Origin of the sequence: Brevibacterium moorei, from assembly GCF_024580735.1 — a bacterium.
Taxonomy (GTDB): Bacteria; Actinomycetota; Actinomycetes; order Actinomycetales; family Brevibacteriaceae; genus Brevibacterium; species Brevibacterium moorei.
Window position 1 is genome coordinate 1 of sequence record NZ_JANIJX010000003.1, and the last position, 115,343, is coordinate 115,343.

Genomic DNA, 115,343 nt, shown 5'->3' on the forward strand with positions numbered 1-115,343 from the left:
CGAAGGCCTTGTGGTGAGGAATCGGTTTCTAGACAATTCCCATTCTCACCGCGGGGCCTTCTTCACACCCCCTACGACACACCTACCCCTGTCGGATAATTCTCTACACCCTCAATCCGGAAGAGCCGATAAAACTTCGCGCAGTCAAGTGGAGCTTGCCATGGCTGGCAGCGCAAGTGATCTAATTCAGTGGAGTCGGCTTGCTGATGCGAGAATCTCTGCTGCCCCGGTCCGTCATAAGGACAGGACCAGCCTAGTTTTTATACTTGCTGATTCTATTGCTGATTGCCTTAGTTCAATTGATTTGATTATAAAGGATAGATCGGAAGGTCGAATCGTGGCTCGAGTCCCTGCGTCTTTGGATAGTTATCGCAATAGAATTGTGGAAGTTCCTGATGATGTCTTGCCCAAAACTGATTCTTCAACAATTTATGACTTCTTTGCTGACCTCCGCAGTGGAGCCGGCGAAGAAGCGGTTTCGGCTGAGGTTCGGGTATCATCTCCGTCTGAAGGATTCTTAAAGTCTATCAATGGAGCATGTCAGATGGAATACTACTCAACGAAGTGGCATAATCTTAGTTTGAATGTCAAAAGCTCTGAAGCGAATGAAAAAAACGTGATGTCAAAATTAGGGCGGGGCCTAAGGAAGCTGACCCGTAATGGTCGCTAGTAGGAACGGTCGGTGTCGTGATTCTGTGATAGGTCTCGTGGCGAGCTGTATTGTAAATGGGGTGTGTGACGGGCTGACGATCAATACAGACCAGGTACTTCTGTCACACAGGAAAAATCGGTAGAGTCATTGGTCATGAGCAAATTCCTTGCTAGTAGTATACGTCGGGTATTGCTACGTGGGTCACATGCCATAGGGCGGTCAATAGTAGAAGCGTGTGCGGAGCGATCTCTTCCCGTGGGGACGGGCGCCGGTACCGGTACTGATTCCGTCGTGGTGTTCTATTTCGCGGGTGAAGCTCGCAACATCTATCAGGCCCAGCAATGGGTTTGGTCCTTGGAGCAGTTGCGTGACCGCTTGCGTATGGAACTGCATGAGGAAGCGCCTGTTGTTATTCTTGTCCGTTCTGCTAGCAACGCCAGTCTGCTTCACGGTCTAACTGACTTGCCGATATATCTTCGAAAATCGGTGGGGGACCTTGAAGGGTTCTTTCTGGGAAGCCCGAGCCTACGTGTTGTCCTGTACCCGAACCAAGCCACACAGAACTTCCAGTCGCTGCGGTTTGCTCGTCCGGCGCATGTGCACCTGAGCCATGGTGAGAGCGAGAAGATCTCAATGATCTCGAACCAACTCAAGGCGTACGACTATGTCTTTACTGCCGGTCCTGCGGCACGTAGCCGGTTGCGGAAGACGTTGATTAACTTCGGCGAGGAACGGATGATCGACGTAGGGCGGCCACAACTGGACGCACCCTACAGCGTGCCGGAGGCATGGACGAAAATGCGGACTGGGCGCCGGAATCCCGTGGTCTTCTTCGCACCGACGTGGGAAGGCGAGTCCAGTGCCATGGCCTATTCTGGTGTGCCCGAGTACGGGATTCCATTAGCAAAACGGCTTCTGAACCAGGGCCTCGACGTCCTCTATCGACCGCACCCGCGCGCAGGAAGTATAAGTTCGGTCTTCGCCAAGGCCGATAGGGATATTGAGGAATTGCTGTCAGCAGCGCCGGGGTCCATGGTGGACAAAGGACCTCATGCGGATTGGCAGTTCCATGCCGCAGACGTATGTGTGGCAGAGGTCTCTTCAATCGCATATGACTGGTTGCCAACCACCAAGCCCTTGTTCATGGTGAAACCATCGAATCCACGGGCAGAGATCTTGCCGGGCGGCCTGCTTGAACAGGTGCCGAGCTTCAGAGCCGACCAGGTGACGGCCTTGATCGGGGCCATCGCCGATGCGGCTACAGCCAGACCCGGTTCTGAGAACGTCAGTCAGTGGACTGAAGTTTCGCAGTGGTACTTCGGTGACACAACAGCAGGTGCCCAGCAGCGTCGTTTCGAGGACGCAGTGCTAACTGTGATCGGTCAACGGAACGCCGATCTGGGCTATTCTTAAGGATCCGGCCGGATATCGTTCGTTGATTGTCAGTGGGCCCTGCGCTGCTCGCGTTTGGCACGTTCGGCTTTGGCAAGGCCGACTAATTCTGCGATGGTGCGGTGCAGCTGCCTGGAATGGTCTTCGTCAGGTTCTAGACGGTACAACCGCGTCTGTGCAGCCAGTGGTCGGAGCTCCGTGCGGATCCTCGACTCCTGTTCGGGGCTACCCACGATGAGTGCATCGAAGTCTCGTAGGCGATTGTTGATCCACTGTTGGGATTCGGAATCGGCAAGGTAGGCGTGAAGGGTCGACCGGTAGGTGGTCTCCCGTAGAGTCAGCCGGGTCTGCGTTGCGTGCAGAGTCAGTAGAGGGTCCAGAGAATCCATGACCTGTTCGGCTTTGACCGTATTGGCGACGTAGAAGACACGTAGGCCAGTGGTCTCTCGCATCTTCTGATAGACCTTGAAATCGCCGCAGACGACGGCCGTGGGACGTTTGAGGTCCAGCTGTTCCAAGGCGGGCAGCCAAGCGAAGGAGTAAAGGGCTTCCTCCAAATTACCCATGACACTGAACACGACCTGTGCGTGACGCTGGTAGAGGCTGGCATTGACGGCCTGCCGGGCGGCGTCCCTGCGGGGGGCCCGGCGGAATTGCCGGGCCAGCGTGGTGTTGAAGTTTCTGGCGGTGCTCCCCAGAGTGGCGGGCGGTGCGAATGAGTCTTCGGCTTGTGGCGCGTGTGTGCTCTTCCAGGTGCGGGACTGCTCCACCATGTGAGTGATCGCAGCCAGGAACCGGTTCAGGGACTTTCCGGGGGCGCGATCGCCGTAGTAATAGTCGGCGAGTTCCTGTCGTTTGACCTGTTGTGTCTCATCGGTCAGTTGTTCGTCGATTAGAGACACGATATTGCTGGCCTGATCGGCCGGCAGAAGATCCAGCGAACCCACCAGGCCGTCTTCGGCTACCGGTACCGTGGGCTCCACGGGCCTGGTCATGATGAGCGGTTTCGCAGTGGTAAGCCAGTCGTAGGCAACGGCCGATATGTCTGTGATCATGACGTCGGCTACGTCCAGTTGCCAGCCGAAGGGAGTCGTGTCGACCAGGTGGCCGGAATCAGGGTCCGCCTCGATGATGTCGTACAAGCGTTGCTTGATATCACGGTTGGCACGGCGCTCTTCGCCGGACCTGACGCCGGTGCGAGGGTGGGGTCGATAGATGATGCGGAAACGACTGTCCGACAGTAGCGCGTCGATGATCTGCTCACCATGGCTCAGGACTGAGCCATAGGACATAGAAGTCCGTCCGCCTTCCCACGTGGGCGCGTAGAGCACGGTAATTCGGTTCGGGTCCTTGTCGATGAACGGTTCTGCTGGAATATCGATCTGAGGCCTGCCAATGGGCAGCGTCCGGGTGTCCACGTCATAGTTCAGCAGGTGATGCGACAGGCGCTGGCGGGATGCCTCGCCGGCGATGAGAAAATAGTCGAACCCCTTGAGCCAGTTCGATGCCATGTAGATCTTGTCGCTCTCACCGTGGCAGATGAATGCATGAACGGCGTCGTTGTAGCCCAGGATGCGATAGTTCTGGTAATTCTGATTGGGATAGAGGACGACATCCGGGCGGATGCTGGTTGCCACTTCACTGATGTCTGAGAACGTGGGAGTCAGCAGAACCCGGAGGGAGGTTTCCTCACGAATGACTTTGGCAGTCATCGGGTTGTAGCAGAAGATGGCGACGGAATAGTGCTGGGATAGCCACTCCAAGGGCCCGTACCATTGTCTGATCTGGTACAGGTTGATTCTGCGATCGGGGAAGTTGATGAGAACGTCGATGTGTCCATCGGCGACGTATTCGGTATCCCGTTTGCGCAGGAACGTGCGTTCGGCCAGGCGCCTGATCGAACGGGAGGCCTTTCGTACGACCCGCGGGCTGTGCCGCGAGATCACACCATGGGACACGAAGCCTCCTTCTTGATCTTGCTAGATACGTTAAATACGAACATCACACAATCCTAGATAGTTCAGACGCCGTTTGCGTTCGCGAAAAGCGGCGCTGGCAGTCAATTTTCGTCTGTATCATCGCCTTGATCGGCTTCCGCACCATCGCCCGAACGCGGCAGCCCGTGCGTGTCGATATCGGTGTTGCGCTGGCTGATGAGAGTGTCAACGGCGCTGAGGAAGGCGGACATGGAATTCCCTAGCGGACCGTCGCCAAAGTAGTAGCTGCGCATCCGCTCGCGCTGTGACTTGGCTTCGTCATGGTCCAGTGCCCTGCAGATCATATCGGCGACATCTGCGACGGAATCATCGTCGATGATTGGCGTAGCCCGGGTGATGGGTGATTCGTCGTTGAGCTGTGCGCGGTCGTTGCGGCGATCGGTGATCAGCAGGGGAGTGCCAGGCGTCAGGTACAGGAAGTCCAGTCCGACGCTGGAAATGTCCGTGATCATCAAGCTGACATCGTTGAACATTCCGAGGATGTCGCCCTGCATCGCGACCAGGTGTTCTCCACCGGCACGATTGGCCTGTTCGATGAGAGCGAGGATCTGAGCGTTGGCGTTGCTCACGGCATCGCACTTGCTGTTCTCCACTCTGGGATGCGGTTTGTAGATCATCCGAACGCCGGGTTGTTCCAGCACAGCCTTGACGATCTGAGGTCCGAAGACGTCGACTGAGGTGTAGTTATTCGCCTCGTTCTCACCCTCCCAAGTGGGGGCATACATGACGGTGCGCAGATCACTGTCCGGCAGATCGCTGGTATGTGGAATATCCAGTTGTGGCCTGCCGACCGGGACGAGCTTGGCGTAGTCGAAGTCGAAGAGTGCGCGATGGTGTCGGTCGACAGCAGCCTGGCCTGCGACGAATACACGATCATAGGCTTTGGCCTGATTGGAGACCATAGAGATCTTGTCGCTCTCCCCGTGGTTGACGTGCACGTGGACCATCGGAGCATAACCCAACGGCTGGAAGTTCATCACGCCGTTGTTGACATAGATCGCCAACCTGAAATCGGAAGCATGGATGAAGTCCATCATCGGCTGAAAGCGCCGCTTGAACACTATGGGCAGCCGCGTCAGTCCGGCGATCGTATCGGCAGCACTGGGCCGGCGGAACATAAGGGCCACACGGTGCTGTTTGTGCAGTTCCTCGAGGACAGGCAGCCATTGCACCAACTGATAGGTCTTGGATACGGTGTCACCGAAGTAAACCATGACTTCCGCGTTGATGTAGTCGCCCCTGAAGCGTTCGCCGATGCCCCTGTAGTCCTGCTGTCCGCGAAGCCACCTGCTGGTGAACTTCCAAGCGGACGAACGCATGGCCTGCTTAGCTACATACTTGATCGGGTTCGGCACCTGACCATCCTTAGAGTTGGGGTAAGGATTGGATCCTACTACTTCGCCCTCAAGTCTACCGGGTACGTACTGCCTCAAGCGGTCAGCTACCATTAACCCAGTTGTCAACCTGTTGCCGAACCTGGGCTACGACTTGCCTGGGCTCCGGCTTGAAAGGATCTGATCCATGCGCCGTGTTATCACCTACGGGACGTTCGACCTCCTTCACTACGGGCACATCCGCCTGCTGCAGCGTTGCAAAGCGCAGGGTGACTACCTGGTAGTGGCCCTGTCGACCGACGAGTTCAACGCCGGCAAGGGCAAGAAATCGTACTTCAGCTGGGAAGACCGCAAGCACATGCTAGAGGCGATCCGCTATGTAGACCTGGTGATCCCCGAGAACACCTGGGAGCAAAAGCGCGAGGACATCAAGAACTACCAGATCGACGCCTTCGTCATGGGTGACGACTGGGCAGGCAAGTTCGATGATCTGCAGGACCTGTGCGAGGTCATCTACCTGCCCCGCACACCAGAGATCTCTACGACTCAGATCAAGAACGACCTGGGCAAGTGATTCCAGGAATCATCAGGCCGCGCTAACAACCACGTCCTTCCGCAGTAGGCGATTCTCTGCCGATATCAACAAGACGCGTCCGCGTGTCACGGCTTGAGGGCCGACTGACTGCGAATATAGAAACACTGGGAAGTAACCGAGGAGTGACGTAAATCTATGTCTGCAGCCAACGCCATCTTGGGAGCCGAACCGCAGTCGTCTGGCCAGATGACGCCGAAACAAGAAGAAGCCCTTCTTGAAAGAGTGTCAAGACTGGAGGCACGTACCCCGTCTCCGCAAGTAAGCGTAGTAATAGCTGCATACAACGTCGGTCCGTATCTTATGCGCGCCGTCGAATCGGTCCTTAATCAAACACTGAGAAACTTAGAGGTCCTGATTGTCGATGACCATTCGACCGATCAAACGCTACGATTAGCTGTTGAACTGGCCGAGAAGGACAATCGAGTACGGATTCTGAGAACTAAAAAGAACTCAGGCGGACCCGGTGAACCAAGAAATATAGGTATTGAGGAGTCCCGCTCCAAGTACTTCACTTTCCTTGATGGTGACGACGTCCTGGAACTGCACGCTTGCAAAACGATGCTCGAGTACGCCGAGTCATCTGACGCGGATTTAGTGGTAGGCAGGACCGAACGCTATCATGTCAAGACGGGCCGAACCACCGCTTGGTACAGCCAACTATTTGTCGAGTTGCGCGAGGCGATAGATGCTGAGCAGATGCCGGAACTTCTGAGTGATTCAATCGCGGCCGGAAAGCTGTATAAGCGTGCATTTACAGTCGCCAATGATAATTGGTTGCTAAACGGTGTCCATTTTGAAGATCTTATATTCACGGCAAGAGCATATGCCGAAGCCGACAAGATCACGATCGTACCCAGTACAACTTACTATTGGTATGTGTATCCTGAAGATGAACGCATATCTATTACCGCTCAGAATGACACCTTGAAGAATGTCATTGACCGCCGTTCAGCTCTGCAAATGGTTGACTCTGCACTGCAGGCGTCGGGTAAGCAGTCACTCATCGAGAGATCAAAATACAAGTTTTTATGGCATGACGCGAAGCTCTACCTTAACCTGGCCAATGACTCTACAGACGAATGGCTCTACGGGCTTTGCGACATCCTTATTCCAAAGCTAGAGACCTTTGAACGAGCTGACTGGGGTTTAATCGATGTCTTCGCGCGGTGGATTTATGGATCGGTTTTGAACCGAGATTTGGAAGGTATACGCCAAGCTATTCTGTTCAGCAGAGATCGGGGGATGCTTTCGGGGCGTCAGGTCGAAGTTGAGGGACGTACTTATTGGCAGCCAGGTGGCACCAATAGAGTGACCATAATTCCAGGAACTCTCGGGGCTAATCTCCTGGATATTACTGACCACCCCGTCCTGGAAATGCCGAGGTCGACTGTAAGACCGCGGACTGTGGTTACACAGATAGCAAAGAGCGATGGCGAGACATTGCTCTTAAAAGGGCACACGGATGACCTTCTCGGCTGCTTGACTGGTGCTCGGGCAATATTACGAGGAAAACTAAAGGACGGACATGAGACATTCGAGACCCCAATATATGATTATGAAGAATCGCCGGACGGCGGTGTTGACTGGTCAGCAAAAATTGTGGTCCCGGATTATGTCACTAAATCACGTCCTCAGCGTTGGATTTTCTCTATTCACTTTATCTTTGAAGAAACCGAGATAAGGTCTCCACTCAGACTTTCAAAAAGCCTGGCTAAGTACAAGTTTAATATCTGGCAGCACGGTAAGGTGCCCAACGCATTGCGTCGGAAGTATCGAACGTATGTTACAGAAAATAAACACCTCGGTATACGACTTCTTAAGGCTGTCGGCAGAAGAGGTAAGCTAGACGGTATTGTAGCTAAGTCTAGTAGTCGTGCAATGCAATTTAAAGAGGGTATGCAAAAACGAAACGACCGCTACTCGCTGGAATATGCATACTCTGTAATGCGCCATCTGCCGATAGATAACGACGCAGTACTTTGTGAGTCGATGAGCGGGCGGAGTGCTTGGGACAGCCCTCGGTATGTAGCGGAAGAACTGATGAAGCGATCATCGAAGTACACTGTGTACTGGGTGTATTCTGGTCAGACTGCGCCGGATCTACCTCACGGATTCGTTGGTGTCCGTCGGTGGTCGCCCGAATATTTGCGACGTGCAGCAACGGCAAAAATTATCATTGACAACCAGACTCTAGCGAATTTTTTCCGCAAACGTGCAGGCCAGGTATATCTACAGACCTGGCATGGAACCCCATTAAAAAAGATGGGGCTCGACTCCCCGGAGTTCCAGTTCGCCAGTAGACCGATGCGGGAATCACTAGTTGAGCGGGGCGCTGAATGGGATGCGTTGATCTGTCCAAGCGACTACTTTCGTGAAACCTTTGTGAAAGGATATTCATACCACGGCGATTTGGTGAGCAACGGGTCGCCGAGAAATGATATCCTGATTCAGGATGGTAATAGCCGAGGAAAATACAAAGATAAATTAGGCTTACCTCGGGATAGGAAAGTGGTCTTATATGCGCCCACATTTCGACAGTCGTTTGGGGGTGGGGCGACGGAACGCCCGCGAGATGTCTTCCGTCTTAAGGACTGGGCTGACCGGCTGGGCACCGACACCTATTTAGTGGTTCACCCTCATTACCTTGACCGGTTCCCAATACCGAAGGCCCTGGCGCCGTTCGTCATGGCTGCACCGCGCAATGTCAACGTTAATGACCTCTACCTTGCGTCGGATCTGTTGATTACTGATTATTCGTCTGTAATGTTTGATTATGCGCTTTTAAAGAGGCCGATGATATTCTTCGCGTATGATTATGATTCATATGTGAGCGTCGAGAGGGGAACCTACTTTTCGTTGAAGGATGAAGCTCCTGGACCAGTTGTTAAGTCTTTTGATAGCCTGCTGGAGTCGGTAGAAGAGTCTCTCGCCGGAGGTATGGAAGTAGGTGAGGCGTATGAAAGATTCGTCTCACGGTATTGCGGTAATGATGACGGTCTGGCATCGAGGCGCGCTGTAGATTACCTGCTTGCAAAGGTTGGTGAGTGATGGTTTCTGGTAACGGTATCCGACGAATTGTTCTGGTTGCGAATAACGTTGGTGAGCTTGGTGGCGTAGGTACATATATGCGGGTCATGGGAGAAGCGTTTCAAGACTCTGGCTATGATGTGCAGCTGCTGGGGTTCGATCGTGTCTCGCAGCATGGTAATTTCGGTGGTCTTGAGCATCACACTATGTATGATGAACCTAACCCCGGTAAGCCAAAATCTGAGAATTATGTTTTGGGGAATGATGACCCAAGATATAAGAAGAAGTTGCGCAAGTATTTGAGCGTCAGGGCTGCTGCTGGACGTAATGCCCGGCCGTTCATCGACGCTTTCGACCGCTCTACGGCTGTGATTGTGGCACAGGTGTGGGCGATGGAGAACCTTGTCGATGCTGGATTTCACCCAGCAGATCGCATGGGACCTATAGTCTTTGGTCAACACCATGCATCGCATGAGCAAGCTCAGGCTGGAGGATATGTTCCGCGCATCCGTAAGGCTTTCGCTGAGGCTGACAAATTCGCTGCACTTACCGATGAGGATGCACGACTGTTTCTAGAGGACGGAATCCCCGCTGTAACCTCTATTCCTAATCCAGTGAGTATGCAGTTTGGTACTGCTGATAGGTCGTCAAAGACCATTGTTGCTTTGGCGAGGTATGCAGAGATTAAAAGACTGGACAGGCTGGTAGCCGCGTGGTCTGTATTGTCTCGTGAATTTCCGGATTGGTGTGTCGAGCTTTGGGGGGACGGCCCAGAGCGTGAAACGTTACGTGCACGAATAGACGAGTACGGGTTGCAGTCGTGCGTACGGCTCATGGGCCGCACTGATAGCCCAGGTGATGTTTTGGCTAATTCGGCGGTTAATGTGGTGTCGAGTGATAGTGAGGGTTTACCATTCAGCATCGTTGAGGCTGCGCGTAAAGGCGTGCCGACTGTGGCTGTCGACTGCTGTCCTGGCATACGTACTCTAATCGATGATGGCCGTTCGGGTATCGTTACACCGCGGGGCTCGGTTTTGGGCCTGGTGGCTGGGTTGCGGCGTATGATTTCCGACGACTCGGCGAGGATTCGCATGGGTGAACAGGCAGGCATTGCTTCGAATCGGTTCATGCCGGACGCTGTGGTGGGACGGTGGTCTGAGGAGTTTGAACGCGCTTTGCGCTGAGCAGCGTGAGTGTGAAGTGGGTCGTACGGCACAATGGTCCTATGAGCATTGACCTTGAGATCGCCCAAGCCGCCGTCCTCAAGCCCATCGGAGACATCGCCGCCTCCGTGGGGCTGACCCCGGAGGACATCATCCCGTTCGGACACGACAAGGCGAAGATTCCGGTTAAGGTGCTCAAAGCGGGGGACGACCGCGGACAGGGCAAACTGATCCTGGTCACCGCGATGAGCCCCACTCCCGCCGGCGAGGGCAAGACCACTACCAGCATCGGCCTGGCCGATGGACTGAACCAACTGGCTCAGGTCGACTCCTGGGACGTCCCAGCGGGGACGGTGCCGGCAACCCTGGCTCTGCGCGAGCCCAGCCTGGGCCCGGTCTTCGGTATGAAGGGCGGCGCCGCAGGTGGCGGCCATGCGCAGATCCTGCCGATGGAGGACATCAACCTCCACTTCACCGGGGACTTCAACGCCATCGCCCTGGCCAACAACCTGGCCGCGGCAGTCCTGGACAACCATATGCACCAGGGCAACACCCTGGACATCGATCCGCGCCGCGTGGAGATCCGCCGAGTCGTGGATCTCAACGACAGGGCACTGCGCAACATTGCGATCGGCATGGGTGGGATCACCGGTGGGATCCCACGCGAGGACCACTTCGACATCGTCGTCGCCAGCGAGGTCATGGCGGTGTTCTGCCTGGCCGCCGACCTGGCCGACCTCAAAGAACGCCTATCCCGCATCGTCGTCGCCCGCACCCGGGCCAACCTGCCGGTGACGGTGGGCGACCTGGGCGTGGCCGGCGCTATGGCCGCCCTGCTGAAGAACGCGATCGACCCCAACCTGGTCCAGAGCATCGAGGGCACGCCGGCCTTCGTCCACGGCGGCCCCTTCGCCAACATCGCCCATGGCTGCAACAGTGTCCTGGCCACCCGGGCCGCCCTGGCCCACGGCATATACGCGGTCACCGAAGCGGGTTTCGGCGCGGATCTGGGCGCGGAGAAGTTCCTCGACATCAAATGCCGCCAGGCCGGCCTGTGGCCGTCCGCCGCGGTCGTGGTGGCGACAGTGCGGGCGCTGAAGTACCACGGGGGAGTCGCGAAAGCGGACCTGGAGACGGAGGACCTCGATGCGATGCGCGCGGGCCTGCCCAATCTGCTGCGGCACCTGGAGAACCTGGGTGGGGTCTACGGCCTGCCAACGGTAGTGAGCATCAACCGGTTCCCCAGCGACACAGACGCGGAAGTCGCCGCTCTGATCGCGGAACTCGCCGAACGCGGCATCACCGCATGCGAAGCCACCCACTGGGCCAACGGGGGTGCCGGTGCCCTGGACCTGGCCCGCGCAGTCGTCGCCGCGATCGAGCAGACGGAGTCGGCCTCGGCGTCGGAGGACGAAGGACTCAAGCCGGGCGAGCCGCGGTTCGCCTATGACCTGGATGAGAAGCTCGAAGACAAGATCACCGCGGTGGCCCGGCGCATTTACGGGGCCGGCGAAGTCGTCTTCCCCAAGCGCGTGGCCAAGAAGCTGGCACTGTTCGCCGCCGACGGGTTCGCGGGCCTGCCCGTGTGTATCGCGAAGACCCAGTACTCGTTCTCCACCGATGCGTCCCTGCTGGGTGCGCCGACCGGACACACCCTCGAGGTCCGCGATGTGCGCCTGGCCGCCGGCGCTGGATTCGTCGTCGCGGTGTGCGGGGACATCATGACCATGCCGGGCCTGTCCAAGCAGCCGGCTGCGCTGAGCATCGACGTCGACGAACAGGGTCAGATCACGGGTCTGTTCTGAAGTGCGACTGCGCACAACCGCCCTAGCCCTGTGATGCGGATCGCAGCGGAGTCTTCCGGAGAACACAGCCTGGGGCGGTACAGTGGGCCTGTTAGGTCCCGCTTACCCGATTCGAGTCGTTAGGTTCATCCCACGCCCATGCTGAACTGGATGCCGCCCCGCGCCAAGCAGCTTGCCATTGAGGTATTCCAGTTTCTGACCGTCGGCGGTATCAGTTACATCGTGGACGTGGGCCTGTCGAATCTGTTGGTCTTCGGCCTGTGGATCATGCCGGCGCTCATGCACGACAGCCCGCTCAAGGCCAAGATCATCTCCACCGTCGTCAGCGTCGCGGTGTCCTGGCTGGGTAACCGCCTGTGGACCTACGGCAAACGGCAGACCGGATCCAATATCCGCGGCATGGTCCGCTTCGCAATCGTCAACCTGGTGGGCATGGGCGTCGTCCTGGTCCCCGGCTGGTTTACGGTCTACATCCTGGGCTTGCGCGACCCCATCAGCTACAACATCTCCATGAACATCGTGGGCATCGCCCTGGGCATGGTGTTCCGCTTTTTCGCCTACCGGCACTGGGTGTTCAAGGAAGAACCCGCCCATCCGGACCGGGAAACCATCCCAGTAGACGACGACGCGTCCGTCGGTACGCGGTGACCACTTGCCGCGGCATCACGCTACGGACCTCGGCCCGGAGGCGCCGGTAGCCCAGGTGCAGCATAGCGGTGCGCTGCCGTTCCAACTCCCCGGCCGCGGCCTGCTGTGCCAGCTCCTCGATCTCGTCCCACAGTTGTGAAGTGGCGGGCTGGAAGTAATTCGCCTCCAACCAGCTGCGCTCGGCGTGCTGGAACCGGCCACGGGCCAGGTCGGCTAGCGTGCCCTCCAGCCCGGACCCGGCGAAGACCTCGTTGAGCATTGCGCGGTCCACCCCGAAATCCGAGACCACCAGACCCGGCAGCCCCCGGTCCAGGGCCTCGAGCATCGCAGTCGAGCTGACCGTCACCAGCGCGCAGCCCGGCCGCAGAAACTCGGACATAGGCCCCACGGCCACCTCGACCTCGGCTTCGGCGAGCGCACCCGCGGTCACCAATTCCCGCCGGATCTGCAGATAACTGTGCCGCTCCGCGTGCGTCTCCTGTTCGCCCGGCAGGCTGCGGACCTTCAGGATCGCCCGCCGAGGCGCCTGCCCGGTGCCCGCCCGCTGCCAGGCTGCCAGCGCCTCAAGCAGGGCGGCCCGCTGGTCCCAGCGCTGTGGCACCTTGGCCTGTGGGGCGAAGACCACCGTATCCACGGGGTCGGTCACAGCCGGTGGGATCCGCCCGGCGCTGCCCAGCATCGGCAGGGTCGTGACCACTGCACGGGCCCGGGCCCTGGTGCGCCTGATCGCCTCATCATAGGCGGTGCGTTCGGCAGCCGAATGCGTGATGAACACATCGCCGAGCCGTCGGTAGCGTTGCCCGCGCAGGGTCGCGGGTAGTCCCATGCCGGGCAGGCCGGAGACCAGCCCCGGCCGGTTCTTCAGCGACGCGGCCACGGCGAACACCTGGGCTGCGACGGGGCCGGTGGCGGCTGCCAGGACGACGGTGGGGCGCACCGCCGTGAGCAGTGCGCGCAGCTTGGTCCGGGGCACGATGCGCACGTCCAGGTCCTCCCACCTGGTGCCGGATACGGCGTGGGCGATTTGCGTGCCGGTGGGACGGATCGGCGTATCCATCAGCACCACCTCCACCCGGATCCCCGGATGCGCCGCGGCCAGGGAGTCCACCAGTCGTGCGGCCCACTTCAGATACGATTCGCTGTCGGCGATCGCCAGGATGTTCACCAACGCCGTCCGGGGTTTCTTCACCGGCAGCCGGTTGTGGGTCAGCTCGTTGAGTTCGCGCCGGGTGGAGTCGGGCCCGCGTCCGGTCCACCAGGCCGCAGGGATCGGATCGACTTCGACCCTCGGAGCCCGCATGACCAGCGGCAGGGTGGTCACCGCGGTCGAAGGCAGGGAACACACCCGGGTGTGTTTGGGGGAGTGGGCCAACCGCAGCTCCACGGGCAGGCCGGGGGCTGCGATCGTCAGGCCGGGGATGTGGGCCAGTCGGTCCAGGAGCTCAGGGCTCTGACGCCGGTGCGGATAGTAGACGCACTGGCCCGCCTGGGGCTCGGTCGTCTGGTCAGTGGTGCTCTGGTCAGTGGTGCTCTGGTCCACAGTCCTCTGGTCCGCGGTTCGGACCTGGTCCGCGACCCAGGAGGCGTAGGCGTCCTGGTCGATCAGTCCGTCGGCGGCCAGGGCCGAACCCAGGATGACCGTCGGCGGTTCCGCGGCGTCCTCTGATGTGTCATCGCCCAGGTTCAGTCCGCGCGCCCATTCGAATCGGTGGCGTGCCAGCCTGCCGCCTGCACCCGTGAAGTCCCGGGCCAGCCGCTTGTCGACCTTCATCGCGCTGACCCAGCGCAGTCGGCCGGCCCGCATGAGCCTGCGCAGCACTACCGCGGTGGCCAGGCCCAGGGCACGCCTGGCCGGGGAGGCATCGAGCCGGGAGCGCACCAGGGGCGCCGGCCGGCGCCGAGTCAGGCTGCGCGCGGCTCCGATCGTGGCCAGGCCGTCGTCGACCATCACCAGCTCGCGGGGCACGGCGGGCAGCGATCCCAGCAGCCGGCGCTGGAAGCTCCCGGAAAGCACATCGCCCACCAACACCCGACCCGAGGTGCGCGGCAGGCGGGCGGGTGAGACGTCCTGGCCGGGCGCCTCGGCCTCGACGACCACGCCGGAGGGCAGCCGGTCGATGGGGAACTGCGCCAGAAAGCCCGTCATGCCCGCCGCCTGGGTCCTGGCGTGGACGATAAGCGCCTCGTCGATCAGCCGGGCCTCGAGCACGGAGAGGAATTGCAGGGGGGACTCTACAAAGGCGTGCGATGCTGTGGCCGGATCCGGGGTGCCGCCGGGCACCGTCTGTGCGTGATATGCCATGATACGTAAGGTATTCAATCCTTGGAGGGGGACTTGTGACTGTCTTGGTGACCGGTGGTGCCGGCTATATCGGATCGCATGTCGTGCGGCTGTTGGAACAGCGCGGCGACGATGTGGTGATCGTGGACAATATGTCAAATGGCATCGCCTCCCGGATCGGCGAGCTGCCGCTGGAGCAGATCGACCTGTCCCACGCCGATGCCACCGATCGCCTGGTCGAGGTCATCGAACGCTACGGCGTCGACTCCGTCGTCCACTTCGCCGCGAAGAAACAGGTCGGGGAAAGTGTTCAGCGGCCCCTGTGGTACTACCAGCAGAACGTCACCGGCCTGGCCAACCTGCTGGCCGCCCTGGAGCGCACCGGCGTGGACCGCCTCGTGTTCAGCTCGTCGGCGGCGGTCTACGGGATGCCCGACCGGCTGATGGTCGAAGAGGACATCGACTGCCGCCCGATCAACCCCTACGGGCAGACGAAGCTGATCGGCGAATGGATGATCGACGATGTGATGGCGGCGACCGGGCTCAACGCGATCAAGCTGCGGTACTTCAACGTCGCCGGCACCGGCTGGAACGACCTGGCCGATACTGCGGTGATGAACCTGTTCCCGATCGTGTTGGACCGTGAGGCCCGGGACCTGGCCCCGGTGATCTTCGGTGATGACTACGACACCGATGACGGCACCTGTATCCGTGACTATGTGCATGTCAAGGACCTGGCACTGGCACACGTGTACGCCCTGGATGCTTTGGCGGCGGGCCGGCCGCGGGTCTCGACGTTCAACGTGGGCACGGGGCAGGGTGCCAGTGTGCGCGAGGTCATCGATGCGCTCTCCGATGCGCTGGGTCGGCCGTTGACTCCGGAGATCGGTGATCGTCGGGCGGGGGACCCGCCGCGGTTGATCGCCGATGTCACGGCAATCTCCACCGAACTGGGGTGGAAGGCCGAGTACGGGTTGGCCGATATCGCGAAGTCCGCGGTCGCCGCGGCCGCCTGGCGCGCAGCTCAAGACTGAACTCCCCGGGTACGTCGTAGCCGTCGCACCCGCCGGACGATGCGCCCGGAGAATCGCCCGGCCCTGCGCCGCAGCTTTCGGATCAGCACCGAGGACCCCGAGGCTTCCGGCTGTGGTTTCGGGGGTAGCCGGCCGGGCAGGTCGAGCTTGGTCAGCCGGCGTCGTTTGAAGTACCGGGCGTGTGCCGGATACGCGTCGGCTAAGAGTGAGGCCGCCTCCTCACGCAGTCCGGGCAGGATCTGTGGCTGCATGCAGTAGGCAACGGCGTGAACCAGCCGCTGGAGCCCGGGCACCTGCTCGGCCGCGCGGGCCCGGCCGGCGGGGGCCTCGGCCACAGCCGCCAGATCCGAGGTCGGGGACGGTTCGCCGCCCGGCCCGCCCTGTGCCCATAGGAAGTCGCAGATTGTCACGGGTATCCGATTGCTGTTCTCGTAGGGTGTGAAGCGCTCCAGCGCCAATTCGGTGCCCACAGCGTAGGCCCGCACCCCGTAGAGCCCGGAGGCGGTGGCCAGGGCGGTGGAGAAACAGCCGACGATCAGGTCGGGGCACAGCCGGTGGATGCACAGCTCGACAGGCACCTGGGCGGGCAGGACCTCCAACTGGACGCCCAGTGCAGTGGCCTGTTCGTGCAGCAGCGCCGTCACCATGGCCCCGGCGGCCGGATGCGGTTTGAACAGGATGCGAGCGGCCCCGGAACCCACCGCAGTGGCCTCGTCCACCGCGGTGCGCAGCATCGAGGCATAGAGTCCCTGTTCCTCCTCTGTCGTGAGCAGGTCGATGTCCGCCAGGTACTGGCCCACGATGATGGCAGTGGGCCCGGTGTGCTCTGTGTGCGCGGTGGTGTCCGCGGCGAAGGCGGCGAGTGCAGGATCGGCCGCGCGACTCATGAGCTCGAAGGTCGCCCGCAGCGCGGCCGCGGGCACGCGCAGGACCGGCACCCGGTACTCGGCCAGCAGGACGGGGTCGAGGCCCGGTACCAGCTCGGCGATGATGAGCCCGGCCAAGCGCTGGGACAGCTGGACCGGCAGCACATTGCGGGTGGGCCCATAGCTCATCAGGCCGTCGGCGTGGACGAACACGGCCGAGGTGCCGAAGACCTCGGCCAGGGCCGTCGCCGGTGGGCTCTGGATCGATTCGACGTACAGTTCCAGGTCCGCGGTTCCCAGATTCCATTCGCGGCGCAGCAGGCGTTCGAGGAGCGGGAGATCGTCCGCGCGCGGGCGCCAGGTGGCCGGATGGTTGGGCCAGATCAGTCGGTTGAACTCGATGACCCGGTCGAAGACCGGAGTCAGAGTCTGGCCGATCGGGGATGAGTGGAACGGTGCGCCGAAGTCGTTGATCACCCGGTTGTCGCTGATCAGCAGGATCCGTTCGTCCGCCGGACCGATCAGTCCGGCGGACAGTGCTGCGTGCAGATTGGCCAGCTGGAACAGGCTGGAGACCTCGAAGATCTGTTTCATGCTGCCTTTCGGTGGTACTCGGAGGAGGCTCCGGCATCCTTATTTCTGTCGATGCTCTGGCGCTCCCCGGCCACTCGGGTCAACACGGGTGCCAGGCGTCTGGACCGCTGGGAACCCAGCCCGGAGGCGAGCCGGTCCAACTCGGCCGGGCGCAGAGCGGTCAGCGCCCCCGCGGTGCGTTCGACCAGGGTGGTGCGCAGATGCGCGGGCAGGTCGTCGCGTTTCAAGTGGATGTCGACCAGCGCCAGCAGATTGTGCCCCGCTTTGAGGGCGAAACGGTCCAGATCCGGGTCCGCCCGACAGCGTTCGATGATCCCCAGGCAACTGGGCACGATGTCCATCTGCCTTTCGTCATAGGTCGCAGTCAGGGACGTGGACACCTTTCTGCGGTATACCGGCGCGTGCGAGTCGACCACTGCGAAGCGCAGATCTGCCAGGAACAACCGCCAGTTCCACTCCCTGTCCTCCGCTGTGCGCAGGGACTCATCGAAGTACAGGACACCGGGGCATCCGGCGGCCGCCTGCTCGGCGTGTTCGGCCAATTCCCGTCGGTAGAGACCGGCCAGCGTGCTTGGGAAATCCACCATCGTGGCTTGGAATCCCACCGGTGAGTCGATGAAATCCCGGGTGGCCAGGGCTTTCCCGCGCAGCGCCACCGGGGCCCGCCACAGCCTGCGCGCCTTGCCTGCCGCGCGGACCAGGTCAGTGCGCACGAAATCCACATCCAACTCTTCGAGGACATCGACCATATGGGCCAGGTAGCCGCCGGCGAACCAGTCATCGGCATCCAAAAAGGTCACGAACCGCCCGGTCGCCTCGCGCAGCCCCAGATTCCGCGCCGCCGACACCCCGCGCGCGGCAGGCACGCGGGTGAGCACAGCGGTGGGGAACGGGGCCAGGGCCGCGGCTGCGACCTCGGCAGTGCGATCCTGTGATCCATCGTCGATGACCACCGGCTGCACCAGGGCGGGATCGATGCCCTGCCAGGCCAGGCAGCCCAGTGCATCGCCCAGGTAGTCCTGGGCGTTGTGCGCGGGGATGACGACGCTGACCAGGGGAGTGCCGACCAGGGGAGTGCCGACCGGAGGAGTACTGACAGGGGAAGTCGAGCCCACCGGCTTACTTCTTCACGCGCAGGGACTCGATCTTCGACTCCTCGCCCGGCATCACGCGCTTGACGCCGTCGCCCAGGGCGATGGAGACCCGGCGGATGTCCTCGGCCAGGCGGATGAACTCATCGGGCTCCATCGAGGCGGACTGGTCGGAGCCCCACATCTCATTGCTCAGCGTGATGTGGCGCTCCACCGTCACCGCGCCCAGAGCCACTGCCGCGACCGAGATCGCCGTGCCCGTCTCGTGGCCCGAATAGCCCACCGGCACGCCGTAGCGCTCCCGCAGTGCCGGAATCGCCAGCAGGTTGACCTCCTCGGCCGGCAGCGGATAGGTCGAGGTCGCGTGCATGAGCACCAGATTGTCCGTGCCCACCGTCTCAACCGCCCGGTCGATCAGCTCGAAGTCCGACATGCCGGTGGACATGAGGACCGGCTTGCCGGTAGCGCGGATCGCCCGCAGCAGCTCGAGGTCGGTAATCGAGGCGCTCGCGATCTTGTAGACGACCGCGTCGAACTTCTGCAGGAAGGCCACGGAATCCGTGTCCCAGGGGCTGGCGAACCACTGCAAACCCAGCTGCTTGGCGTACTCGTCGATCTGCGCGTACTCGGCCTCCTCGAACTCCACCCGGTACTTGTACTCCAGGTAGGTCATTTCGCCCCACGGAGTGGATTTGGGCTTGGACTTCTGGGCCTCGGGCACCGCCATGTCCGGATTGCGCTTCTGGAACTTCACGGCCTGCGCGCCGGCTGCTGCGGCGACGTCCATCATCCGCTTGGCCAGTTCGACGTCCCCGTTGTGGTTGATGCCGATCTCGCCGATCAGGTAGACCGGCTGGCCCGGGCCGATGAAGTGTTCGCCGACCTGGATGCCGGGGTTGGTCGTGTTGGGGCGGGCGATGGTGGTGTTCTCGATGATCGTCATGATCGTTTCTCCTGTGTTCGTCTGGGTTGTCTGGGGCGTCTGGAAAGTCTGATTCGGGTCCGTCTGCACAGCGGGGTGGGTCATCCGGCCACGCTGTGCAGGCGGGGCTCGGGCGGGGCCTCGGGCAAGGCCGCGGATGTCACCGCGGGCGGAGCCTCGGGTTGGACCGCGATCGGTGCTGGTTGGCCGACCGCCAGATCGCACAGTTCCCGGACGGCCCCGTGCCCGCCCCGGTTCTTCAACTTCAGCCGGGCGGCGGTGAGCACCGAGGGGTGGGCGTCGGCCACGGCAATCGGCCAGCCCACCTGGTTGAAGGCGGGCAGATCGTTGACGTCGTTGCCGATGTAGGCGACGCGTGCCGGGTTCAGGTTCCGATCCGCCATCCACGTCCGCAGTGCGGCAGCCTTGTCGTCCACCCCCTGCATGACCTCGACGCGCAGCTTCTCGGCCCTGGCGCCGACCACCGGATTGCGTTCCTTGGACAGGATGAGGAACGGCAGGCCCGCGGCTCGGGCCGCCGCGATCCCCAAGCCGTCCCCGCGGTGGACCCGCACATGTTCACGGCCCGACTCGTCGACGAAGGCCGAGTCGTCCGTGTGGACCCCGTCGAAGTCCGTGACGATAGCGTCGACGTCCAGTGCCGAGGCCGGTGTGCGGGTCTGCGCCGCGATCCGCAGGGCGGTCAGGTCGGCCAGGGTGTCGATCTCGCGGGCGTCCTCCGGGGGCACCTCCTGGATCGCGATCCGGCCGAAGAACCTGTGGCCGTGTTCGCGCAGGCCCGTGGTGCGCATGACGTAGAAGGCGCCGGTCTCATTGAAGTGCTTCTTCCGGTCCTGCCGGCGTGGGCGGAACGATGCCTCGTGGCCGACGGGAATCGCCGTGGGAGGTGTCTGGGCGTGGGCCGGGGTCTGGGCAGGCTTCAGGGTCCACAGGAAGCTGTGGTCCTCGGTCGCGGAGAACACGCAGTCAGCCTCGTCGGCGAGCACTCGGCCGATCGCCTGGTCGATGTCATCGGGGTTGATGAAGGGGGAGGTGCACTGGATGAACACGGTGATGGCCGGGTCCCCCTCGTGCTGTGGGCGCAGCCGGTCCAGTGTGTACAGCAGTGCGGATTCACTGCTGGCGGTATCGCTTGAGATATCGGCGGGGCGCCGGACCACGGAGGCGCCGTGGGCCAGGGCCTCGTCCGCGATCTGGTCGTGATCGGTCGATACGATCACCTGGTCGATCAGCCGGGAGCCGCGCGCCGCGTCGACTGCTCTGCCCACCAGCGTGACGCCGGAGATCTTCTGCAGGTTCTTCAGCGGGATGCCCTTGGAGCCGCCCCTGGCCGGGATGATCGCAACGGTGTGCGGCCTCGGCGTCGGAGCGGTGGAACCGCGTGTTGCAGGGGATGCCGCGACGGGCGGTTGAGATGCCGCGCGGGCGATGTCTGGGGTATCGATTGACTCATTCACAGGGCGCCATCGTAGGCCGGGGACCGTGAACCGAAGGTGAACGTGCGGCCACATTGATGTGCAGCCTGGGTGAAGCCTCCGCATTTTCTACTTTCAGTCCTATAGCACCGCTGAATCCGGGGGTGCTATAGGACTGAAAGTAGAAAATGCAACAGACCCTTATATGCAGGTAAGTGGCGTGTCTACCGTGTCATGCATTTGTGTGCCATGATCTATGCATGTATAACGTTGTAACGCATCAAACGCTTATAAACTCTGGTATTGGCAAGGCGGTAATAGCCTCATGTCTTCGGTGTTGTCTCCAAACTCTCAGCCGTGGGATCTACCTCATCGTGCGGGTCTGCCGGTGCTCCGCACACGCTGCCCTTAGCCGGTGGATCGACTGTCCTGAGTTGCTCGAACCGCCTGACACCGGAACTCCGGGAAGGTCCGAGGTGTCGATGTTCCGCCGTAGGATCGCAATCCACCTGGGTCACATCCGAGCGTATGGTCTGGCGCCCGGACAGTTCATCAGCCACCAATCCGCCGCAGCGGCCCAGGGGATCCCGCTGTTCGTAACTGAGTTCCCCCGTATCTCCATCTCCGACCCTGACCGGTCGTCGCAGACCACGGCCGTCATCCGGCGGCACCGTCGCACAGTGCCAGTGGAACATCTGTCCGGTTCTGCCTCGGCACTTCCCGGCGTCCTCATGACCAGTCCGATCTGGACCGTGGCGGATATCCTCCGCGACAAGGACGAGATGCACGGTTTCATCGCCGCGGACGCCTTCGTCGGTGGGGTGGTCGACATGTAGGACGTCCGCCTCAACGCCTACCCCGATCGATTCAGGTTCTGGCGCCCACCGTTCGATGCAGGCCGCGGAACGGAGCGGGGAATCCAGGCTGCCGACGCCCAGACCATGGAAGCTCTGAGCAGGCGCAGGCAGATCCTCGGCGCAGTGCTCGACGAATTGGAGAAACTCAACTCCCGCAAGGGGATGCGCCGGGCCAGGCGCCTGACGTCGTGGACCACGGGGTTGTCCGAATCCCCTTTGGAAAGCCTGACGCTATTGGCCCTCAAGCACCTGGGCATCACCGATGTCTACCAGCAGGTGGTCTTCATTTCCCGCGACGGGCGCTTCCAGGACCGGGTTGACTTCTTCATTCCACACCTCAACCTCATCGTCGAAGCGGACGGTTGGTCGAAGTACTCGGGCCCAGACGACATCAAACGGGAGAAACGGCGCGAGGAACGGCTGCGGGCCCATCACAACCTCATCCGGGTCGAATGGCGCGATGTCATTCCCGGGCCCTCCGGCTATGGCATGGTCCGCAAGGCCAGGGAAGTCGGAATCCACCTGGGGTAGGGGCGGCCCGCTGCATTTTCTAGTTCCAGTCCTATAGCACCTACGGATTCAGCGGTGTTATAGGACTGGAACTAGAAAATGCGGAAGGCGGGCTAAATCCAGCTGGCGTTGAACATGCGGTGGCGCCAGTCCTCGTAGGGGATGGTCTCGCCGGTGTACACGGGGTAGAAGAAGGCGAAGGCCAGGACCGCCAGGGCCACGATCAGCCCCACCGCCATCCTGCGCCAGAACAGGGCGCGAGGGCTGACCGCGAACCGGGCCCCACTGCCCAGACTGCTACCGCTGAAACCGCTGCCGAAGCCCCTGCGGCCTGTGCTCACACGGTCCGCATCGCCCCAGATCACGCCCAGCAGGTAGACCACCGCCAGGACCACGAAGGGGACCATGACGATCGTGTAGAAGGTGAAGATCGTCCTGTGCTGGTAGGTGAACCACGGGCCCCAGGCCGCCAGCAGGCCCGCCAGGATCGCCCCAGTGCGCCAATCACGCCGGACGATCCAGACGAAGAGCATGCCCAGCACGGCAATGGGCGCCAGGCCCCAGATGACGGGATTGCCCACTGAGGTGATCGCCGCCGAACAATGGTCGACCGCACACCCGGCTTCACCCAGTTCGGGGGACTTGTAGTAGAAGGAGGTGGGCCGCCATTGCACGATCCAACCCCAGGGATTGGACATATAGGGGTGTTCGGAATCCAACCCGACGTGGAACTTGTAGGCGGTGTAGTGGTAGTGCGCCAGGCTGACCAACCAGTCCGGCAACCCGGACCACCAGCCGGAGTTCTGTTCCGCCCAGTCGCGGCCGTAACCGCCGGAGGTGAAGATCCAGCCCGACCAGCACAGCACGTAGACGATCAACGCCACGGGCACCAGTGACACGAACGCCGGAATCGCGTCCTTGAAGAACCAACCGCGCCACCTGCCCAGCAGGCCGGCGCGCCGTCTGCGCCCCAGATCCCACAGCACCGTGAGGATGCCGAAGACGGCCAGCACATAGATGCCCGACCACTTCACTCCCATCGCACACCCCAGGCTCAGGCCGGCGGCGATCCGCCACGGCCGCCACCCTAGACCGGGTCCGCTGCCCAGGTCCTGCGGTCCGGGCAGGAAGGCCGTGCGATACAGGCCCGAGGCCAGGGCCCGGAACCTGCTCACGGCACCCGGCCGGGCCCCCGGGTCGGCCGGCTCCAGGCCCAGCCTGCGCGCCAGGGTCAGATCCGCCCATTCCTTGTCGATGAGCAGGAAGGCGAAGCCGAGCAAGACGAAGAACATGACGAACAGGTCCAACAGACTGGTGCGCGAGTGCACGAAGTGCTCGCCGTCGACCGCCAGCAGCAATCCGGCCAGGGAGCCCAGCCATACCGACTTGAACAGACGGATCGCCAGGCGCGCCAAAATGAAGATCGACAGGGCGCCGAACACCGCGGCGGCGAAGCGCCACCCGAAGGAGGACTGCACCCCGAAGATCTGCTCGCCGGCGCCGATCAGCCATTTGCCCAATGGCGGATGGACCACGTATTCCCCGGCCTCCAACAGCCCGGAGGGGTCGCCCTGGTTGAACGCGTCATTGGCCTCCTTCGTCCAATTGCGTTCATAACCCGACTGCCACAGGGCGTAGCCGTCCTTGACGTAGTAGGTCTCATCGAACACCAGCGAATGGGGGAAGCCCAGCCGGTACAGGCGCAGTGCCCCGCCCAGGACGGTCAGCACCACGGGGATGAACCAGGCGTAGAACGCCACGCCCGGCCTGAGCAGCGCTGCGTGGAGTCTGGCCGCAACCCCGCTGGAACCACCGCGTGAACCGCCGGCTCTCGGGCCGCCGGACTCGGTCGCGGCGGACTGGGCGCCGGGTGCGTGCTGGGTCTGCTGTTCGCTCAGGTCGGACACCCCGCCAGTCTACGGGTCGCGCGGCGGCACAGACGTGGGAGGATGGGTTCATGAGTTCCTCCGCAGCCTTCGAACCGGATTCGCCCAGCTCTGCAGCACCTCGTGCCGCACTCGTCCTGGTCGGCACCCCGATCGGCAATCTGGCCGATGCCTCCCCGCGGATGCGCGCTGAGATCGAGGGCGCGGATCTGATCGCAGCCGAGGACACCCGCCGCTTCCTGGGCCTGGCCCAGCGCCTGGGCCTGGCCCACACCAAGAACGTCGTCAGCGTTTTCGACCACAATGAACAGACCAAGGCCGCGGACGTGGTGGCGGCGATCCGGCACGGCAAACGCGTGGTGCTGCTGACCGATGCGGGAATGCCCGCGGTCTCCGACCCCGGCTACCACGTCGTCAAGGCGGTCGCGGGCGCCGGACTGCCGGTGACCTCGGCGCCGGGGCCATCGGCCGTGTTCACGGCCCTGGCCCTGTCCGGCCTGCCCAGCGACCGCTTCACCTTCGAAGGTTTCGTGCCGCGCAAATCGGGGGAGCGCGCGCGGCTGTTCGCCGAACTCGCCCATGAGCGGCGCACGATGGTGTTCTTCGAAAGCCCGCACCGGATCGCAGCGACCCTCGACGACCTGGCGCAGGCGTTCGGTCCGGAGCGGGCCATGACGATCAGCCGGGAGCTGACGAAGACCTACGAGGAAGTGCTGCGCGGGACGATCGCCGATCTGGCCGCCGAGGCCGCAGACGGCCTGCGCGGCGAACTCACCCTGGTCGTGGCCGGCTTCGTGGGGCGGACCTCGGCGCCGGAGGACCACGTGGCGGCCGTGGCCGAGCTGGTCGAGGCCGGACTGCGCGCCAAGGACGCGGCGGCCCGCATCGCCAAGGACGCCGGCCTGAAGACCCGCGAGGTCTACGAGGCCTACTTGGCTGACAAAGCATGAAGGCAGGGCGCGGGCCTCGGACAACCGGCGGGCTGCGCCCGCCCGGCCGCGCGAACCGGCAGGCGGTCGCGAAGTAGACTTTCCCCATGAGCTTCTACATCACCACCGCCATCGCCTATCCCAATGGCACCCCGCACATCGGCCACGCCTATGAATACGTCGCGGCCGACACGATCGCCCGGTTCCACCGGCTCGACGGTGAGGATGTCTTCTTCATGACGGGCACGGACGAACACGGCCTGAAGATGCAGCAGACCGCGCAGAAGCAGGGCGTGACGGCGATGGAACTGGCCACCGCCAACGCCGCGGCCTTCCGCACCCTGCAGGACACCCTGGGCTCCAGCTACAACCGCTTCATCCGCACCACCGACGCCGACCACGTGGCCAGCTGCCAGGCGATCTGGCAGCGGATGGAGGAAAACGGCGACATCTACCTCGACAGCTACGCCGGCTGGTACTCGGTGCGCGATGAGGCCTATTACAACGAGGACGAAACCGAAGTCCGCGAGGACGGTCAGCGCTACGCCACCGCCACCGGCACCGAGGTGACCTGGACGGAGGAGGAATCCTACTTCTTCCGCCTGTCGGCCTACCAGGACAAACTGCTGGCGCTCTATGCGGAACACCCCGAGTTCGTCGGCCCCGATGTGCGGCGCAACGAGGTCGCCTCCTTCGTCTCGGGCGGCCTGAACGACCTGTCGATCTCGCGCACCACCTTCGACTGGGGCATCCCGGTGCCCGGCGATGAGAAGCACGTGATGTACGTGTGGGTCGACGCCCTGACGAACTACCTGACCGGCGTGGGCTACCCGAACGTCGACGGCGAGGCCTTCAAGAAGTTCTGGCCGGCCGACGTCCACATCATCGGCAAGGACATCGTGCGCTTCCACGCCGTGTACTGGCCGGCCTTCCTGATGAGCGCCGGGATCGAACTGCCCAAGCGCGTCCACGCCCACGGCTTCCTGTTCAACAAGGGCGAGAAGATGTCGAAGTCGATCGGCAATGTCGTCGATCCCTATGACCTGGTCGACTCCTTCGGCCTGGACGCCATGCGCTTCTTCCTGCTGCGCGAGATCTCCTACGGCAACGACGGCTCCTACTCCGCCGAATCGATCATCGGGCGCAAGAACTCGGACCTGGCCAATGAGTACGGCAACCTGGCCCAGCGCTCGCTGTCCATGGTGAATAAGAACCTGGGCGGCGTCGTGCCCGATGTCTCCGCAGCGGACTTCACCGAGGCGGACCGGGCACTGCTCGACCAGGCCGCCGCCGCGCACGAGGCCGCCCGCGGCTTCGTCGCAACCCAGGAGCTCAACCGCTATGTCGAGGTCCTGTGGAAGGTGCTCGAGGAGGCCAACCGCTACTTCAGCGCGCAGGAGCCCTGGAAGCTCAAGAAGACCGATCCGGCCCGGATGGCCACGGTCCTCTACACCACGATCGAGGTCGTGCGCCGGGTCTCCATCCTGGTCCAGCCGGTGATGCCGGAGTCCGCGGGCAAGGTCCTGGACCTGCTGGGCGTGCCGGCCGTCGGTTCGGCCGGTGGCCGCGATGACAACGAGGCAGGCCATGCGCGCAGCTTCGCCGCACTGGCCACGCCGCTGGCCGCGGGCGTCGAACTGCCCAAGCCCGCCGGCGTGTTCCCGCGCTACGAGGCGCCCAAGGACGACGCCGCGGCCGGTTCGGCCGGCGGGCAGAAGCAGGGGGCCTGAGCTCAGGTGGCATCGCGAGGCGCCGGCGTCTACCCGCCGATTCCCGTCCCCCTGGCTGCTCCCGCAGTCGACACGCACACCCACCTGGATCTGGGCCTGGGGGTGCGCGGGCCGATCAAGGCCGGGGAGCCGGCCCCCGAGGTCGATCCGGCCGATGACGGCGCCGAGGGTCCCGGGCAGGAGGGCACGGGCTTCCCGCCGCTGAGCTTCTTCCACGACGCCGCGCAGACGGCGGGGATCACGCGGATCGTGCAGATCGGCTGTGAGATGTCATCGGCCCGCTTCACTGCGGACCTGGTGGCCAGGGCCGCGGCGGGCGATGAGCCGGGGGTGCGCCCGGACTGGATGCTCGGCGGGGCGGCGATCCATCCGAACGAGGCCCCGCGCCTGGCCGCGGTCGGGCTGCTCTACGACTCGCTGGCGGAGATCGAGGCGCTGCTGGCCTCGCACTCGCGGATGCGCGTGGTGGGGGAGACCGGCATGGACTTCTTCCAGACGGAGGATGCGGCCGGCCGGCGGATCCAGGAGGAGTCCTTCCGCGCCCACATCGAGATCGCCAAGCGCCTGGGCCTGGCCCTGCAGATCCACGACCGGAACTCCCATGCGGATGTGCTGCGGATACTGGCCGATGCCGGGGCCCCGGACGTGACGATCTTCCACTGCTTCTCCGGCGACGAGGCGATGGCCAGGGAATGCGCGCGGCGCGGCTACCTCATGTCGTTCTCTGGCAACATCACGTTCAAGAACGCACACGATTTGCGGGCGGCTGCGGCCGCCGTGCCCGATGAGCTGCTGCTGACCGAGACTGACGCGCCATTCCTCACCCCGCATCCGCACCGCGGCAAGCCGGGCGGTTCCTACCTGGTCCCCTTGACGGTGCGCAAGCTGGCCGAGGTCCGGTTGGGCGCGGAGTTCCCGCCGCCGGCGCGCAAGCCGGCACAGCCCGGTCAACCCGGTCCTACCGCGACCCCGGAGAACGTGGCCAAGGAGGCCGAGGTGGCGAACCTGGTGACCGCCAACGCCGAACGCGCCCTGGGCGGCTGGGCCCTGGCCTGAGAGTCGGCTGCCCGTCAGCTGTGGGCGCAAGACGAATCGTGTCGAGATCTGGCACTCGAGTTGCATGAGTGCCAAGTCAGTCATAAAGTCGGAGTTAGCACACGAGCTCCGTGAGTGCTAAGTGGGATTCCACAGCACATCGGACCCGTCGGCACCCGCACAATCGCACCGTTCGGCACCCGCGACGACGAACGGACCCGCGGCGCGGAGGCCTCGGCGTCCGACTCCGGGTCCCGCGTCGAACCACGGCCGCCCAGGCGGCCCACCACCTTATGAACATGAAGGAGTGTCCGAACATGTCGGTTAACATCAAGCCGCTCGAGGATCGGATCGTCATCCGCCAGCTCGAGGCCGAGCAGACCACAGCCTCCGGTCTGGTCATCCCCGACACCGCCAAGGAAAAGCCCCAGGAGGGCGAGGTCGTGGCAGTGGGCCCCGGCCGCGTCGCCGACAATGGCAACCGCATCGCCCTGGACGTCGCCGAGGGCGACAAGGTCATCTACTCGAAGTACGGCGGCACCGAGGTCAAGTTCGGTGGCGAGGAGTACCTGGTGCTCTCGGCCCGCGACGTGCTCGCGGTCATCGGCTGAGCCCGCTTCCACTGACCTACGTTTAACGACGTAAACGACAAGCAGAAGAGGAAGTTAGGCAATGCCGAAGACTCTGCAGTTTGACGACGCAGCCCGTGCCGCACTGGAACGGGGCGTCGATGTCCTGGCGAACACCGTCAAGGTCACGCTGGGCCCCAAGGGCCGCAACGTCGTCCTGGACAAGGCGTGGGGCGCACCCACGATCACCAACGACGGTGTGACCATCGCCCGCGAGGTCGAACTGGACGACCCGTACGAGAACCTGGGCGCGCAGCTGGCCAAGGAAGTCGCCACCAAGACCAATGATGTCGCAGGCGACGGCACCACGACGGCCACCGTGCTGGCCCAGGCACTGGTCCACGAGGGCCTGCGCAACGTCACCGCAGGCGGCGCACCCGGCCAGCTCAAGGCCGGGATCGAGAAGGCCGTGGACGCGGTCGAGGCCCGCCTGCGCGAGAACGCCCGCGACGTCAACGGCTCGCAGGAGATCGCCCACGTGGCGGCTCTGTCCGCCCAGTCGGCCGAAATCGGCGAACTCATCGCCAAGGCCTTCGACGTCGTCGGCAAGGACGGCGTCATCACGATCGACGAGTCCCAGGCCTCGACGACCGAACTCGAAGTCACCGAGGGCATGCAGTTCGACAAGGGCTACCTGTCGCCGTACTTCGTGACCGACGCCGACCGCCAGGAAGCAGTCCTAAGCGATCCGCTGATCCTGATCAACCAGGGCAAGATCTCCAACATCCAGGAGCTGCTGCCCGTCCTGGAGAAGGTCCAGCAGGCCGGCAAGCCGCTGCTGATCATCGCCGAGGACGTCGAGGGCGAGGCCCTGTCGACCCTGGTGGTCAACAAGATCCGCGGCATCCTCAATGTCGCAGCCGTCAAGGCACCGGGCTTCGGCGACCGCCGCAAGGCGATCCTGGAGGACCTAGCCGTCCTGACCGGTGGCGAGGTCATCACCGCGGATATGGGCATGAAGCTCGATCAGGTGACGGTTGACCAGCTGGGCACCGCCCGCACCGTGACGATCACGAAGGACAACACCACCGTCGTCGACGGCGCCGGTGACGAGTCCGCAGTGGCCGGCCGGGTGGCGCAGATCCGCGCCGAGGTCGAGAACACCGACTCCGAATGGGACAAGGAGAAGCTCCAGGAGCGCCTGGCCAAGCTCTCCGGCGGTGTCGCCGTCATCAAGGTCGGCGCCGCGACCGAGGTCGAGCTCAAGGAACGCAAGCACCGTGTGGAGGACGCAGTGTCCGCCACCCGCGCTGCGATCGAAGAGGGCATCGTGGCAGGCGGCGGTTCCGCTCTGGTGCAGGCCGCACAGGTTCTGGCCGGTGACGAACTGGGCCTGACCGGCGACGCTGCGACCGGTGTCGACATCGTCCGCCGCGCCGTGGTCCAGCCGCTGCGCCAGATCGCTGCCAACGCCGGACAGGACGGTTCGGTCGTCGTGTCCAAAGTCGCCGAACTCGACCTGGGACAGGGCTACAACGCCGCTACCGACACCTACGGCGATCTGATCGCCCAGGGCATCATCGACCCGGTGAAGGTGACGCGTTCGGCTCTGCGCAACGCGTCCTCGATCGCGGCCCTGGTGCTGACGACCGAGACGCTGGTCGTGGAGAAAAAGGAGGAAGAGGACGACAAGTGAGTCGTAGCCTCTGAACCCCGTTCGGCCGTTCGCGGTCGGACTCCCGCCGAGGCCGTGCCCGGGTGACGGAATCCGTCACCCGGGCACGGCCTCGGCGTATATCATGTGAGCGTCACGAAAGGTCTGGTGAACAGACCTTCATATACGCTCGCACACCTCCGGGGGAATCACCTGATATGGCCACGGCACTTCACGCACGCAATGCGGCGATCAAATCGTTGGCGGACAACTCGATGCTCGGCCAGGACCAGCAGCTGGCCGGCATTCTCAATCTGGATGTGATCGAGGCCAGGATCGCCGATCTGAACAATGCGTTCGCAGGCGTTGACTCCGCTCTGCACACCGTGGCGTGCAAGGCCGTGACCATCATCCCCGTGCTGCGCTTCCTGGCCGAGCGGGGGATGGGCTGCGAGGTCGCGAGCCCCGGCGAATTCGCCATGGCCAAGGCCGCCGGTTTCGCCCCGGAGAAGATCGTGGTGGACTCCCCGGCGAAGACCCGGGCGGAACTGCGCGAGGCCCTGGAATTGGGCGCCTCGCTCAACATCGACTCGTACCAGGAAATGGGCCGGGTCGCGGCTCTGCGCGATGAACTGGCCGAATCCGGGGTGGGGCCGACGACCAGCCACATCGGCGTGCGCGTCAACCCCGTGGTGGGGGCCGGGTCGATCGGCCAGATGTCCACGGCGACGACCACCACGAAGTTCGGCATCGCCCTGTACGACGAGGACTCGCGCGAGCGGCTGGTCGCGGCGATCGTGGCGCGCCCGTGGATCCGACAGCTGCACGTGCACACCGGCTCCCAGGGCATCCCGCTGGAACTGGCAGCCGCCGGAATCAAGACCGTGGTGGGCCTGGCGAACGAGATCAACACCCGCGCCGGCCGGGATCAGATCGAACGCCTCGACGTGGGTGGTGGCCTGAGCGTGAACTTCACCTCCGAGGACGTGCTGCCGACCTTCCACGACTACGCCGACGTGCTCAAGCGCGAGGTCCCAGAACTGTTCAACGGCGACTTCCAGATCGTCACCGAGTTCGGCAGGTCCGTCCTGGCCAAGGCCGGCGATATCGCCACGCTCATCGAATACACCAAGGACGTGGGCCCGCGCCGCTTCGCGATCGGCCACGCCGGCGCCCAGACCGCGACCCGGACCGTGTTCGTGCCCGAGCACTGGCCGCTGCGCATCAGCGCCTATACGGCAGACGGATCGCCCAGCCAGGCGCCGCACACCGTGCAGGATCTGGCCGGCCCCTGTTGCTTCACCGGGGACATGATCGGCCGCGACTACGACGTGCCGGAATTCGCCCCCGGTGACATCGCGGTGGTCCACGACACCGGGGCTTACTACTTCTCCACGCCGTTCGCCTACAACGCGCTGCCGCGCCCGGCCGTCTACGCCTACCGCACCCGCCCAGTAGCCGCGGGAGTTGCAGGAGTCGCAGAGGCCTCGGCGCAGGGAGCCGAGGCCGCGGCAGCCGGAGCGGGCGAGGAGTTGGAGGTCGAGTGGACCCTGGTGCGCGCCCAGCAGACCCTGGCCGAACTCCTAGCCGAAGCCGGCGAGGACGTCACCCTCTCCTAGCCGAGGTGCCCTAAACGCACTCACCTGTGATCGTGCGCGTGTGCGCGGTTGTAGTTTACCGGTCGGTGAGAGTTCACTCGCGCGACCGACTGATCATCGCGGGCTGGACTGAGGGGTGTTTTTCGGACCGTGGTGAAAGGTGGTTTTCAGGCTGCTTGACTGCGGTTCGTGTATTCGGCTTCCACCTCATTGGGGGTGCGGTACCCCAAGGATGAGTGGAGACGTTTCTGATTATATCGGAGTTCAATCCACCACACAATGTCGCGAATAGCTTTCTCCCGTGTGGGATACACCATTCGATGGACCCGCTCGTTCTTCAAGGTCGCATTGAAAGACTCCGCCCACGCATTGTCCCAGCACACCCCGGTCTTCCCGCACGAGGCGCGTATCCCATAATCACTCAACGTGTGTGCGAACGCCTCCGACGTGTATTGACTTCCCCTGTCCGAGTGAAAGATTGTCACACCCCGAGTATGGGGACAATTCTTCACCGCCATGGTGAGTGCATCCTGGATGAGGGCGGTGCGCATGTGGTCCGCAATCGCGTACCCCACGACTTTCTTCGTGCAGCAATCCAGCACTGTCGCCAGATAGCAGAACCCCACCCACGTCGGAATGTAGGTGATGTCCCCGACCCACTTGAGCCCGGGGGCATCCGCGTGGAAGTCCCGGCCCACCAGGTCCTCGCGCTCATCGATGTCTCCGGCGGGGATCGTGGTGCGCACCCGCAGGCGCGGCTGCACCGCCACCAAGCCTTCCTCCCGCATGATGGTGCGCACAGTGTCCTGGCACACCACCACGCCCATGCGTTCCAGCTCGGCGTGGATGCGCCGGTACCCATAGGTGGCATCCGACGCCTCGAAACTGGCTCGAATACGGTGCGTGAGATCACTACGACGCACCTCGGCTTCAGAGACTGGTCGGATCTTCCAGTCCATGTACCCCGACTTCGACACCTCCAAACAGCGGCACATCAAAGTGATCGCGTAATTGCCTTCTTCACTCAAGATGAACGCATACCGCGCGCTCACTGATCTTCCTTCGCGAAGAAGGCTGCTACTTTTTTTAGGAACTCATTCTCGAGTCGTAGCTCGCGGTTCTCCTTGCGGATTCTCTTCAGTTCCGCTGATTCCACGACCTCTCCCGAATCCGACACCTCGGGGTGAGCAGCCCGGTACTTCTTCACCCACAATCCCACCGTCTGGGACACCAGCCCATAGGACTGTGCCACCGAACTGATCGTCCGATCCTTGTTGATCACTTCAAGGACAACCTGCTCCTTGAAATCATCACTGTACTTGCCGGAACTCATGAATCAATCCTACCGTTCCCCCGAAACACCAGACTTTCACCCGAAGTCCGAGAACAACCACTCACTCCAGGCAGCGAGATCATGAATCGTTAGACCGTGGTCGTGTTTGGTGGGTTTTGAGTGGTGGCTGCTCAGGCATCGCGTTCCAGACTCCGGCCCACTGCTCTGGTGTCAGGTCTCGCGGCAACGCGCGTGTGTCGATGCCACTCTGCCTCAAGAGTTGCTTGGCTTGTCCAGGATCGAGGCGGCCCGCGTTCGCGATGATGCGCTCGAGGGTTCCGCCTCGACCGGTGAACACCGCGCGTACGAACTGTTCGTACCGGCTGCGCTGTGAACCGGGAACGAGAGGATGGTTGCGTCTACTGATCTGGATGATGCCCCCATCAACGCTGGGGCGTGGGCGAAAACCCCAGGAGGGAACCCGGCCGTGGAGGTCGAAGGTAAACCAGGGCGCAGTCTGCGCAGTCAGCATGGTGGAGCCACCGATCCCGCAGCGCTTGCGTGCGACCTCCCATTGAGTGAGGAGCACGGCCTCGGTCCAGGTGCCGCCCCGGAGAAGCCGTCGCAGAATCGGAGTGGTGAGGTGGAAAGGGATGTTCCCTACGATCACGGGATGGTCGAGAGGAACGGTGAGCGCGTCGGCGTGATTGATCGTCACGCCTGGCAGTGCGCTTTGGAGGCTTGCGATCCGATGCTCGTCGATGTCGATCGCAGTCACTGGCCTGCCGAGTTGCGCGAGAGGCCTCGTGAGTGCACCGGCTCCAGCGCCGAGTTCAAGGATCGGCCCCTTCGTCGCCGTAACGAGGGCTGTGATCTTGCTGATAGTGGGTGTGTGGGTGAGGAAGTTCTGGCCGAGTTCGTGTCGGCCGCCGTGGGATGAACGAGGCATGTTCGCGCTCCAAGAAAGAAGGATGGAGCGCCTCGGAAACAGGGCAGAGCACAGAGAAAAAATGGGTGCGCAAGATCGCCGTTCCGAGACGCGAATGGTTGGACTGAGGGGTGTTTTTCGGACCGTGGTGAAAGGTGGTTTTCAGGCTGCTTGACTGCGGTTCGTGTATTCGGCTTCCACCTCATTGGGGGTGCGGTACCCCAAGGATGAGTGGAGACGTTTCTGATTATATCGGAGTTCAATCCACCACACAATGTCGCGAATAGCTTTCTCCCGTGTGGGATACACCATTCGATGGACCCGCTCGTTCTTCAAGGTCGCATTGAAAGACTCCGCCCACGCATTGTCCCAGCACACCCCGGTCTTCCCGCACGAGGCGCGTATCCCATAATCACTCAACGTGTGTGCGAACGCCTCCGACGTGTATTGACTTCCCCTGTCCGAGTGAAAGATTGTCACACCCCGAGTATGGGGACAATTCTTCACCGCCATGGTGAGTGCATCCTGGATGAGGGCGGTGCGCATGTGGTCCGCAATCGCGTACCCCACGACTTTCTTCGTGCAGCAATCCAGCACTGTCGCCAGATAGCAGAACCCCACCCACGTCGGAATGTAGGTGATGTCCCCGACCCACTTGAGCCCGGGGGCATCCGCGTGGAAGTCCCGGCCCACCAGGTCCTCGCGCTCATCGATGTCTCCGGCGGGGATCGTGGTGCGCACCCGCAGGCGCGGCTGCACCGCCACCAAGCCTTCCTCCCGCATGATGGTGCGCACAGTGTCCTGGCACACCACCACGCCCATGCGTTCCAGCTCGGCGTGGATGCGCCGGTACCCATAGGTGGCATCCGACGCCTCGAAACTGGCTCGAATACGGTGCGTGAGATCACTACGACGCACCTCGGCTTCAGAGACTGGTCGGATCTTCCAGTCCATGTACCCCGACTTCGACACCTCCAAACAGCGGCACATCAAAGTGATCGCGTAATTGCCTTCTTCACTCAAGATGAACGCATACCGCGCGCTCACTGATCTTCCTTCGCGAAGAAGGCTGCTACTTTTTTTAGGAACTCATTCTCGAGTCGTAGCTCGCGGTTCTCCTTGCGGATTCTCTTCAGTTCCGCTGATTCCACGACCTCTCCCGAATCCGACACCTCGGGGTGAGCAGCCCGGTACTTCTTCACCCACAATCCCACCGTCTGGGACACCAGCCCATAGGACTGTGCCACCGAACTGATCGTCCGATCCTTGTTGATCACTTCAAGGACAACCTGCTCCTTGAAATCATCACTGTACTTGCCGGAACTCATGAATCAATCCTACCGTTCCCCCGAAACACCAGACTTTCACCCGAAGTCCGAGAACAACCACTCACTCCAGGTCTCTCGGATGGACGACGCGCGAAGCGTTCAGCGAGGCGCGCCGTTAGGCGCGGCGGTCGCGGACAGCAAGCGTGTGCGTCGCAGCGAACACGCAAATCAAGTTACCCATGCCAAGCATCATACCCGACGCCAGGATAGGTCATGTGGACCACAGGAACTGCGTGACTGATCACAGGCCGCGCGCTGGTCCCTCGCGGCGCGGGTCATAGCGTTGGGGATCGTTCGCAAACGGACTATGCAGTTGCCTGGCCCGTTCCGTTGCCTGCTGCCGACCACGCTCCTGCTCGGCGCGCTTCGTCTCGATGAGCTTGGCGGCGACGTTCGTCGGGAGGCTGCGGAGTTCTGCACTCTCGACGCGAAGGAAGTCTGCGCGGGTGCGAGCATCGCGGGCATTGCGTCGAGGGTTGAGGGCGCGCATCCCGTACTGGTGAGCGCGGGCATTCTCAGCCCCGTACTCGCTTGCCAAGAGCGCCAGCCGTTCGTTGCGGTGACGGTCAACCGTTGTGGTTCGTTCGGTGCGCGCGGTTTCGACAGCTTGGTTGGCTTCGCTCACGCGGGGATCGGCTTCTGCTCGCCGCTCCGCGACCTGTGTAGCCCATTCGGGTAGTGCGCTGCGGGTTCGTGGCGGTTCGGCGTCCCACTCATCGCGAAGGTGTACTCGGATGGTTGCTGCTTGTTCGCTGGCGGCGCGGTGCTCGTCGCGGGCCTTACGCCGCCCGAATCGCCCGACAGTGGCGAGGCGTGTGCTCGCTGTCCTCTCTGCTTCTACTCTGGCAAGGTACGTCGCTCCGTCTTGTTCGGCTTGCTTGGTGAGGGGCGCGGCGACCTTGGCACGCACCCGCGCGGCCTCTTCCTCGGCCTGGCGAAGCGCGGCGGTGCTCTCGTCGCTCTCGGCCCGGTGCGCAGCGCGTTGGGCATCGAGCCGGTTGGCGGCCTGCTCCCATCGATCCGCATGCCGCTCAGCACGTTCGGCTTCCCTGTCGAGTCTGGCGAGTTCTTCGGTGACGCGCTGGATCGGGCCGTCCTTGACGATGCCACGCACGGCTTCGGCGGCTTGTGCGGTGGCGTGGTCGAGGCCCCGGTCTGCGGGATCGCGCTCCGTCGCTGCAACGAACTGCGCCCGAGCCTCCGCCATATCCTCGGCAACAACGTGCAGCCAGTTGTGCTCGCGGCCTCGGGTCATGCCAACGTAGACGCCTGCCGCGCTCGTCGCCTCAGTCAGCATCGTGTGGGAGGCGTTGACGGTTGCGCCCTGGACGCCGTACGCGGTTGCTGCGTAGGACAGGTGCGCGTGTTCACTCACGTACTCAGGCGGGAGGGCGACGGTGCGGGGGTTCCTGCGCCCGCTGCCGGTCTCGCGGGCGTACACGGTGCCATTACCAGCGACGTGCTGCACGATCCATTGCTGCCGGTTCGCCACGCCAAGCGCGGGGTCGTTCCTCCTCGTCTGGATCAGATCACCCCGACCGATAGGCAGCTCGTCGCTGCCGGTCGCCGTGATCGTGTCATCAACCTCGCCTCGCTCGACCCGCCCCATGCGGATGCGCTCGTTCAACGCCGCTGCCTTGTCGTTCGAGGCGACCGTGATCGCCTCACCCTCAGTAGCTTGCTCTGTGATGTGCTGCTGGGCTTGTTCCTCGTCCGCGTGCAGTATCACGAGGCCCATGGCAGTGAGCCGGTCGAACACCTCGCCGGGGTTCTCCCGGTCGCGCATCGTCAGCGTGAGTGTCGCGTACTCGGCGTCGGCGAACCGGTGCAGCTCGGTCATGTCGTATGTACGGCCCCTGATCTGTGCGGCCATGTCGAGTACCCCGCCCCGACCGACAGCGGGGAGTTGGGCACGGTCGCCGACAAGCGCGACGGTCGCTCCGGCTTCGGTGGTGATGGTGAGGAGGGCGTGGGCGGTGTCTTGGTCGAGCATCCCGGCCTCGTCCACGATTACCCGTTCACCCCGCGACAGCACAGCATCGTCGGGCGGGCCGGTGAAGGTGCGCCCGGTGTCGGGGTCAGCGTCGCCAGGGTGTAGGCGTGTCCATACGCCATCGGAGTTCCATCGCCATCCGTGCGCATGTACGAGCGCCGCAACGCTCGTTGCGGGGATGCCGAGTTCTTCGTGCGCGACCTGCGCCGCGCGCAGCGTCGGTGCAACCACCCGTGACGCCCTGCTGTGCTGGGCGGCGACGTCGATGGCGGTGCGCAGCATCGTCGTCTTCCCGCTGCCCGCAGCACCCTCCACGATCACCAACGGGTCAGATGATGCAACCGCAGCAGCAGCGACCGCCTGCCCTTTGTTCAGCCCCGCTACTTGTGCGGCGTCGGTCATGTCCGGGTGCTTCGATTCTTGCTCTGGGGTGGTGGCGGCGAAGCGGTCGCGGAGCGCGGTTTCGGCGGCGATCACGGTGAGGCTGGTCAGGTGCGCGACATGTTCCGGCGTCGCCGCACCCGGTGGCAGGACGGAGAAGCAATCCGAGACCGCAAGGTCGGTCGCTATCTTGATGAACTCGCGCAGCTCGGCAGGTGTTGCTTGCACTCCGTGTTCGGTGGTGATGCGGGTGACGTGCTCCTGCATGCTGTGTTTCGTCCATGCTGATGATGCGGCGGCGCAGCGATCCAGTGCCCGTGATGCAACCTCCTGCACCGCAAGTTCATCCAACTGCACCGGGCGCTGCACGGTGCTGCGTCGAGGTGCAGCGGGGTCGTATCCGGCGTCGCGGAGTTCCTGCACCCACCACTGCTCGTTCTTCAAATCAGTCGGCTTCTTCCCTGGCCGCTTGTGTGTCCAGGCGATGCCCTGCAACTTCGCGGTCATGATCGGGCCGAGAGCTTCGCCGGGGTGCTCTGTTTCCCATTCGGCTTCGAGCCGGACGAGGTTGCGTCTGATCTGCGCAGACCGCTTCGACATCACCCCATTGAATGGCTGCAACTCAACTACCTCGCCGGAGACGGGATCGAGGGTCAGGCCATGCTCTGCGAGGGTTTGCGCGAGGTGTGGGTGCGCGGCGATGACCGCGGTTCCGAGGGCGCGGATCGCGCCTTGCTGCTTGAACAACGCCGCCGTATCCAGTGCCCGCCACTTCCCAGCCGCAAACACCCGAGTGCCGATCTGCATGTGAATATGCCGGTGCGGATCACCAGCCCGCGAGGTCTTGTGGCGGATGCCGACGACCTGCATCTGCTCGATAGGCAGCACTTCCCGCGCGTCACGCGGCCCGACCCTGATGACGGAGTGTTGGCCGAGCCAGCGGCGAATCTCTCCAAGTGCATCCTGCTGCGCTTGGTCGAGGGCGCTAGATACTTCGGGGTGGAGGGCGGCGGCGACCGACAGGCTCTTGGGTGCGTTAATCGTCATCTCCGCGAACAACGGCGAACCCTTCGACCCCTCACCCGGATTACGTGGCGTGCCCATCGACTCACCCGTGACGGGATCGTGCCAGTCCACCCACCCCTCGTACTCGACCGCCGACAGTGACATTGCGGCGGTGACCTCGCCGCTAGCATCGAGCACCGTGTACTCCGACAAGGCGTTGTCCGCGCCCAGGTAATACTCGTCGGCGCGGGAGCGGTCGGCCTCGACATAGCGGCGCGCGGCAGCACCTGTGCCGCGGAACAGGATCACCCCGCCCTTCATCCTGGCCTCCCTCATGAGTCGTCTCATGAAGGAGGTGCGCACGCCCCACCCGCGGTGGCATACGTGCATCCGTTGTTTCAGAGGCAGAGGGTGGCCGGTGCCGAGCGGTCGGTGGGGTGCTGGGGTTAGGAGCCGGTTACTGGTTCGCTCGGGGCGGGTGCGTCGGAGGCGATGAACTCGGTGATGTGTTGTTGGAGGAGGGCTGCGCCGTCGAGCATGGCTCTGGCTCGGTGTGTCAGGCTGGTTCGTCGTTCGGTGAGCGCGGCCTGTAGAGCATCGGCACTCTTGCTTCCTCGGAGTTCGGTGATGATGGGTCTGATGCGGTCGAAGCGATAGCGTCCTTGCCGGAGGAGATGGATGATTCGGGCGTCTCTGACGTCCTCGCTGTCATAGACCCGGTGGCGGCGGCTGGTCTGCCGAGCTGGGGCGAGCAGACCAGCGTGTTCCCATACGCGGAGCGCTGACGTGCGTATCCCGAGATAGTCCGCGAGTTCTCCGATGGACAACGGCGCGTCCGGGCCGGCGTGATGCTCTACCGCAGCGGCAACACGGGTGAGGGCCTGGCTCGTTTCGGTAAGGGCCTGGCGTTGCTGGTGAAGTTCGTGGTGGCTGGCATCAAGGAGGGCCAATGCTTGGTCGATCTGTCCTGTGCTCAACGCTTCCATGATGGAACGGGCTGATCCAGCGCCGTGGCCGCGTGCGAGTGCCTGATAGCAGAGTAGAGCGCTGAGGTGCGCACCGCGATAGACCCGGTAACCCGAACCTGTGCGATCGGCAGGCGGGAGGACTCCGGCGGCTTCGAGGTTGCGAATCTGTTGGGTGGAGACTCCGGCCCGGGTTGCCAGATCGACGGGGCGCATCATGGTTCCTTTCGAGTGCGAGTTGAGGCTTACACGGCATCAGTCCAGGATTTTCGGCAGTCCACACCCTCCAACCCTCAACTAGCAGTTCAATATTATACTTGAAGTATGAGTGATTCCCCAGATAACCCGACCCGATTCCGCCTGGACATAGACCTGGGAGCCGTCGCGGGAGATCCAGTTGAGGAACTGGCGCGTGTGCTGCGGTACTGGGGCGGCAACATGAAGCATTACGACCTCGCCCAGCCGATTACCGAGACCATCTACGACTCGGAGTATCGAGAGGTCGGCAAATGGTCGCTGTCTTGACCCGCGAAACCGCACCCTAGAGCGACTGCGGATGCTCGCGCCGGAATGATTCCCGGCGCGAGCATTCGCAGCCGTTCCTATCGCTGCAGGGCGGCCTTCTGACAAGTCGTACCTGCGCTGCGCCGGGGAAGCAGCGACGTATCGACTGACGAACGGTTGTAGCGGCGTGCTGGTTCACGTCCTGGCGTGGGTTCTGGTGGCGCACCTCCTTCACGGGAGGTGCCACCGTGACCGAACACACCCCACCCACTACAGGCGACGACGCCGCAGCCCAGGATGGCTCGCCACGCCACGGGTTCGAGACACCAGAGGGCTTACGCACCCTGCTGATCCGGTTGCACGAGGCCGGGCCTGGGGCCTGGCGCAGTGACCGTGAAGCCGCGGAACTCATGCGGTACACGGCAGAGAGGTATCGACGCCTGGCCCGCAAGTACGCACTGGATGAGTGGGAGATTGCCTCGGCAGCATTCGAGGTCATGCTCGCCCCCTCGACCAGGAACGCCGGAAACCCGTGGGCGGTCGTCACTCGCGCGATGAAGATCACCTGTGGCGTCGAAGTGCGGGCGGCGGGGATGCTCGTCTCGCCGAGCAAGGTGCGCCACACGGCCAGAATCGTCGGCTTCCACGACGCCATCCGGTTCGCGGAGCGAGAGAACCTGGCCGACTACCACCCCGCGTTCGCCGTCAACCCCACCACCGACAATGAGGAAGACTTCGACGGCAGCGAGCGCGCTCGGGTCGCTGCCGTCCTATCGGAGATAGTCGGGCTGTTCGCCTCGGCCGGATGGGATGCCGTGCTCGTGACCGACTGCATCGAGCACGTCGCCTACCGGCTCGGCGATCTGACCTCCCGGCCGAACGCGGTAGAGGTGCTACGCCGCGACCGCGCTATCCCGGAGCTGCTCGGGGTACCGTCGACGTCGTGGGCTGCCTTGCTGCGGATCGTGCTCGGGCATCCCGCTCCGAAACACGCTGGTACTGCGACTGGCGACGGGGTGCTGCTGCGCCTGCTCAGCGGCGAACCCCTCGACTCCCTGCGCTGCGACACCGGCCTGCTGGCTGCGATATGGGCCGCCAACCCAGACAAGCAGGCCGAACCCTGAACCACCGCGAGTCTGTGGGAGGGGCGTCGTACCTATCAGCATGAGCATCCCCACCGCACCCGCCTCCGTCACTCCTGACCGTTCCGCGCCGTCGTCACAGCATGCTGCTTTCACGTTGGGAGCACGCCTGGCCGCTGCCTCACGTCAGGCGCAGGGTTTGCCCGCGACGGTGGACGATCCGGCGGTGCTGGACGAACTGCGAGGACTCTGCACGGCACCTCGCCCCAACAAGCGCATTGTCTCGAAGATACGGAAAGGCCCCGCACCCTGAACCGCTTGCGCTGGTCAAGATGCGGGGCCGACAACGCCCTGCGGGTGGCCGTGCTCAGGCTCGCCAGACGAACTCCACCCGGCGGGCCAGCACCTCGGCGCGGTACACGGTGCGGCGGGTGTGGAACGCCTCAACCGTCTCGTTGCGGCGACGTGCTGGGGTCGCACCGTTCATCCCGTTCGGCAGAGCGTGGACGAGCACGGCTTCCAAGATCAGGCTGGTGGCCTGGTACTGCCACAACGGGGTACGCCCCGCCCATTCTTTGGCGACGGTGGTCACGTCGATGCCCGGCCCCTCCTGTTCGGGCATGGCGGCGGCGTACTCACGCCGGGTGACCTCGATCCGCTCGGCGATCCTGGCCCGCTGCCGCACCCACATCGCCTTGTCGATCAACCCGTCATAGTGATCGTCGTCCAATCGGGCCAGGCGTTCCCGGTCAGCATCCAGCCTCGCGGCGAGACCGACCCGCGCACCCGCGTCCACGCTCGGCGTCGCCCGCTTCGACGGGGCCAGGGTGATTTGCTCGAATGTTGCCAGCACCGCTTCTTCCACCAGTTTCGAGATGTCGGCGGAGCGGATCGAGCGGTGACATCCGCCGCGGGTGGCCTGCACGCACTGATACACGTTGCCTCGGTGGAGCATCGCCCGCCCACACGCTGAGCAGCGGATCAGCCCCGAGAACGGATACATGCGCTTCGCCGCCCCACTGCCGGGCTGATGGAAGTTCCGCGCCTGCTTCCGCGCATCGAGCACATCGGAGACCTGCTGCCAGGTGTCCTCATCGAGAATCGCAGGCCAGGCGGCTTTCACCTGCATCTGCGAGGTCTTCGCACGGGTGCCGTCCGGCAATACGGGGCGGTACTCGCGCACGCCTTTGATGGAGGGGCTGCGCAGCACCATCTTGATCGTCTTATCCGACCACGCGCACCCGTGGGTGGTCAGCACGCCGCGCTCGTTCCAGTCCTTGCGAATCCGGTACAGCGACTCACCGGCCAGCACCCGCTGCGCGGCCTCGGCCACCATCGGCCCCGCCACCGGATCAACGACGAGGGCACCGGACTCGGCGCGGTAGCCGAACGGCACCCTGCCGCCGTGCCAGGTGCCCTCAATGGCTTGCTGCTTGGCTGCGCGGGCGACTCGGCGGGCGGTGTCGGCGCTGGACTTGTTCGCCATCGCTACCAGCACCCTGGCCATCGCTACATCCGAATCGGTGTCCAACCGTAGGGAGCCGGTGACCGAGCGCACGGTGAACCCGGCCAGCACTTTCGCGTCGATCAAGTCCTCCAAATCTCTGGGGTCGCGTACCGCTCGATCCAGGTCGTAGGCGATCATCACTTGCGCCTGTCCATCGGCCAGGTGCTTGAGCATCGCGCGGAACTCTGGGCGAACCACGCGGCGCACCCGCTCACCCGATGCCAGCGTGATCGTGCGCTGCTTGAACGCCGACGTGTCATTCTCACGGAACACCGCCGCGACCTCCCAGCCGTGCGCGACAGCGTAGGCGCGGCAATCGGCCTCCTGCCGATCCACCCCACGCTCGGTACTCTCGGGATCATCACTGATCCGCACATACACCACCGCCCGCAACGGCGACACTGACCCCGTACTCTGTTCCTGCTGGTTCTGGCCCATCAGTCGGCCCACCTTCCTACTCGTGTGAGAGGTAGGTGCGTTTACAGAACCTCGGCTAACCCGCCCCCACCCACCCGCCCCGTTGGCCGGTGGGGAAGCGGTGGGCAGTTAGGATGGGTAGGTAAACCTGTGAAATCGAGTGGGTGGGGTGGGCTGTGGTCTGGACACGGGGCAGGATCGCGGTGGGCATCATCGCCTTCGCCTGCATCGGCGGTCTGATCGCGGTCTTCACCCTCATCGTGCTCCCCATGCAGCGCACCACGGCGGCCCAGTCGCAGCCCGCTGTCGCCGAGGGACGGGCGAACGGTGCTGCGGCTTCGGACGCCGAGGCCCCAGCGCCGGGCGCCGCAGGCTCGGGGGAGGACGGTTCCGGTACCACCGCGCGGGACTCCTCCGACACGGCCGCGGGCGCTCGGGCGAAGCAGGGCGCGGCTGCGGACGTGGCCAGTGACCTGGTGCCGATCGGGGCGGATTCGATCAACGCCTCCTGGCTGAGCCGCCAGGCCGGAGTGACCGGAATCCCGCACCGGGTGCTGCTGGGCTATGTGACCGCGGCGAACTGGATCGATCAGCGCTCGGCCGGCTGCAACCTGGACTGGTCGACCCTGGCCGGCATCGGCTATGTCGAATCCCACCACGGCACCATCTACTCCGGTCAGGTCGAAGCCGACGGGGTGACCAGACCCAAGATCGTCGGCGTGCAGCTCGACGGGGTGAAGACCGCGCACATCGCAGACACCGACGGTGGCGAATACGACGGCGACGCCCGCTACGACCGGGCTGTGGGCCCCATGCAGTTCATCCCCGGGACCTGGAGGAAATCGGCCGTGGACGGCAATGGCGACGGCAAGAAGGACCCGCAGAACATCGACGATGCGGCCTTCACCGCGGCGCAGTACCTGTGCGCCGGTGGGAAGAACCTGGCGGCAGGGGCGGCCTGGCGCCAGGCGATCCTGAGCTACAACAATTCGCCGGAGTACGTCGCGCAGGTGTCCGGCGCCGCCCAGACGATCGCGACGAACTCCCGCGCCGCCGGCTGATTCCACCCGACCCGGCCCGCTCCTCCGGAGCCCTGCGCGCCCGCCGCCCTGGTCGGCTAGCGGCCGGAATCGGACCGGTGAGCGGACTATTGCGGGGCTCCCGGAAGGAGTTGTATAGTGAAAACGGAAGTCGAAATCACAGTCAGCAGCCACATCCGAGGACGCGACAGAGTATCCCCTCACCGGTTTTCCTCCCCGTCCGGGTGCGAGCACGGAAAGGGAGCACCATGGCACAGTCGCCCAATATCAACGACCGCCTCGCCAGCCAGACGGACGTCGAGCTCAACCCGATGTTCACCCGCCCGGGGGAGGCCACCTCACTGCCCCGCAATCGGGTGCCGGAGGGTGAGTCCCTGCCGGAGACGGCATATCAAATCGTCCACGACGAATCCATGCTCGATGGCAACGCCCGGCTGAACCTGGCCACGTTCGTCGGCACCTGGATGGACGACTACGCTAGGCGGATCTACGAGGAATCCGCCGACAAGAACATGATCGACAAGGACGAGTATCCGGCGACCGCGGATATCGAGACCCGGTGCTGGCGGATGATCGCGGCGCTGTGGAACGCACCTGATCCCGACAATACGATCGGGACATCCACCATCGGATCGTCGGAGGCCTGCATGCTCGGCGGGCTGGCGCTGAAACGCCGTTGGCAGCACAGGCGCAAGCAGGAGGGCAAGCCCACGACCTCACCGAACATCGTGCTGTCCTCGGCAGTCCAGGTGTGCTGGGAGAAGTTCTGCAACTACTTCGACGTCGAGCCGCGGTATGTTCCGATCAGCGAAGAGCATAAGGTTCTCGACGGCCACGATCTGGACTCCTACGTCGACGAGAACACGATCGGGGTCGTGGCGATCATGGGCGTGACCTACACCGGGATGTACGAACCGGTCAAGGACATCGCCGCCGCCCTGGACCGGATCGAAGAGGCCCGCGGGCTGGACATCCGGATCCATGTCGATGCAGCTTCCGGCGGCATGATCGCCCCGTTCCTGCAGCCGGACCTCGAATGGGACTTCCGACTGGAGCGGGTGGCCTCGATCAACGTCTCCGGTCACAAGTACGGACTCGTCTACCCCGGCCTGGGCTGGGTCGTCTGGCGCGAGCTGGAGGACCTGCCGGAGGATTTGATCTTCCGGGTCAGCTATCTGGGCGGGGACATGCCGACCTTCGCGCTGAACTTCTCCCGCCCCGGCGCCCAGGTGCTGCTGCAGTACTATCTGTTCCTGCGGCTGGGGATCGACGGCTACACGCGGGTGGGACAGGCCACGATCGACGTCGCCCGCTACATTGCGGGTGAAGTCGCCAAAATGCCACAGTTCTCCCTGTGGAACGCCGCCGAGGACATCCCCGTGTTCGCCTGGCGGATGAACCCCGAACACAAAGCGGACTGGGACCTCTACGATCTCTCCGAAAGGCTGCGGATGAAGGGCTGGCTGGTCCCCGCCTATCCGATGCCGGACGACCTGAGCGATCTGACGGTGCAGCGGGTCGTGGTCCGCAACGGCCTCAGCCGTGATCTTGCGGGGTTCCTGGTCAAGGACATCCAGCGCGAGGCCGGATACCTCGACAAGTTCGGCGGCAGTCATGCGCGCAGCCGGAGCGCGGGATTCCACCACTGATGTCCGCGTCTCAGAATCCCCAGCCCACCGGCCCGAAGCCCGCCGGTTCCCAACCTTCGGCCGCGCCTCGCCGTGCCGACGGAACGGTCGCCCCGTCGCCCGAACACGTCCGCCCACACCCGTTCCCGGCCTCGCACGCCGGGCCCGCAGTCGGCGCCCCGGCCACCAGTGCGACCAAGTTCCTCAGTGTCTTCCAGCTGGCGATCATGACGGTCGTGACCGTCGCCAGCCTGCGCAGCCTGCCTGCCATGGCCGGATACGGGCTGGCCTCGGTGGCGTTGTTCGTCATCCCCGCCATCCTGTTCCTGGTGCCCACGGCGCTGGTCGCCGCGGAACTGGCCACCGGATGGAAGGGAGGCGTGTTCGTCTGGATCCGCGAGGCCTTCGGCGATCGCTGGGGCTTCGAGGCAATCTGGCTGCAGTGGATCCAGAACGTCGTCTGGTATCCCACCCAGATCGCCTTCATCGCCGCCAGCCTGTCCTTCGTTGTCGGACACACCGGCCTGGCGGATTCGGGCCTGTTCACCGCGATCGTGATCCTCGTCCTCTACTGGGGTTCGACCCTGATCACCCTGCGCGGCGGGAAGCTGTTCGCCAATGTGGGCACGTGGAGCGGCCTGTTCGGCACGATCCTGCCCGGCATTCTGCTGATCGTCTTCGGTGTGATCTGGCTGGGGTCGGGACAGTCCTCGCAGACCTCGCTGGAACCCACGGCGCTGATCCCGCCGCATACGGGACTGTCCGCGATCGTGTTGATCGTGTCCAATGTGCTCGCCTATGCGGGCATGGAGGTCAACGCAGTGCACGCGAACGATCTGCGCAATCCCGGCAAGGGTTACCCGCGCTCAATCCTCATCGCCTCGGTGTTGATCCTGGCGGTGTTCATCCTGCCGGTGCTGGCGATCGCCGTGGCCGTACCCAAGGCCCAACTGGGGCTGACCAATGGCATCAACCTGGCGTTCCAGACTTTCTTCGACGCCTGGCACATGGGCTGGGGCACTCCGGTGATATCGGCGCTGATCGCTCTGGGTGCCTTCGCCTCGGTCGTCACCTGGATCGCGGGCCCCTCGCGCGGCTTGTTGGCGGCGGCCCGCAACGGACTGCTTCCGCCGGCGCTGCAGAAGCGGAACAAGGCCGGGGTCCAGTCCGGGATCCTGACCGTGCAGGGCATCATCGTCACGATCCTCGCGGCGCTGTTCATCGTCATTCCCAATGTGAATACGGCGTTCATCGCGCTCGTGGACATGGCCGCCGCCCTCTACCTGATCATGTACATGCTCATGTTCGCAGCGGCGATCAGGTTGCGCCGAACCCGGCCGGATGTGGAGCGTACGTACCGTGTGCGCGGGATGGACGTCATCGCCGGCGTCGGATTCGTCGCCTGCCTCGCGGCCTTCGTGCTCAGCTTCATCGCGCCATCGGGATTCACCGCGATGCCGGCGGGCATATACCCGGTTGTGGTGGGAATCGTCGTGGTGGTGCTGGCGGCACCCCCGCTGCTCTTCTACCACTTCCGCAAACCCGGCTGGGACAAGCGGACCCCCGAGGAGATCGCCGAGGCCGAGAAGTCGATCCTGGTCAATCCGCCGGACGACGCCGGCTGAGCCGCGGCTGATCACCCGGCCGGTCGGGGCTGATAGGCTGGCGCCTCGTGAAATCACCCCTGCCCCCGCGCGAGGGCATCAGCGCCAACCGGCTGCGCGCACCCGGCGGCCTGCAGACACACGCCGGCGCACATCTGCCGGTGCCCGCGACCGTGGACCAGTGGCTGGCCGGGCTCTTCCCCGCCGCCGCACCCTCCGAACTAACAGCCCTGCTCGACCCAGCTGCCGGCGATATGCGCGATGAGTCCGGCGCCCCGGTCGAAGCCGGGGACCCGCCGCACCCCGGCGGCTTCTACTTCTTCCACCGGCCCGTCCCGCCCGAAGCCCGGATTCCCTTCGAAGTGACCACCGTCTACGAGGACGCGGACCTGCTGGTCGTCGACAAGCCCCATTTCCTGGCCTCGACGCCCAATGGCCGTTTCGTGCGCGAATGCGTGGTCACCCGGGCACGCGTCGAACGCGATGAGCCGGACTTGGTGGCCATCCACCGGCTGGACCGGGTGACCGCCGGCCTGCTCGTTCTCTCCCGCCGCCCGCAGACCCGGGGCGCCTACCAGAGCCTGTTCCAGGCCCGCCGCGTGCACAAGCAGTACCTGGCCCTGGCCCGCCTGCCCCGCGGTTTCGACCCGGAGACCTTCGCCGGGGGATTCCCACTGGAGCGCCACAGCCGGCTGGACAAGGAGCCGGGCACCAGGCAGATGCTCGAGGTGCCAGGGCCCGCGAACGCGCATACGACGCTGGAGTTCGTCCGGGAGGTCGCCTCTGCCCAGGGGGAGGCCCGCACCGGCCTGTTCCGACTGCATCCGCATACGGGCCGGACCCACCAGCTGCGCGTGCACATGAACGCCCTGGGCCTGCCGATCCTGGGCGACCCCGTCTACCCACGGGATCTGGCGCCGGACCCCTACGACTTCTCCAGCCCCCTGCAGCTGCTGGCCCACCGCCTCGCCTTCACTGATCCGCTGACCGGCCGGGAGCGGGCGTTCGAATCGAGGCTGACGCTTCGCGGGACGTCACCGGCGTGAGACTCGACACGTTCGGCTGGATTCGGCTGCCCGGCGCCACCGGGCGGGGAATATGATTGACGAAATCAAAGTTTGAACTGCACATCTTCTGGCCCGGAGCCGGCGAACCAGCCGGTGGCCCGGCCCGGAGGGTAGGGACAGACGACGAACGACCTACCAATCTTTGAGAGGGCACCCATGGGCAGCGGCAATTCCGCAGTAGACAACGATCCATTCGCACTGACAGGTCTGACGTACGACGACGTCCTGCTGCTGCCCGGCGACACGGACGTCATCCCGTCCGAGGCCTCGACCCGGACGCGCCTGACCCGTGAACTCGACATCAACATCCCCCTGGTATCGGCTGCGATGGACACCGTGACGGAATCCCGCATGGCGATCGCGATGGCCCGCATCGGCGGCATCGGCATCATCCACCGCAACCTGAGCAAGGAGGACCAGGCGGCCCAGGTCGACTACGTCAAGCGCAGTGAATCGGGGATGATCTCCGATCCGGTGACGATCACGGCGGATAAGACACTGGCCGAACTGGACGAGGTCTGCGCGCAGTACCGCATCTCCGGCCTGCCCGTGGTCGACGAGTCCGGCGTCCTGGTGGGCATCGTGACCAACCGCGATCTGCGCTTCGTATCGCATTCGAAGTACGAGACAACCACGGTCGCCCAGATCATGACCAAGTCGCCGCTGATCACTGCTCAGGTCGGCGTTGCGCCCAATGACGCCTACGCCCTGCTGGCCGAACACAAGATCGAGAAGCTGCCGCTGGTCGATGAGCACAATGTGCTCCAGGGCCTCATCACGGTCAAGGACTTCGTCAAGACCGAGGAATACCCCGATGCCTGCCGCGACGGCGAGGGCCGGCTGCTGGTGGGCGCCGCGATCGGCTTCTACGGTGACTCCTATGAGCGCGCCGGCCTGCTGGCCGACGCCGGTGTGGACGTGCTGGTCGTGGACACCGCCAACGGCCACGCCCGCGGCGTGACCGACATGATCAAGCGCCTCAAGTCGGACAAGGCCTTTGCCGGGGTGCAGATCATCGGCGGCAACGTCGCCACGCGTGAGGGTGCGCAGGCGCTCATCGACGCGGGTGCGGACGCCATCAAGGTGGGCGTGGGCCCGGGCTCCATCTGCACGACCCGGATCGTCGCCGGCGTCGGCGTTCCCCAGGTCACGGCGGTCCACCTGGCCTATCAGGCGGCCAAGGCGGCCGGCGTTCCGGTCATCGCCGATGGCGGCCTGCAGTACTCCGGCGATATCGGCAAGGCCCTGGTCGCCGGTGCAGAATCGGTCATGCTGGGGTCCCTGTTCGCCGGCACTCGTGAGGCCCCCGGCGAACTCATCCTGGTCAACGGCAAGCAGTACAAGTCCTACCGCGGCATGGGGTCGCTGGGTGCTATGGCCCCGCGCAAGGGCAAGTCGTACTCTAAGGACCGCTACTTCCAGGCCGATGTCGCCACCGATACGGAACTCATCCCGGAGGGCATCGAGGGCCGCGTGGCCTACCGCGGGCAGCTCAAGAACGTCGCCTACCAGCTGACCGGCGGCCTGCGCCAGACCATGTTCTACGTGGGCGCGCGCACGATCCCGGAGCTGCGGGCAAACGGCCGTTTCGTCCGCCTGACCACGGCGGGTCTGAAGGAAAGCCACCCGCACGACATCCAGATGACGGTCGAGGCGCCGAACTACCACTCGCACTGAGTCCCATCGTCTGAGTCGCGGTGCCGCGTGGCCGGGACCCGCCATGGACCCATCCAGGGGTCCGGCGGGTTCCGGCCACGCGGCGTTTTCGCAGATGGGCGGGCAAAGGGGTGACATATCGCTCCGGCGGTCGCACACTTGTGGCATGACACCGAACCCCGTTCCAGACCCCAGACCGCCCACCGACGAAACCGAACGGACCCCGCTGGCCGTCTCCCTGTGGTTCGACAGGTGCGCACAGGATGCCGTTGAGCACTACACCAGGGCGTTTCGCTCCGTCACCGTCGAACGCGCCGAGAACTACCCGGCCGATCCCGCAGAGCTCCCTGACTTCCAACGCGATTTGGCCGGCGAACTCCTGGCGCTCGACCTGCGGATCGAGGACCTGGACTTCACCTTCATCAACGCCGATGACACCTTCCGGCCGACCCCGTCGCTCAACCTGACCGTTAACTTCGATCCGGCCCGGCACACCGATGCCCGTGCCTATCTGGACCGGGTCCACGCGGTGCTGATGGAGGGTGGCCGCGAACTGATGCCGTTGGACGCCTATCCGTTCAGCCCGCACTACGCCTGGGTTGAGGACCGCTTCGGGGTGAGCTGGCAGCTGATGGTGACGAACCCGGACGGGCAGCCCCGACCGTTCCTGCTGCCCTCGCTGAGCTTCGGCGGTCCCCAGCAGAACCGTGCGGCCGAGGCCGTCGACTACTATCTGCAGACCTTCACCCGGATCTTCGGCCCCGACCTCCCCAGCGGACTGGGCCACCTGTACACCTATGGCGAGTTCGGCGGGGTCCCGGACCTGGGCCCGGGGGTCGAATCGCCGGTTACCGCCGAATCCGTGATCCACGCGGACTTCCGGCTCGCCGGGCAGTGGTGCACGGCGATGGACCCAGGGGCAGGCCAGGACTTCACCTTCACGGAGGGTGTCTCGCTCATCGTCTACGCGCAGGACCAGGCGCAGATCGACGCACTGTGGGAGGCTCTGTCGCATGTCCCGGAGGCCGAGGCCTGCGGCTGGTGCAAGGATCGCTTCGGCCTGAGCTGGCAGATCGTCCCGCGCACCTGGCCGGAGCTGAGCACCAGGCCGGGGGCCTATCAGACGATGATGGGCCAGAAGAAGATCATCATCGCCGAATACTGAGTTCGGCTCGACCCCGGCCGGATTCCCCGGGACCGACCGTGATCCGGCCGCTGGGAACGGCCGAGGTTCAGGCCGGCCGAGGCGCGGCGCCACCGCCGGCACGGCGCTTGCGGAACAGGACCTGCTGGCTGATCGAGGCCAGCAGGACGCCGGAGGAGTCGGTGATGTCCCCGTGGTAGAGCCCGCGCCCGTAGGCCACGGAGCGGGGCCGCAGGTCCATCAGCATCCACTCCTCGGCGTCCATCGGGCGGTGGAACCACAGAGTGTGGTCCAAGCTCGACTGCGATTGGAACTCCTCGGTGTTGTACGTGCCGATGCCCGACGAGATGTCGGAAAGATAGGTCACCGCCAGGATGTTCATGAGGTCACGGCTGATCGTCGCAGCCCCCACCCCGGTGCGGCTCAGATCGGCCGTACAGCGGGCCCAGAAGCGCTGCGGATAGTCGGGTTCGGGGAAACCCGGTTCGGTCCTCCTGCCCTCGAAGCTGAACAGTCGGGGGATCGGGTAGAACTCCTTCATCGGCAACTCGTGGTCGTTCAGCGCCGTATCGCCCTGCACATCGGGGGACTTCCCCGGCAGTGCGAAGGACGCCGACATATTGAAGATGACCCGTCCGTTCTGCAGTGCCACCACGCGCCGGGCCGAATAGGAACCACCGTCGCGGTCGCGGAAGACCTGGAAGACCGTGGGCTTCGAGGCGTCGCCGGGCCGCAGGAAGTATCCGTGCAGAGAGTGCGGCAGGCGCCCGGAGTCCACGGTCAGGGCCGCGGCCAGCAGGGATTGGGTGGCGACCTGGCCGCCGTAGAGCGCGAAGGGTTCGTCGAAGACGAAGCCGGCGCGGTAGATGTTGAGGTCGATCTTCTCCAACTGCAGAAGATTGAGCAGGCTGCCGGGTGCTTCGGTCACGGTTCCTCCAAGGTTCGGGCTATGCGGGGATACCCCAACTCTAGACTGCCGTGGATGTTAGTGTGGAGCCGATGACACGGGGTGCCCAGGTAGTCGCACCGGCGCGGGTTCGTGCCGCCGCCGGCCGGCCAGGGCTGAGAACACACCCGTCGAACCTGTCTGGATAACTCCTGCGAAGGGATGGTCATGATTGACCCCGCTGTGCTCAACCCCCGCCTGATCCCCTACGATTTCAGCCTGTATTTGGTGACCGACACCGCGATGTGCACCGCCGCCGGGCGCGGCGTGGCCGACACCGTCGCAGCCGCTGTCACCGGCGGCGCCTCGGTCGTGCAGGTGCGCGAGAAACACGCCTCCGACGCCGAGGTCCTGGCCCTGACCCTGGACGTGTTCGCCGCCCTGCGCGGCATCCCCGCACCGGCCGGGACGGCGGCCGAGAACGTCCCCGTGTTCCTCGACGACCGCGTCGAAGTCGTCGCCGAACTGCGTCGGCGCGGCCTGCCCGCCCACATCCACGTGGGCCAGACGGACATGCCGCCGGCCCAGGTCCGCGCCCGCCTGGGCGCCGAACCCCTGCTGGGCCTGTCCGCCCACACCGCCGAACAGTTCGCCGTCGCCGCCAAGGCCGGGGGAGTGGACCTGTTCGGAGTCGGCCCCGTCTGGGCCACCCGGACGAAGGACGTGCAGCGCCCAGCACTGGGCGTCGAGCACTGGACCGAACTGAACCGGGAGGCACTGGAACTCGGGATCCCCGCCGTGGCGATCGGCGGGATCAAGGGCCACAACGTCCACGAACTCGCCGGCGCCGGCGCCCTGGGCGTGTGCGTGGTCTCCGATATCTGCACTGCAGCCGATCCCGAGGCCGCAGCGCGGTCGATCCGCGCGGCCTACCTCGGCGCGCAGGGGGAGAACCGATGAGCACTGCGCCGACGAACACCGTGCCGAACCCCACGCCGTTGAATACAGTGAACAGGCCCCCGATCGCCCTGACGATCGCCGGCACCGATCCGTCGGGGGGCGCCGGCATCCACGCCGACCTCAAGAGCTTCGCCGCCCGTGGCGCCTACGGGACCTCCGTCATCACCGCCCTGGTCGCCCAGAACACCCATGGTGTGTCCCGCGTCTACGGGATCGATGCGGACTTCGTTGCCGACCAGTTCGACTCGGTGCTCGGGGACATGCCCGTGGACGCGGCGAAGACCGGGATGCTGGGCACCCGAGAGCTGGTCGACCTGACCGTGGACAAACTCGCAGAGACCCCCGTGCCCCACCTGGTCGTCGACCCCGTCATGGTCTCGACCTCGGGACACCGGCTGCTCGACGCCGACGCGATCGGCGCGGTGCGCGCGCGCCTGCTGCCGGTCGCCTCGGTCATCACCCCGAACCTGCCGGAAGCGGCCCTGCTGCTCGGCGATGACGTCGCCGAGGCCCGCGACGAGTCCCAGATGACGGCCCAGGCCCGCGAACTCGTGGCGCGCGGGGCCCGGGCGGCCCTGGTCAAGGGCGGCCACGGCACCGGCGGCACTGTCTTCGACGTGCTCGCCGTCGCGGATGGCCACGGGGCGACCTCGGTGCACGTGTACACGCACCCACGGGTCGCCTCGGCCAATACCCACGGCACCGGCTGCACCCTGTCCGCCGCCATCACCGCGGAACTGGCCCGCGGGGCACAGCTGGAGCCCGCGGTCTTCGAGGGCCTGGAGTACCTGGGCCGGGCCCTGGCCGCGGCGGCGGGCTGGAACCTGTCGCTGGACCCGGCCGGCGCCCACGGGCCGGTCGACCACCTGGTCGATCTGCGCCCCGTGCGCGCACGAGCCTGAGCACCCGAAACCCGAGCTGAGCACCCGAAACCCGAGGAGGGATACACCATGGTCGACTACCACCTGTTCAGCCAGGGCCCGCGCACGCGCGAGCTGTGGAATTCCGTACACGACGTCATCACCCGGATCGAGGAACTCGACTTCCTGGGCCAACTGGCCGACGGCACACTCGGCCACGAGGCCTTCGTGAACTACCTGTTGCAGGACGAGTTGTACCTGGACGGCTATGCCCGGGCCATGAGCCTGCTGGGGGCGGCCGCACCCAGCAACGACCAGACCCGCTTCTGGGTCTTGGCCGCCGGCGAGGCGATCGCCGATGAACAGTCGATGCACGCCGAATTGCTGGCGGACCCCGGGTTCTCAGCGATCGCCGACCGGCTTTCGACCGCGGCCGGTGTGATCGGGGCGGCCTGGCCCGCCGGCGGGGCCAACCCCACGACACTGGGCTACACCTCCTATCTGCTCAGCCAGGCGGCGAGCGCACCCTATGCGGTGGGAGTCGCCGCGATCCTGCCGTGCTTCTGGGTGTACGCGCACATCGGCAAGGTCCTGGTTCAGCGGGTGCGGGCGGGGTCCCGCGATCTGGCGGGGCATCCCTTCGCGACCTGGATCGAGGCCTACGACAGCCCCGACTTCGACGCATCGGTGGTGGGGGCCGTGGGCATCCTCGAGGGCCTGCTGGAGGCCGCGCCGAAGGCCGAGCTCACGCGCATGGTCCAGACGTTCCGCCAGGCGTGCCTGTACGAACTGCACTTCTGGGCGGCGGCCCATGTGGGCGAGGACTGGCAGGAGCCGAATCACCGCACCCCGCGGGGCTGAGGGCCGGCGGGGCCGGGACCCCGCGGTGCCCGGACCCGGGAGAGCGCGTCGGGACGTGTGCCGGAGCGGCCCCGGGTGCGTGCCGTGGAGATATGCGTGCGCGGTAATGTGGGGACGAACGAAACCCCGAAGAAAGGCAGATCGATGAAGATTCGCGGAGCAGTGCTGCGCACCATGGAGGCTCCCCGGCCCTACGCCGAATCGAAGCCCCTGGACGTTGTCGAAGTCGAACTCGACGCCCCCGGCCCCGGCGAGGTCCTGCTGAAGATGACGGCGGCCGGCCTGTGCCACTCCGATCTGTCCGTGGTCAACGGCAACCGCCCCCGCCCGCTGCCGATGCTGCTGGGCCATGAGGGCGCCGGCATCGTCGAACAGGTGGGCCCCGGTGTGAGCGACCTGGCCGTCGGCGACCACGTGGTCACCGTCTTCCTGCCGCGTTGTGGGAAGTGCGAGAACTGCCTGACAGACGGCAAGCTGCCGTGCATTCCCGGCAGCGCCAGCAACAACGCCGGCTATCTGCCCGGCTTCGACACCGCTGCCGATGCGGACGTGCCCCGCGATGGCAACGGGATCGCGCAGCTGACCCGGCTCCATGAGATCGACGCAGCCGGCAATGTCACGGGGGACCTCTACCATCACCTGGGCGTTTCGGTGTTCGCCGATCACGCGGTGGTCAACCAGGCCTCGGTCGTCAAGGTCGGCGCCGACGTCCCGCCCGAGGTCGCAGCGCCCCTGGGCTGCGCCGTGCTCACCGGCGGCGGCGCCGTCATCAACGCCGGCAAGCCGCAGCCGGGCCAGGACGTGATGATCGTGGGCCTCGGCGGTGTCGGCATGGCCGCCCTCATCACCGCGCTGGGCCTCGATGGGGTGCGTGTGATCGCGGTGGATGCGAACCCGGACAAGCTGGTGCGGGCCAAGGAGCTGGGTGCTGCCGCGGCCTTCACCCCGGCACAGGTGGCCGAACAGGGAGTCAAGGCGCCGGTGGTCGTCGAGGCGGCCGGGCATCCCGCGGCCTTCGAAACCGCCTTCGAGGCGACGGCGGTGGGCGGCACGACCGTGACCGTGGGCCTGCCGGCGCCCGACGCCACCTCCTCGATCCACCCGGTGGTCCTGACCAGTGAGGCGCGCACCGTGATCGGCTCCTACCTGGGCTCGGCCGTACCCGCCAGGGACATCCCGAAGTACGCCCAGCTGTGGCGGGAGGACCGGCTGCCGGTGAAGGAACTCGTGTCCTCGACGATGCGCCTGGACCAGATCAACGAGGCCATGGACACCCTGGCCGACGGTAAGGCGATCCGTCAGGTCATCCTGTTCGACTGAGCTTCCGAGCCCGGCCGATTCCAGGGCCCCGGCACCGTTCCCAATACCACGGAACGGGACCGGGGCCCTGATCTATTTCTGCTAGAACGCTGTGAAAGGAGTATGCTGTCCTCGGAATATAACCAAGTTGACAACGCTGTCGGCGGTCCGCACCCATATCCCCGGTCCGGACCGCCGATGGCATTTCAAGGAAAAGAGTTCGCACAATGGCGACGAGCACGACTCCTGACGCTGCTGGCAGCGGCAGCGCCCCCGGTCCGAACCAGAAGACCACCTGGCAGACGGTCAAGGCCATTCTGGCCGCGTCCTCGGGCAATCTGGTCGAATGGTTCGACTTCTATATCTACTCCTTCTTCTCCGTCTACTTCGCAACGCAGTTCTTCGTCAAGGACAACGAGGTGCTGTCGCTGCTGCAGGCGGCCCTGGTGTTCTTCGTCGGCTTCCTGATGCGACCCATCGGCGGCTATATCTTCGGCCGGGCCTCGGACAAGCTGGGCCGGAAGAACTCGATGCTGATCTCCATCCTGGTCATGTGTGCGGGTTCGCTGCTGCTGGCCTGCCTGCCGACCTCCGATCTGATCGGCGGCTGGGCGGCCTTCCTGCTGCTGATCGTGCGCATGATCCAGGGTCTGGCCGTCGGCGGTGAGTACGGTGCGACCGCCACCTACATGTCCGAGGTCGCCACCGAGGGCAAGCGCGGCTTCTTCTCCTCCTTCCAGTACGTCACGCTGGTCGGCGGGCAGCTGTTGGCCAGTCTGCTGGCCGTCATCATGACGCACACCCTGGGCGATGAGCAGATCACCGCCGGTTGGTGGCGCCTGCCGTTCGTGATCGGCGCCGTCGCGGCCCTGGTGTCCCTGTGGCTGCGGTCGGGTCTGGAGGAGACGACCAGCGAAGAGGTGCGCAAGCACGAACACGCCGGCAGCTTCCTCGAGGTGCTGCGCCACCCGCGGTCCTTCTTCGTGGTGCTGGGCATCACCGCCATCGGTTCGCTGGTGTTCTACATCTTCACCACGTATATGCAGAAGTACCTGCTGGTGGTGCACCAGAAGACTCCTTCGGCGGAGACCTTCTCGAAGGGCTATATCGCCGACCTCATGACGATCGTGCTGCTCATCTTCATCATCATGCAGCCGATCGCCGGTTGGGTCTCGGACAAGATCGGGCGCAAGAACAACATGCTGATCTTCGTCATCGGCATGATCATCATCCCGATCCCCGTGCTGCACTTCATCGGCAACTCCACAAGCCTGGTCGGTGCGGGTATCTGGATCGTCATCGCCATGGCCTTCGTGGCCATGTACACGTCGATCTCGGGCATCGTGAAGGCCGAGATGTTCCCGGCGCACATCCGCGGTATCGGCGTGGGCTTCACCTATGGCATCGGCAATTCGCTGTTCGGCGGTTCGGCCGAGTCCGTGGGCCTGTGGTTCCAGAACGCCGGGCACGGCAGCTGGTTCCCGATCTACGTCGTCATCGTCGCGGTGGTCGGCCTGATCGCGGTGCTGTACATGCACGACAACCGCAAGCACTCCACGATCGACAACCCGGACGATTCGGCATACGGCCGCGTGGGTAAGTAAAAGCACGGGGCTCCACGGCCCGACCGATAGGGTGGGAGGCGATGTCCTCCCACCCTTTTCCGTCTCCCGCTGCGTCCCGTGCCCGCTCCCTGCGCCGCGCTCGGTTGGGCGCCTCGCTGTTGTTCTTCACCAATGGGGCGATCATCGCCAATCTGGCCCCGCGCCTGCCCGAGCTCAAGGCCGCCCTGGGTCTGGGCGGTGGCGCCTACGGCATGGCCGTGGCGGCCTCGACCGTGGGCGCGATCCTGGTGGGCCCCTTCGCAGCGCGTCTGTTGCGCCGGATCGGTTCGGCCCGGATGGCCACGGCGGGCACGGTGTTCGCGGGCCTGGCGATCCTGCTCGTGGGATTCTCCCCAGCGCTTCCCGGACTGCTGGCACCGGGACTGTTCGTGTTCGGCCTGCTGGCCTCGGGGGCGATGGACGCACTGACCGATGTGGCGGAGAATTCCCAGGGCCTGCAGGTCCAGCGCCGCTACGGCAAGTCGATCGTCGGCAGCATGCACGCGGTGTGGTCGGTCGGCGCCGTGACCGGTGGGCTGATGGCCGCCGGGGCCCTGGCCTGGGGCCTGCCACTGCCGGTGCACTTCGCGGCCTCGGCGCTGTTGGTCGGCACGGTCGCACTGCTGGCGTTCCGGCTGTGCCTGCCCCCGGAGCGCACCCGCACCGTCGTCACGGACGGAGTGTGGGCACCGGGATCGGACCCCGCCCCTGAGCAGGGGCACCGGACTGGCGAGTACCGCCGAAAAGGCGCGGGCGCCCGGGTTCTGCCGGTATGGGTATTAGTCCTGGCGCTGGGCGTGCTGGGGGTCGCCGGTGCCGGGGTCGAGGACCTGGGCAGCACCTGGTCGGGCGTCTATCTGGGAACCCTGGGCGCCTCGGCCCAGCTCGCGGCCTGGGGGTTCACCGTGATCGCCGGCAGCCAGTTCATCGGCCGGCTGCTGGGCGACCCCTTGGGCGATCGGCTGGGACCGCGCGCTGTCACCGGGGTCGGCGGCCTTCTGGTGTGTTTCGGAATGGGCCTGGCGTTGACACTGCCCGGCCTACCCCTGACTTTTGCCGGCTACGCCCTGGCCGGCCTGGGCGTGGGAACCTGCATCCCGAATGTGCTGGCCCGCGCCGACGAACTCTCGGGCCTGAAACCCGGTACGGGCCTGGCACTGGTGTCCTGGCTGATGCGCCTGGGCTCGCTGTGCCTGGCCCCGGTGGTCGGTTTCATCTCCGACCACGCCGCGACCGGCCTGCGCGCCGGCCTGGTGTGCGTTCCGGTTGCCGGTTTGCTCATCGTGCTGCTGTGCTGGGTCCTACCCGGGCGTCGGGGTGAGCGGTTGTGACCGTCGATGCGGTTCTCCCGGAGTTCTACCGGTGGTAGACCGCTGGTAGGCTTAGCACCCGTGAGCACTGAGATTGAAATCGGCAGCGGCAAACGAGGCAACCGGGCATTTTCCCTGGACGACATCGCGGTCATCCCCGCGCGGCGCACGCGCGACCCCAAGGATGTCAGCCTCGACTGGCAGATCGACGCCTATAAGTTCGAACTGCCCTTCATCTCCGCGCCGATGGACTCCATCTCCTCGCCGGACACAGTGATCGCCCTGGGCAAGCTGGGCGGCCTGGGCGTGCTCGACCTGGAGGGCCTGTGGACCCGTTATGAGGACCCTCAGCCCTACCTCGACGAGATCGCCACCCTGCCGGACGACCAGGCCACCACCCGGATGCAGGAGATCTACGCCGAACCGATCAAGGCCGAACTCATCACGGCCCGGCTCAACCAGATCCGCGAATCCGGTGTCACCGTGGCCGGTGCCCTGACCCCGCAGCGGACCCAGGAATTCTACGAGACGGTGATCGCCGCCGGCGTGGACCTGTTCGTCATCCGCGGCACCACCGTTTCGGCCGAACACGTATCGTCGACGACCGAATCGCTCAACCTCAAGAAGTTCATCTACGAACTCGACGTGCCCGTGATCGTCGGGGGCGCGGCCACCTATACCGCGGCCCTGCACCTGATGCGCACCGGTGCCGCAGGCGTCCTCGTGGGCTTCGGTGGCGGTTCGGCTACCACCACCCACCGGGCCCTGGGCATCCAGGTCCCGATGGCCACCAGCCTGGCCGATGTCCACGCAGCCCGGCGGGACTACATGGACGAATCCGGCGGCCGCTACGTCCACGTCATCGCCGACGGTGGCCTGGGGACCTCGGGCGATATCGTCAAGGCCTTCGCGATGGGCGCCGACGCCGTCATGCTCGGCTCTGCACTGGCCCGCTCGGAGGAGGCCCCCGGTAAGGGCTACCACTGGGGTGCCGAGGCCCACCACCCGCAGCTGCCGCGTGGCCGCCGGGTGAAGATGAACACCGTCGCACCGCTTGAGCGCCTGTTGTTCGGTCCGGGACATTCGGCCGTGGGCGAGGTCAACCTGGCCGGCGCGCTGCGCCGCGCCATGGCCACCACCGGCTACCTGGACCTCAAGGAGTTCCAGCGCGTGGACGTCGTCGTCTCCCCGCACCCCGGCCGAGGCCTCTGACTTGCTGCGCCTGGCTCTCACCCCCCGGTGGCTGGGCTTTTTGGTGCTGGTGCTGGCCCTGTGCACGGTCTTCGTGGGATTGGCCGGCTGGCAGGCTTACCGTGCCGAGCACAAGAACGACGCGGTGGCGGCGCAGGGCATCGACGAGCTCAAGCCATTCAACGAGGTCATCGCTGCGCAGGTTCCCACTTCGGGCCTGCTGGCCCATCAACGGGTCGAACTGAGGGGAAAGTTCCTGCCGGATGACCAGATCGTGGTCTCCGACCGCGCGGGCGATGAGGGCAAGTCCGGCTACTGGGTTGTGACCATGTTCGTCCCCGAAGGCGCGCGGCTGGGCGCCGAGGCAAAGATCACCGGTGAAGCCAAACTGCCGATCGCCATTCCGGTGGTCCGTGGCTGGACTGCGGACCTGGCCACCGCGCGGGACTCGCGGGCGCCCGATAGCGCCGTCGAACTGCACGCGCGCATCAATCCGATCGAGGCACCGACGGGCACGGACAAGTCCGAACCCGGTACCTACGGCAGCGTGTCGACCTCCGAGCTGGTCAACCTCTTCGACGTCTATTCGTATTCGGCCATGCTCATGGTCGATGCCGATCAGCAGGCGAAGGTCGCCGGCGGGGAACTGGGCCACGTGTCGATCGGGGCCAAGGACACCGGCGGATTCGACCTGCAGTCGGGCGTCTACACCCTCGAATGGCTGTTCTTCGCCGGCTTCGCCCTCTACATGTGGTACTCGCTGTTGCGTGACGCCTATCAGAACAAACAGGGGATCGGCCTGCCCGATATGTCCGAGGCCCGGGCCGCCGGCGTCGAATACGTCATCGTCAAGGGCGCCGGAGAACACGAGCTGCGCACCACGGCGACTCCCGTCCCGGTTCCCACGCCAGAACACACACTCAAACCCACCGACGCACAAACGAAGGATGAACCCCGTGGCCGCTGACCCGATGGATGCCAGGCCTGATTTCGACGAGAACAACGTCTGGACGATCAAACGCTTCACCTCCGCCCGCAATGCCCTGCGCTTCTACCGGGTGATGGCGATCATTACCGGCATCATGCTGTTGGCCCTGACGGTTGAGATGATCGTGAAATACGTCGTCTTCCGGCTGGCCGGGCTGTCCGGCGAGGCGCTGTCGATCGGCGGCTTCGACCTGGGTGCCGCCATCGCGATCTGCCATGGCTGGTGCTATGTCGTCTACCTCATCTCCTGCTTCTGGCTCAATCAGCAGATGCGCTGGTCGATCGGCCGTCTGCTGCTGCTGGCCTTGGCCGGCGTGATTCCCGTCATGTCCTTCATTCTGGAGCGCAAGACCAGCCACCGGGTTGCGCGTGAGCTGGACGCCGCGGTGGTCGTCGCCCCCGTTCAGGGCTGAGATAGAAGACGGATAGGATAGACGCCATGACTGAAAACTCCACTCCCGAAACGGGGACCGCAGCGCGCCCCGTGCTCGTCGTGGACTTCGGGGCGCAGTACGCGCAGCTGATCGCACGGCGCGTGCGTGAAGCGGGACTGTATTCGGAACTCATTCCGTCGACGGCCTCGGCCGCGCAGTTCGCCAAGCGCAATCCTGTGGCCATCGTGCTCTCCGGCGGACCGTCGTCGGTGTACGAGGCCGGGGCCCCGCAGCTCGACGCAGCGGTCTTCGACCTGGACGTGCCCATGTTCGGCATCTGCTATGGCTTCCAGGTCATGGCGAATGCCCTGGGCGGCTCCGTGGCGAAGACCGGCAACCGCGAATACGGCTCCACACCGCTCGAGGTCAGCGCCTCGGGCACCCTGCTCGACGGGCAGCCGGCCGCGCAGACCGTGTGGATGAGCCACGGCGATTCCGTCGCCCAGGCGCCCGCCGGCTTCGACGTGCTGGCCTCGACCCCGGACACCCCGGTGGCCGCGTTCGAATGCGCGGCGAAGAACCTGGCCGGCGTGCAGTGGCACCCGGAGGTGCTGCACAGCGAATACGGCCAGAAGGTCCTGGAGAACTTCCTGTACAACGTCGCGGGCCTGACCCCGGACTGGACCTCTGGTTCGGTCATCGACGAACAGGTCGCCCGGATCCGCGAACAGGTGGGCGACAAGCAGGTCATCTGTGGCCTGTCCGGCGGTGTCGACTCCGCCGTGGCCGCTGCCCTGGTGCACAGGGCGATCGGCGATCAGCTGACCTGCATCTTCGTCGACCACGGTTTGCTGCGCAAGGACGAACGCCGTCAGGTGGAGGAGGACTACGTCCAGTCCACTGGTGTGCGCCTGGTGACCGTCGACGACTCCGATGTGTTCCTCAAGGAACTCGAGGGTGTGTCCGATCCGGAGACCAAGCGCAAGACGATCGGCCGCGAATTCATCCGGTCCTTCGAACGCGCCGCGGCCAAGCTGCTGGCGGAATCGGTGGAGACCGGAACCGGCCAGCCGATCGAGTTCCTGGTCCAGGGTACCCTGTACCCGGACGTGGTTGAGTCCGGTGGCGGCACCGGTACTGCGAACATCAAGAGCCACCACAATGTGGGCGGTCTGCCCGACGATGTGGAGTTCAAGCTCATCGAGCCCCTGCGCGCCCTGTTCAAGGACGAGGTCCGCGCGATCGGCCGCGAATTGGGCCTGCCCGAGGTCATCGTGGGCCGTCAGCCCTTCCCCGGCCCCGGCCTGGCGATCCGCATCGTGGGCTCCGTGGACGAACACCGGCTGTCGATCCTGCGCGAGGCCGACGCGATCGTGCGCGAGGAACTGACCGCCGCCGGCCTGGACGATGAGATCTGGCAGTGCCCCGTGGTGCTGCTGGCCGACGTCCACTCGGTTGGTGTGCAGGGCGATGGTCGCACCTATGGTCACCCGATCGTGCTGCGCCCGGTCTCCAGTGAGGACGCCATGACGGCCGACTGGACCCGCGTGCCCTACGATGTGCTCTCCAAGATCTCCAACCGCATCACCAATGAGGTCGACGAGATCAACCGCGTGGTCTTGGACATCACCTCCAAGCCCCCGGGCACGATCGAATGGGAGTGATCCCCGGGGCGTGAGGTGCGGGCGTTGCAGTCCCACCCACCCCTGCGAAGAGCAGTCGTTTTGGTCTGAGAATTCTGTAGAGACTCAGACCAAAACGACTGCTCTTTTTCGTGGGGCCGGGCCCGGTCGCAGGAACTGTGGGTTAAAGGCCAAAATGTGTGTCTTTCCCGCGCGTGTCTAACGGGTTCTACCACCCCACCCCTGTTGGATTCCGTTGCCGTCCTCGGGTGAGAAGTGGGTGTCGTAGGCCGCTGGCCCGATGGGCTCCTCGAGGGCCTCGCAAGCCTGCCTGCGCGCTGGCGTCCAATGCGGGGGTTTCGCGAACGTGAATGGGGTTGCCGGGTTGCGGGTGTGCATGTGCAGCCACCAGGCCATGGCCGTCTTGGCATGGGTGCCAGTCATGCCGCGGTGACGGCGCAGCAGGTCTTTGATCGGCTGGTTGAACCCGCCTTCGAGCACGGATGTCGCCCGCGCAATCTGCTTTCCTTTCTGTGCGGCTTCGATCCAGGTGAACAGGTGGTTCTTCCGGATCAGCCCGGCCAGCAGTTTGTGAGCTCGGCGGGTGCGTTGGTGGGTGTACCACCACATCTGAGTCGGTTTCACGTACGCCGGCCTGGCCGCACCGGATCGTGCGTACGTCCGGTGCTTGAGGAATGAAGCGTGCCGGGCTTCCCAGGCTGCGAACTCGGCGAGCCAGGCAGCGGCCTCGTCCGCGTCGTCGACTTGTTTGATGGTCTTGACCAGGGCGAGGAGTTCCTTGTTCGCCTCCAGGGTGGGTTTGCGGGTCAGATGACGGTGGATGTCGTGTCGGATGTGGAAGAGGCAGCGCTGCACCCGCGTATGGGGCCAGTATCGGCCGATGACGGTGTTCAGGGGTCCGTTACCGTCGACGATGGCGTAGTCCGGTGCCGGTATGCGTTCGATGAGCGCGGTCCAGGAGGCGGTCTTCTCCTTGTCACAGAATTGCCAGTCGATGACCGTGTGGCGGGTGGATGCGATGAGGACGCACCAGCCGTTGAAATAGGTTCCGTCGAGGAAGATCTCGGAGTGGATTTCACCCGTGGACGCTGGTGGTGTTGGTTCGACGTTCCAGCACCATGCGGTCGTGCGCCGCAGGGTTCGTGCGGGCATGTTGTGGTGTGTTCGGCCGGCAGGACCGAGGAGCCAGTCGAGGAACGTGTTCAGCTCGTGCCGGCGAGTCGAGGGGCTGCGCTTCGGGGTGGTCGATGCGCCGCAGTTCGTGCATCGGTATCGGGTCTTTCCGGCACTCGTTGTGCCGTTCTTTTTCAATGGCGCGGAGCAGATCATACATTTCGGTCGATTGGAAGCACCCCATCGATGCTAAGCCCCGAAAGCTAAGCAATCGGCCTCTTGCCTATATAACTACTGGGCAGCAGGCCGATCACAGACACACATTTTGGCCTTTAACCCGGAACTGTGCCCGGCCACCCTGTGTGTGGCTGCGCCCGGCCCGGGCAAGCGTGGTTTGCATTCCGCCGGCGCCTGAGCCACACTGAACAGTGTTCACTTGAACGGTGTTCAAGCATCCCCTTGAAGGAGTTCCCATGACTGCTGCTGGCGTCACCCCGCGCACCGCACGCGAATCCGCCGGCACCGGCATCGCCCTGATCGCCGTGTTCGCCGCCCTGGTCGCCGCCAGCGGGTTCGTCCCCGCGATTCCCCTGAGCGTCGGCGTGCCGATCACCATCCAGACTCTGGTCGTGTTGCTGGCCGGGCTGTGCCTGGGACCGACCCGCGGCCTGCTGGCAGTGCTGCTCTACCTGGTCCTGGCCACCGTCGGCCTGCCGATCCTGTCCGGCGGGCGCGGCGGCCCGGCCTGGCTCGCCGGTCCCAGTGCCGGATATCTCATCGCCTTCCCCCTGGCCGCCTGGCTGGCCGGCTTCGCCGCGAACTTCGCCCTGCGGAGGTTCACCGCGGGCAAGCGGTTCGGCGTGCTGCTGGCGGGTGCCCTGGTCGCCGGCTGGATCACCACCCGGACTCTGGGCATCGCCGGGATGATGCTCAATGCGCACCTGCCCCTGGGTGCGGCCCTTACCGCCGACCTGGCCTTCTGGCCCGGCGATGCGCTTAAAACGGTGGCGGCCGTGGCCGTCGCCCTGGCCATCCACCGCGCCTTCCCACGGCTGCTGGCCCGCCGCTGATGCGTGGTCACGAGGCCCTGATGCATGGAGGCGAGCACGGGGACCGGAGCATCCGCTTCGACCGGGTCGGCGTTGTCTCCCAGGACGTGACCGAGGCCGGGCCCGTGATCCGGACGATCCTTGACGATATCGACCTGGAGCTGACGGCCGACTTCACCACCGTCGTCGGCCAGAACGGATCTGGCAAGTCCACGCTGCTCCAGCTGTGCAACGGCCTGGTGCGCCCGGACACGGGCCGGGTCCTGGTCGACGGCCTCGATGCCGAACGCCAAGTCAAAGAGGTGCGGCGGCGCGTGGGCTTCGTGTTCACCGACCCCGCCACCCAACTGGTCATGCCCACCGTCATCGAGGACGTGGAACTCTCCCTCAAACGCAGCGTCAAGCGCCGGGCCGAACGCCATGAGCGCGCCATGGAGGTGCTCGCCGGCCTCGGCCTTGACGACCTGGCCGGGCGCAGCGTCTATGAGCTCTCCGGTGGACAGCGGCAACTGGTCGCCCTGGCCAGTGTCTTGGCGGTCGACCCAGCGGTACTGATCCTCGACGAGCCGACCACACTGCTGGACCTGGTCAACGAACGGCTGCTGCTCGACACCGTGGAAGGCCTGCTGGCCAGGGGCGTGCGGGTGATCGCCACGACCCACAATCTGGACTTCGCCCGCCGCGCCGATGAGGCGGTGCACGTGGCCGACGGGCGGATAGCCGCGCACGGGCCCGCCGCCGAGGTGGTGGCCGGCTATGTGGATTCCGTCACCCGGGACGTCGCCCGGATCCGCGAGGAGCGGGGCCGGTGAAGCGGCGTCCGGAGTTTCTGGGCGGCTATGTGCAGCGTCGGGGCTGGCTGCACGCCATCCCCACCCTGGCCATGCTGGGGATCGTGTTCGCCCTGAGCATCGTCGTGATGATCCTGCGCGATCCCGTGGTCAACGTGGGGCTGGCGGTGGTCGTGGTCGCCTGTGGGCTCAGCGCTCGGCTGCCGTTGTCGCGTCTGTTGGCGCCGCTGAGTCGGGTCTGGTTGCTGTTGGTGGCCCTGGTCGCCGTGCAATTGGTCTTCCAGGGCTGGTACGTCGGCCTCCAGGTCGCCACGACCCTGCTCACCTGCCTGTTGGCGGGCGGTCTGCTGTTGCTGACGAACACGATCGCGGAACTGCTGGCGGCCTTCACCGTGCTGGCCCGGCCCCTGCGCCTGGTGGGCGTGAATCCGGAGCGGGTCGCCCTGGCCGCCGCCCTGATGGTGCGCAGCATCCCGTATTTGGCGGATCTGTTCGCGATGACCGGCCGGGCGGCGGCCGCCCGCGGTCTCGAGGGCGATATCCGTGCCCGCACCGTGCCGGTCTTCCTGCGCAGCGTCCAGTACGCCTATGACACCGGCCGGGCACTGGATGCGCGCGGGCTGGTCGACTGAACCGAGCCGGGCGGCCACGTCCTCGGATCCGGGTAGACTGGTGCGGCTGACAATTTCGGATGTGGGCCGGCCACCGGCCCGCGCCCAGAGGAGGACGGGCATGGGCGACTGGCTGCTGTTGGGCGGGTTACTGCTCCTCGGCCTGGCCGTGGTCCTGTTGCTCGTCGTGAGCATCCTGCGCTACAACCAGTTGAGCATGGCACGCGGCCTGGCGGCGGAATCCGGCCGCCAACTGAGCGCCGCGATCCGCGAACGACGCGACCTGCTGCCGCTCTTCCTCACCGTCGTCGACCAGGCGGGGGTTTCGGTGGCCGAACTGCGCGCGGCCCAGGCCGGGGCCGATGAAGCGGAACTGAGCCGGGCGATCGAGCGCGCCCACACCCGGGTTCTGACCGGCGGTGCCGACGCCTGGCGGGTCGACGACCTGTACTCCCAACTGGTGCGCTACGAGATCCGCATCGCCTCGGCCATGCGCTACCGCCAACACAATGTCGACGCCTACCGGGCGATGCGGGCCCGGCCCTCGGCCGGCCCGGTGCGCTGGCTGTTCCGCTCGTGTCCCGCCGTCTCGGTGACTCAATCGCAGGATGTCCAGGGACCGGTGGGGCTACTGGAGGCGCCGCGGGCGCCGGAGGAAGGGGAACGGCATGTCTGAGCCCAACCGGGGCACCGAGGAGACCGGGCGCCTGCGCGTGGATCTGGGCTACCGTGGAACCGACTTCCACGGTTGGGCCACCCAGCCGGGCCTGCGCACGGTACAGGGCGAACTCGAGGCGGCGCTCGCCCAGATCCTGCGCCGGCCGGTCCGGGTCACGGTGGCCGGGCGCACGGATGCCGGGGTGCACGCCCGGCGGCAGACCATCCACCTGGACCTGGTGCCGGGTGAGGCGCGGCGGCTGGTCGGCAGCCGCGCCGAGCGGACTCCCGCCGAGGGCCTCTTGGCCCGACTGCGCGGGGTGCTGCGCGCCAGGGACGCCCGCGATATCGTCATCCACTCCGCCGCCGAAGTCCCCTTGAGCTTCGACGCCCGGTTCGCCGCGATCTGGCGGTCGTATACGTATCGCCTGGCCGATGAGGACAGTTTCCTCGATCCGCTGCTGGTACCGTGCACCACCGTGGTGCGCGGTCGGCTGGACGCTGCGGCGATGGCCTCGGCGGCAGGCGAACTCCTCGGCCTGCACGACTTCCTGCCGTTCTGCAAGCCCCGTCCCGATGCCACCACGATCCGCACCCTGCGCGGCCTCGAGGTCGCCAGGGACGCCGCCGGTGTCATCGTCACCCGATTGCGCGCCGACGCGTTCTGCCACCACATGGTCCGTGCGCTGATCGGGGGACTGGTCAGGGTCGGTTCGGGTGCCTGGCCTACCACCCGGCCGGCCGAACTCCTGGCCCTGGCCGAGGCGGGGGTCCCGGCCGGCGAGCCCATGTACGTGATGGAGCCGCACGGGCTGGTGCTCGAAGCCGTCGGGTATCCGGAGGAATCGGCGTGGGCGGCGCAGGGGGAGCGGGCCAGGGCCAAACGGCGGCTGGACTGATTCCGGTCGGATTCCGGTATAGGATGCCTGAGTGTATCCGCAAGGTTCACTGATGCCTTCCCGACCCTGAGCCTCTCAAAAGGAGCAGCATGCGTAAATATTCGGGCGTCCTCGCGGGTGCCGCCACGCTGGGACTTCTCTCCCTGCCATTGACGGCCCTGCCCGTCCAGGCCGACGCACCCGCCGGGACCAAGGTCCAACTGCTCAACATCACCGACTTCCACGGCCGCATCGCCGAAGCCGGCCACGGCGTGGCATCGGTCATCGAGGAGGAGCGGGCCAAGGCCAAGGACCGGGGAATCCCCACCATGGCGCTGTCGGCCGGTGACAACATCGGAGCCTCGACCTACGCCTCGTCGTCGCAGAAGGACGAACCGACGCTGAGCGTGCTGGACACGATCGGCCTGGACGCCTCTGCCGTGGGCAACCACGAATTCGACCGCGGCTACGCGGACCTGCGGGACCGGGTCGACTCATCGGCGAACTTCCCCTACCTGGGCGCGAACGTGTACAAGAAGGGCACCAAGGACGTCGCCGACGGACTCGAACCCTATAAGCTCATCGACCTGGTCAACCCGGCCGGCGGTAAGCCGATCCGGGTTGCGGTGATCGGCGCTGTCACGCGGGACACCGCGAACATGGTCAGTCCTGCTGGCATCTCCGACATCGAATTCGGCGATGTCACCGATGCGGTGAACACGGCGGCCAAGGACCTCGAGGCGCTGCCGGCGGGGGAGAAGCCCGACGTCACCGTCGTCGAGGCGCACACCGGACCGTCCGAGACAGAGGATCTCGACTCGGCCAAGGCCTCGAACGCGGAGTTCCGCAAGCTGATGGACGATGCGGACGATTCCGTCGACGCCTTCTTCATCGGCCACACTCACCTGCCGGTCGACCTGCACAACGGCGACCGCCCCGTGATCCAGGCCAAGAAGTACGGCGAGGCGGTGGGCCAGGCCGTGCTCGAATCGACCGGCGACGGCAGCTGGAAGATCGACTCCCAGGGGTTGATCGACGCAGTCGACTCCGAGGGGAAACAGCACGACTACGACTCGGAGGTCGTCGGCAAGGTCGACGATATCGTCGACCGTGCGGTGACGAAGTCCAAGGAGATCGGCTCCGAGGTCGCGGGCACGATCGATGCGGACATCACCAGGGCCTTCAAGAACGGTTCGGAGGACCGGGGCGGCGAATCCACCCTGGGCAACCTGGTGGCCGACGCCCTGGACGAGGGGACCGCGGACTCCCCGCTGAAGGACTCCGACTTCGCGATCACGAATCCCGGCGGGCTGCGCACCGACCTGAAGGTCGACGATATCTTCAACAAGGAGGCCCCCGGCGAGGTTACCGTCGCCGAACTCAACCAGGTCCTGCCGTTTGCCAACGACCACGGAGTCGTGACGATGAAGGGCAAGGACGTCAAGGGGCTGTTCGAGGAACAGTGGCAACCAGACGGGGCCAGCCGCCCCTTCCTGCATCTGGGCATCTCGAAGCAGCTGCACGTCGTCTACGACTCCAAGGCGAAGTCGGGTGAGCACGTCAAGCAGGTGCTCGTCAATGGGAAGCCGATCAAGGACGACAAGGAGTACCGGGTCGCGACCCTGTCCTTCCTGGCGGCCGGCGGTGACAACTTCACCTCGTTCACCAAGGGCGGGTTCGAACAGTCCGGCCTGACCGACTTCGACGTATGGCAGACCTACTTCGAGAAGCGCGCGGAGAAGAAGCAGCAGATCAGCCCGGACAAGCACGAACGCCAGGCCGACAACGCGCTGAGCGTGTTGGACTCCGGGGACCTCAAGGTCGCCCTGGGCCTGCCGGACGGCGCCACGGACATCCGCGTCGAACGCGGGGGCAGCGCCAATGCGGCCCTGCACCTTCAGGCGCAGAAGGACATCAAGGGCCCGTTCACGCTGCAGCTGAATCTGCCCAAGGGCGTTACCGCCACGATCGACGACGATGCCGCGAAGAAGTCGCTGACGGCCGACGACTCCGCTCTGCGCGTGGCGCAGATCCCGGAGGGCAAGACCGACGTCCCGGTGACCCTGCACGCTGCCGATGATGCGCAGACCGGGCAGCAGACCGTGACCGGCCGGTTCCAGGCCGATCCCGCAGCGGCCTGGTGGGACGACAACCCGCTCCCGCTGCCGGCTTCGGGGAAGGTCGAGGTCAGCGTGGTCGACGCTGCGGGCACCGGTCCCAGCTCCTCGCCGAGCTCTTCGCCCAGCGAGAAGCCGACGCAGCCGGGCTCGGAGCCCACGGACGGGTCGGGTGACGAGCCCAGCGCCACCTCGGCCCCGGGCGGATCCGCCGACGCCGATGGAAACGGTGGAAACGACGATGGATCGAACGACGATGCCGGAGACCTGCCGATGACCGGTGCGCAGATCGGCCTGGCCGCGGGCGCGGGCGCCGTACTCCTGGCCGTCGGTGCCGCCGCTGTGGTGATCGGTCGGCGCAAGGCCACACGGCACTGAGCGTTCGACGTGAATCACATGGGCCGGGCCCGGTATCGCACTTGCGGTGCCGGGCCCGGCCCATGTAAAGTTGAGAGTCGTTGCGTACGTTCAACATCATGCCTAAGAGCCGAATTCGCGTTGCAGGTATAGGTGCAGGTGTCAGGCGTACAACGCGTAAGCACGGGCTGCCGTTACACGAAGATCACGACATAAGTGTTCCGACGGCCTACCGAAAGTAAACGAGAAGAAGGCTACTTTTGCGTACCTACACCCAAAAGCCCGGCGATGTTCAGCGCCAGTGGCACGTCATCGACGCCACCGACGTCGTCCTCGGCCGCCTCGCATCGCAGGCCGCCCGCCTGCTGCGCGGCAAGCACAAGGTGACTTTTACCCCGAACGTCGACTCGGGTGATTCCGTGATCATCATCAACGCCGACAAGGTCGCTCTGACCGGCAACAAGCTGATTCAGAAGCGCGCCTACCGCCACTCGAACTACCCGGGTGGTCTGAAGAGCGTCAACTACGCGGAACTTCTCTCGAAGTCCCCGGAGCGCGCTGTGGAGAAGGCCATTGCGGGCATGCTGCCCAAGGGCCGTCTGGGCCGCGCCCAGATCAAGAACCTGAAGGTCTACGCGGGCGAACAGCACCCGCACGCCGCTCAGAACCCGCAGCCGTACGAGATCAGCCAGGTCGCGCAGTAAAGCGCCGGGCAGAACAGAAACCGAGGAGAACCGTGGCTGACATCATCGAAGAAGTCGAACTGAACGAATATCACACCGAGACCCCGGCCGGCGCCGGACTCGGTCAGGAAGTGGCGGGTGGCCGTGGCCAGTCGCTGACCGCTCCGGGTTCCGGCGTGGGCCGTCGCAAGCAGGCCATCGCCCGCGTGCGCCTGGTGCCCGGCACCGGCGAATGGACCATCAACGGCCGTGACCTGGAGACCTACTTCCCGAACAAGCTGCACCAGCAGCTGGTCAACGAGCCCTTCCGCCTGCTGGACCTGGAAGGCCGTTTCGACGTGCACGTGCGCATCAAGGGCGGTGGCCCCTCGGGCCAGGCCGGTGCCGTGCGCCTGGGTATCGCCCGTTCGCTGAACGAGATCGACCGTGAGAACAACCGCGCCGAACTGAAGAAGGCCGGATTCCTCACGCGCGACGCTCGCGTCCCGGAACGCAAGAAGGCCGGTCTGAAGAAGGCCCGCAAGGCTCCGCAGTTCTCAAAGCGCTGATCTTCAGCCTTCACTGCATGCCGTACGCTTCGGCCCCGTCTGGATTTCTCCAGGCGGGGCCGAAGCGTTTTGTGTCTGGTGGTCGGGATGCCTCCGGCCTCTAACCCGGCCTTGTCGGCGGTACTCGCCGGGTGGGTGCAGGTGGGGTGGGGTGCCCGCGCCTTTTCAGTGGTACCACTTGCATTCGGTGGCACCGGATGCGCGCGCATCTGGTGCCACCCAGCGCGTTTGCTGCCACCGAAACAGACAGTCGTTACTCGGCAAACATCGGAAACCAGTTTCGAATAAACCCTTCCCTTCATAAGTGACTCGCGCTACACTTGAGGTAGGTCAGGAAACCCGAATCGGACAGCAAAGTCCCGTCAGGTTTTACGGCTCGTCTTCCCCGACACAGTCACAACACGCGTGTGCTGAATACTCAGTGCGGCTTCTGACAGCAGCGTCCGGACCCGGGTCCGGTACAGGAGGAGGGGAGAGATCATGACCATTGATTCCACCCTCCCACGTGCTGGTTCCCCCGATGATGACAAGAACCCTGGGGTCTTCGCCCGCCCGGCGGACCCCTTGCTGACCCCCGACGATTGGGAGCGTTTGCAGGAGATCGCTCCGGAACTCGTTCACGCCAGTGAGTCACTCGCTGGTCTGGGTGCCGGTGTGGGTACGGATCCCAGTCTTGACGCTTCCGACCTGCTCCTGGTGCTCAAGGGAATCGAACACCTGTCCCGCGTGACCGCCTCGACGGAGGCTGTTGTTCTGGCGCGGGCCGAATACGAGGTGCCCACTGTTGATTATGGTGCGAAGACTCTTCCCGTCTTGTTGACTCGCCTGTTGAGGATTGATGGGGCGGCCGCGAGGCGGCGGGTGCGGTTCGCACACGCGATCGGTGCCGGCCGGTCTCTAACGGGTGCCCGCCTGGAACCGGCCTACCCCCATGTTGCCCTCGCCCTGGCGGACGGGGGTGTGTCGGTGGATCAGGCGCAGGCGGTGATCCGGGAGATCGAGAAGATCCCCCGCCAGGTGCGACACGTCCATCACGCCACGGCGGAGAGACTGTTGGTTCAGACGGTGCCGAGTGTTGACGTGGACCAGGTCCGTGTGCTGGGTTCTCGGATTCGAGCCTACCTGGATCCTGATGGGCGCTTCGCGGAGATCCCACCGTTGGTTGATGAGTTTCATGTGACCGTGACGCCGCGGAGGAATGGTGCGTGGAATCTGACGGGGTTGTTGGATCCGGTGACGGGTGGGAAGTTGCATGGTTTGTTGACCAACCGGCAGGAACCCGGACAGGACACGACTGAAGTGAACTCCGGGGAGGTCCAGCGAGTCGGCACCGGTGTGCCCGACGGTGCGGAATCCGTTACAGCTGATGTGCCGCCCGGTGACCTGCCACCTCAGGACCTGCCGGCTAGCGCGGTGACGGTTGATGGCCGGCCCACCACGAAGGCGGATCATCCGTTTGGGTATCGGGAGCGGCCCGATGGTGCCAGGCGTCATGACATGTTCGCCACCTTGATTGACCGGGCTGCGGGTTCGGGTCCGCAGGGTGCGGGCATGGCCCTGGTGGTCACGGCGACTGCTGAAGAGTATGCGCGGGGGAAGGCGGAGGTGGAATCCACTGCCGGCCCGATCGGGTTACAGGATCTGGAGTCCCTTTCTCCGGGTGCGCTCGTGTATTTCCAGGCCAACCAGCCCGGGACGCGGGAGGTGACCGTGAGGAGTGCGGGCAGGTTTGCTACGCGGCGGCAGGTTGAGTTGATTGCGGCCAGGGATCGGGGGTGCACGTTCCCGGGTTGTGATATGCCGGTGGGGTGGTGCGATGCCCACCATATGATCCCCTGGTCCACTGGTGGACCCACGACGGTATCGAATCTGACCTTGGCGTGCCGGTTCCATCACACGTGGCATGACCAGCATGGGTGGAGGGCCGAGTTGATTGGTGGTTTGCCGGCGTGGATTCCACCCCGGCATGTTGATATCGACCAGCGGCCCCTATTCCATTCCCGGTTCACTGCGGCTCTGGTGGATGTGAGTGCTGCGCGGAACGCTGCGGGTTTGCCGCCGGTGTGGGTGCCGGAGGATTTCTCCCCACCTGACTGGGACACAGCATCAGACCTGAGCGACCCACCCGATCCACCAGACTCACTGAACTCCTCAGGACTATCCAGTACTCTGGGCACCGACCCTCCAGGTCCCGTCGCGCCGTGGGGCACTCATGGTTCCTACGCCTCGGATGAGGACACCGACCCCGATGATACCGACGTCCCACCCTTCTGAAACACGGGAAGAGCGCCCCGGTCGGACACGCTTCCCACACCCTCAAACCCGTAGGATCTCAGTTCGTGCCGGGCGGCCAGCGGTGCGGCTCCCGTGAGTCAGAGGCGCTGAAGGCTCGGCGCCTCTTTGGGAGTGACGGCCAGAGCGAACAGGCTCAGGCACAGGTAGAAGGAGCCCAACAGCCAGAACGGCCAGGTGACGATGGACAGGTTGGAAAGCCCCATTCCCATGATCACCAGTCCCAGCAGACCGGTGAGCAGGATTCCGATGGGCAGGCCCCAGGGCCGTACATCGCAGGCGACGGCCAAACCCACAGCCAGCAGGACCAGGCATATGAGCCCGGTCTCCACGACCTCGCCGATCGTCGAAGACCCGTCCATCATCGACACCAAGCCGATTGCAGGCAGGCCGATGAGGATTCCGCCCGCAATTCGCCCGGTGATCCGGATGCCGCGGCTGGAGTCCAGTGGCTTGGACGATAGAAGGTTCGCCACAGACCCGCTGACGGCCAGGAAGGCGAACGCGAGCAGCATAGCGGGCAGGGGAAGCCAGGCGTCGGCATCTGGCGCGGTCAGTGGGTACAGGGCGAATAAGCCCACAGTGCAGGCGAAGGCCATCCACGCACAGAGCTGGCGGATACGATTCGGGTGGCGCCCGGCGGGCAGGATGCACGGGAGCACGGCCACGATACCCGGGAACAGGGTGATCGCACCCGTTAAGAGGGGGTCACCGGTGAAACCCGTGTCGTCTGCTTCAGCCGTCATATTTGCGAAGACCGAAGTGATCAGCGCCGTGCCGGCGGTGATGAGGAGGGATCCTGTCAGTAGGCGGTTGTAGCCGACCGCGGAGAGCCCGTCGTGTGCAGGTGTGCTTCGGCCATCGCTTGGACTCGGGGACGTGGGTGGGCGGGCGACGGTGGGTGTTGACATGGCTGTCTCCTTATCCGGATGCGGAGTCAAGCGGGCGTGAAGTACTTGAACTGCAGGGCGCGCACGATCAGCTGGGCGGCGGTACCCGCATGCAGTTTCCGATGCAGCCGGCCGATGTGCGTGCGCACGGTGGCCGGTGACAGGAAGAGCTCAGTGGCGATCTGGGCCGGACCCATACCCTGGCAGACGCAGCTCAGGACGTCGAGTTCCCGCTCCGTCGGTGGGCTTTCAGGCAGGTCCGACTCCGGTAGATCCCCTGCAACCAGGATGTCGTGGGCCAGATAGGACATGGTGGGGATCTCATCGCCGGCCAGAATCTGGCGCAGAGTGCGGACGAGTTTGGGCGGGGGAGCGGTCTTGCGCACCGTCGCCCTGGCCCCGGCCTCCAGGGCGCGCGCCAGGCCGGGGCCCGGTGAAGAACTGGAGAGCACGACCACCAGTGCCCGGGGCCGGGCGGCGATGATCCGGGCGGTGGCCTCGATGCCGGAGATCCCACCGGGCATGGACAGATCCATCAGCACCAAATCGGGCGCGAACTCGGCTGCCAATGTCACGGCATCGGTGCCGGTGTTCGCTGTTCCCACGACTTCGAAATCGTCGGCCGCCTCCAGCGTGGCGCGAATTCCTAGCACGGCATAGGGATCGTCATCGACGATGATCACGGTGCTCATGCGATCATCCTATGGCCGGGTTGTAGGCGAAGCCCTGTGCCCAGCGGTACTCGCCTGTCAGACGACCCAGGCCGGGTATCTTGAGTTCGGACTCCAGATGCCCGTCGGTCCGGCTGAAGGTCTTGATCGTGGACTTCGACCCCTTGGAGGCCAAGACGAATATGTGATGGGGGCTGATGTCGAAGGAAGTGTCACCATCACTGCCCATGTCCGTGTCGACGTCGATGCTGTACAGCCGGTGGGTCCTGTCCGTGCTCATATCGGTCTCCCACATGATGCTGTCAGGGGCCAGCCACTGGAGCCGACCGTCTGCGTAGGTGTGCTTGTTGTAATGTGAGCGGTCCAAGTAGTCGAGAGTGGGGAGGGGGAATCGGGAGCCGTCTTCGGCAACGAGTCGTGCGTCCGACCTCTGTCCGGTTTCCACATTCCATGTTCGAGCCGTTCCGTGGTGGTCTCGTGCATCTGTTTCGGGAAAGTCGGCCAATGTGTAGATGGTGTTTTCATGGCATGGTGACTGCAGGAGTCCGCCTTCGCTGACATCGTCATCCGGGGCATACGTCTTGATGATCTTCTCGTTCGTCTGATCCTTTTCCACTACTGTGGAAAAAGCGATCGGACTCCCCACTTCCGGGTCGTGACCTTCGGCAAATGACTCGCCGACTCCGTACATGGCATCGCCACAGATGCTGTTCGTGAAGTACAAGCCGTCTGCTCTGCCCCGGGCGAAAGTGGATGAAGACCGGAATTCGGCGATCATGCTGTAATGACCGTCGTCCTCCCAACCCTCGTTGTACAGCGACAGGATGGACTGTCCGTCGTCGCTGAAACCGGTGGACTCCAAGAGCTCGGGTTTCTTGTTTTTCGACACCTGCATCTGCGGTGTCAAGGAGAAGTCCTGGTCACGGTCGGACATATAGAGGCCGGACGAATTCCACAATGGCGTCCCGCGGTCCATCGGACTCGTGCGTATAGCCCTTATATGTCCCTGTTCGTCGATGAGGGTCAGATAAGAGGTATTGGTGCCCGGTCCTCGGTCCATGCTCCGGTTCGGCGGGCTGATGAACACGGAGTAGACGTCCCCTGTATCAAGGTGCAGAGCTTCCCGATCGACGATGTCGAAATGGCGGCTGGGGATCATCGTGCACCCGGTGAGGCTGAGGATGCTGGTAGCCAAAGCCAGATTGACGACGGTGGTGCGCATGGGTTGGTACTCCTTGATTCTCAAAGGGGCCGGCGCCGGGAGTGGGTACGGCTTCCGGCCTGTGGCTCCAACCTATGTCGGGTTCAGCGGCCACCGTATACGCTGAATGGCGTACATTCTTCTCAGCGCCCATTTCAGCGCCCCTCCTTTCCAAACAGTGCCCTTCCCATCACAGGAGAGTCCCCGCATGCACATGCGCGCGATGCTGCGCGGCAGCCGTTTCATCGATCCCTATGCGCGCAGCCTGCTGATCGGCTACGGCCTGTACCTGTCGGCGGTGGCCCTTCCCGAACTGCTCGGCGGACTGCATGGGGCGCTGGACTTCGCCGCTGGCCTGCTGGTCTGCCTCGCCGGCTTCGCTCCCGGCGTTTCTCTGGTAGGGCTGCTTGCTCTGGCCACGGTGGTCACCGCGGTCTTCGAACCCAGTGTCGTCTCCTATGACATTCCGGTGGCGGCTGCGATCGCCATGCTCATGTCCTACGGCCGGGTCCGGAGCGCGGTCCTGGGCGCGTTCACCTTCGCAGGACTCGCACTTGTCACCGCCGTCGGTCCTGCGGGGGACCTGACGTGGCAGGGCGTGCTCTATATGAGCGCGGACGTGATCCTCCTGGGCGGGCTGGGTCTGGCCTCGCATATGGCCGAGGGTCGTATTCAGTTCCTCATCGCGAAATCCGCAGCCGAGGCGGTCGTGGCCGAACGCGAACGGCAGAAACAGCGGGAGCGCTTCGCCATCGACGCCCACGACACCGTGTCCCACGGGCTGACCGCCGAGTACTTCATGATCACCTCTTTGCTCGCCGAGGCCGAGGATCCGCAACAGCGTGAACGCCTGGCTCAGCTGACACTGCACAACCGCGGTACCCAACAGCGGCTGCGCGAACTGTTGGCCGGCCTGGGCTCGACCCCCGTGGCCGTCGACCGTCCCCTGCACGAGGTGCTCGAGACGACGATCGACGACCTCGAGGCGACCTTCTACGCCGCCGGCCGCCCGCTGGAAATCCATACGGACATCGACCGGGACTCGAGCCGGACCCGGATCACCCCCGACCTGGCGGCGGACCTGAACTTCTTCATCATCGAACTGGCCACGAACATCCTCAAACACGCAGGTCCCGCACCCGTCCCCGCACTGTTCGTCGAGACCCGAGCCGGCCGGCTGGGACTGCGCACCCGCAACAGTCTGCGTGCGGCCTCGGCCGGGGCAGCGGAGGTCAAAAGCCTGCGCGCCCGCGCCGACGTACGCGGTGCCGAACTGTGCGCGCGAGTGGATTCCGGGGTACTCACCGTCGACCTCGCGGTGCCCTTGCCTCAATCTGGGAACGCGGTGGGCACTCCACTGGTTGTGAACGGATAAACTTGTTCCGGATTGGCAGGGGACCGTACGTGTGCGAAGTAGCGGTCCCGCAGAAGCGTGGAGAGAAGTGGACATGGGCAGGCTATTCGGAACCGATGGAGTGCGGGGACTGGCGAACCGCGACGTGACGGCGCGCCTGGCGCTGCAGCTGGGAGTCGCCGGCGCCCGCGTGCTGGGCAAGCCGGAGGACCGCACGGCGGGTCAGAAGAAGCCCTTCGCGATCGTCGGGCGCGATACCCGGATCAGCGGCGACTTCCTGTCCTCGGCGATCGCCGCTGGCATCGCCTCGACCGGGGTCGACGTGCGCGACGCCGGAGTCATCCCGACCCCCGGTGTGGCCCAAGCGGTCAAGGCCACCGGCGCGGCCTTCGGCGTGGTGCTCTCGGCCAGCCACAACCCGATGCCCGACAACGGCATCAAGTTCTTCGCCTTCGGCGGAACCAAACTCGACGATGCGGTCGAGGACCAGATCCTCGAACTGCTCGACGCCGAATGGGACCGCCCCACCGGCGCCGCGGTGGGCCGGATCTCCCGCTACCCTGCGGCCAGCGATAACTTCACCGAGCACCTGGTGTCCGGCGTGGGCGTCATCCCCGGCGCTGGCGACGTAGCCGACCAGCTGCCCCTGGCAGGACTCAAGGTCGTCATCGACTGCGCCAACGGCGCATCGTCCGTGGTGGGGCCCGCTGCACTGCGCCAGGCCGGGGCCGAGGTCGTCGTGATCGGCGCGGAGCCCAATGGCGAGAACATCAACGACGGGGTCGGATCGACCCACATCGAGCATCTGCAGCAGGCCGTCGTCGAACACCAGGCCGACGCCGGCGTGGCCTTCGACGGCGACGCGGACCGTTGCCTGGCCGTCGACGCCGTGGGCCGCGAGGTCAACGGTGACCAGGTCATGGGCATCCTGGCCCTGGCCCTGCACGAAGAGGGCAAGCTCGCCCAGGACACCCTGGTGACCACGGTGATGAGCAATCTGGGCCTGCGCCTGGCAATGGAGAAGCACGGCATCAAGACCGTGCAGACCGCGGTGGGCGACCGCTATGTGCTCGAGGAGATGCTGGCCTCGGGCTACAACCTGGGCGGTGAACAGTCCGGCCACGTGCTCATGCTCGACCACGGCACCACCGGTGACGGCGTGCAGACCGCGCTGCACCTGCTGCACCGCGTGGCGACCTCGAAGCGGACCCTGGCGGATCTGGCAGCGCAGATCCCCAAGCTGCCGCAGACGCTGATCAATGTGCGCGGGGTCGACAAGGCCCGCACCGATGATGCGGAACTGGCCGTGGAGATCGCCGCGGTCGAGGCCGAACTCGGCGACACCGGTCGCGTGCTGCTGCGTGCCTCCGGCACCGAACCGGTCATCCGCGTGATGGTCGAGGCGAAGACCGCCGAGGTCGCCCGCGCCCAGGCCGAACGCCTGGCAGGTCACGTCGAACGCCTCCTGGCACTGTGATCGCGCGGGCGCGGAGATGTGAGGGTGCAGTGAACATGGGAGCAGTGTGAACGCCGGCAAGAGCAGCGCCGGCCGGGGCTCCGCCGGGTCCGGCAAGAGCAACGCCGGAACCGAACTGGCGCTGCGCTCCGGACTGACCTCCGGCGGTCTGACCGCCGGTGTCACGATCATCTGGTGGATCGTCCTGCTGTGCCTGCGCGCTGCCGGCGGCCTGCCGGTGTTCTGGCAGAATATGGCATCCCTGGCCTGGTCCATGCTGGTCCTGGGGGCGCTGGCCACCGTGATCAACTACGTCGTCGGCTTCACCCGGGGCCGGATCCACTTTCCGGGTACTGGGGTGAACGGGCAGGGTCGGACCGCCGGGGGATCGGTGGGCGCCTGGCGCTGGCTGACCGCTGCCTTCCTGGCGCTGACCGCCCCGATCATCGTCTACGTGCTGGTGTCCTTCTGGCTGAACTCCGCAATGACGATCGGGCTGTGCCTGCTGTTAATCTGCGTGCCCGCGGCCCTGGCCTTCGTCGCGGTCTCCCGCACCACCGTGCGCTGAGGGCCCGGGGACGGGCCCGGGCCACTCTCAAACCCCGGTCTCAGCTCGGCAGGTGGGCGAACTGGGTGCGGTAGAGCTCGGCGTAACGTCCGTCGGTGGCCATCAGGGAGGAGTGGTCCCCGCGTTCGAGGATCCGGCCATCCTCGACCACCAGGATCAGGTCCGCCCCCACCACGGTCGACAGCCGGTGGGCGATGACGACCGAGGTCCGGCCGGCCATCGCCTCGTCCAGCGCCGCCTGCACCGCGGCCTCCGAGGTGTTGTCCAAGGCCGAGGTGGCCTCGTCCATGACGATGACCTCGGGTTCGGCCAGGAGCAGCCGGGCGATCGTCAGGCGCTGGCGCTCGCCGCCGGACAGCCGGTAGCCGCGCTCGCCGATCATCGTGTCCACTCCGTCGGGCAGGGCCGCCACCAGGCGGGACAGCTGTGCGCGCTCCAGCGCATCGGCCAGGTCCTCATCGCCGGCATCGGGCCGGGCCAGCAGCAGGTTCCCGCGGATCGTGTCGTGGAACAGGTGACCATCCTGCGTGACCATGCCGACGGCGTCCTTGAGGGTGCGGAAACTCAGTTCCCGCACATCGACCCCGCCGATCGACACCCGCCCGGAATCCACGTCGTAGAGCCGGGGGATGAGTGAGGCGATCGTCGACTTGCCCGCACCGGACGAACCGACCAGGGCCACGGTCCCACCGGCGGGGACCTCGAAGTCGATATCGTGGAGCACCTGACCACCCTCGTGCTGGGCGACCCTGCCCTCGCCCTCTTCCAAAGACGGCAGGGAAGTCTGTGCGGCGGTCGGATAGGTGAAGTCCACGTGCGTAAACCGCAGTCCCTTGGGCCCGGCGGGCAGCTCCCGCGGATTCTCCGCTTCGCAGATCAGCGGCTTGAGGTCGAGGACCTCGAACACGCGGTTGAAGCTGACCAGTGCCGCGACCACATCCAGGTGGGCGTTGGCCAGCATCGTCAGCGGCGTGTAGAGCTTGGTCAGCAGCATCGCCAGGGTGACCACGGCGCCGGCACTGAGATTGCCGACGACGGCCTGCCAACCGCCGATCCCGTAGACCACGGCCACCGCGAGGGCCGACACCAGGGTGAGGGCTGCGACGAAGGTCCCCTGCAGCACTGCCGTGCGCACGCCGATGTCGCGCACCCGGCCGGCCCGCAGGGAGAACTCCTCGGACTCCGCGGTGGGCCTGCCGAACAACTTGATCAGCGTGGCGCCGCCGGCGGAGAAGCGTTCGGTCATCCGGGTCGACATGTCCGCGTTGAGGTTCGCCGCCCGCGTCTGCAGGGCGCCCAAACGGCGCGCGACGAAGCGGGCGGGGATGAGGAAGACGGGCAGCAGCACCAGCGAGGCCAGGGTGATCGTCCACGAGATGGAGAACATGACGGCCAGGGTCAACAGCAGTGTCACCAGGTTCGAGACGACCGATGACAGGGTCGATGAGAAGGCGCGCTGGGCGCCGATGACGTCGGTGGACAGGCGTGAGACCAGGGCGCCGGTGCGGGTCCGGGAGAAGAACGCCACCGGCAGGCTGAGCACATGGTCGAACACGGCGGTGCGCAGGGAGTAGATGAGTCCTTCGCCCACGCGGGACGAGAAGTACCGGCTGGCCAGGGACAGGCCGGCGTCGACCAGGGCGATCACGCCGATGATGATGGACAGCCACACGACCGTGCGAAGCGGGCCGCGGGCGTTGATCGCATTGACGATGTCGCCGGCCAGCACCGGCGTGATAACGCCGATCCCCGCGGCTGCGATCGAGACGAGGATGAAGAGGACGAACGGCCGTTTCTGGCCTGCGACGAAGCCCCAGATCCGGGCCAGCGTCGCGCGATTGAAGGTGACCTGGGTCCCGCGCAAGTCCTCCGCTTTCACGGTGCGGCGCAGGATCATCTGTGGTGAAGGCGTGGACATGGGCCTCCCGTTATTCGATTGTCTTATCGAGTGCCTTTACAGTTTCCTCAACTGAACGCGTTTGACCGAATGATCTATTCCCTTGTGCAGGATCAGATCCGCCCGACCCCGGCTGGGCAGGACGTTCTCCCGCAGGTTCGGCGCGTTGATCGAATCCCAGATCTCTCCGGCCAACGCTGTCGCCTCGGCGGCATCCAGGGCGGAGAACCGGTGGAAGTAGGAATCCGGTTTGGTGAACGCGCCCTCCTTCAGATGCATGAAGCGCTCGATGTACCACTGCCGGATGTACTGGGTCTTGGCGTGGACGTAGATGGAGAAGTCGAAGTAGTCGCTGACCGACAGGCCCAGCTTCCCGTCATAGCCGGGCGTGGGCGGCTGGAGCACGTTGAGGCCCTCGACGATGAGCACATCGGGCCGGCGCACCGTGACCTGCGCACCGGGCACGATGTCGTAGGTGTGGTGCGAGTAGATCGGCGCGCGGACCTCGGGGGCGCCGGACTTGACCTCCTGGAGGAAGCGCAGCAGCGCCCGCCGATCGTAGGATTCGGGGAACCCCTTGCGGTCGGCCAGCCCCCGGCGCTCGAGTTCCCCGTTGGGGAACAGGAAGCCGTCGGTGGTGATGAGTTCGACCCGCGGGGTGTTCTCCCAGCGCGCCATCATCTCGCGCAGCACGCGCGCGGTGGTCGATTTCCCCACTGCCACGGAGCCCGCCACCCCGATGACGTAGGGGGTGCGCTCGGGTACCGGGTTCTTCCCCGTCTTGGTCAAGGGGGAGAAGAAGTCGCGGGTCATCTGGTGCTCGTGCGCGCGGGCGGCCACGTGCATGCTCAGCAGGCGCGACAGGGGCCGGTAGATCTGCGCGACCTCGGCCATGTCGATCCGGTCGCCGAGGCCGCGCAGCCGTTCGACGTCCGTGTCGGTCAGCGGCTGGGAGATGGCCTGGGCCAGCTCGGCCCACGATTCGCGATCGAACTGCCAGAAGGGGCTCAGCGTATGGGTGGCGGTCGCCCTGCGCTTGGGCAGCAGGCCTGCCAGCCGGCGGGCGGGTTCGAGTCCGAAATCATGAGCGTCATCAGTCACGGAAGACAATTCTGCCACGGCTCATGTGCCATCGCGCACACCGCATCGAACGCCGAGGCCGCACTCCGGTGACGAATCGTGTCACCCGGGTGCGGCCTCGGCCGTGCGGGATGCTGCGGGTCGCAGCTGTTTACTGCGGACCGAACTCGTCCGGGTTCGCGTTGACGCGGTTGCCGGAGTCCAGTGCGTCGATCGCTGCGAGATCCGTGGCGGACAGTGCGAAGTCCGTGACGTCGAAGTTCTGGGCGATGCGTTCGGGCGTGACCGACTTCGGAATGACGATCCGGCCGGCCTGCAGGTGCCAGCGGATGATGACCTGGGCGGGGGTCTTGCCGTGGCGCGCGGCGATCTCGCCGATCGTGCCGTTGCTCAGGTCGGCACCGGTGCCCAGGGGCGAATACGCTTCGGTGACGATCCTGTGATTCGCGTCGATCGACTGCACATCGCGCTGCTGGAAAGTCGGGTGCAGTTCGACCTGGTTGACCGCGGGCACGGTGGAACCGGCGTCGAGGACCTCGCGGACAAAGTGCGGCAGGAAGTTCGACACGCCGATCGACTTCACCAGGCCGTCCGCCTTGGCCTGCTCCATCGCCTCCCAGGCCTCCAGGCGCTTGTCCTGCCCGGGCACCGGCCAGTGGATGAGGTACAGGTCGACATAGTCCAGGCCCAGCTTCTCCAGGCTCTCCTCCAGAGCGGCGCGGGCGTCGGTGTGGCGGTCGTTCCACAACTTGGTGGTCACCCACAGGTCCTCGCGCGCGACGCCGGAGTCCGCGATGGCCTGCCCCACGCCCTTCTCATTGCGGTAGATCGCGGCAGTGTCGATATGGCGGTAGCCGACCTCGAGGGCCTTGGCCACGGCGGGCACGACTTCTTCGTCGGACACCTGCCAGACGCCGAATCCCAGCTGGGGGATCACATTGCCGTCGTTGAGTTCTACGTTCGGAATGGTCATGATGATCCTGTCTGTGCCGCGTTCGGCACGCTCGGGTCGAGGCGCCGCCCGGTGGTGGCGCACACACTTTCCGCAATCGATTATTCCATCATCCGCGCTGTTCACACAGGGTGGGGCGCGGGTTCGGCCGCGGAGGTCCGCCACTACCGATACCATTGGACCCATGTGTGGAATTGTTGGTTATGTGTCCGGTGTGCCCTTGGCGAATGCCCAGCACACCGCCGTCGACGTCCTGATGGGCGGTCTCAAACGATTGGAGTACCGGGGCTACGACTCCGCCGGTATCGCCGTGGTCACCGAAGACGGGGCCCTGGAGAGCCGGAAGAAGGCCGGCAAGCTGAGCAATCTGGCCGAACTGCTCGAAGCACAGCCGGTCACCGCCAGCCAGACCGGAATCGGTCACACCCGTTGGGCCACCCATGGTGGGCCCACCGACGTCAACGCCCATCCCCACCTGGCCGATGGCGGCAAGCTCGCGGTCATCCATAATGGCATCATCGAGAACTTCGCCAGCCTGAAGGAGCGTCTGCTCGCAGAGGGTGTCGAGTTCACCTCGGAGACCGACACCGAGGTCGCCGCCCATCAGCTGGCCAAGAACTACCGTGCCACCGGTGACCTGACCGAGGCCATGCGCATCACCACCACGCAGCTCGAAGGCGCCTTCACGCTGCTGGCAGTCCACGCGGACCTGCCCGGCACCGTGGTTGCCGCGCGTCGCAATTCCCCGCTGGTCATCGGCCTGGGCGAGGGCGAGAACTTCCTGGGCTCCGATGTCGCCGCGTTCATCGACTACACCCGTTCGGCGGTGGAGATCGGTCAGGACGAGGTCGTCACGATCACCCCCGATAGCGTTGCGATCATCGACCAGTCCGGCGCACCGGTCGAGGGCGAGTCCTTCGAGATCGACTGGGATCCGGCGACCGCGGAGAAGGGTGGCTTCGCCTCGTTCATGGACAAGGAGATCCACGATCAGCCGCAGGCCGTCGCGGACACCCTGCTGGGCCGGATGGACACCGAGGGCCGGCTGACCCTGGACGAAATGCGCATCGACGAGTCGATCCTGAAATCGATCGACAAGATCGTCGTCATCGCCTGCGGTACCGCGGCCTACGCCGGCCAGGTCGCCCGCTACGCGATCGAACACTGGTGCCGTATCCCCACCGAGGTCGAACTGGCCCACGAATTCCGCTACCGCGATCCCGTGGTCAACGAGAAGACCCTGGTCGTGGCGATCAGCCAGTCCGGCGAGACCATGGACACGATCATGGCCGTGCGCCACGCCCGCCAGCAGGGCGCCAAGGTCATCGCCATCTGCAACACCTTCGGGTCGACCATTCCGCGTGAATCCGATGCCGCCCTCTACACCCACGCTGGCCCGGAGATCGCGGTCGCCTCGACCAAGGCGTTCCTGTCCCAGATCGTCGCCTGCTACCTGCTGGGCCTGTACTTAGCGCAGCTGCGCGGGAACAAGTACCGCGACGAGATCGGGCTGATCCTGGGCGAACTGCAGAAGATCCCCGCGAAGATCCAGTCGTTGCTCGACGACCACAAGGACCAGGTGTTGGATCTGGCGCGCCGCCTCAAAGACACCGAATCGGTGCTCTACCTGGGGCGGCACGTGGGCTTCCCCGTCGCCCTCGAGGGCGCGCTGAAACTGAAGGAACTGGCCTATATCCACGCGGAGGGCTTCGCCGCCGGCGAACTCAAACACGGTCCGATCGCCCTGATCGACGAGGGCCAGCTGGTCTTCATCATCGTGCCCAACCGCTCCGGCCGGGACAACCTGCACGACAAGGTCATCTCCAATATTCAGGAGGTGCGCGCCCGCGGGGCGAACACGATCGTCATTGCGGAGGAGGGCGACACGGATGTGGAGCAGTTCGCCTCCGAGGTCATCTACGTGCCGGCCACGGCGACCCTGCTGGCCCCGCTGCTGACCACCGTGCCCCTGCAGATCTTCGCGATGGAACTGGCCACGGCCAAGGGCCTGGACGTCGACCAGCCCCGCAACCTGGCCAAGTCGGTCACCGTCGAATAATGCCGATCATCGGAGTGGGCGTCGACATCGCCGATGTGCCCCGGTTCGCCGAGCACATCGAGCGGGTGCCCGAACTGCTCGACAGGCTGCTGACGCCGGCCGAGCAGTTGAAGAAGAACGGGAAGCTGCGCACCGCGGAGTCCCTGGCCGCACGGTTCTCCGCCAAGGAGGCCCTGGTCAAGGCGCTGCGGTTGCCGCAGATCATCCCGTGGCACGAGGCCGAGGTCGTCTCCGCCTTTTCCGGCGCGCCCAGTTTCCGGCTTACCGGCTGGGTCCTCGAGCACTTCCGGACGATGGGCGGGCAGCGCCTGCACCTGTCGATCACCCACGATGCGGATCGCACCATGACCTTCGTCGTGGCCGAGGGCGCAGACGACTCCCAGCTATTGGCCGGTCATCCGCCGGTCGACCAGCCCGAGCCGCTGCTCCCCGGGTCGCCCGAGGCGCTGGCCCGGCTGGCCGAATTCCGCGCCGGGGCGCGGGCCGCCAAGGCCGAGCTCCGGGCCGCTCGTGACGCCGCTCGCGGGAAGACCGACTGACCCGGGGACCGCACAACGGGATGTTGGTCGGGAGCCGGTCGGCGGTGCGGGCACCGGCTGCACTAGAGTCGTGAACATGACGTCTGACACATGTGCCGAACAGCGCGCCCGCGCCACCGAACTACAGCCCCGGCTGGTGGAGTTGCGCCGCGACATCCACGCCCACCCGGAGATCGGCCTGGAGCTGCCGCGGACTCAGCAGACGGTGCTTGACGCGCTGGCCGGCCTCGACGGACTGGAGATCACCCGCGGAACCGGGCTGAACTCGCTGGCGATCGTGCTGCGCGGCGGCCGGCGGGATCCGGAACACCCTCGGGCCGTGCTGTTGCGCGCCGATATGGACGCTCTGCCGGTGACGGAGGCGACCGGTTTCGACTTCGCCTCGACCAACGGGGCAATGCACGCCTGCGGCCACGATCTGCACACCACCGGGCTGGTGGGCGCGGTCCATCTGCTCCACGCGATCCGCGGGGAATTGGCCGGCGACGTCCTGTTCATGTTCCAGCCGGGCGAGGAAGGCCAGGACGGAGCGGGCAGGATGCTGGCCGAGGGCCTGCTGGACGTGGTGGGGGTCCCCGTCATCGCGGCCTACGGAGTGCATGTGTCCGCCGATCAGCCGGCCGGGAACGTGTATTCGCGCCGCGGGTCGTATATGGCGGCATTCAACCGGTTGAATGTCACGGTGCACGGGCGCGGAGGACATGCCGCCCGGCCCTATGCCGCGCTCGACCCGATCCAGGCGGCCGCCGACATCATCGGGCAGCTGCAGGTCTGGGTGACCCGCCGGATCGACCCCTTCGACCCGATCGTGCTGACCGTCGGGCAGTTCAACGCCGGGACCGCGCCGAACATCATCCCCGACGAGGCGACCTTCATCGCCGGGGTGCGGACCTTCTCCCAGGAGACGACCGAATACTGTGCACGGGAACTGCCCCGGCTGATCGAAGGGGCGGCCGCGGCCCATGGACTGCGCGCCGAGGTCGAGTTCGCAACCGTGGTGCCCGCGACCATCAACGACGATGCGGAGGCCGACTTCTACCTGGAGTGCGCAGGGGAGCTGTTCGGGGCGCAGCGGGTGCACACGATGGAGCATCCGCGCACCGCCAGCGAGGACTTCTCCCGTGTGCTGCAGGCCGTCCCCGGATCCTATGGCCATTTCGGGGCGGCTTTGGCGGATGTGGACCCGCAGGACTGGCAGGCGAATCATTCGCCCAGGGCCCGCCATACGGATACGGCACTGGCCGACCATGCGCTGTTCCTGGCGGAGCTCGCCCGCCGCAGGCTGCTGGTCTAGCGATAGGACGGTGGCGCAAACGTAGGTTGGTGTCACAAAGTTCCGGTGAATCGGAGTGTAGACCGCCCTTTTACGACACCTTCCTACTTTTGCGACACCACCGAACCCGGGAGGTGCGGTGGGCCCGGCCACCCCCGCTGTCTCAGCGCACGTTCGATTCGTGCGAGGTAGTCGGATACAGGGGTTCCGCCATAGCCGTCGATCATGTGCCAGCCGACGTTTCGCAGATCGTCCGCCCTGTTCGCATCAAGGGTGCGGGCAGCTCGATCGTTGAAGTGATCGCGTCCGTGGTACTCGAAACCGACCCGGTAGTCCTCGAATGCCAGGTCTACCTCGCGGACTCTGCCCGAAGCGATCCTGACCAGGAAGTTGGGTATGGGCTCGGGCAGCCCGGCTGCGACGCAGGCCAATCTATATTCGGTCTCCTTCGGCGACCGGACCCCGTCTCTGGCACGGTCGACGGTCGTGAGCAACCGGGATGTGCGACGGTCGTGTGGCGCGGACACGATGCGCTCGCGCAGATCGGCCACGGATAGCTCTGGCGGGCCCCGCCAGCCCCCGACCACGGCTTCGATGACCATTATCAGCTCGTCTTCTGCGAGTTCGTCGACCAGTTCCATCAACATGTACGGACCCGCATTGAGTCGAATGCCATAACGTTCGACCGGCCAAAACAGCTTGGACCGGGAACTGGTCACCCCGGTGATCCGGTGGCGTTCGGCACTACCCGGTACGGTGACGTGCAGGTTGTCCAGATCTGCGCTCAGAGGGAGCGGATAGCCGTAGAGGAACGCCGCGGACAATCCACCTGCAACGGACCGCGGATGAAGGAGCTGGAAGGCCCGGGCCCTGGTGTGCAGTTCCTCCCATCGGGCATCGGCCCAGTCGGGCACCTGGAGTTCTTCGAAACGTCCCGGAACCGACCGGACGCCGTGGAGCACGGGTGCGGCCTGCCGAGTTTTCATTTGGTGCGAAGTGACGCCGAAGTCTCGGGCCTGCTCCGTTGTGATGAGGAAGGGCGCATTGAAGCGGCGCACGCCCGGCGCCCAGTAGCGCGGTGGGAACTTCCTTCGGAGTTCTTCCTGGGATTCGGTCATCTGGTCAGCATGGTCGAATCGCAGCTGCGCTCCAAGGCATGTAGGCCGGGTTGTGGAAAACGGCCTGAGTTTCCCCAGCCGCCGAAGCTGTGGTCGCAGATCAGTCCACAGGCGCAAACGTAGGTTGGTGTCACAAAGTTCCGGTGAATCGGAGTGTAGACCGCCCTTTTACGACACCTTCCTACTTTTGCGACACCACCGAACCCGGTTTGTGTCCGCACGGTCCTGACTGTGTCGACACTGGAAGACGCTGCGGCGTGCCGGGACCGGGACACGGCCAACCCTGCTGTGGCGCGCGGCACGTACTACCCTGGGAAGTATGCAGATTGCCTACACCGCGACCCAGGTGCGCGCCGCGGAACGTCCCCTGTTGGACGCCGGGCTGGGTGGGGCCCTGATGCGTCGGGCCGCAGCGGGACTGGCCAGTGCCTGCCGCAGACTGCTCATCGCCCACCGTAGGGCCGTGACCGGCGCCCGCGTGGTCGTCCTGGCCGGCAAGGGTAACAACGGTGGAGACGCCCTGTACGCCGCTGCGAATCTGGCCGCGCGCGGGGCCCAGGTGACGATCGTGCCGGTGCTCGGTACCGTCCACCCCGCGGGTCTGGCCGCGGCCCGCTCGGCCGGTGCCCTGCTCTACTCCGTACCGGAGGCCCCCGCTCCGACCGGGGACCGGGCGTCCACCGCGGCCCTCACCGATGCCGATTCCACGGAGTCGGCAACCGCGCCCTGGGAAGGCCTGGCCCGTGGCCCGCTGGCCCGTGCGGATCTGGTCATCGACGGAATCCTGGGCACCGGGGCCACCGGGGAGCCGACCGGCCCCATCGCAGACCTCATCACCGCCTGGCTAAAGACGTGGGACGATCCGGCGCACCGCTGTGGGCCCCTGCCCCTGATCGTTGCCGTGGACGTGCCCACCGGCGTGGACGCGTCCACCGGTCGCCGGGCAACGGTCCACGTGCCGGCCGATCTGACAGTGACCTTCGGCGCGCAGAAGGCCGGCCTGGTGCTGGCCGGCCTGCCCACGGAGGTCATCGACATCGGACTGGACTTGAGCCAGGTGCCCGAGTCCCGGACCATCGCCGAAGTCGAGGATGCGGACCTGGAAGAACTCCTGCCCTACCCGTCACCCACGGACCACAAGTACTCCCGCGGGGTGTTGGGTGTGCTGGCCGGTTCCCCCGAATACCCGGGCGCGGGACGGCTGGCCACCGGCGCAGCCGTGGCATGCGGCCTGGGAATGGTGCGGGTGTTCGGTGCGAAGAAGCTGCGCCGTGCCATCATCGACACGGTGCCCGAGGCCGTGCCGGGTGAGCTGGACGCCCCCGGCCGCTGTCGGGCCTTTTTGACCGGCCCCGGCGCCCCGGACGAGGTGCAGGTCGCCCAACTTCTGTCCACCGCCATCGAGGCCAATGCTCCTCTCGTGCTCGACGCCGGTGCCCTGCTCCAGGTTCCTGCACTGCTGGGCGCCGGAGCGGCCCTGCCCGCCGGATCCATTCTGACCCCGCATGTGGGGGAGTTCCGCACCCTGTACACGGGACTGGCCCGCGCCGGCCTGCTGGAGCCGTCCCCCGTCCCGGAAGCGGCCGCAGACCAGGATCGGAGTTCGGCACCGGGCGGAGCCGAGGGCCCGGGCACCGACCACGCGCCCACCGGACCGGACCTGGACGACCCCGAGCAGCGCCTCGCCGCGCTCCGGGGGATCGCCGCGGCCGTGGGAGCCGTCGTCCTGCTCAAGGGCCACCAGACCCTCATCGCAACCCCGGCCGGCGCCGTCTACGCTCCGACCCCGGGACCCGCGAACCTGGCGACTGCCGGCTCGGGCGATGTGCTCGCCGGCATCCTCGGCGCCCTGCTGGCCACCGGCGCCCACCGTGGGAACCAGACCTCGGCCCTGCTGGCCGCCGCTGGCGTGCTGCTGCACAACCGGATAGGCACGCGGCCCGCGGCCGGGCCCACGCCCACCCATGCACGGGCCTTCATCGAGCGCATCGCCACATGCCTGCCACCGAATCCGATGCGGCCGGCACCCACCATCCCCTCCCATCTATCGAGGACACGATGAAACCCGTCACCGAATACGCCACCACCGTCTGCACAGCCCGGATCGACCAATCGGCGATCACCCACAATGTGCGCGTGCTGGCCGCCCAGATCGCCCCGGCCACACTCATGGCAGTGGTCAAGGCCGACGCCTACGGCCACGGTATCGCCCATGTGGTGCCGGCGGCGCTGGCCGGGGGAGTGCGCGACTTCGGCGTGGCCACCGTGCCCGAGGCCCTGCAGCTGGCCGATCTGCTGGGCGAACTCGCCGCGGCCGGCACCCCCGGAGCCGCCGAGGCCCGCATCCTGGCCTGGCTCTACGACGTCGGCACCGACCTGGCCGAGGCCGTGGCCGCCGGGATCGAACTGGCCCTGCCCGGGGCCTGGGCCCTGGACCCCATCATCGCGGCCGGCCGGACCGCGGGGGTCGTCCCGCGGGTCCACCTGAAATGCGACACCGGCCTGGGACGCAACGGCTTCACCCCCGAACAGCTGGCCGCTTTCCTCCCCGCCCTGAGCGCGCTCGACGCCGCCCCCGCGGCCGGCACCCCGGCTGCCGGCGCGGACGTGACCGGCGCGCCCCTGCGGATCGTGGGGATCATGACCCACCTGGCGAAGGCGGACGAACCCGGCGACCCCGCCACGGCCGAGCAGCTCGAGGTCTTCGAGGCCTTCATCGGCCGGATCCGCTCCCTGCTCGAGGCCCATCCGGGGCTGGGAGCCGCAGACGAGCTCGACATCCACGCTGCGAACACCCCTGGCGCGCTGGCGCTGGATCCGTTCCCCGGCACCATGGCCCGGGTGGGCCTGGGCATCTACGGGCTCAGCCCGTTCCCCGAGGAGACCCCGGCGGATCTGGGCCTGCGCCCTGCCATGAGCTTGCGCTCACGGGTCCTGACGGTCAAGGAGGTGGCCGCCGGTCACGGGGCCTCGTACGGATACATGTACAGGGCACCGCAGGACACCCGCTTCGCCCTGGTGGCCGGCGGCTATGCCGACGGCATCCCGCGCACGGTCTCGGGCCGGGCGGAAGTGCTCATCGGCGGCCGCCGCTACCCGCAGGTGGGCCGGATCGCGATGGACCAGTTCATCGTGGACCTGGGGCCGGCGGACCACGGCGTCGCCCCCGGGGACGAGGCCGTGCTGTTCGGCCCCGATGCCGGTGCCCCAACCGCCGACGACTGGGCCGGCTGGGCGGAGACGATCAACTACGAGTTCGTCACCTGCATCTCCGGGCGCGTGGCCCGCGTGGCAGGGGAATCCGGGGAGGGCGCATGACCGATCAGCTGACCGTGACACTCGAGATCGCCGACCTCGAGGCGCTGGAGGACTTCGCGGCGCGCCTGGCCCCACTCCTGCGCGCAGGCGACCTCATCATCCTGACCGGCAATCTGGGCGCGGGCAAGACGACGTTCACCCAGGCGCTGGGATCGCGGCTGAACGTCAAAGGGCGGATATCCTCGCCCACCTTCGTCATCGCCCGTGAACACAAGTCCCGCGGTACCGGACCCAACCTCGTCCACGTTGACGCCTACCGGCTGGACGGACAGACGGAGCTGGCCGATCTGGACCTGGACTCCGAACTCGAAGAATCCATCACCATCGTCGAATGGGGCGCGGGGATGGCCGAACAGCTCGATGACGAGCGCCTGGAGATCGTGCTGGACCGCCCCGACGAGGATCCGGAATCCGAACGCAGAACGGTGGTCCTCACCGGCCGCGGTGCCCCGTGGGCCCACCGACTGACCCTGCTGGCGTCCCCGCCACAGGATGCGGGCGCGCGCGAACCGCACGTGCAGAAGGAAACGAAGGAAGACGAAAAATGATCACCCTGGCCCTTGACTCATCGGGGGCGGCCTCGGCCGCGATCCTCGACGGCGAAACCGTCGTGGCCCAGTGGAGCGAGACCCATGCCCGCAAGCACGCGGAACACCTGGGCCCGGCCCTGCAGGAACTCCTGGCCGCCGCGCCCTCCATCGATCAGGTGATCGTGGGCGTGGGACCCGCGCCCTTCACCGGATTGCGCGCCGGGATCGCCATGGGACTGGGCGCTGCCGTCGGCCGCGACGTGCCGATCGCCGGTTGGCCCAGCCACGACGGTCTGGCGCTGCGCGTCTACGGGCGCCCGCAGGCCGCGGGGCGAACCCTGTTGGTGGCCACCGATGCGCGCCGCAAAGAGGTCTACTGGACCCTGTACCGGGGGCTGGACGAGGCCGGCCTGCCCGTGGTGGTCTCCGGCCCAGACGTCTCCAAACCCGCCGACCTGGCAGCCGTCCACCCGCGTGCAGGGGTGCTGCACGCCGGTATCGGCTTCGATCTCTACACGGAGTTGCTGGGAGCCTCGGACTTCCCGCAGTGCGCCGAACCGTTGGCCGCCGACGTGGCGCGCGCGGCACTGCGCGCCCGGGCCGCCGGCCGTGAACTGCTGCCGGTGACTCCCCTGTACCTGCGGGAACCGGATGCCAAGCCCCTGCACGCCTGATCCCATCATCCGCCGGATGCGGTGGTTCGACGTCGACGAGGTCGTGGCCCTGGACCGGATGGCCTTCGGGCCTGACACCTGGACCACCGAGTTCTTCTTGGCCCAGTTGGCCGGACCGGGGAACCACTTCCGGGTGGTGCGCGATGCCGGTACCGATGAGCTGCTGGGCTACGCCGGGCTGAGCGTGGCCGGCGGGGAGGCCGAGGTTCTCACCATCGCCACCGCCCCGAGCGCTCGCGGTCGGGGGATTGCGCGCACGCTGTTGACCGGGCTGATCGACCTGGCCCGTTCGAATGGGGCCGAGGCCGTCTACCTCGACGTGCGCGATGACAACTCCCCGGCGCTGGGCCTCTATCGCTCCCTGGGCTTCGCCGAGCTGGGCCGGCGGCCGGTCTACTACCATGACGCGGACGCGCTTGTGATGCGCGCGCTGCTGATAGATTGAAGGCTATGATCTCCTCCTCCGGCTATCTCGGCGACCCGCCGGCGCCCACGACCGTGAACATCGCCGCCGAACTGTCGTCCTGGGAGGACGGAGTCGATCTGCTCCTGCGCGTCGACGTCGCGGCCGATCCGGCCCATGTTTGGCTGCTGGCCACGGACCCCGTGCGCTGCGGGGAGTGGTTCGCGGTCTGGCAGCGTACCGGGGACGCCACCGGTGGTACCGGCGGTGACGATCCGGAGCGGATCGCCTTCGTCTTCGGCCCCGCCGAAACCCTGGCCGCTCAGGTGCTCAGCTGTGTGGCGGGCGTTCACGTACTACTCGATCTGGCCGGCCTCGGCCGAGTCGGCCTGTCTCTGGCACCCACGGCGGACGGCACCGCCACCCGGGTCTCCCTGGCCCAGACTTTCGAAACCGAATCGGCCGCCCGCGCCGCCACCCCCGAGTTCGGCCCGGTGTGGGAGACGCACCTGCGGATGCTGGCCTCGGCCCTGGGCACCGGAATGGCCGACCCGGGGGAGGACGCGCTGAGCGCGCGTTACGCCCAGCTGGCCCGCGAGCCCCTGGCCTGAGGACGGGAACCGTCCCCGGGAAAATCTCGATACACGAAGAAGATGACGATGATGACTGACAGCGCACAGGGCCCCCTCGTCCTGGGCATCGAAAGCTCCTGCGATGAGACCGGGGTGGGCATCGTGCGCGGGCACACCCTGCTGACGAACTCCGTGGCATCCTCGATGGACGAACACGTCCGCTTCGGCGGGGTCGTCCCGGAGGTCGCCAGCCGTGCCCATGTGGAATCCTTCACCCCGGTGATCCGGGCGGCCCTGGACCGGGCCCAGGTGGGGTTGGACGAGATCGACGCGATCGCGGTCACCGCCGGCCCCGGGCTCTCCGGTGCCCTGCTGGTGGGCGTGTGCGCGGCCAAGGGCCTGGCCGCTGCCACCGGCAAGCCCCTGTACGGGGTCAACCATCTGGCCGCCCACGTGGCCGTGGACTTGGTCGCCCCGGACTCGCCCGGACTGGTCACCCCGACCCTGGCGCTGCTGGTCTCCGGGGGGCATACGGAGATCCTCAAGATCACCGATATCGTCTCGGGCGTGACCATGCTCGGCTCGACGATCGACGATGCCGCAGGAGAGGCCTTCGACAAGGTGGCCCGCCTGTTGGGCCTGGACTATCCGGGCGGTCCCAATATCTCCAAGGCCGCCCTGGGCGGGTTCGACGGTCCCGCGGGTCCCGGCACGCCGGGCGACCCCGCTGCGGTGGCATTCCCCCGGGGTCTGATGAATGCGAAGGATCTGCGCCGGCCCGAGCGCCGGTACTCGTTCTCCTTCTCCGGGCTGAAGACCGCCGCGCTGCGCTATGTCACCGCCGACCGCGCCAGGGTCGACGCCGGCGGGGACCGGACGCGGCTGGCCGATGTGGCCGCCAGTTTCGAAACCGCGATCGTCGACGTGCTAGTGAGGAAGACGCTCATGGCCGCCGAGGATACGGGGATCGACCACGTCCTGCTGGGTGGGGGAGTAGCCGCCAACCGCCGCCTGCGCGAAACCCTGGCCGAGGCCTGCGCCAAGCACGGGGTGACGCTGCGGGTGCCGCCCCTGGACCTGTGTACGGACAACGGGGCGATGGTCGCGGCGCTGGGCGCCGAGATAGTCTCCCGCGGTCTGCCCGCCAGCGACTTCGGTTTCGGAGTCGATTCCTCTCTGGAAGTCGAGGACGTCTGTGTCTGATTCTCCCGCCGAACCCACCCGGTCCGATTCTCCCGCCGATTCCAGCCGGCCCACTTCCCCCGCCGGCGCAAGCGGCGGGAGGGGGTACCGCGGGACCGGTCCGGCCCCAGATAGGTCCCAGGGCATCGAGGAGCGCTTCGCACAGGCCGATTGGTCGCGTTTCTCAGCCGACAATCACCCGCCCACCGCGGACTTCCCCCTGGGAAATCCGCCACGTCCCTCACGCGCCGGTCTGCGGGCGCGCCGCCGGTCGGGCGACGGCTGGACCGAAACCCCCGACGGCAGGTTCTGGGGTCTGTACGGGGCAGCCGGCCTGCTCATTCACGATCCCGCGCGCGGCGTGCTGCTTCAGCATCGGATCTGGTGGTCGGCCAACGGCGGAACCTGGGGAGTGCCGGGTGGGGCGATCGACCAGGGCGAGACCCCGGTGCAGGGCGCGATCCGCGAATCCAACGAGGAGGCCGGCGTACCGGATCTCGACGGCACGGGCATCGAGATCATCGACACCCATGTGGTCGACAAGCACGGCTGGTCCTATACGACCGTAGTGGCCAGGGCCACCGCACGGCTGCAGGAGACGATCACCGACGCCGAGAGCGTCGAACTGCGCTGGGTGCCGCTTAACGAGGTGGCCGACTACGATCTGCACCCCGGGTTCGCCGCCGCCTGGACCGAACTCCGCCGCAGTCTGACTGTCTGAGCCGCCGCGGCCCACGGGCCCGGGCCGTCTCATGTGCAAGGCTCCCCCTGGAGGTTACAGGGGGAGCCTTGCACATGCAGCGCTGTGGGCGGGTTCAGGCGATGGTGCCCTTGCCCTCCTGCTCGGTCCGCTCAGCGTGGACGAGTTTGCCCGCATCGTCGACCGGGGTGATGCTGACCTTGAATGTGATGGGCGAATTCTTCTGGTAGTGGAAGTTCTCCCCATAACTGAAATGTTCCCCCTTGGCGAAGGGATAGACGGTCGGATCGGCCCGGTTGGCGATCGCACTCGTCTCGATGCCCACCTTCTTCGACAGTGAGCTGTCGGTGATCCCACCCATTCCCTGGGCGTATTTCCAGTCGTCGTACTTGGGGGTGACCTTGACCAGGCTGGAACCCAGATCGATCGGATCGCCGTTGTTGGTCACGACGTAGTTGACGAAAACGATGTCGTCGCCCTTGGCGATCAACGGCTTCTTGGTGTCGGGGTCGACCCAGCGGCCCTCCTTGGGGGCCTTCTCCACGCCCATCTGGAAGACCTTGACATTGACGTCTCCTGCGTCGATTGAGGCGATCTCCTCACCGCCGGAGGTCGGCTCCTTGGCCCAGGCGGGGACCGCTCCGCCGGCGGCCGCATCGTCGTCTGCCGGGGCAGCGGCTCCGTCGCCCTGCTCCGCGGCCGGGGAGTCGACCGGCTGGTCGGCGGAACCGCTGGGGGCCTGTGCGGCCTCGGGAGCGGTCTGTCCGTCGTCTTGGGATTCGGCCCGTCCGCCCGAGCAAGCGGTGAGTCCGAGGGTTGTGATGAGCGCGGCGGCCGCAATGGCTGTGTGTCGTCGGTGGCCCATGATATGCCTTTCCATCAATGGAGGTTGTCATAATCGAGTATATGGAAAGATGACCGCAGATGTCGTTCCCCGAAGCTGGGCAAGTGGTCCGAATTACACTGAAGGGCACATCACTGACAGAGAGGCCATGATGCAACCCTGGATCACGCAACTCACACCCCTGTCCTATCTCGCCCGTTCGGCCGAGGTCTTCCCGGCCAAACCCGCCCTGGTCCACGGAACGGAATCCCTGACCTATGCAGAACTGCGCGAGGCCGTCGAGGTCCGTGCCAGGGCCCTGCGCGCGCTGGGAGTCGAGGCCGGGGACCGGGTGGCCTATATGATGCCGAACCTGCCGGAGACACTCATGTCGATGTACGCGGTGCCGCTGATCGATGCCGTGCTGGTGCCGGTCAACACCCGGCTGGCGCCCGCGGAGGTCCGCTATATCGCGGACCACTCGGGTGCGAAGGTCCTCGTCATCGATAGCCAGTACTGGCCTGCGGTGACCGCGGTGGCCGCCGAATTGAGTACGGTCGAGACGATCGTGCTCATCGACGATGAACAATACGCCGAACGCCCGGCGCCGCGGGCCAACCCGGCGGGCACCCGAGTACTCACGCGCGGGGAATTCCTCGCGGGGGCCGCGGGCGACGCCAGTCCAGTGGAGTGGAGCGTCGACGACGAGAACCGGACCCTGTCGATCAACTACACCTCAGGGACCACCGGCAAGCCCAAGGGCGTGATGTACACCCACCGCGGGGCCTACCTCAATGCGCTCTCGGAGATCGTCCACTCCGGGTTCGACACCGACTCGCGGTATCTGTGGACCCTGCCGATGTTCCACTGCAACGGCTGGTGCACGGGCTGGGCGCTGGTGGCCTCCGGCGGCACCCAGTACTGTCTGCGCGAAGTCCGGGGTCCGGAGATCTGGCGGTTGATCGACACCGTCGGCATCACCCACCTCAACGGCGCCCCCACGGTGGTCTCGACGATCCTCGATGCCACCGAGTCCCATGAGTTGGCGGCGGCGGTGACCATCACCACCGCAGGCGCCCCGCCCAGCCCCACGATCCTCACCCGGATGGGGGCCATGGGCTTCTCGGTCGTCCACGTCTACGGACTCACGGAGACCTATGGCCCCTACACCGTCAACCAGTATCAGGACGCCTGGGCAGAACTCGATCAGCAGACCCGGGCCGGCCTGCAGGCCAGGCAGGGGGTTGGGATGATCGTCGCCGAACGCGCCCGCGTCGTGGCTCCGGCGGTACCGGGTGAGGAACTCGTCGATGTGCCGGCAGACGGGGCGACCATGGGTGAGGTCGTGATGCGCGGGAACAACGTCATGAAGGGCTACTACGCCGACCCGGCGGCGACCGAGGCTGCCTTCGCAGGCGGCTGGTTCCACTCCGGCGACCTGGGCGTGATGCACCCGGACGGCTATATCGAACTGCGCGATCGGGCCAAGGACGTGGTGGTCTCCGGCGGTGAGAACATCTCCACCATCGAGGTCGAGCAGGCCATTGCAGGCTTCCCCGGAGTGACCGATGTGGCGGTTGTCGGAGTGCCCGACGACACATGGGGCGAGCGTCCCAAGGCCTTCATCGTGCTGGCCGAGGGATCCGCGGCCACCGCCGAGGAGGTGCGCGAGTTCCTGCGCGAGCGGTTGGCCGGCTACAAGAACCCGCGCGATGTGGAGTTCGTGCCGGTCCTGCCGAAGACCTCGACGGGCAAGATCCAGAAGTACGCACTGCGGGAACGGGAATGGGGCGGCCACACGAGGCGCGTGAAGGGCTGAGACCGGGGGAGTCGCGCGGACCGGGGGATGGGAACTGCATGACACAACATGACGGTTTATGACCGGCCCGGTGCACACCCGGCCTAATCTGAGGGGGAACCCGCGGCGTGAGAAGCTGTGCGGATCCCTGTTTAGAAAGGCCGGCATGAACCCCTGGACCACCCAGCTCACCCCGATCTCCTTCCTTGAGCGTTCCTCCTCGGTCTTCGCCGAGCGCACCGCGCTGGTGTACGGTGACTCGGCCTGGACATATCGGCAGGTGCGGGAGGACGTCGAACGCTGGGCACACGCCTTCCTGGCCGCCGGGATCGAACCCGGGGACCGGATCGCCTATATGGTGCCCAACACCCCGGTGAGTTTCTACTCGACCTTCACGGTCCCGTTGATCGATGCGGTCCTGGTCCCGATCAACACCCGGCTGGCCGCCGATGAGGTCCGCTACATCCTCAACCACTCGGGCGCCAAACTGCTGGTGTGCGATACCCAGTACTGGCCGGACATCGCGGCGATCGTGCCAGACCTGGAAACCACCACCACGGTGGTGCTGGCCCGCGACGAGCTCTATGCGAACCAGCCGGAGCTCCCAGTGGATCCCGCCGGGGTGCGGGTCGTCCGGGCACCCGAGTTCCTGGCCGCTGGGGAGGCGGACGGCTCCGAACTGGACTGGACGGTCCGCGATGAGAACCAGCTGCTGTCCATCAACTACACCTCGGGCACGACCGGCGCGCCCAAGGGCGTGGAGTACAGCTACCGCGGCGCCTACCTCAACGCCCTGTCCCAGGTGGTCCACCTGCGCTTCGGGATGGACACCAACCTGCTGTGGACCCTGCCGATGTTCCACTGCCAGGGCTGGTGCAATTCCTGGGCCGTGGCCTCGGTCGGGGGCAAGCAGGTGTGCTTGCGCGAGGTCCGCGGCCCGGAGATCTGGCGGCTGATCGACTTGCACGGGATCAACCGGCTCAACGGTGCGCCCACTGTGGTCTCCACCCTGATGAACGATCCGGCGGCCCACCGGCTGGACTACGAACTGGTGATCGGCACCGCCGCCGCTCCGCCGAGTCCCACGATGTTCAAGCGGATCCACGATATGGGCTTCACGGTCCAGCACTCCTATGGGCTCACGGAGACCTACGGCAATTACACGTACAACCAGTGGCAGAGCCCCTGGGCGGACCTGGACGCCGACGCCCGTGCGGCCAAGCAGGCCAGGCAGGGCGTTGGCATGGTGACCTTCGACCCCGTGCGCGTGGTCTACCGGGAACCGGTGGACGGCGAATTGGTCGACGTGCCCGCCGACGCCCAGACGATGGGCGAGGTGGTGATGCGCGGGAACAACGTCATGAAGGGCTACTACAAGAACCCCGAGGCCACCGCCAAGGCGTTCGCCCACGGTTGGTTCCACTCCGGCGACCTGGCGGTTATGCACCCGGACGGCTACATCGAACTGCGCGATCGGGCCAAGGACATCATCGTCTCCGGCGGTGAGAACATCTCCACCATCGAGGTCGAGCAGGCCATCAACGCCTTCCCTGGCGTGACCGATGTTGCCGTCATCGGGGTGCCCGACGAACACTGGGGTGAACGGCCCAAGGCCTTCGTCGTGCTCGAAGACGGTGTGCAGACCACGGCCGAGGAGATCTTGGAGCACCTGCGCGGTCATCTGGCACGGTACAAGAACCCGCGCGAGATCGAGTTCGTGCCCGTGCTGGCGAAGTCCGGCGGCGGCAAGACCCAGAAGCAGGCCCTGCGCGCGAAGGAGTGGGCCGGCCACGAGGCGAAGATCCAGGGCGGTCTGTAAAAGCCTGACGGTGGCTCCACAAATACGCGTGTGGCTCGCGAACTCATGAGTTTTCGAGCCACACATGTATTTGTGGAGCCACCGCTGGAGTCCGGTCAGGTGGCTCCCGTCTTGAACTCCTCGACCAGGAGGCGGGCGACCTCCTTGAGGTCTCCCGTGCGCTCGAACACCGCGCGCTGGCGCTGGTAGCTGGCCCCGACCTCGGCGAAGCGCAGCATGCCCGCCAGCTCCTCCGCACAGCCCAGGCGCTCGGCGACGGGCTCCAGGCGGGCGACCTCGTCGGCGATCACCTCGGTGACCAGCCGCTCCTCGGCGGCGGCGTTCTCGATGATGATCGCCTCCATCCCGTACCTGGCGGCCCGCCACTTGTTCTCCACATGGAACCAGTCGGGCATCCGCGGCAGGGTCTCCCCGCGGTCCAGCCGTTCGGAGAAATCGTCGACCAGGCACTGGACGAAGGCTGTGACCGCGGCGATCTCGTCCAGCGTGGGGATGCCGTCGCACACCCGCACCTCGATCGTGCCCCAGCCCGGCGAGGGCCGGATGTCCCAGCGGATCTCGTTGATCTCGTCGATCACCCCGGTGTGCATCATGTCCGCGACGTACTTCTCATAGGCCGACCAGGTCTCGAACTGGAAGGGCAGCCCGGCGGTCGGCAGCTGCTGGAACATCATCGCGCGATTCGAGGCGTAGCGCGTGTCGGTCGCCTCCCAGAACGGACTCGAGGCGCTGACGGCCTGCAGGTGCGGCACATAGGCCAGCAGCGCGCCCAGGATCGGCAGCACCTTCTCGCGCGAGTCGATTCCCACATGCGTGTGGACCCCGTAGATGAGCATATGGTGGCCCCACCACTGGGTCCGGTTGATCAGTTCGGCGTAGCGGTCCTTGTCGGTGACCGTCTGGTTCTGCCAGAGGGCGAAGGGGTGGGTGCCCGCACACATCAAGTCGATGTCCAGGGCATCTGTCAGCGGGGTCAGAGCCTCAACCTTCCCGCGCAGGTCGCCGATCACCCCGGAGACGTCCGTGTGCACTCCCGAGACCACCTCGACGGTGTTCGTCAGCATCTCGCCGACCACGCTGCGCCGCAGAGCGGGGACCTGCGCGGTGCGCTCGAGCACGGCAGCGGCCGCGGGGACAAGGTCGAGCGAGTGGCGGTCGAGCAGGGCGAGCTCCCATTCGACGCCGAGGGTGGAACGGGCTGAACGCGCGAAAGTCACCATGAGTAGATCCTAGCGTTCGGTGAGTCGGGGGAACGGTGAGCGGGGCGGGTGGCCTCAGTCGCCGGTGGCGGCAGGCGCCTGCGGGTCGGCAGACCAGCCGGACCAGCTGGCGGGGTAGAGGGCGGCGGTCACACCCAGGGTGTCCAGGGCCAGCAGATTGTGGCAGGCGGTCACCCCGGAGCCGCAGTACACGCCCAGCTCACCGGTCGGCTCCTGCGGGGACGCAGCGGGGGCCGCGGCCGAGGCGGCGCCCGCAAGCGCATCGGCGCCGGCGACCCGCTCGAACTCCGCGCGCAGGGTCTGCGGGTCCTTGAACCTACCGGTAGACGGATCGATGTTCTCCGTCGTCGGCCGGTTCAGGGCTCCTGGGATGTGACCGGCCCGGGGATCCATCGGCTCGACCTCCCCGCGGTAGCGCTCAGGGGCCCGGGAGTCGATCAACCGGCCCCTGGCGCCCAAATCCGCAGCACCCGCGGCGTCGATCACCGGGCGGTGTCCACCGGTGACGGTGAAGGTCCCCGGCCGCGGTCGCACGAAGGGCCCACCAGCCAGGGGCAGGCCGGCCCGCTGCCATGCGCCCAGACCCCCGTCGAGCACGTGCACATCGGTCTTGCCCGCCCAGCGCAGCAGCCACCAGGCGCGGGCCGCGCCCAGGGACTGGTTGTCGTCGTAGACCACGACGGTGGAGTCCTCGTCGACGCCCCAGGCCCGCACCGTCGCCTGGAAGCCCTGTGGATCGGGCAGCGGATGTCGGCCGGCCGTCGGGTCGTCATGTGCGGGGGCGGCCAGTTCGTCATCGAGCGAGACGTAGAGGGCGCCGGGGATATGGCCCAGCATGAAGTCCTCGCGTCCGTCCGGGCGCGGCAGAGTCCATCTGACGTCGAGGACGACAGGGGGACGGGCCCCGGCGAACAGCTCGTCGAGTTCGGCCGGTGAGATGAGCGTGGGCAGACGGGTCATGAACGGTCCTTCGTTTCCTCGACGACTTCTTCGACCAGCAGGGCGATGTGCCGATCGCCCAGTCGGGTGAATACCAGGGTAGCCGGATCACCGGCGGGCAGGCGGAGCTGTCTGCGCAGAACGTCGGGGACGATGTCGGCGCCCCGCTTCTTGATCACCACCCGCCCGATACCGCGCCGAATGAGTTCGGCGCGCAGCGGTTTGACCTTGGTGGGCAGGGTGTCGACGATCCGGAAGGTGCGCACCAGGCGGGCGGCGGTTCCCCCGGCCGGGCGCTCGCCGGTGAGATAGGCGATCTGCTCGTGCAGCCGGTGGGCGCCCAGCGGGCCGCACAGGGCGGTGACGAGTCCCGCCCGAATCACCGCGCCATCGGGCTCGAACAGATACGCGCCCAGGGTGCCCAGTCCGTCCTCCGGGGTCGCGGTCGCGGGCAGGTCGGCCTGGGACACCTCGGCGGCGCCGGCCGGGCCCAGCACCAGTGCGGTGCGGCCGGGGGCGCGGGCGGCGGCCCCATGGTAGAGGGCGACCTCGACCACATCGCCTGTGTGTGAGACCCACTGGGCCTCCCAGCCCGCGGGGATCAGCCCGTGGTCCAGGGCCGGCCCCAGCTTGATTCCGGTGCCCGCATAGTCCGCCGCCGCGCCGAAGGCCCAGGACAGGCTGGGGGAGAAGTCCTCGGGGTCGTTGAGCCGGCGGGCCTGCCCGCCGCGCTTGGTGCCGGAGCGCCGGGCCGGATCCAGCCACAGGAGTTCGGCGCGCTCGGGGTCGAAATCCTCGGCCCGCCCGTGTTCGACGGTGACCTTCTCCAGGTGGCGCAGATTATAGGCGGCCAGGGCTGCGGTGACCTCATCGGCGTCGATGGCGATCACCGGGGCCCCCAGCCCACCGAAGGCCAGGGAATCCGCGCCGATCCCGCAGCCCAGATCGGCGATCGGAGCGGACTCGAAGTCCAGGCCGGCGCGCAGTGCGGCCTGCCGCATTCGCCCGGCGTGGTGGGCCGCGACCGGCAGGCGGGTGGCCTGGGCCAGACCATCCCGGGTGAAGAGAAGGGAATCCGCGAAGGGGCCGAACTTCGCCGGTGCGGCCTGCCGCAGTTCCGCCTGGGTGACCAGGGCCGCGGCCAGGCCGGCCGGCAGCCCCCTTTCGGCCAGCTCCGAGCGCAATCGGGTGGCGATCTGCAGTTCCCGCCCCCGCTCGTATTCGACCCCGTCCAGCAGGGCCAGGGAGGCGGGATCCAAGAGGGCGCGCAGAGTGTCCGGTTCCATGTCCCCAGCTTATCGGGCGCCTCGTTCCCCGCTGACCGAGCCGTGCCGGGCCACGATGTCATAGGGTTGAGGCGTGAGTGAACTCTTGACCGCCGCCACCATCCGCGCCCTGGCCGCGGAGCTCGGCCTGCGTCCCACCAAACAGCGGGGGCAGAACTTCGTCATCGATCCCAATACGGTGCGCAAGATCGTCGCCGAGGCCGCCCTGGAACCCGGGCAGCCCGTGGTCGAGGTGGGCCCGGGCCTGGGCTCCCTGACGCTGGGCCTGCTGGACGCCGGGCACCCGGTCACCGCCGTCGAGATCGACGGGCTGCTGGCGGGTCGCCTGCCGGCCACCGTCGCCGAGCACGCCGGCCCCGACGCCCGGTTCGCACTGCTCGAACAGGACGCGCTGCGGGTCGCCGAGCTGCCGGAGGCCGAACCCGGTCGCGCGCCCAGCGCCCTGGTCGCGAACCTGCCGTACAACGTGGCGGTGCCCGTTCTGCTGCACATGCTCGAGACCTTTCCCACTCTGCGCCGGGTGCTCGTGATGGTCCAGGCCGAGGTCGCCGACCGCCTGGCGGCCGTTCCCGGGTCCCGTGTCTACGGGGTTCCCAGTGTCAAAGCCCAGTGGTACGGCACGGTGGACCGAGGTTCGGACATCGGCAAGAACGTCTTCTGGCCGGCGCCCAATGTGGGCTCGGGACTGGTGGGAATCACGGTCCACCCCGCGGCCCTTGACGATCCCGCGGGCGAGGCCGGTCGGGCGGGGGTGAGCCGGCGCGAGGTCTTCACGCTCATCGATGCGGCCTTCGCCCAGCGCCGTAAATCGCTGCGCGCGGCCCTGTCCGGCTGGGCGGGCTCCGGTGCCCGCGCGGGCGAGGTGCTGCAGGCTGCCGGGATAGACCCGCTGACCCGCGGGGAGCGCCTGGATGTCCACGACTTCGTGCGGATCGCCGCCGCGGGTCGGACCATCGTCCCCGCCGGAGGGCAGGCACCTGCCGAAGGACCCACGGCCGGAGGAGCCGAGTCGTTATGACCCGGGCGCACAGGGTGGGAGCGCCGGCAGCGGTGCCGGCGCCGGTGAGCGCGCGTGCCTTCGGCAAGGTCAACCTGCTGCTGGCCGTCGGTGCGCGGCGCTCCGACGGGTACCACGACCTCACGAGCGTCTTCCAGTCGCTCAACCTCGCGGAGACCATCACCCTGACGCCGGCAGTGGAGTTCGAGGTGCGGCTGAGCGGTCGGTTCGCCGACCCCACGGTGCCGCTGGACGAATCGAACCTGGCCCTGGCGGCGATCAGGGCACTGATCGCCGCGGGAGCACCGGAGGTTCCCGTGCTGATCGAGATCGAGAAGAACGTGCCGGTGGCCGCCGGGATGGGCGGGGGCTCGGCGGACGCGGCCGCAGCCCTGCTGGCCTATAAACGGCTCAGCGGTTTCACCGGCGGCCTCGACGCGGTCGCGGCTGGACTCGGCGCCGATGTCCCCTTCGCCCTGCGGGCCGGCACCGCGGTGGGCACCGGCCGGGGAGACCTACTCACTCCCGTGATGACCCGGCAGCGCTTCCACTGGGTGGTCGCGACCGCCGGCACCGGGCTGAGCACCCCGGCCGTCTACCGCAGACTCGACGAACTGCGTGCCGCCGGTGCCGCAGTGGACTCAGCCGAGCGCACCGCGGCCAGGCGCGACGCCGTCCTGGAGGCCCTGGCCGGGGGCGACCCGGAACGGCTGGCCGGGGTGCTGCACAACGATATGGAGCCGGCCGCGCTCGACCTGGAACCGGGGATCGAGCCGATCATGCGGGCCGGGCGCGATGCCGGCGCCCTGGCCGCTCTGCTCTCGGGTTCAGGGCCCACCGTGGTCTTCCCGGTCCGCGATGCGCACCATGCGCTCGACCTGGCCGTGATGCTCGAGGCCACCCCGGGCGTGGCCCGGGTGCTGCGCACCACGGGCCCCGCCGGACCGGCAGGGGTGCTCGACTAGACTGGTCGGGGCCCATCGGGGCCACCTGAACCATTCGAAGAAGGAGTCCACGTGCACCTGCTCGGCGCCGAGGCGATCAGTCTGTCCTATCCGAACCGCCAGGTCATCGAGGACCTGACCGTCGGGGTCTCGGCCGGGGACCGGATCGGCATCGTGGGCCGCAACGGCGACGGCAAGTCCACCCTCATCCGGATCCTCGCCGGTGACCTCGAACCGGACACCGGTCGGGTCACCAAACGCGGTGGCACCCGGGTGGGCTATCTGCGCCAGGCCGACGATCTGGACGATGCCCAGACGGTCAGGCACACGGTGCTGGGCGACCTGGCCGATCACGAATGGGCCTCCCGGGCCGAGGTCCGCGACGTCGTCGGCGGGCTGATCGGCGATCTAGACCTCTCGGCGGAAGTCGGTGGCCTGTCCGGTGGGCAGCGCCGCCGCGTCGCCCTGGCGGCGCTGTTGGCAGGGGACTGGGACGTGCTCATCCTCGACGAGCCGACCAACCACCTCGACATGACCGGCGTGCGCTGGCTGGCCGCCCATCTGCGCAAGCGCTGGCCGGCGGGTCAGGGTGCGCTGCTGGTCGTGACCCACGACCGCTGGTTCCTCGATGAGGTGTGCACCCTGACCTGGGAGGTCCACGACGGGACGGTCGACGCCTTCGAGGGCGGCTATGCCGCCTACGTCCTGCAGCGGGTCGAGCGTGACAGGCAGGCCGCGGCCAGTGAGGCGCGCAGGCAGAACCTGGCGCGCAAGGAGCTGGCCTGGCTGCGCCGCGGTGCGCCGGCGCGGACCTCGAAGCCGAAATTTCGCATCGAGGCGGCCAATGCACTCATATCGGACGTGCCGCCGGTTCGGAACAAGCTGGAGCTGACGGCCCTGGCGACCAGCCGGCTGGGCAAGGACGTCTTCGAACTCAAGGGGGCCTCGGCCACATATCCAGGTGCGTCGGCACCGACCATCGAGCCGACCGACTGGATCGTGGGTCCAGGCGACCGGCTGGGACTGTTGGGGGCCAACGGCGCGGGCAAGTCGACCCTGATCGGCCTGCTCACGGGCGAGGTGGAGCCCGCGACCGGCCGGGTCAAACGGGGCAAGACGATCAGCATCGCTCTGCTGGACCAGCAGCTGCGCGAACTCGATGACCTGTTGGACCTCAAACTCCACGAGATCCTGGCGCGCCACCGCACGGAGGTCAAGACGGCGAGCGGCGAACTGGGCACTTCTCAGCTGCTGGAGCGCCTGGGCCTGGGTGATGCGCTGCAGTCGCGGGTGCGCGACCTCTCCGGCGGACAGGCGCGCAGGCTCCAACTCCTGCTCATTCTGCTCGACGAACCGAATGTGCTCATCCTCGACGAGCCGACCAACGATATGGACACCGACATGTTGGCGGCCATGGAGGACCTGCTCGACGAATGGCCAGGCACCCTCATCGTGATCTCCCACGATCGCTATTTCGTCGAACGGGTGACCGACGATCAGTACGCCGTGATGGATCACCGGGTGCGGCACCTGCCGGGCGGGGTCGACGAATACCTCGAACTGGCTGCGGCTGCCGCAACCGGTCGCCACGGCGGAACCGGGAGTGCGAAGGAGGCGGCGTCGGGGGATGAGGCGCCGGCCGGGCAGGAGCAGGGGCTGAGTCCGGCGGAGCACCGCCGACTGACCAAGGAGGTCAACGCGCTGCAGCGCAAGATCGACAGGGTCGAGGCCGAACTGGCGAAGCTGGACGGCGCCTTCGCCGTCCACGACCAGTCGGATTTCAGTGGCCTGGCGGAGCTCAACGCCAAGCGACAGGACCTGCTGGAGGAGAAGGACGAACTGGAACTGGCCTGGTTGGAGGCCTCCGAGGCCCTCGAGGGCTGAATCGGCCCCGGAACAGCGAACCGCCCCGGGCGGACGCTGGTCCCTCCGGGGCGGCGGACCGGAGCAGACGACTCCGGCCGGTGCGGTCAGTGCTCTCAGGTGTTCTTGGGCCGGGCGATGGCCACGAGCTTCTCCTCCTTGGCAGTCCGCTTGCGGTGCCGGGGCGGGCGGGCGTCGAGGGCCTCGAGAGCGGCTTCGGCGGGTTTGATGAGGCCACGCAGGGTCAGGATCATCCGCATGACCTCCTCATTGCCCAGATCCCCCATGGTCTTTTCGAAGGACTGGAAGATGGCCGCATGGTAATCGGTGATAAGATCCCTGGCCTTCTGAGTGGGCATGATGGAGATTCTGCGGCGGTCGGCGGCATCGCGTTCGCGCGTGATGTAGTCGGCCGAGGCCAGCCGCTCCAGGATCGAGGTCAGGGTGGAAGCCGAGAGCGCCAGACGGTCGCTGAGGTATCCCGGGGTCGGCGGGGTGTCGAGCTCGGAGGAAGCCGACAGAGTCAGGCTGAGGACTGAGAAGTCGATGAAGTTCAGGTTGCGCGCCTGGGCGAACTTGGAACCGGCGATCCACTGCTGGGAGCCGAGTAGGCCGATCTGGTGGACCAGGTCCAACAGCGGCGGGACCGCGCCCGTGTCGTACTGGTCGTCTGGTGAAGCAGAGCTCATAACACTCCGGAAGTCTGAGGGAACTATGGTTTCCATGTGTAAAGCATAAATGATTGAATTCGCAAAATCCCTGGGCCTCGGCTTAGCCGTGACTGTGTGAATTGTTTTTCACACTCGTGGGTTTCGTTATTGATACGTTACCCGTCGTAGACATTGGGTTGCAATTTGGTAAACGAGCCAAGTTCTTTCACGTGCGGGTGAATCCGGGCACGCCGGGCGCCACAGTGCGGACGCGCACGGTACCGGCTGTGTGAAACTGGTATGGGGCGGGTAGTCTGTGACTGACATGTTCGCGGTCCGTGTGCTCGCTGTGAAGGTGAGTGGTCTGGGCCGTGAGGTACTTAGAACCGGGAGTTCTCCAGTGAATATCAAGCTTCTCTCGTCCGCTGCGGCCCTGACCGCGGTGTCCGCCCTGACCCTGACCGCCTGCGGCAGTGCCCCGGAGGACAGCGCCGGCGGCGAAAAGTCCGACTACAAGGTCTGCATGGTCTCCGACGCCGGCGGCTGGGACGACCACTCGTTCAACCAGTCGGGCAAAGAGGGCTTCGACAAGGCCGTCAAGGAATTCGGCCTGGATGAATCGGACGCGGAGTCGAAGGACCAGTCCGACTACACCTCGAACGTCGACCAGATGGTGCAGCAGGGCTGCAAGCTGACCTACGGGGTCGGCTTCAACCTGGCCGCCACGATGACGAAGTCGGCACAGGACAACACCGATCTGAACTACGCGCTGATCGACTCGCCGTTCACCGATGCCAAGGGCGCGGTGCAGACCCTGAACAACGCCAAGCCGCTGCTGTTCAAGTCGAACGAAGCGGGCTTCCTGGCCGGCTACGTGGCCGCCGGCTACAGCAAGTCGGGCAAGATCGCGACCTTCGGCGGCCAGGAGATCCCCTCGGTCACCGTGTTCATGGACGGCTACGCCGACGGCGTCGCGCAGTTCAACAAGGACAACGGCAAGTCCGTCAAACTGCTGGGCTGGGACAAGGACAAGCAGAAGGGCTCCTTCGCCAACAGCTTCGACGACCAGGGCAAGGGCAAGACGCTGGCCGAGGAGTTCCTCAGCCAGGGCGCCGACGTCATCATGCCGGTCGCCGGCCCCGTCAACCTGGGCGCCGCCGCAGCGGTGAAGAAGGCAGGCGGCGACAACGCCGTGGTGTGGACCGACTCCGACGGCTACGAATCCGCAGCCGACTACAAGGACATCATCCTGACCTCGACGCTCAAGGAGATCTCCAACGCCGTCTACGACACGGCCAAGGAGGGCAAGGACGGCAACTTCAAGTCCGAGGCCTACATCGGCACGCTGGCCAATGACGGGGTGGGCATCGCCCCCTACCACGACTTCGACTCGAAGCTTTCGGACGATCTGAAGAAGAAGGTCGAAGACCTCAAGAAGCAGGTCGCAGACGGCACGATCAAGCTCGACTCCAAGAACGCCCCCACGGCGGACTGATTCCACCTGCCCGAGCCCGCCGCCGGCCGGTCCGCCCGGCCGGCGGCGGGCCCGGGCGTTTCCGCCACACTCTGCGAGGAGAACGACCGCGTGAGGCTCCAGCTCGACGGGATCACGAAGCGATTCGGGTCCTTCACCGCCAACGATGCCATCGACTTGACCATCGAACCCGGACAGATCCACGCCCTGCTGGGTGAGAACGGTGCCGGGAAGTCTACGCTCATGAACGTCATCTACGGGCTCTACGAACCCACCGAGGGACGGATCCTGATCGACGGGAAGCCCATCGCCTTCTCCGGTCCCGGTGATGCCGTGGCCGCCGGCATCGGCATGGTCCACCAGCACTTCATGCTCATTCCGGTCTTCACCGTCGCGGAGTCCGTGGCATTGGGCTACGAGCCCACGCGGGGACTGGGCCTGCTCGACCTCAAGACCGCCAGGGCCAAGGTCCGGGAGATCTCCGAGCGCTTCGGCTTCGAGATCGACCCGGACGCCCGGATCGAGGACCTGCCGGTCGGTGCACAACAGCGTGTGGAGATCATCAAAGCGCTCTCCCGGGATGCGGAGGTCCTCATCCTCGATGAGCCGACCGCCGTGCTGACCCCGCAGGAGACCGACGAGCTGATCGAGATCATGCGCCAGCTCAAGGCCCGCGGCACCTCGATCGTCTTCATCACCCACAAGCTGCGCGAGGTCCGCGCTGTGGCCGATGCGATCACCGTGATCCGCCGCGGCAGGGTCGTCGGCATGGCCTCGCCGGAATCCTCGGAATCCGAACTCGCCGGGCTGATGGTCGGTCGCGAGGTCAACCTGGGAATCGACAAGGCCCCGGCACAGCCCGGCGATGAGACCTTCACGGTCAGCGATCTGACGGTGCTCGACTCGACCGGGCTCCCGGTGGTCGACGACCTGAGCTTCGGAGTGCACCGCGGCGAGATCCTGGCCGTCGCCGGCGTCCAGGGCAATGGTCAGTCCGAACTGGCCGAGGCCATCATCGGGCTGGTCCGCCCGCGCGCCGGCACGATCACCCTCGACGGGAACGAGCTGGGCCACCTCAGCGTCAAGGAGCGCCTGCTGGCCGGCATCGGCTTCGTGCCGGAGGACCGGACGGAAGACGGCATCATCGGCCCGTTCGCCATCCGCGAGAACATGATCCTCGACTGGTACGACCAGGAGCCCTATGCCAAGGGCCTGGCCCTGCAGCCCCAGGTGATCGAATCGGCAGCCCGGGAGAAGGTCGAGGAGTTCGACATCCGCCTGGGCTCGATCGACGATCCCATCTCCACCCTCTCCGGTGGCAATCAGCAGAAGGTCGTGCTCTCCCGTGAGCTGGGCCGTAAGCTCCGGCTGCTGGTGGCCAGCCAACCGACCCGCGGCCTCGACGTCGGCTCGATCGAATTCGTCCACCGCCGCATTGTGGCCGAACGCGATGCCGGAACCCCCTGCATCATCGTCTCGACCGAACTCGACGAGGTCCTGGCCCTGGCCGACCGGATCGCCGTGATGTACCGCGGCACGATGGTCGGCATCGTCCCCGGCGACACCCCACGCGACGTGCTGGGCCTGATGATGGCCGGCGTCCCGGAATCCGAGGCCCTGGACAGGATCGCCGACGGGACCGGCGCCACGGAGATCAGCGCAGTCGAAGAGACAGACCCCGACACAGGGGAGGAGAGCCGATGACTCAGAACACCACCGAGGCCCCGAAGAGGCCGGCGCCGGAGGCGGAGGAGACACCCGGCGCGCGGGAAGCGCTCCTCAAGGACATCCTCAGTGGCAGTTGGCTGGTGTCCGTCCTGGCCATCGTCATCGCCCTCATCATCGGCGGCGTCCTCATCGCCCTGTCCGATGAGGACGTGCGCGCGACCATGGGCTACTTCTTCGCCCGCCCCAGCGACTTCTTCACAGCTGCCTGGCACAGTGTCTGGGATGCCTATATGGCGCTGCTGCGCGGGGCGGTGTTCGACTGGAAGGCCTCGAACTTCGAACGCTCGATCCGGCCGCTGACCGAATCAATGGTCTACGCCTCGCCCCTGATCTTCACCGGCCTGGGTATGACCCTGGCGTTCCGCTCCGGCCTGTTCAACATCGGCGGGCAGGGACAGGTCGTGCTCGGCGCGATCATCTCCTGCTTCTTCGGCTACGCACTGCACCTGCCGGTGGGCCTGCACGTGCTGGTGGCGCTGCTCGGCGGCCTGCTCGGCGGCGCACTGTGGGCCTCGATCGCGGGCGTCCTGAAAGCGCGCACCGGGGCCAATGAGGTGATCGTGACGATCATGCTCAACTCGATCTCCGGCTTCCTACTGACCTATCTGCTCAAACAGGGCTGGTTCACCCAGACCGGGCAGAACACGCCCATCACCACCTCGATCGACGACAACGCGGCCCTGGCCACGATTCTGCCGGCGCCCTTCCGGCTGCACTGGGGCTTCCTCCTGGCGATCCTCGTCACCTGGGCCGTCTGGTGGCTGCTGGAACGCTCCACCATCGGCTTCGAGTTCCGCGCGGTGGGGGAGAACCCGCAGGCCGCGCGCACCGCCGGCATCTCCGTGGGCAAGGTGACGATCCTGGTGATGGCCATGGCAGGCGCACTGGCCGGCCTGGGCGGTTCGATGCAGTCGCTGGGTACCGAACACTCCCTGGCCGAGGGCGTCGGCGGGTCCATCGGCTTCGATGCGATCACGGTGGCCCTGCTGGGCCGTTCCAAACCGGTCGGGACCTTCTTCGCAGGCCTGCTGTTCGGCGCCTTCAAGGCCGGCGGTTACCTCATGCAGGCACAGACCGGCACCCCGATCGAGATCGTCCTGGTCGTGCAGTCGGTCATCGTCCTGCTCATCGCGGCACCGCCCCTGGTGCGCGCGATCTTCCGACTGCCCGCACCCGCGAAGAAGGAGGCCGCATGAGCACCGCGCTCACCCCTTCCACCCAGCCCACGACCCCCGATCCGTCCGTTGCGGCCCTGCTGGCGCCGCGGAACTGGAAGATGCCGGTGGTCTACGGAATCCTGGCGCTCGTGGCAGTGCTGTGGTTCGGCCTGGGCGCCCAGGCGGGCGCACACACCGTCTTCCGCTTCTCCAAGGACGGCGACTTCCTCCGGCTGCCCGACCTGGTCGTCGGGGCCAAGGCCGCGACGCTGTCGGTCGGCATCGTCCTGCTGGCGCTCGCCGGCTTCTCCTGGTGGTCCGTGGCCCGGCGCGTGCGCACCGGCGTTTGGCTGCCGATCGTCTTCGGCGTGCTCTTCGTCTTCGGGTTCCTGGCCTGGGCCGGGGCCGACCATGGTGTCATCGCCACCACCAGCCTGCTGGCCGGTGGGTTGACGCTGAGCGTCCCGCTGATCTTCGGGGCCATGTCCGGTCTGGTGGGCGAGCGCTCGGGCATCGTCAACATCGCGATCGAGGGCCAACTGCTGGCCGGGGCCTTCGTCGCCGCCGTCACCGCCTCGCTGGCGGGCAATCCCTACGCGGGCCTCGTGGCCGCACCCCTGGGCGGCATCATCGTCGCGGTCATCCTGGTGTTCTTCGCGGTCAAGTACTGGGTCGATCAGATCATCATCGGCGTGGTCATCAACGTGCTGGTCACCGGTATCACCAGTTTCCTGTTCTCCAGCGTGCTGGCCAAGGACTCCAGCCACTGGAACACCGCCTTCGAACTGCCCAAGCTGCCGATCCCCGGTCTGGCGCAGATCCCGGTGCTCGGTCCCGTGCTGTTCGATCAGAACCTGCTGGTCTACCTCATGTACGTCGTCGTCATCGCCCTGCACATCCTGGTCTTCCGCTCCAAGTGGGGCCTGCGGATGCGCGCGATCGGCGAACACCCCAAGGCCGCGGACACCGTGGGCATCAAGGTCAACCGCTGGCGCGTCATCAACACCCTCATCGCCGGCGCCTTCGCCGGCCTCGGCGGGGCCTTCCTGACGATCGGCTCCGGCCTGGCGTTTGCCAAGGACATGTCGGCCGGACAGGGCTATATCGCCCTGGCGGCGATGATCCTGGGCAAGTGGAACCCACTGGGTGCCCTGTTCGCGGCCCTGTTGTTCGGCTTCGTGACGAACCTGGGCAATGCGCTGCAGGCCATCGGCTCGCCGCTGCCCTCGGACCTGCTGAGCATGTTGCCCTACATCGTGACGATCTTCGCCGTTGCGGGCTTCGTGGGCCGGGTGCGCGCACCCGCGGCGGAGGGGCAGCCCTATGCCAAGCAGTGAGGCAACCAGTATCCGGGTCTTTCCCGCCGAGGTCTGGGAGGGGCTGCGGAAGGCCGCGCGCACCGCGATGGCGGGGGCCTATGCGCCCTATTCGCACTACCCGGTGGGTGCCGCGGCGCTGGTGGACGACGGTCGCACAGTCTCCGGGGCCAATGTCGAGAACGCCGCATACGGAGTGGGCCTGTGCGCCGAATGCGGCCTGGTCTCCGACCTGTTCCGCACCGGCGGAGGCCGCCTGGTGGCCTTCGCGTGCGTGGACGGCCATGGCAACAAACTGGTGCCCTGCGGCCGCTGCCGCCAGTTGCTCTATGAACACGGCGGCCCCGAGCTGGTACTCGATATGCCGCGGGGCCCGCAGCGGATGGACGCGGTCCTGCCCGATGCGTTCGGGCCGGCGCACCTGAGGGAGGAATGAGAATGGTCGAACCCTTCGATGCGGTCGATGTGATCGCCGCCAAACGCGACGGCAGGCGGTTGGCGGCCGAGCAGATCGCCTGGGTGGTCGACGCCTACACCCGCGGGGTCGTGGCGGACGAACAGATGGCGGCCCTGGCCATGGCGATCTACTTCAACGGGATGGACGCGGGGGAGATCTCCCAGTGGACGGGCGCGATGATCGCCTCGGGCACCACTATGGACTTCTCCGCACTGTCCAAACCCACCACGGACAAAC

General features: G+C 65.9%; 98 protein-coding genes (1 of these 98 running past the window's edge). 68 read left to right on the forward strand and 30 right to left on the reverse strand.

Annotation, left to right across the window (positions count from 1 at the left end; all coding sequences use genetic code 11):
* Positions 1-160: 160 nt before the first annotated feature.
* Together NQ034_RS02850 and NQ034_RS02855 are read left to right on the forward strand one after the other, a co-directional pair.
* The gene (locus NQ034_RS02850; RefSeq protein ID WP_257046926.1) at positions 161-670 is read left to right on the forward strand and encodes a hypothetical protein; all 510 of its coding nucleotides are present in this window, start codon (positions 161-163) and stop codon (positions 668-670) included.
* 273 nt (positions 671-943) lie between these two features.
* Positions 944-2,065: a CDP-glycerol glycerophosphotransferase family protein gene (locus NQ034_RS02855; RefSeq protein ID WP_257046927.1), complete on the forward strand. Its 1,122-nt coding sequence runs from the start codon at positions 944-946 to the stop codon at positions 2,063-2,065.
* A 29-nt stretch (positions 2,066-2,094) separates the two neighbouring features.
* On the opposite strand, the gene NQ034_RS02860 is transcribed toward NQ034_RS02855, so the two are convergent.
* Positions 2,095-4,002: a CDP-glycerol glycerophosphotransferase family protein gene (locus NQ034_RS02860; protein ID WP_257046928.1), complete on the reverse strand. Its 1,908-nt coding sequence runs from the start codon at positions 4,000-4,002 to the stop codon at positions 2,095-2,097.
* Between the two features lie 101 nt (positions 4,003-4,103).
* Positions 4,104-5,396 (reverse strand): CDP-glycerol glycerophosphotransferase family protein, encoded by a 1,293-nt coding sequence (locus tag NQ034_RS02865; protein ID WP_257046929.1) that lies wholly within the window; start codon positions 5,394-5,396, stop codon positions 4,104-4,106.
* A 166-nt stretch (positions 5,397-5,562) separates the two neighbouring features.
* On the opposite strand from NQ034_RS02865, the gene tagD reads away from it, so the two are divergent.
* The 5 genes from tagD (at position 5,563) to NQ034_RS02890 (ending at position 12,613) form a co-directional block, all read left to right on the forward strand.
* Positions 5,563-5,949 (forward strand): glycerol-3-phosphate cytidylyltransferase, encoded by a 387-nt coding sequence (tagD, locus tag NQ034_RS02870; RefSeq protein WP_257046930.1) that lies wholly within the window; start codon positions 5,563-5,565, stop codon positions 5,947-5,949.
* A gap of 156 nt (positions 5,950-6,105) precedes the next feature.
* The gene (locus NQ034_RS02875) at positions 6,106-9,018 is read left to right on the forward strand and encodes a bifunctional glycosyltransferase/CDP-glycerol:glycerophosphate glycerophosphotransferase (RefSeq protein ID WP_257046931.1); all 2,913 of its coding nucleotides are present in this window, start codon (positions 6,106-6,108) and stop codon (positions 9,016-9,018) included.
* Positions 9,018-10,181 (forward strand): glycosyltransferase, encoded by a 1,164-nt coding sequence (locus tag NQ034_RS02880; RefSeq protein ID WP_257047124.1) that lies wholly within the window; start codon positions 9,018-9,020, stop codon positions 10,179-10,181. The genes NQ034_RS02875 and NQ034_RS02880 overlap by 1 nt, the downstream gene beginning before the upstream one ends.
* 41 nt (positions 10,182-10,222) lie before the next feature.
* Entirely contained in the window at positions 10,223-11,965 is a 1,743-nt protein-coding gene (locus NQ034_RS02885) for a formate--tetrahydrofolate ligase (RefSeq protein ID WP_257046933.1), read from the forward strand.
* A 138-nt stretch (positions 11,966-12,103) separates the two neighbouring features.
* Positions 12,104-12,613 (forward strand): GtrA family protein, encoded by a 510-nt coding sequence (locus NQ034_RS02890; RefSeq protein WP_257046934.1) that lies wholly within the window; start codon positions 12,104-12,106, stop codon positions 12,611-12,613.
* On the opposite strand, the gene NQ034_RS02895 is transcribed toward NQ034_RS02890, so the two are convergent.
* The gene (locus tag NQ034_RS02895) at positions 12,540-14,915 is read right to left on the reverse strand and encodes a DUF6716 putative glycosyltransferase (protein WP_257046935.1); all 2,376 of its coding nucleotides are present in this window, start codon (positions 14,913-14,915) and stop codon (positions 12,540-12,542) included. The two genes, NQ034_RS02890 and NQ034_RS02895, sit on opposite strands and share 74 nt — an antisense overlap.
* A gap of 35 nt (positions 14,916-14,950) precedes the next feature.
* Here NQ034_RS02895 and galE point away from each other — a divergent pair, with 35 nt between their 5' ends.
* Positions 14,951-15,928, forward strand: a complete 978-nt coding sequence (gene galE, locus NQ034_RS02900) for a UDP-glucose 4-epimerase GalE (protein ID WP_257046936.1) — start codon at positions 14,951-14,953, stop codon at positions 15,926-15,928.
* Here the strand turns inward: galE and NQ034_RS02905 are convergent.
* The 4 genes from NQ034_RS02905 to NQ034_RS02920 all read right to left on the reverse strand — a co-directional run bounded on the left by NQ034_RS02905 (position 15,919) and on the right by NQ034_RS02920 (position 20,879).
* Positions 15,919-17,388 carry a polysialyltransferase family glycosyltransferase gene (locus tag NQ034_RS02905; protein WP_257046937.1) on the reverse strand — a complete coding sequence of 490 codons (1,470 nt, stop codon included), beginning with the start codon at positions 17,386-17,388 and terminating at the stop codon, positions 15,919-15,921. The two genes, galE and NQ034_RS02905, sit on opposite strands and share 10 nt — an antisense overlap.
* Positions 17,385-18,503 carry a glycosyltransferase family 2 protein gene (locus NQ034_RS02910; RefSeq protein ID WP_257046938.1) on the reverse strand — a complete coding sequence of 373 codons (1,119 nt, stop codon included), beginning with the start codon at positions 18,501-18,503 and terminating at the stop codon, positions 17,385-17,387. The genes NQ034_RS02905 and NQ034_RS02910 overlap by 4 nt, the downstream gene beginning before the upstream one ends.
* Positions 18,504-18,507: 4 nt before the next feature.
* Positions 18,508-19,422: an N-acetylneuraminate synthase family protein gene (locus NQ034_RS02915; RefSeq protein WP_257046939.1), complete on the reverse strand. Its 915-nt coding sequence runs from the start codon at positions 19,420-19,422 to the stop codon at positions 18,508-18,510.
* Between the two features lie 80 nt (positions 19,423-19,502).
* Positions 19,503-20,879, reverse strand: a complete 1,377-nt coding sequence (locus NQ034_RS02920) for a cytidylyltransferase domain-containing protein (protein WP_373456776.1) — start codon at positions 20,877-20,879, stop codon at positions 19,503-19,505.
* A 392-nt stretch (positions 20,880-21,271) separates the two neighbouring features.
* Between NQ034_RS02920 and NQ034_RS02925 the strand changes: the two genes are divergently transcribed.
* Together NQ034_RS02925 and NQ034_RS02930 are read left to right on the forward strand one after the other, a co-directional pair.
* Positions 21,272-21,673: a hypothetical protein gene (locus NQ034_RS02925; protein ID WP_257046940.1), complete on the forward strand. Its 402-nt coding sequence runs from the start codon at positions 21,272-21,274 to the stop codon at positions 21,671-21,673.
* A 105-nt stretch (positions 21,674-21,778) separates the two neighbouring features.
* Positions 21,779-22,225, forward strand: coding sequence for a hypothetical protein (locus NQ034_RS02930; protein WP_257046941.1), 447 nt, complete (start codon positions 21,779-21,781; stop codon positions 22,223-22,225).
* 92 nt (positions 22,226-22,317) lie between these two features.
* On the opposite strand, the gene NQ034_RS02935 is transcribed toward NQ034_RS02930, so the two are convergent.
* Positions 22,318-24,111 (reverse strand): dolichyl-phosphate-mannose--protein mannosyltransferase, encoded by a 1,794-nt coding sequence (locus NQ034_RS02935; protein WP_257046942.1) that lies wholly within the window; start codon positions 24,109-24,111, stop codon positions 22,318-22,320.
* A gap of 50 nt (positions 24,112-24,161) precedes the next feature.
* Between NQ034_RS02935 and rsmI the strand changes: the two genes are divergently transcribed.
* The 6 genes from rsmI (at position 24,162) to NQ034_RS02965 (ending at position 31,626) form a co-directional block, all read left to right on the forward strand.
* The gene (gene rsmI / locus NQ034_RS02940; RefSeq protein ID WP_257046943.1) at positions 24,162-25,040 is read left to right on the forward strand and encodes a 16S rRNA (cytidine(1402)-2'-O)-methyltransferase; all 879 of its coding nucleotides are present in this window, start codon (positions 24,162-24,164) and stop codon (positions 25,038-25,040) included.
* 86 nt (positions 25,041-25,126) lie between these two features.
* Entirely contained in the window at positions 25,127-26,749 is a 1,623-nt protein-coding gene (gene metG / locus NQ034_RS02945) for a methionine--tRNA ligase (protein ID WP_257046944.1), read from the forward strand.
* A gap of 6 nt (positions 26,750-26,755) precedes the next feature.
* Positions 26,756-27,805, forward strand: coding sequence for a TatD family hydrolase (locus NQ034_RS02950; RefSeq protein WP_257046945.1), 1,050 nt, complete (start codon positions 26,756-26,758; stop codon positions 27,803-27,805).
* A 296-nt stretch (positions 27,806-28,101) separates the two neighbouring features.
* Positions 28,102-28,395: a co-chaperone GroES gene (gene groES, locus NQ034_RS02955; RefSeq protein ID WP_257046946.1), complete on the forward strand. Its 294-nt coding sequence runs from the start codon at positions 28,102-28,104 to the stop codon at positions 28,393-28,395.
* Between the two features lie 61 nt (positions 28,396-28,456).
* The gene (gene groL, locus NQ034_RS02960) at positions 28,457-30,049 is read left to right on the forward strand and encodes a chaperonin GroEL (RefSeq protein WP_257046947.1); all 1,593 of its coding nucleotides are present in this window, start codon (positions 28,457-28,459) and stop codon (positions 30,047-30,049) included.
* Positions 30,050-30,225: 176 nt separating this feature from the next.
* Positions 30,226-31,626, forward strand: a complete 1,401-nt coding sequence (locus NQ034_RS02965; RefSeq protein ID WP_257046948.1) for a type III PLP-dependent enzyme domain-containing protein — start codon at positions 30,226-30,228, stop codon at positions 31,624-31,626.
* Between the two features lie 146 nt (positions 31,627-31,772).
* Here NQ034_RS02965 and NQ034_RS02970 read toward each other — a convergent pair whose 3' ends face one another.
* The 7 genes from NQ034_RS02970 to NQ034_RS02990 form a co-directional block, all read right to left on the reverse strand.
* Positions 31,773-32,657 (reverse strand): IS3 family transposase, encoded by an 885-nt coding sequence (locus NQ034_RS02970; RefSeq protein ID WP_373567193.1) that lies wholly within the window; start codon positions 32,655-32,657, stop codon positions 31,773-31,775.
* Positions 32,654-32,938, reverse strand: coding sequence for a transposase (locus NQ034_RS16350; protein ID WP_373567194.1), 285 nt, complete (start codon positions 32,936-32,938; stop codon positions 32,654-32,656). Before NQ034_RS16350 ends, NQ034_RS02970 begins: the two co-directional genes overlap by 4 nt.
* A gap of 79 nt (positions 32,939-33,017) precedes the next feature.
* Positions 33,018-33,827 carry a 23S ribosomal RNA methyltransferase Erm gene (gene erm, locus NQ034_RS02975; protein WP_182048909.1) on the reverse strand — a complete coding sequence of 270 codons (810 nt, stop codon included), beginning with the start codon at positions 33,825-33,827 and terminating at the stop codon, positions 33,018-33,020.
* 141 nt (positions 33,828-33,968) lie between these two features.
* On the reverse strand, positions 33,969-34,853 hold the full coding sequence (locus tag NQ034_RS02980; RefSeq protein ID WP_373567193.1) for an IS3 family transposase: 885 nt from the start codon (positions 34,851-34,853) through the stop codon (positions 33,969-33,971).
* The gene (locus NQ034_RS16355) at positions 34,850-35,134 is read right to left on the reverse strand and encodes a transposase (RefSeq protein WP_373567194.1); all 285 of its coding nucleotides are present in this window, start codon (positions 35,132-35,134) and stop codon (positions 34,850-34,852) included. Before NQ034_RS16355 ends, NQ034_RS02980 begins: the two co-directional genes overlap by 4 nt.
* 241 nt (positions 35,135-35,375) lie before the next feature.
* Positions 35,376-38,834, reverse strand: coding sequence for a MobF family relaxase (mobF, locus tag NQ034_RS02985; protein WP_223841893.1), 3,459 nt, complete (start codon positions 38,832-38,834; stop codon positions 35,376-35,378).
* 125 nt (positions 38,835-38,959) lie between these two features.
* Entirely contained in the window at positions 38,960-39,697 is a 738-nt protein-coding gene (locus tag NQ034_RS02990; protein ID WP_182818773.1) for a MerR family transcriptional regulator, read from the reverse strand.
* Positions 39,698-39,802: 105 nt separating this feature from the next.
* On the opposite strand from NQ034_RS02990, the gene NQ034_RS02995 reads away from it, so the two are divergent.
* A complete protein-coding gene (locus NQ034_RS02995) occupies positions 39,803-40,003 on the forward strand; it encodes a hypothetical protein (RefSeq protein ID WP_182818772.1) in 201 nt (66 codons plus the stop codon).
* A gap of 227 nt (positions 40,004-40,230) precedes the next feature.
* Positions 40,231-41,106, forward strand: a complete 876-nt coding sequence (locus NQ034_RS03000; protein ID WP_182818771.1) for an exopolyphosphatase — start codon at positions 40,231-40,233, stop codon at positions 41,104-41,106.
* Positions 41,107-41,431: 325 nt separating this feature from the next.
* Here the strand turns inward: NQ034_RS03000 and NQ034_RS03005 are convergent, their stop codons facing one another.
* Complete coding sequence (locus NQ034_RS03005; RefSeq protein ID WP_257046951.1) at positions 41,432-43,009, reverse strand: recombinase family protein; 1,578 nt, start codon at positions 43,007-43,009, stop codon at positions 41,432-41,434.
* Between the two features lie 155 nt (positions 43,010-43,164).
* Here NQ034_RS03005 and NQ034_RS03010 point away from each other — a divergent pair, with 155 nt between their 5' ends.
* From NQ034_RS03010 to NQ034_RS03035, 6 genes are all read left to right on the forward strand, one after another.
* Positions 43,165-44,049 (forward strand): lytic transglycosylase domain-containing protein, encoded by an 885-nt coding sequence (locus NQ034_RS03010; RefSeq protein ID WP_257046952.1) that lies wholly within the window; start codon positions 43,165-43,167, stop codon positions 44,047-44,049.
* 227 nt (positions 44,050-44,276) lie between these two features.
* Positions 44,277-45,677 (forward strand): glutamate decarboxylase, encoded by a 1,401-nt coding sequence (gene gad / locus NQ034_RS03015; RefSeq protein ID WP_257046953.1) that lies wholly within the window; start codon positions 44,277-44,279, stop codon positions 45,675-45,677.
* Positions 45,677-47,281, forward strand: coding sequence for a glutamate/gamma-aminobutyrate antiporter GadC (gene gadC, locus NQ034_RS03020; protein ID WP_257046954.1), 1,605 nt, complete (start codon positions 45,677-45,679; stop codon positions 47,279-47,281). Before gad ends, gadC begins: the two co-directional genes overlap by 1 nt.
* A 47-nt stretch (positions 47,282-47,328) precedes the next feature.
* Positions 47,329-48,306 (forward strand): pseudouridine synthase, encoded by a 978-nt coding sequence (locus NQ034_RS03025; RefSeq protein WP_257046955.1) that lies wholly within the window; start codon positions 47,329-47,331, stop codon positions 48,304-48,306.
* A gap of 177 nt (positions 48,307-48,483) precedes the next feature.
* The gene (guaB, locus tag NQ034_RS03030) at positions 48,484-50,004 is read left to right on the forward strand and encodes an IMP dehydrogenase (protein ID WP_257046956.1); all 1,521 of its coding nucleotides are present in this window, start codon (positions 48,484-48,486) and stop codon (positions 50,002-50,004) included.
* Positions 50,005-50,149: 145 nt separating this feature from the next.
* Complete coding sequence (locus NQ034_RS03035) at positions 50,150-51,148, forward strand: VOC family protein (protein ID WP_257046957.1); 999 nt, start codon at positions 50,150-50,152, stop codon at positions 51,146-51,148.
* A gap of 67 nt (positions 51,149-51,215) precedes the next feature.
* On the opposite strand, the gene NQ034_RS03040 is transcribed toward NQ034_RS03035, so the two are convergent.
* Entirely contained in the window at positions 51,216-52,055 is an 840-nt protein-coding gene (locus NQ034_RS03040; protein WP_257046958.1) for an acyl-CoA thioesterase, read from the reverse strand.
* A 186-nt stretch (positions 52,056-52,241) separates the two neighbouring features.
* Between NQ034_RS03040 and thiE the strand changes: the two genes are divergently transcribed.
* The 10 genes from thiE to guaA all read left to right on the forward strand — a co-directional run bounded on the left by thiE (position 52,242) and on the right by guaA (position 63,123).
* Positions 52,242-52,973, forward strand: a complete 732-nt coding sequence (gene thiE, locus NQ034_RS03045; protein ID WP_257046959.1) for a thiamine phosphate synthase — start codon at positions 52,242-52,244, stop codon at positions 52,971-52,973.
* Entirely contained in the window at positions 52,970-53,875 is a 906-nt protein-coding gene (gene thiD, locus NQ034_RS03050; RefSeq protein WP_257046960.1) for a bifunctional hydroxymethylpyrimidine kinase/phosphomethylpyrimidine kinase, read from the forward strand. The genes thiE and thiD overlap by 4 nt, the downstream gene beginning before the upstream one ends.
* Positions 53,876-53,923: 48 nt before the next feature.
* Complete coding sequence (locus NQ034_RS03055) at positions 53,924-54,694, forward strand: TenA family protein (protein ID WP_257046961.1); 771 nt, start codon at positions 53,924-53,926, stop codon at positions 54,692-54,694.
* 144 nt (positions 54,695-54,838) lie between these two features.
* Positions 54,839-56,014, forward strand: a complete 1,176-nt coding sequence (locus NQ034_RS03060) for an alcohol dehydrogenase catalytic domain-containing protein (RefSeq protein ID WP_257046962.1) — start codon at positions 54,839-54,841, stop codon at positions 56,012-56,014.
* 206 nt (positions 56,015-56,220) lie between these two features.
* On the forward strand, positions 56,221-57,597 hold the full coding sequence (locus NQ034_RS03065; RefSeq protein WP_257046963.1) for an MFS transporter: 1,377 nt from the start codon (positions 56,221-56,223) through the stop codon (positions 57,595-57,597).
* 41 nt (positions 57,598-57,638) lie between these two features.
* Complete coding sequence (locus NQ034_RS03070) at positions 57,639-58,928, forward strand: MFS transporter (protein ID WP_257046964.1); 1,290 nt, start codon at positions 57,639-57,641, stop codon at positions 58,926-58,928.
* A 60-nt stretch (positions 58,929-58,988) separates the two neighbouring features.
* Positions 58,989-60,119, forward strand: coding sequence for a GuaB3 family IMP dehydrogenase-related protein (locus tag NQ034_RS03075; protein WP_257046965.1), 1,131 nt, complete (start codon positions 58,989-58,991; stop codon positions 60,117-60,119).
* A gap of 1 nt (position 60,120) precedes the next feature.
* Positions 60,121-61,065 (forward strand): SURF1 family protein, encoded by a 945-nt coding sequence (locus NQ034_RS03080; RefSeq protein WP_257046966.1) that lies wholly within the window; start codon positions 60,121-60,123, stop codon positions 61,063-61,065.
* A complete protein-coding gene (locus NQ034_RS03085; RefSeq protein WP_373567195.1) occupies positions 61,046-61,498 on the forward strand; it encodes a DUF3817 domain-containing protein in 453 nt (150 codons plus the stop codon). Before NQ034_RS03080 ends, NQ034_RS03085 begins: the two co-directional genes overlap by 20 nt.
* Positions 61,499-61,524: 26 nt before the next feature.
* Positions 61,525-63,123 (forward strand): glutamine-hydrolyzing GMP synthase, encoded by a 1,599-nt coding sequence (guaA, locus tag NQ034_RS03090; protein WP_257046968.1) that lies wholly within the window; start codon positions 61,525-61,527, stop codon positions 63,121-63,123.
* 177 nt (positions 63,124-63,300) lie between these two features.
* Here the strand turns inward: guaA and NQ034_RS03095 are convergent, their stop codons facing one another.
* Positions 63,301-64,431, reverse strand: coding sequence for an IS1249 family transposase (locus NQ034_RS03095; RefSeq protein ID WP_257046969.1), 1,131 nt, complete (start codon positions 64,429-64,431; stop codon positions 63,301-63,303).
* 257 nt (positions 64,432-64,688) lie between these two features.
* Between NQ034_RS03095 and NQ034_RS03100 the strand changes: the two genes are divergently transcribed.
* The 9 genes from NQ034_RS03100 to NQ034_RS03140 all read left to right on the forward strand — a co-directional run bounded on the left by NQ034_RS03100 (position 64,689) and on the right by NQ034_RS03140 (position 74,180).
* Complete coding sequence (locus tag NQ034_RS03100; RefSeq protein ID WP_257046970.1) at positions 64,689-65,285, forward strand: biotin transporter BioY; 597 nt, start codon at positions 64,689-64,691, stop codon at positions 65,283-65,285.
* Between the two features lie 20 nt (positions 65,286-65,305).
* The gene (locus tag NQ034_RS03105; protein WP_257046971.1) at positions 65,306-66,076 is read left to right on the forward strand and encodes an energy-coupling factor ABC transporter ATP-binding protein; all 771 of its coding nucleotides are present in this window, start codon (positions 65,306-65,308) and stop codon (positions 66,074-66,076) included.
* Complete coding sequence (locus tag NQ034_RS03110) at positions 66,073-66,687, forward strand: CbiQ family ECF transporter T component (RefSeq protein ID WP_257046972.1); 615 nt, start codon at positions 66,073-66,075, stop codon at positions 66,685-66,687. Before NQ034_RS03105 ends, NQ034_RS03110 begins: the two co-directional genes overlap by 4 nt.
* A 100-nt stretch (positions 66,688-66,787) precedes the next feature.
* On the forward strand, positions 66,788-67,342 hold the full coding sequence (locus NQ034_RS03115) for a hypothetical protein (protein ID WP_257046973.1): 555 nt from the start codon (positions 66,788-66,790) through the stop codon (positions 67,340-67,342).
* Positions 67,335-68,222, forward strand: coding sequence for a tRNA pseudouridine(38-40) synthase TruA (truA, locus tag NQ034_RS03120; RefSeq protein WP_257046974.1), 888 nt, complete (start codon positions 67,335-67,337; stop codon positions 68,220-68,222). The genes NQ034_RS03115 and truA overlap by 8 nt, the downstream gene beginning before the upstream one ends.
* Positions 68,223-68,311: 89 nt before the next feature.
* A complete protein-coding gene (locus NQ034_RS03125; RefSeq protein WP_257046975.1) occupies positions 68,312-70,696 on the forward strand; it encodes a bifunctional metallophosphatase/5'-nucleotidase in 2,385 nt (794 codons plus the stop codon).
* Between the two features lie 239 nt (positions 70,697-70,935).
* Positions 70,936-71,379, forward strand: coding sequence for a 50S ribosomal protein L13 (rplM, locus tag NQ034_RS03130; RefSeq protein WP_257046976.1), 444 nt, complete (start codon positions 70,936-70,938; stop codon positions 71,377-71,379).
* A gap of 32 nt (positions 71,380-71,411) precedes the next feature.
* A complete protein-coding gene (gene rpsI / locus NQ034_RS03135; RefSeq protein ID WP_257046977.1) occupies positions 71,412-71,906 on the forward strand; it encodes a 30S ribosomal protein S9 in 495 nt (164 codons plus the stop codon).
* Between the two features lie 480 nt (positions 71,907-72,386).
* The gene (locus NQ034_RS03140) at positions 72,387-74,180 is read left to right on the forward strand and encodes an HNH endonuclease signature motif containing protein (RefSeq protein WP_257046978.1); all 1,794 of its coding nucleotides are present in this window, start codon (positions 72,387-72,389) and stop codon (positions 74,178-74,180) included.
* Positions 74,181-74,278: 98 nt separating this feature from the next.
* On the opposite strand, the gene NQ034_RS03145 is transcribed toward NQ034_RS03140, so the two are convergent.
* The 3 genes from NQ034_RS03145 to NQ034_RS03155 are packed head-to-tail and all read right to left on the reverse strand — an operon-like array spanning position 74,279 to position 76,981.
* Positions 74,279-75,109 (reverse strand): hypothetical protein, encoded by an 831-nt coding sequence (locus NQ034_RS03145; protein WP_257046979.1) that lies wholly within the window; start codon positions 75,107-75,109, stop codon positions 74,279-74,281.
* A 26-nt stretch (positions 75,110-75,135) separates the two neighbouring features.
* Entirely contained in the window at positions 75,136-75,780 is a 645-nt protein-coding gene (locus NQ034_RS03150) for a response regulator (protein ID WP_257046980.1), read from the reverse strand.
* 4 nt (positions 75,781-75,784) lie between these two features.
* Positions 75,785-76,981, reverse strand: a complete 1,197-nt coding sequence (locus tag NQ034_RS03155; protein WP_257046981.1) for a YycP family beta-propeller protein — start codon at positions 76,979-76,981, stop codon at positions 75,785-75,787.
* A gap of 187 nt (positions 76,982-77,168) precedes the next feature.
* On the opposite strand from NQ034_RS03155, the gene NQ034_RS03160 reads away from it, so the two are divergent.
* From NQ034_RS03160 to NQ034_RS03170, 3 genes are all read left to right on the forward strand, one after another.
* A complete protein-coding gene (locus tag NQ034_RS03160) occupies positions 77,169-78,335 on the forward strand; it encodes a histidine kinase (RefSeq protein WP_257046982.1) in 1,167 nt (388 codons plus the stop codon).
* Between the two features lie 73 nt (positions 78,336-78,408).
* Positions 78,409-79,791 (forward strand): phosphoglucosamine mutase, encoded by a 1,383-nt coding sequence (gene glmM, locus NQ034_RS03165; RefSeq protein ID WP_257046983.1) that lies wholly within the window; start codon positions 78,409-78,411, stop codon positions 79,789-79,791.
* A gap of 46 nt (positions 79,792-79,837) precedes the next feature.
* Positions 79,838-80,338, forward strand: coding sequence for a hypothetical protein (locus NQ034_RS03170; protein ID WP_257046984.1), 501 nt, complete (start codon positions 79,838-79,840; stop codon positions 80,336-80,338).
* Between the two features lie 40 nt (positions 80,339-80,378).
* Here NQ034_RS03170 and NQ034_RS03175 read toward each other — a convergent pair whose 3' ends face one another.
* The 3 genes from NQ034_RS03175 to NQ034_RS03185 all read right to left on the reverse strand — a co-directional run bounded on the left by NQ034_RS03175 (position 80,379) and on the right by NQ034_RS03185 (position 84,288).
* Positions 80,379-82,256, reverse strand: a complete 1,878-nt coding sequence (locus tag NQ034_RS03175) for an ABC transporter ATP-binding protein (RefSeq protein ID WP_257046985.1) — start codon at positions 82,254-82,256, stop codon at positions 80,379-80,381.
* Positions 82,257-82,292: 36 nt separating this feature from the next.
* Positions 82,293-83,291 carry a type I pantothenate kinase gene (gene coaA / locus NQ034_RS03180; protein ID WP_257047126.1) on the reverse strand — a complete coding sequence of 333 codons (999 nt, stop codon included), beginning with the start codon at positions 83,289-83,291 and terminating at the stop codon, positions 82,293-82,295.
* A 175-nt stretch (positions 83,292-83,466) separates the two neighbouring features.
* A complete protein-coding gene (locus NQ034_RS03185) occupies positions 83,467-84,288 on the reverse strand; it encodes an aldo/keto reductase (RefSeq protein ID WP_257046986.1) in 822 nt (273 codons plus the stop codon).
* Between the two features lie 163 nt (positions 84,289-84,451).
* On the opposite strand from NQ034_RS03185, the gene glmS reads away from it, so the two are divergent.
* The 3 genes from glmS (at position 84,452) to NQ034_RS03200 (ending at position 88,159) form a co-directional block, all read left to right on the forward strand.
* Positions 84,452-86,326: a glutamine--fructose-6-phosphate transaminase (isomerizing) gene (gene glmS / locus NQ034_RS03190; RefSeq protein WP_257046987.1), complete on the forward strand. Its 1,875-nt coding sequence runs from the start codon at positions 84,452-84,454 to the stop codon at positions 86,324-86,326.
* The gene (locus NQ034_RS03195; protein ID WP_257046988.1) at positions 86,326-86,865 is read left to right on the forward strand and encodes a holo-ACP synthase; all 540 of its coding nucleotides are present in this window, start codon (positions 86,326-86,328) and stop codon (positions 86,863-86,865) included. The genes glmS and NQ034_RS03195 overlap by 1 nt, the downstream gene beginning before the upstream one ends.
* Before the next feature lie 76 nt (positions 86,866-86,941).
* On the forward strand, positions 86,942-88,159 hold the full coding sequence (locus NQ034_RS03200) for a M20 metallopeptidase family protein (protein WP_257046989.1): 1,218 nt from the start codon (positions 86,942-86,944) through the stop codon (positions 88,157-88,159).
* An 83-nt stretch (positions 88,160-88,242) separates the two neighbouring features.
* On the opposite strand, the gene NQ034_RS03205 is transcribed toward NQ034_RS03200, so the two are convergent.
* On the reverse strand, positions 88,243-89,256 hold the full coding sequence (locus NQ034_RS03205) for a hypothetical protein (protein WP_257046990.1): 1,014 nt from the start codon (positions 89,254-89,256) through the stop codon (positions 88,243-88,245).
* 319 nt (positions 89,257-89,575) lie between these two features.
* Between NQ034_RS03205 and NQ034_RS03210 the strand changes: the two genes are divergently transcribed.
* The 8 genes from NQ034_RS03210 to NQ034_RS03245 are packed head-to-tail and all read left to right on the forward strand — an operon-like array spanning position 89,576 to position 96,656.
* The gene (locus NQ034_RS03210) at positions 89,576-91,318 is read left to right on the forward strand and encodes a bifunctional ADP-dependent NAD(P)H-hydrate dehydratase/NAD(P)H-hydrate epimerase (protein WP_257046991.1); all 1,743 of its coding nucleotides are present in this window, start codon (positions 89,576-89,578) and stop codon (positions 91,316-91,318) included.
* Positions 91,315-92,574: an alanine racemase gene (gene alr, locus NQ034_RS03215; RefSeq protein ID WP_257046992.1), complete on the forward strand. Its 1,260-nt coding sequence runs from the start codon at positions 91,315-91,317 to the stop codon at positions 92,572-92,574. Before NQ034_RS03210 ends, alr begins: the two co-directional genes overlap by 4 nt.
* Entirely contained in the window at positions 92,571-93,122 is a 552-nt protein-coding gene (gene tsaE, locus NQ034_RS03220) for a tRNA (adenosine(37)-N6)-threonylcarbamoyltransferase complex ATPase subunit type 1 TsaE (RefSeq protein ID WP_257046993.1), read from the forward strand. The genes alr and tsaE overlap by 4 nt, the downstream gene beginning before the upstream one ends.
* Positions 93,119-93,778 carry a tRNA (adenosine(37)-N6)-threonylcarbamoyltransferase complex dimerization subunit type 1 TsaB gene (gene tsaB, locus NQ034_RS03225; RefSeq protein WP_257046994.1) on the forward strand — a complete coding sequence of 220 codons (660 nt, stop codon included), beginning with the start codon at positions 93,119-93,121 and terminating at the stop codon, positions 93,776-93,778. The genes tsaE and tsaB overlap by 4 nt, the downstream gene beginning before the upstream one ends.
* A 16-nt stretch (positions 93,779-93,794) precedes the next feature.
* Positions 93,795-94,223 carry a ribosomal protein S18-alanine N-acetyltransferase gene (gene rimI, locus NQ034_RS03230; protein WP_257046995.1) on the forward strand — a complete coding sequence of 143 codons (429 nt, stop codon included), beginning with the start codon at positions 93,795-93,797 and terminating at the stop codon, positions 94,221-94,223.
* A gap of 5 nt (positions 94,224-94,228) precedes the next feature.
* On the forward strand, positions 94,229-94,792 hold the full coding sequence (locus NQ034_RS03235) for an SRPBCC family protein (RefSeq protein WP_257046996.1): 564 nt from the start codon (positions 94,229-94,231) through the stop codon (positions 94,790-94,792).
* A 48-nt stretch (positions 94,793-94,840) separates the two neighbouring features.
* Positions 94,841-95,956: a tRNA (adenosine(37)-N6)-threonylcarbamoyltransferase complex transferase subunit TsaD gene (gene tsaD, locus NQ034_RS03240; RefSeq protein WP_373456778.1), complete on the forward strand. Its 1,116-nt coding sequence runs from the start codon at positions 94,841-94,843 to the stop codon at positions 95,954-95,956.
* Positions 95,949-96,656 carry an NUDIX domain-containing protein gene (locus NQ034_RS03245; protein WP_257046997.1) on the forward strand — a complete coding sequence of 236 codons (708 nt, stop codon included), beginning with the start codon at positions 95,949-95,951 and terminating at the stop codon, positions 96,654-96,656. Before tsaD ends, NQ034_RS03245 begins: the two co-directional genes overlap by 8 nt.
* A gap of 94 nt (positions 96,657-96,750) precedes the next feature.
* Here the strand turns inward: NQ034_RS03245 and NQ034_RS03250 are convergent, their stop codons facing one another.
* Entirely contained in the window at positions 96,751-97,515 is a 765-nt protein-coding gene (locus NQ034_RS03250; protein ID WP_257046998.1) for a hypothetical protein, read from the reverse strand.
* A gap of 112 nt (positions 97,516-97,627) precedes the next feature.
* Between NQ034_RS03250 and NQ034_RS03255 the strand changes: the two genes are divergently transcribed.
* Positions 97,628-99,277 carry a long-chain-fatty-acid--CoA ligase gene (locus tag NQ034_RS03255; protein ID WP_306427702.1) on the forward strand — a complete coding sequence of 550 codons (1,650 nt, stop codon included), beginning with the start codon at positions 97,628-97,630 and terminating at the stop codon, positions 99,275-99,277.
* Positions 99,278-99,422: 145 nt separating this feature from the next.
* A complete protein-coding gene (locus tag NQ034_RS03260; RefSeq protein WP_257046999.1) occupies positions 99,423-101,075 on the forward strand; it encodes an AMP-binding protein in 1,653 nt (550 codons plus the stop codon).
* Positions 101,076-101,170: 95 nt separating this feature from the next.
* Here NQ034_RS03260 and NQ034_RS03265 read toward each other — a convergent pair whose 3' ends face one another.
* Genes NQ034_RS03265 through NQ034_RS03275 form a run of 3 tightly spaced genes read right to left on the reverse strand, consistent with a single transcriptional unit; the run spans position 101,171 to position 104,520 of the window.
* On the reverse strand, positions 101,171-102,295 hold the full coding sequence (locus NQ034_RS03265) for a glutamate--cysteine ligase (RefSeq protein ID WP_257047000.1): 1,125 nt from the start codon (positions 102,293-102,295) through the stop codon (positions 101,171-101,173).
* Between the two features lie 54 nt (positions 102,296-102,349).
* Positions 102,350-103,255, reverse strand: a complete 906-nt coding sequence (locus tag NQ034_RS03270) for a sulfurtransferase (RefSeq protein WP_257047001.1) — start codon at positions 103,253-103,255, stop codon at positions 102,350-102,352.
* Positions 103,252-104,520: a class I SAM-dependent methyltransferase gene (locus NQ034_RS03275; protein ID WP_257047002.1), complete on the reverse strand. Its 1,269-nt coding sequence runs from the start codon at positions 104,518-104,520 to the stop codon at positions 103,252-103,254. Before NQ034_RS03275 ends, NQ034_RS03270 begins: the two co-directional genes overlap by 4 nt.
* A 73-nt stretch (positions 104,521-104,593) precedes the next feature.
* On the opposite strand from NQ034_RS03275, the gene rsmA reads away from it, so the two are divergent.
* The 3 genes from rsmA to NQ034_RS03290 are packed head-to-tail and all read left to right on the forward strand — an operon-like array spanning position 104,594 to position 108,345.
* Positions 104,594-105,538, forward strand: a complete 945-nt coding sequence (gene rsmA, locus NQ034_RS03280) for a 16S rRNA (adenine(1518)-N(6)/adenine(1519)-N(6))-dimethyltransferase RsmA (protein ID WP_257047003.1) — start codon at positions 104,594-104,596, stop codon at positions 105,536-105,538.
* Positions 105,535-106,482 carry a 4-(cytidine 5'-diphospho)-2-C-methyl-D-erythritol kinase gene (locus tag NQ034_RS03285; RefSeq protein WP_257047004.1) on the forward strand — a complete coding sequence of 316 codons (948 nt, stop codon included), beginning with the start codon at positions 105,535-105,537 and terminating at the stop codon, positions 106,480-106,482. The genes rsmA and NQ034_RS03285 overlap by 4 nt, the downstream gene beginning before the upstream one ends.
* A 51-nt stretch (positions 106,483-106,533) precedes the next feature.
* Positions 106,534-108,345 (forward strand): ABC-F family ATP-binding cassette domain-containing protein, encoded by a 1,812-nt coding sequence (locus NQ034_RS03290; RefSeq protein WP_257047005.1) that lies wholly within the window; start codon positions 106,534-106,536, stop codon positions 108,343-108,345.
* 95 nt (positions 108,346-108,440) lie between these two features.
* On the opposite strand, the gene NQ034_RS03295 is transcribed toward NQ034_RS03290, so the two are convergent.
* Positions 108,441-109,013, reverse strand: coding sequence for a MarR family transcriptional regulator (locus tag NQ034_RS03295; RefSeq protein ID WP_257047006.1), 573 nt, complete (start codon positions 109,011-109,013; stop codon positions 108,441-108,443).
* Between the two features lie 361 nt (positions 109,014-109,374).
* Here NQ034_RS03295 and NQ034_RS03300 point away from each other — a divergent pair, with 361 nt between their 5' ends.
* The 6 genes from NQ034_RS03300 to NQ034_RS03325 all read left to right on the forward strand — a co-directional run.
* Positions 109,375-110,469: a BMP family lipoprotein gene (locus NQ034_RS03300; protein ID WP_257047007.1), complete on the forward strand. Its 1,095-nt coding sequence runs from the start codon at positions 109,375-109,377 to the stop codon at positions 110,467-110,469.
* A 90-nt stretch (positions 110,470-110,559) separates the two neighbouring features.
* A complete protein-coding gene (locus tag NQ034_RS03305) occupies positions 110,560-112,152 on the forward strand; it encodes an ABC transporter ATP-binding protein (RefSeq protein WP_257047008.1) in 1,593 nt (530 codons plus the stop codon).
* Positions 112,149-113,372, forward strand: coding sequence for an ABC transporter permease (locus NQ034_RS03310; protein ID WP_257047009.1), 1,224 nt, complete (start codon positions 112,149-112,151; stop codon positions 113,370-113,372). The genes NQ034_RS03305 and NQ034_RS03310 overlap by 4 nt, the downstream gene beginning before the upstream one ends.
* Positions 113,369-114,670 (forward strand): ABC transporter permease, encoded by a 1,302-nt coding sequence (locus tag NQ034_RS03315; RefSeq protein ID WP_257047010.1) that lies wholly within the window; start codon positions 113,369-113,371, stop codon positions 114,668-114,670. The genes NQ034_RS03310 and NQ034_RS03315 overlap by 4 nt, the downstream gene beginning before the upstream one ends.
* A complete protein-coding gene (locus NQ034_RS03320; RefSeq protein WP_257047011.1) occupies positions 114,657-115,085 on the forward strand; it encodes a cytidine deaminase in 429 nt (142 codons plus the stop codon). The genes NQ034_RS03315 and NQ034_RS03320 overlap by 14 nt, the downstream gene beginning before the upstream one ends.
* A 2-nt stretch (positions 115,086-115,087) precedes the next feature.
* Positions 115,088-115,343: the 5' portion of a thymidine phosphorylase gene (locus NQ034_RS03325; RefSeq protein WP_257047013.1), read on the forward strand. Its footprint extends 1,037 nt past the window's final position; only the first 256 of its 1,293 coding nucleotides appear in the window; it begins with the start codon at positions 115,088-115,090; its stop codon lies beyond the right edge, outside the window.

Bases quoted from the DNA above. Each gene is read 5' to 3' on its own strand.
- NQ034_RS16355 (WP_373567194.1), bottom strand. From the start codon at position 35,134: ATGAGTTCCGGCAAGTACAGTGATGATTTCAAGGAGCAGGTTGTCCTT.
- NQ034_RS03175 (WP_257046985.1), bottom strand. From the start codon at position 82,256: ATGTCCACGCCTTCACCACAGATGATCCTGCGCCGCACCGTGAAAGCG.
- rimI (WP_257046995.1), top strand. From the start codon at position 93,795: ATGCGGTGGTTCGACGTCGACGAGGTCGTGGCCCTGGACCGGATGGCC.
- NQ034_RS03105 (WP_257046971.1), top strand. From the start codon at position 65,306: ATGCATGGAGGCGAGCACGGGGACCGGAGCATCCGCTTCGACCGGGTC.
- NQ034_RS03125 (WP_257046975.1), top strand. From the start codon at position 68,312: ATGCGTAAATATTCGGGCGTCCTCGCGGGTGCCGCCACGCTGGGACTT.
- NQ034_RS03210 (WP_257046991.1), top strand. From the start codon at position 89,576: ATGCAGATTGCCTACACCGCGACCCAGGTGCGCGCCGCGGAACGTCCC.
- NQ034_RS03265 (WP_257047000.1), bottom strand. From the start codon at position 102,295: ATGGTGACTTTCGCGCGTTCAGCCCGTTCCACCCTCGGCGTCGAATGG.
- NQ034_RS03055 (WP_257046961.1), top strand. From the start codon at position 53,924: ATGGTCGACTACCACCTGTTCAGCCAGGGCCCGCGCACGCGCGAGCTG.
- NQ034_RS03205 (WP_257046990.1), bottom strand. From the start codon at position 89,256: ATGACCGAATCCCAGGAAGAACTCCGAAGGAAGTTCCCACCGCGCTAC.
- NQ034_RS03250 (WP_257046998.1), bottom strand. From the start codon at position 97,515: ATGGAAAGGCATATCATGGGCCACCGACGACACACAGCCATTGCGGCC.
- NQ034_RS03320 (WP_257047011.1), top strand. From the start codon at position 114,657: ATGCCAAGCAGTGAGGCAACCAGTATCCGGGTCTTTCCCGCCGAGGTC.
- NQ034_RS16350 (WP_373567194.1), bottom strand. From the start codon at position 32,938: ATGAGTTCCGGCAAGTACAGTGATGATTTCAAGGAGCAGGTTGTCCTT.
- NQ034_RS03035 (WP_257046957.1), top strand. From the start codon at position 50,150: ATGACACCGAACCCCGTTCCAGACCCCAGACCGCCCACCGACGAAACC.
- NQ034_RS02930 (WP_257046941.1), top strand. From the start codon at position 21,779: ATGGAAGCTCTGAGCAGGCGCAGGCAGATCCTCGGCGCAGTGCTCGAC.
- gad (WP_257046953.1), top strand. From the start codon at position 44,277: ATGGCACAGTCGCCCAATATCAACGACCGCCTCGCCAGCCAGACGGAC.
- glmM (WP_257046983.1), top strand. From the start codon at position 78,409: ATGGGCAGGCTATTCGGAACCGATGGAGTGCGGGGACTGGCGAACCGC.
- groES (WP_257046946.1), top strand. From the start codon at position 28,102: ATGTCGGTTAACATCAAGCCGCTCGAGGATCGGATCGTCATCCGCCAG.
- thiE (WP_257046959.1), top strand. From the start codon at position 52,242: ATGATTGACCCCGCTGTGCTCAACCCCCGCCTGATCCCCTACGATTTC.
- NQ034_RS02875 (WP_257046931.1), top strand. From the start codon at position 6,106: ATGTCTGCAGCCAACGCCATCTTGGGAGCCGAACCGCAGTCGTCTGGC.
- glmS (WP_257046987.1), top strand. From the start codon at position 84,452: ATGTGTGGAATTGTTGGTTATGTGTCCGGTGTGCCCTTGGCGAATGCC.
- NQ034_RS03100 (WP_257046970.1), top strand. From the start codon at position 64,689: ATGACTGCTGCTGGCGTCACCCCGCGCACCGCACGCGAATCCGCCGGC.
- tsaB (WP_257046994.1), top strand. From the start codon at position 93,119: ATGATCACCCTGGCCCTTGACTCATCGGGGGCGGCCTCGGCCGCGATC.
- gadC (WP_257046954.1), top strand. From the start codon at position 45,677: ATGTCCGCGTCTCAGAATCCCCAGCCCACCGGCCCGAAGCCCGCCGGT.
- NQ034_RS03155 (WP_257046981.1), bottom strand. From the start codon at position 76,981: ATGCGCACCACCGTCGTCAATCTGGCTTTGGCTACCAGCATCCTCAGC.
- NQ034_RS03005 (WP_257046951.1), bottom strand. From the start codon at position 43,009: ATGGGCCAGAACCAGCAGGAACAGAGTACGGGGTCAGTGTCGCCGTTG.
- NQ034_RS03065 (WP_257046963.1), top strand. From the start codon at position 56,221: ATGGCGACGAGCACGACTCCTGACGCTGCTGGCAGCGGCAGCGCCCCC.
- NQ034_RS02895 (WP_257046935.1), bottom strand. From the start codon at position 14,915: ATGGCATATCACGCACAGACGGTGCCCGGCGGCACCCCGGATCCGGCC.
- guaB (WP_257046956.1), top strand. From the start codon at position 48,484: ATGGGCAGCGGCAATTCCGCAGTAGACAACGATCCATTCGCACTGACA.
- NQ034_RS03260 (WP_257046999.1), top strand. From the start codon at position 99,423: ATGAACCCCTGGACCACCCAGCTCACCCCGATCTCCTTCCTTGAGCGT.
- NQ034_RS02890 (WP_257046934.1), top strand. From the start codon at position 12,104: ATGCTGAACTGGATGCCGCCCCGCGCCAAGCAGCTTGCCATTGAGGTA.
- tsaE (WP_257046993.1), top strand. From the start codon at position 92,571: ATGACCGATCAGCTGACCGTGACACTCGAGATCGCCGACCTCGAGGCG.
- NQ034_RS03085 (WP_373567195.1), top strand. From the start codon at position 61,046: ATGAACCCCGTGGCCGCTGACCCGATGGATGCCAGGCCTGATTTCGAC.
- NQ034_RS02990 (WP_182818773.1), bottom strand. From the start codon at position 39,697: ATGATGCGCCCCGTCGATCTGGCAACCCGGGCCGGAGTCTCCACCCAA.
- truA (WP_257046974.1), top strand. From the start codon at position 67,335: ATGTCTGAGCCCAACCGGGGCACCGAGGAGACCGGGCGCCTGCGCGTG.
- NQ034_RS02850 (WP_257046926.1), top strand. From the start codon at position 161: ATGGCTGGCAGCGCAAGTGATCTAATTCAGTGGAGTCGGCTTGCTGAT.
- NQ034_RS03255 (WP_306427702.1), top strand. From the start codon at position 97,628: ATGATGCAACCCTGGATCACGCAACTCACACCCCTGTCCTATCTCGCC.
- NQ034_RS03195 (WP_257046988.1), top strand. From the start codon at position 86,326: ATGCCGATCATCGGAGTGGGCGTCGACATCGCCGATGTGCCCCGGTTC.
- NQ034_RS03310 (WP_257047009.1), top strand. From the start codon at position 112,149: ATGACTCAGAACACCACCGAGGCCCCGAAGAGGCCGGCGCCGGAGGCG.
- guaA (WP_257046968.1), top strand. From the start codon at position 61,525: ATGACTGAAAACTCCACTCCCGAAACGGGGACCGCAGCGCGCCCCGTG.
- NQ034_RS03270 (WP_257047001.1), bottom strand. From the start codon at position 103,255: ATGACCCGTCTGCCCACGCTCATCTCACCGGCCGAACTCGACGAGCTG.
- NQ034_RS03160 (WP_257046982.1), top strand. From the start codon at position 77,169: ATGCACATGCGCGCGATGCTGCGCGGCAGCCGTTTCATCGATCCCTAT.
- NQ034_RS03115 (WP_257046973.1), top strand. From the start codon at position 66,788: ATGGGCGACTGGCTGCTGTTGGGCGGGTTACTGCTCCTCGGCCTGGCC.
- tagD (WP_257046930.1), top strand. From the start codon at position 5,563: ATGCGCCGTGTTATCACCTACGGGACGTTCGACCTCCTTCACTACGGG.
- NQ034_RS02915 (WP_257046939.1), bottom strand. From the start codon at position 19,422: ATGACGATCATCGAGAACACCACCATCGCCCGCCCCAACACGACCAAC.
- NQ034_RS02965 (WP_257046948.1), top strand. From the start codon at position 30,226: ATGGCCACGGCACTTCACGCACGCAATGCGGCGATCAAATCGTTGGCG.
- NQ034_RS03200 (WP_257046989.1), top strand. From the start codon at position 86,942: ATGACGTCTGACACATGTGCCGAACAGCGCGCCCGCGCCACCGAACTA.
- thiD (WP_257046960.1), top strand. From the start codon at position 52,970: ATGAGCACTGCGCCGACGAACACCGTGCCGAACCCCACGCCGTTGAAT.
- alr (WP_257046992.1), top strand. From the start codon at position 91,315: ATGAAACCCGTCACCGAATACGCCACCACCGTCTGCACAGCCCGGATC.
- NQ034_RS02995 (WP_182818772.1), top strand. From the start codon at position 39,803: ATGAGTGATTCCCCAGATAACCCGACCCGATTCCGCCTGGACATAGAC.
- NQ034_RS03285 (WP_257047004.1), top strand. From the start codon at position 105,535: ATGACCCGGGCGCACAGGGTGGGAGCGCCGGCAGCGGTGCCGGCGCCG.
- groL (WP_257046947.1), top strand. From the start codon at position 28,457: ATGCCGAAGACTCTGCAGTTTGACGACGCAGCCCGTGCCGCACTGGAA.
- NQ034_RS03070 (WP_257046964.1), top strand. From the start codon at position 57,639: ATGTCCTCCCACCCTTTTCCGTCTCCCGCTGCGTCCCGTGCCCGCTCC.
- NQ034_RS03060 (WP_257046962.1), top strand. From the start codon at position 54,839: ATGAAGATTCGCGGAGCAGTGCTGCGCACCATGGAGGCTCCCCGGCCC.
- NQ034_RS03185 (WP_257046986.1), bottom strand. From the start codon at position 84,288: ATGACCATTCCGAACGTAGAACTCAACGACGGCAATGTGATCCCCCAG.
- NQ034_RS03140 (WP_257046978.1), top strand. From the start codon at position 72,387: ATGACCATTGATTCCACCCTCCCACGTGCTGGTTCCCCCGATGATGAC.
- NQ034_RS03235 (WP_257046996.1), top strand. From the start codon at position 94,229: ATGATCTCCTCCTCCGGCTATCTCGGCGACCCGCCGGCGCCCACGACC.
- NQ034_RS03275 (WP_257047002.1), bottom strand. From the start codon at position 104,520: ATGGAACCGGACACTCTGCGCGCCCTCTTGGATCCCGCCTCCCTGGCC.
- NQ034_RS03295 (WP_257047006.1), bottom strand. From the start codon at position 109,013: ATGAGCTCTGCTTCACCAGACGACCAGTACGACACGGGCGCGGTCCCG.
- NQ034_RS03150 (WP_257046980.1), bottom strand. From the start codon at position 75,780: ATGAGCACCGTGATCATCGTCGATGACGATCCCTATGCCGTGCTAGGA.
- tsaD (WP_373456778.1), top strand. From the start codon at position 94,841: ATGATGACTGACAGCGCACAGGGCCCCCTCGTCCTGGGCATCGAAAGC.
- metG (WP_257046944.1), top strand. From the start codon at position 25,127: ATGAGCTTCTACATCACCACCGCCATCGCCTATCCCAATGGCACCCCG.
- NQ034_RS03095 (WP_257046969.1), bottom strand. From the start codon at position 64,431: ATGATCTGCTCCGCGCCATTGAAAAAGAACGGCACAACGAGTGCCGGA.
- NQ034_RS02880 (WP_257047124.1), top strand. From the start codon at position 9,018: ATGGTTTCTGGTAACGGTATCCGACGAATTGTTCTGGTTGCGAATAAC.
- mobF (WP_223841893.1), bottom strand. From the start codon at position 38,834: ATGAAGGGCGGGGTGATCCTGTTCCGCGGCACAGGTGCTGCCGCGCGC.
- erm (WP_182048909.1), bottom strand. From the start codon at position 33,827: ATGCCTCGTTCATCCCACGGCGGCCGACACGAACTCGGCCAGAACTTC.
- NQ034_RS03145 (WP_257046979.1), bottom strand. From the start codon at position 75,109: ATGTCAACACCCACCGTCGCCCGCCCACCCACGTCCCCGAGTCCAAGC.
- NQ034_RS02905 (WP_257046937.1), bottom strand. From the start codon at position 17,388: ATGAAACAGATCTTCGAGGTCTCCAGCCTGTTCCAGCTGGCCAATCTG.
- NQ034_RS03315 (WP_257047010.1), top strand. From the start codon at position 113,369: ATGAGCACCGCGCTCACCCCTTCCACCCAGCCCACGACCCCCGATCCG.
- rsmI (WP_257046943.1), top strand. From the start codon at position 24,162: ATGAGTTCCTCCGCAGCCTTCGAACCGGATTCGCCCAGCTCTGCAGCA.
- NQ034_RS02885 (WP_257046933.1), top strand. From the start codon at position 10,223: ATGAGCATTGACCTTGAGATCGCCCAAGCCGCCGTCCTCAAGCCCATC.